A 111,995-nucleotide genomic window follows, 5' to 3' on the forward strand; every position below is an offset into this window, starting at 1 on the left:
GATTCCGGACTGGTCGTGCCCGCACTCGGTGGGGCACCGGGGGTCTTTTCGGCGCGCTACGCGGGGGAGCCGAAATCGGACGCGCGCAACAACGACAAATTGCTGGCCGAAATGGCAGTGCTTGAAGGGGAAGCGCGCCGTGCCTACTTTTACGCCTGCCTGGTTTTCGTCGTGCACGGTGACGATCCTACCCCGTTCGTCGCCGAAGGGCGGTGGTGGGGGACGATCGCCGAGGCGCCCCGAGGCACGAACGGGTTTGGTTACGATCCGCTCTTTATCGACCCGGAGTCGAACCAAACCGCTGCGGAACTCACGCGCGACGAGAAAAACCGCCGCAGCCACCGTGCGCGCGCTGTTGCGCGACTCGTGGCGGCGTGGCCCGAACTGTTTGCGGCGCTTCCGACTGTTACCGTGCGCTCGTAAGGTCCCTGCGCATCGTGACAAAGCCCGACGCGTACCCGGTCACTCCGCCAAACGAACGGGAATCCTACCCGGCACCGAGTAAGCCCCCGCCCCTAGCCGTTTATATCCATGTCCCTTGGTGTGTGCGCAAGTGCCCCTATTGCGATTTCAACTCCCACCCGCAACGAGGCGCGTTGCCAGAACGGGCTTTTGTGGCGGCACTCGCCGAAGATCTGGCACACGATGCGGCGCTCGTTTCCGGCCGCACTGTTACCTCGATCTTTTTCGGTGGCGGCACACCCAGTCTGCTGTCACCCGATGCCATCGCGGCGATTTTGCAGCACGTGCACGCTACGCTTTCCATTGCCGCAAACGCCGAGGTGACGCTCGAAGCCAATCCGGGGGCCACCGAAATCGCAGCCTTGTCGGCGTGGCGCGACGCCGGGGTGAACCGGGTGTCGATCGGGGTGCAGAGCCTCGATCCCGTGGGGCTCGCCGAATTAGGGCGCATCCATGACGCTCCCACGGCGGAACGGACTGTTGCCGCTGCGCTCGAGGTATTCCCGCGCGTCAATGCCGATCTGATCTACGGCTGGCCGGGACAGACCCCGCAAGGAGCGGAAGCGGAGGTGATGCGGTTGCTCGCCCTTGGTGTCGCGCACGTTTCGGCGTATGAGCTGACGATCGAACCCAACACCCCGTTTGCCGCAGCGCCACCGGCTGGCCTGCCGGACGAGACGCGTTTGGGGGCGATCGAAGCGGCGGTTCATGCGGTGTTGGCAGGCGCTGGGTTCTCGCGCTACGAAGTGAGCGCTTTTGCTAAGCCCGACCACCGCGCGCGCCACAACCTCAACTATTGGACCTTTGGTGATTACCTTGGGATTGGGCCGGGCGCGCATGGCAAGATTTCGTTTCCCGGTTCGGGCATTCTGCGAACCCGCAAGCGCGCGCATCCCAACGATTACCTTTCGGCAGGGCAGCATAGGAACCGCCCAGACCGTGTCCAGGGCTTGGACACCTCGTCCGTGACCAACCCCTATACCGCTGCGGCACATTGGGTGCAGGCAGACGCGTTGCCGTTCGAGTTCCTGATGAACGCGCTGCGCCTGGCCGAAGGGGTGCCGCGCCCGCTTTTTACCGAACGGACCGGGTTGCCATTCGCGGCGATCGCAGACACCTGGGAGCGGCTCGCTGCGCGTGGCTGGGTGGTGGACGATGCGGCGCGTCTGGCGTGCACGCCACTTGGTTGGCGTTACCTCAACACCGTCCTCGAAGCGTTCCTGGACCCTATGGTATGCTAATCGGTTCCCCAACGGAGCCTCTTTGACGGAAATAGCGATGCAACCCGACCGAACCGCCGAATTGACCGCGTTACTCGAAACCCGCGTGCTGCTTTTGGACGGCGCGATGGGGACGATGATTCAGCGGTACCGCTTCGACGAAGCCGATTTTCGTGGAACACGCTTTGCCGATCACCCCACTGAGCTCAAAGGCAACAACGACCTTCTGACGCTTACCCAGCCCGACGCGATCGCTGCGATTCACCGCGCCTACCTCGACGCAGGCGCGGACATCATCGAGACCAACACCTTCAACAGCACGCGCGTGTCGCAAAGCGACTACGGGTTGGAAGCGCTGGCGTACGAATTGAACCGCGAAGGGGCGGCGATCGCGCGCCGCCTTGCCGATGAATATACGGCGAAAACCCCGGAAAAACCGCGTTTCGTCGCCGGGGTGCTTGGCCCCACCTCGAAAACCCTTTCCCTTTCGCCCGACGTGAACGACCCCGGTTACCGCGCGATCACCTTCGACGCGCTTGCCGACGACTATTTCGACGCGGCGCGCGGCCTCATCGACGGCGGTGCGGATCTCATCCTCATCGAAACGGTCTTCGATACGCTCAACGCCAAAGCAGCGGTCTTCGCGCTCGAACGGCTCTTTGCCGAACGCGGCCAGCGGCTTCCGATCATGATCTCCGGGACGATCACCGACGCCGCTGGGCGCACCCTTTCAGGACAGACGCCGGAGGCGTTTTGGGCGAGCCTTGCGCACGCCCGCCCGCTCACCTTCGGGTTCAACTGTGCACTCGGTGCGCGCGAATTGCGGCCGCACATCGAAACGATCGCGCGGGTGTGCGACACCTTCGTTTCGGCCCACCCAAACGCGGGGCTGCCCAACCCGTTGGCGCCGACCGGTTACGACGAAACGCCGGAGATGCTCGCTGCCGAAGTCGAAGGGTGGCTTGCCGAAGGGTTCGTGAACGTGGTCGGCGGTTGCTGTGGCACGACTCCGGAGCACATCGCGGCGTTGGCGGAGGTGGCCAAGCGCTATCCGCCGCGCAAACGCCCGGCACCCAGCAAGACGCTGGTGTTGTCGGGGCTCGAACCACTCGTCGTCGACGCAACCACCGGTTTCATCAACGTCGGGGAGCGAACCAACGTTGCCGGGTCGAAAAAATTCGCGCGCCTCATCCGTGAGGAGCGCTACGACGAAGCGCTTGCGGTTGCCGCGCAACAGGTCGAAGCGGGCGCGCAAGCGATCGACGTCAATATGGACGACGCGATGCTCGATGCGCCGAGCGCGATGAGCCGTTTCTTGCAACTGGTTGCCGCAGAGCCGGAAATCGCTCGGGTTCCCGTGATGGTCGACTCCTCGCGGTGGGAAGCGATCGTTGCCGGGTTGAAATGCCTGCAGGGAAAGGGGATCGTCAATTCGATCTCACTCAAAGAGGGCGAAGCGACGTTCCTTGCGCAAGCGCGTGAAGCGCGGCGGCTGGGCGCTGCGGTGGTGGTGATGTGCTTCGACGAAGCGGGGCAGGCCGATACCTTTGCCCGCAAGATCGAAATCGCGGAACGAGCCTATCGGCTGCTCACCGCAGACGGATTCCCGCCGCACGAGATCATCATCGACCCCAACGTCTTCGCGATTGCGACCGGGATCCCGGAGCACGACCGCTACGCGCTCGATTTCATCGAAGCGGTACGCTGGATTCACGAAAACCTGCCGGAGGCGAAAACCAGTGGTGGGATCTCCAACGTCTCGTTTGCGTTTCGCGGCAACGACACCGTTCGCGAAGCGATGCACACGGTGTTCCTCTACCATGCGATCGCTGCGGGACTCACGATGGGGATCGTCAATGCGGGGCAACTGGGCATCTACGACGCGCTCGACCCGGAACTGCGCGCGGTGGTCGAAGATGCACTATTGTGCCGACGCCCCGACGCCGCGGAGCGGTTGATCGCGTTTGCGCAAACGCTTGCCGAACGGGGGCAGGGGCAAGGGAGCCAGACGGCGCAGACGGCGCTCGAATGGCGCAACTTGCCGGTTGCGGAGCGGCTCAAGCACGCGCTCGTCAAAGGGATCACCGAATTCGTCGTCGAAGACACCGAAGCGATGCGCGCCGAATTCGCGCAGCAAGGGAAAGGGCCGCTTGCGGTGATCGAGGGGCCACTGATGGACGGGATGAACGTCGTCGGTGACCTTTTCGGCGCGGGCAAGATGTTCTTGCCGCAAGTGGTGAAGTCGGCGCGCGTGATGAAGATGGCTGTGGCCCATCTGTTGCCCTATATCGAGGCGGAAAAAGCGGCGAGCGGCAACACCGCGGCGAAAGGGAAGGTGGTGATCGCCACCGTCAAGGGCGACGTGCACGACATCGGCAAGAACATCGTCAGCGTCGTGCTGGCCTGTAATGGCTACGAGGTGATCGACCTGGGCGTGATGGTGCCGTGCGAAAAGATTTTGGCCGAGGCCAAAGCGCATGGGGCCGATGCGATCGGCCTTTCCGGGCTCATCACCCCGTCCCTCGAAGAGATGGCCTATGTGGCGAAAGAGATGCAACGCCAAGGGTTCAAGGTGCCGCTCTTGATCGGCGGCGCGACGACGAGTCGAACCCATACCGCGGTCAAGATCGCCCCGCACTACGATGCCGGTGTGGTCTGGGTGCCGGACGCATCGCGCGCGGTGGGGGTGGTTTCGGCGCTCCTCTCCCCAGAAAGCAGCGCCTATTTGGCGAACGTCCGTGCCGAGTACGACCGCATTCGGGCGCGCCACGCGCAGAAACAGGGGTTTCGGGTTGTTCCGCTCGAAACGGCGCGGCAAAACGCCTTTGCGACTGACTGGGCGCACTACCAACCCCCGCGCCCCATGCGCGAAGGGGTTTTTGCCGAAACGGTGCCGCTTGCTACGCTCGTTGGCTACATCGATTGGGCACCCTTTTTCCAGACGTGGGATCTTTCCGGGAAATTTCCGGCGATCCTTGATGACGCCACCGTCGGGGAGACGGCGCGAAACGTTTTTCGCGACGCCGTTGCGCTCGTTGCCGCGCTGGTTGCGGCGGACCCGGCCTCCCAGGGCATCACACCGCATTGGCACGAAGCGGTAGAGAACCTCTTGCCGCAGGGGGTGGTGCCGCTTGCGGATGGTGTGGTCGGCACCAGTGGAACACTCACGGCCCGTGCGGTTTGGGGCCTGTTCCCGGCGCAGCGGGTGGCGCCCGAGGATATCGCGATCTATCCCCCCAATACGCAGCCGTGGCGGGATGCGGGGGATCCGCTCATGGTCTGGCATGGCCTGCGGCAACAGCACGAACGGCCTACCGACCAACCCCATTACGCGTTGGCCGACTTTGTCGCGCCCGTGGGGACGCCCGATTGGATCGGCGCGTTTGCGGTCACCGCCGGGATTGGGATCGAACCGCTTCTTGCGGCCTATGCCGAGCGCCACGACGATTATCACGCGATTCTCCTCAAAGCGGTCGCGGATCGACTCGCCGAAGCGTGCGCCGAGTGGTTGCACGAACGGATTCGGCGCACGGAATGGGGGTACGCGCCGGACGAGTACCTGACCAACGACGAGCTGATCGCTGAAAAGTACCGCGGCATCCGGCCCGCACCGGGGTATCCGGCCTGTCCCGACCATACGGTGAAGCGCGACCTGTTCGCACTGCTGGAGGTACCCCAGCGCATCGGCGTGACGCTCACCGAAAGTTTCGCGATGCATCCCGCCGCGAGCGTCTCCGGCTTCTACTTCAGCCACCCCCAAGCGCGTTACTTCGCGATCCCCAAGATCGGCGACGATCAACTGCGCGATTGGGCGCGCCGCACTGGGATGGCGCTGGACGAAGCCGAGCGGTGGCTTGCCCCGATTCTCTGAAAAAGGCGGAGCGGCGTGTTTGCGCGGTTTACCCCACGGGGGGACGCTGTGCGCGGGGCGTAACCAGCTGCAACAGCGCAGCAAGTGCCCATTCGACCGTCTGAATTCGCACTGCCGCGCGGTTGCCGCGGAAATGGCGCGTCGCTGCCGTCACCCCGTCTGGTCCTGCCCACGCAAAGCAGACCGTTCCCACCGGTTTGTGCGCCGTTCCCCCGGTGGGGCCCGCGATACCGGAAACCGCCACGGCCCAGGTAGTCGCAGCGCGTGCGCGCGCGCCGCTTGCCATTTCGCGCACCGTCGCTTCGGAAACAGCGCCGTGCGCGGCGAGCGTCTCGGGCAGAACGCCCAGCAGCGCCGTCTTTGCCCGGTTGGCATAGGTGACGAAACCGGCTTCGAACCATTCGGAGCTACCGGCAACACTGGTGATCGCGGCGGCGATCAAACCTCCGGTGCACGATTCGGCGGTGGCGAGCGTTTCACCGCGTTCGCCTAATAAGCGACCGACGCGCGCAGCAAGGTCATACAGAAGCGGCGGGACGTCGTGCACCGCATCGTAGGTCTGGGCATCGTCCAAGGTCTCTTCGTCTGGGAGCGCCTCGTTGGCTGGTCCGATGCGGGACTGCTGCATTGTCTCTTCCTTTCGTGTGCAATGCCATTTCGCAGAAAATGGCTTACCGCGGCAGCACGTCGTAATGGACCGCAACGGCGAGCACGAAGAGCGTCATCACCGCCGCGATCAGATCGTCGATCATGATGCCCAACCCCCCCTTGACGCGGCGTTCCACCATGCGAATCGGCCACGGCTTCGTGATGTCGAAGAGGCGAAAGAGCGCAACCGCAGCCCCTTGGGCCAGCCAGTTCGCGGGCGTGAAAAGCAAAACCCACCAAAGCGCGACGATCTCATCCCAGACGACGGCCTCTGGGTCGTTGTCCCCCAGCGCGTGTGCTGTGACGCCGCATGCCCAGACGCCAAAGCCCGTGCATGCGATGAGCCAGGCAAGCAGCCATTCTATGGGGAGCTGATGGACGAGCAGTGGCCACAGGAACCAACCCGCCAAAGTGCCCATCGTACCGGGTGCCCAACGCGAAAGGCCGCTGCCCAAGCCGAGAGACAGGAAATGGACGGGGTGCCACAGCAGCGCCGTTGGGGAACGCGCGTGTGCCGGGGCGCGCACGGATGTGCGTGTCACGAAAAAGACTCCGGTTGAATGTCCAAATCCAAGGGCTCAGCGACACGGAACGGGTCCCACCCTTGGGGAGGTAGCGTGGTACGGGTGCCATCACGCCGCAAAAGCACCAGCGGCGACGCCTCTGGGATGGAGCGTGGCACGACCGAACCGATGCGGTGCACGGAGACACCCGCGCGTCGTGCCGCTTCCGCGACGGCTGTTCGGTGCCTCGGGTTCGCAGTAAACAGTAACTCATAATCGTCTCCGCCGCCCAAAAGCGCTGCCCATGCCTTTTCAGCAGGCGCGCCTTGGGCCACCAAAGGTGCCAGCGGCAATGCGGCCTCTTCCACGCAGAGCGTCAATTCGGGTCGCGTCTCCACCAGATGGTGCGCGTCCTGCGTCAGCCCGTCGGAAATGTCGAGCATCGCCGTCGCGATGCCGCGCAGCGCAAGCCCAAGCGCGATGCGCGGTTGCGGCCGTTCCAGCGCAGCGATCCATTCGGAACACCCCGGCAGATCACCTGAGAGGCGTCCCGTGCGCACCGAAAGCCCCAACGCGGCGCGGCCCGGTTGGCCGCTCACCCACAGATCGTCGCCAACCTGAGCGGTCGAACGGCGAATCGCCGCTTGCCACGGAACCACCCCGAGCGCGGTGATCGTGATCGCAAGTGGTCCTCGCGTCGTGTCGCCTCCGATGAGCGCGACACCATAGCGCTGCGCGCACGCTTGCACGCCGCGTGCAAACCCTTCGAGCCATTCCGGATCGTATCGCGGGAGCGTCAGCGCAAGGAGGAACGCCGTCGGCTCTGCCCCCATCGCTGCAAGATCGGAGAGATTCACCGCAAGCGCTTTCCACCCCAGGTCCTGCGGGGCGAAGTCCGGCAAAAAGTGGCTGCCTGCAACGAGGGTATCGGTGGTGAGCGCGAGCGCCGCAGAGGCATCGTCGCGATTTCCACGCAGCGCAGACGCGCACGGCAGGAGCGCGGCATCGTCGCCGATTCCCAAGATGGATGGCTCGGGCGGAGCGCACGATCGGAAAAAGCGCGCGATCAGCGTAAATTCGTCTATTTTTCCCATAAAAAAATTGGCTGTCCGAAACGGTTATTGTTACAATGGTAGCAAAAGGTGGAGTGGATCATGTCACTTGGACTGCCACAGGGCAACAAGGTATTGGTGACGGGCGGAGCGGGGTTCATCGGCTCACACCTCTGTCGTCGGTTGTTGGCCGAAGGGTATGAGGTGCTCTGCGTTGACAACTTCATCACCGGACAAAAACGCAACATCAAAGCGCTCTTGGACGATTACCGTTTCGAATTCATACGGCACGATATCAATGAGCGCCTCTATGTCCAAGTGGATCAGATCTACAATCTGGCGTGCCCCGCTTCGCCGATCCATTACCAGTTCGACCCGGTGGCGACGGTGCAGACTTCGGTCCTTGGAACGATCAACATGCTGGAATTGGCGCGGCGCACCCGCGCACGGATCCTGCAGGCGTCGACCAGCGAAGTCTACGGTGACCCCGAAATCCATCCGCAACCCGAACACTACTGGGGGCGCGTGAACCCCATCGGGCCACGCGCCTGCTACGACGAAGGGAAACGGTGCGCTGAAACGCTCTTTTTCGACTACCATCGCGAGCTTGGCGTCGATATCAAAGTCGTGCGCATCTTCAACACCTATGGTCCCAACATGCACCCCAAAGATGGGCGCGTCGTCTCCAACTTCATCGTCGCGGCGCTCACAGGCGAGCCGATCACCGTCTATGGCGATGGATCGCAGACGCGATCGCTCTGTTACGTCGATGACCTGGTCGGGGGCTTGCTCAAGATGATGGCGCAATCAAAGGAATTCACTGGGCCGGTCAATCTGGGCAACCCACACGAAATCACGATCTTGGAATTGGCAGAAACCATCCGCGATCTGGTAGGGTCACGGTCCGAAATCGTCTTCCGTCCGCTGCCGCAGGACGACCCGAAGCAGCGGTGTCCTGATATCACCCTGGCGAAAACCCACCTGGGGTGGGCGCCTACGGTCCCTTTGGAAGTGGGTCTCGCGAAAACGATCGACTATTTCGACCAGTTGTTGCGCGAAGGAACTGGGTGATGGGGTACGGATCCAACCGGTGGCAAAAAGGTCTCTGGATCGGGGGGGTTCTCGCACTCTTGTGGGCGAGTCAGCCCGCAGATGCTTTCGTCGAAGACGAATTCCGCCCGCCTGAGGAAGACGCGCCCCCTTTCGATGTCCCGGAAACCGGACTCTTTTTTCCGCGCATCATTTATGACGAACAGGGCGACGACGTGACCCGCGTACCGTACCACCCCACGGGCTACAACGACACTGCGTTCATCAAACGGGAAAAGTTTCAGATTCTGAAGTGGCAGCAAGATCCACCCAACTTCGTGATCGTCTTCGTCGAAGATGCCACGCCGTATCAATACGAGACCGCGGAAGTCGACATCATGGTGCGCATCGGTCACTTCGATCGTTTGAAAAATCTCATCGAAGCCAGCCGTGTGGTGCGCACCAGTATCCCCATTCAGAAAGGGATCAACCGGATTCCGATCAATGTGATGAATTACAAAGGGGATATCGTCCAGGCGAAACTCATCGGGGTGCGGATGAAACAGGCCTACCAACCTGTCGAATTGGGAGATTGAGATGTATTTCGAATTTTTCCATTTCACGCGCCCCCCTTTCGCCAATACCGCCGACCCCGGTTGTTTCTACGCGAGCGCGGCACACCGCGAAGCGTTGGCGACACTGCTTTATGGCGTGCGGGAGCGCAAAGGATTGTGCCTGCTCACGGGCCCGGTGGGGAGCGGCAAGACCCTTTTGCTGCGTAAACTGGCCGCGGACAACCCCACGTTTCGGTGTCTCTTTTTGACCAATCCGTGGTTGTCCGAAAAGGAGCTCTTTTCTCTGTTGTGGCAAGCGTGGGGTGAGGGGGACGAACCAGCGTTCGTCAGAGAGCCCCTTTCCGCGATTCAACAAGCGCTGGCGCGTCAGGCGAAAAAAGACGAAGCGCTGCGTTTCGTACTTCTGGCCGATGAGGCGCATCTGCTGCCCGAGCGCTTACTCGAGGCGGTGCGTCTGCTCCTCAACCTGGAAGACGAACGCGGAAAATTGATCCAGATCGTTCTGAGCGGACAAGAGGAGCTCGCGCTGATTCTCAAACAAAACCACATGCGGCCGCTGTTGCAGCGCGTGGCGTTGTTCGATCATCTGCGTCCCTTCTCGTTGGACGACACCATTGGCTACGTCCAGCACCGCTTACGCACTGCGGGCGGGGACCCGTACCTTTTCCCCCGCCCGTGCTTGGAGTGGATTCATCAGGAGAGCCGGGGCGTACCGCGGCTGATCAACCAGATTTGCGATCATGCGCTGATTTTTGCGTTTGGCCGCGAGTCGCGGGTAGTCGAACGGCAGGATATCGAAGCGGCATTGGCGAAGCTTCCCTTGGCTGCGGTTTTTCTGGAACCGGAAGCGGTTTCGTCACACCAAAGAGAGTCGCCAGCAAACGCCGCTCAAGCCGAGGAACAAGCGGCGGCAGGAGCGGCATCCACCCCAGATCTTTCGCCGCAACAGGCCGCCGCAGCCGATATTCCGCCGGAGATTCCCGGGCTAAACGCGCAGTCGCAATCCAGTCCTGCCGCAGCGCCGCCGTTTCCGCCCGACGGTGCGGCACGCTCGCCCGTCGATGTCGCTGCGTTGGGCGCCAACGTCGAAGCGGCGTCAGCATGGCCGTCGTCTTCTCCGCAAAAGGGGGGCGGGCAAACTCGTGGCCATTCGCTTGCCTGGGGGCAGTGGTTTTTGAGCATGGGCATCGCGCTGCTGCTTGGCGCAGGCGGGGCCTATTGGTGGATGCACAACCAATCCCCATCGGAATCGTCCCTCGGGCGCACATTGGGGCCAGCGCCAAGCCGCACGCAAACGGAAGGGATGGATCGCCTGGGGCCTTCTCGTGCATCCGACACCCCCGTGCGGAGTGACCGTGCCGACGCGATCGCATCGAACCGCAGTGCGCCTGCTCCGTTCTCTACAGCATCCGAATATAGCCGGGACAACAACACGGTTGCAACGGCGGCGCAACCCGTACCGGTCGTGCAACTGCCCACGACGCTCCCGCTTCCGGTTGCGACGCACAGCACGGAGCAGGTGGTGAATGACACCAAGGCGGCGCTCACAGCGATCAGCAACCATTTCGGCGCCGACAATACCACGGTGCGGGATCTGTTCACCGCAGCAAACCCTGGCGTCAATCTCGATCGGATCACTGCGAATACTCGTATCCGGCTGCCGCAATTTCGTCGTACGGACATGATCGTGGCGGATCAACGGGGGCGCTTCTATCTCTACTACGCCACGCTTGCCGACGACCAGCAGGCCGCAGCGGTCAAACAGCGGTTGGCGCCTTTGGGTGTCTCGGTGGTGCAATTACCGACGATGCTAGGAGATCAGACCGTCGTCCGACTCTATCTTGGCCCCTTTACCGATTTCGACGAAGCGGCACGCGTGGCCGATTTGGTCCGGTTTACTTACCTTCCCCTGTTGGAACGGTCTGGCGCAAGCGGGTCTTGAGGAGGCGCTTCGCCAAATCGAGGGGGCGATCGGTTGCGCCGATCCCGATTCGGGGAAACACGCGGGGCACCGGTGAAGAAGCGCGCTGCCGCCGAGTCACCCAACCGGGTTGCGTGGTGAAAATGGCCTGAAAACCGAGCTGGGCAAAGCGGTCGATTTGGTCACGACGCCAATCACCATTGGGGGGGGCGATCCACGTGGGTTGGACGCCAAGTCGCTCGGTGAGCAACCGCTGGCTGAGTGTGAGGGTGTGCGTGAGCGCAGTGTCGTCAAGATGCGCGAAAATTTCATGGCAATGACCATGGTTACCGATCGCAAACCCCGGGAGGCTTGCGAGTTGCTGCGCTTCTCGCCAGGTGAGGGGGCGAAGTGCGGGGGTTGGTGGCGGAAACGGGTTGGCGCCCCTGTCGCGCAGAATCGCGGTAACCTTCGCTTCGACATCGGGTGGCGCGAGTGCTTTGATCTCGGCGATAAGCGCAGGCGACGGTTTTTGTCCCACCGTGGCAAGGCCCGCTTGGAGACGGTCCCACCAGAACCACGGAGTTTCCAGGTAGCCGGTAGCCAGGAAAAAGAGTGCGGGCACCCGGTACTCTTGGAGAATGGGTGCGGCGACGGTTAGGTTGTTGGCATAGCCGTCGTCGAAGGTGACGAGGAGCCTTGGTTTCTGCCATGCTTTTCGTGGCGTGGTGAAAAACGTTTCGACGCAGACGGGCGTAAACCAGCGGGTGAAGAACGCCAATTGATCGCGAAAGCGCGACGCGGGGACTTGGAGCCAATCGTCGAGCGGTTCGTCGTCTGGTACGACGCCGTGGTACATCACGATGAGGTCGGCGGTAAACATCTTTAGTCGCGCTCCGTCCGTTTCCACCCCAACCGGCGTTCCGTCACCATCGAATGCAACACAGCCCACAGTTTTTCAAAAATATAGCGTGGTGCGTGCATCAACGCGCGGGCAAAGAGTGGCAGGAGTCGATAGCGATGCGCGGCGTATAGGTAGTGGATCAGGATTGCGCCGAAACCGAGCAACGCGGCAATGCGGACCGGTTGCGGCGCGATCCATGCAAGGAGCGCCAAGAGGATCGCCACCCAGGCGATTGGCGGGATCAGCAGATCGAACAGTTGCCCGACGGTTTGCCAGGGGCGGCGAAGCAGCTGGCGGAGAACCTGTGGCGCGTAGTGGCGAATCGTCCATAACTTGCCCCGTTCCCAGCGCGCGCGCTGGGTAGCCAACTGGTGGCGCGCAACCGGCATCTCTGCCCACACCGCTGCCGCATCGGTGAAGTCGACCCGTTTTCCCGCAAGAAAGAGATGTTGGTGGTATTCGATATCCTCGACGATACCGTGGGCACGGTACGGGACTGCGGCAACGGTATCGCGCGCCAAGGCAAAGCCGTTGCCGAAAATGCCCGCCGACCACCCGAAACGGGAGCGCGCGAGCGGGCGCACGCCGTTGAGTGACGCCAGTTGAATCGCTGCGATCTCCGTGCGCGCATTGACACGCACGTTGCGCACTGCGTAGCGGAGCTGAACCGCCTCGGCTCCGCATTGGAAACAGGCGTCCAGCACGGTGAGCGCATGTGGGTCGAGCACCGAATCGGCGTCGAGCACGAGCACTGCGTCCCACGACGGGTCGCGAAGGAGTTGGTTGAACGCATAATCGAGCGCACCCCCTTTTCCGGGGGGCGGGTAGCTGAGCACCGCCGCCCCTGCCGCCTGCGCCACTTCAGCAGTTTCGTCGGTGCAGGCGTTGGCAACCACCAGAACCGAAAAGTGCGAACGGGGATAATCCAACGCCAGCGCCGCGGTGACCGTCGTCGCGATATGTTTCGCTTCGTTGTGTGCCGGGATCACGATGCGAAAGCGGGTTTGGCCCTGCGCACGCGACGACCGGGCTTTTTCCGGTAGCCACGGGTAGGGAAGGGGCGCAGCGACCCAGGTCAGAAGGAGCAGATAGAATGACGGTATCCCACCCAAAAGCCAGACGAGCCACCACCATGTCATCGCCGCAGCCTCATTATCTCTTCGTTCATTCCCGTTTCCCATGTTTGAGCGAGACGTTCGTCGTCGCACAAGCTGAATCGTTGGCGCGCATGGGGGTACCGGTTTGCCATATCGCCAACCGCCGCCCGGCGTTCGACGAGGTCCATCCGCCGATGCGTCCTTGGCTGGAACGGGTATTGTACCTGCAATCGCAGCGCCTCTCGGTATGGGTACGCGCCCACCGTTGGGCGATTGAGCGTTTTGCGCGTCGCTATTGGCAAACGCTTGCCGAAACACTACGGTACGAAGCGCCGCTACCTACCGCGTTGGCGCACTGGGCCGGTGCCGTCTTGTTGCTGTACCACTTTCGTGGGCAACGGGTCCATGTGCACGCCCACTTCACGTACGGTGCTGCGGCGGTCGCTCATTGGTGTCACCGTTTGGCAGACGTGCCCTATTCGTTGACGTTACACGGCTCCGACGCGCTCTACGACAACCCGCCCGATTTGGCGCGCAAATTGGCGGCAGCCGAGGCGCTTGTGTCGATTTCGGCGCACAATTTAGCGGTGCTCGGCACCCGTTTTCCGGGTCTATTGCCGCGTAACAGAGCCGTGATTCCGCTGGGCGTCGAACCGCTGCCGTACCAGCCGCCGCCACCGATCGCGCGACCGCTGCGTCTCCTCAACGTTGGGCGTTTGAGCGAACACAAAGCCCAACATGTGCTCATTGCCGCGTGCGCGCAGTTACGGGAAAAAGGTGTTCCCTTTTTGTGCGACATCATCGGCAGTGGCGAGCGCGAAGCGGCGCTGCGCGCGCAAATCGCCCAGGCCGGGTTGGGCGACGTGGTTCGGTTGCTGGGCGCCAAATTTCACGACGAAATCCTGGCCAATTATCGGCGCTACCACGTCTTTGTCTTGACGAGTGTGGTCGAAGGGATGCCGCTCGTTTTGATGGAGGCGATGAATGCTGGTATACCCATCGTGACGACCGCGGTTGGGGCGATCCCAGAATTGGTGGGGCCAGAGGGGGCGTTGTTGGTGCCGCCGGAGGATCCCGACGCGGTTGCCGAAGCGATTCTTCGGATCGCGGAAGGGAAAATCGACAGCGCGCGCATGACCCAGGCCGCGCATGCGCGGCTGACCGAACGCTTCGATCTGCGCCGCAACCATGCGTGCTTTGCCGAGTGGCTGCGTGCGCAACCGACGGCACTGATCCCGCAATAGCCGTGGGCGAGCGTCGTAGTCCGCGTTATTGATTCCCTATTGATCCCCTTTGCCGCGCAGCGTCACCCAAACGGTCTTGACGAGCAGCAACAGGTCGGTGTGAAGACTCCAGTCATCGATGTAGGCCAGATCCATCCGCATCCATTCGTCGAACGGAATCGACGCGCGGTTGGGGGCGATCTGCCACGTGCAGGTGATGCCGGGGAGTACGCTCACCCGGCGCAGGTAGGTGATGCGGTCCATTCGGGCGTAGTCGTCGAGCGGCAACGGGCGGGGGCCAACCAGGCTCATATCGCCCCTGAGGACGTTGAAGAGTTGGGGCAGTTCGTCCAAGTTGAGTTTGCGCAACCAACGGCCGAGCGGGGTGATGCGTGGGTCGTTGCGCATTTTGAACGCCGCGCCGTCGCGGTCGTTGTGGGCGCGTAAGGTTTCCCGCAGCGCGTCAGCATTGGGAATCATCGTCCGAAACTTGTAGAGCGGAAAGATGCGGCGGTGGTACCCCAGCCGCGGTTGGACGAAGAGAACCGGAGAACCCATCGTCACGCGGATCGCCAGCGCGATGAGGAGGAAGAGCGGCGAGAGGATCAAGATGCCGAGCGCGGCGGCAGTGACGTCCAGTAGGCGTTTGACGAGCAATGCCCACCCCATCTGTGGGCCGGAGTCGAAGCTCAAGAGGGGTACAGCCCCGTGCCCGCTTGCTGACCAGCGGATCAGATGGGTTCGTGGCGCCAACGGCTCTGGCAGAGGGAGATAGGGCGCAAGGAGCGGCACTGGGAACAACACCTCGATACCCTCCGCTTCGGCCGCGCTGAGCGCGTCTCTGACCGCTGGATCGAGGGTGGCGAGCGGCAACGTCACGACCACTTGATCGACGACCGATTCGTGCATCCAGTAGGCGAAATCGTGCAGTTGCCCCAAACAGGGAACCAAATTTAGCCCGTCTGTTTCCGTTGTTGGCGTACCGAAGTAACCCAGGAGTCGAAAATGGGCGTTCGCTCGCAGCGAGGAAGTTATCTCTGCCGCGAGCGGCGTGGCGCCAAGAAGCACGGTATGGTTTAGGTAGTGTTGTTCCGGATCGAGAAAACGGAGCACCCGGTTGTAGAGCCAGTGCAACAGATGGCTGGCTACGAAATAGAGGAGCGCGAACGCCACGATATACTGCGGGGTGATGAGCGCGATCGCAAAGAGTTGGCTGCTTGCCGCAAGCACCAGCACCCCAATTCCGGTCATCACGGCGATCTGCACGGTGGGTAAAACGAAGCGCCTAGTTGTTTTGGTACGCGTCTGCACCAGGTAGGAGAGCAGCAGCCAAAAACCGCTCCAAACAAGGAGCAGCAAAAGGTTCTGTAGCGAGATCCGCCATTCCAGGAGGCGGAGGAACCGTACGCCCTCGAACGCGGGCCCGGTGAAATAGGCCGCAAACAACAATGCGACCCAGAGCGCGACGAGATCGACGAGGGGCAACGAGCGCAAGACGAACGGGGGCACGACTGCGTCACCGATCGGATCAAAAAGGGGAACAATGATACCATGCGTGCAGCAATGTTTTGGGCAAGCTTACTGCGATAACCAGCGCCAGCGGCAGAGGCGCTGTTGCCACGCGAAACCTGCTTTGCGAATGCCGCTGAGCGAGGCGCAGTTTTGTGAGGCGCAATAGATCCAAAGAGTGGCAGTGGGAAAATGGTCGCAGAGGCAGCGCAGCGCAACGGGATAATGGCCGCGCCCACGGGCAGCACCGAGCGTGTAGCAGTCGTAGATCACCACCGATTTGGGCGGAAGGGACCAACAGGCATCTCGCCCCAGTTCGTAGGAGAGGTCCAGCCACCCGTCGTGGCGCGTCCAGGCGAAATGGACTGGGTCGCCGTGGGCACGGAGAACCCAAAGGAGGTCGCCGCGCGCGAAACGGGAAGGTGCGACGCGATCGACCAGTGCCAAATGGGGGTCGGTAGCAAAAAAAGGGGCGAGGTGTGCGTGACAAGCGGTGGGCGTATCGATCCATGCCAGGGTCACTTCCCGAACCCGAGGCTCGGGGGGGGGATCGGATGCCGCGCGGTCACGCGGGGCGGCGAAGAGTTCGATACAAACGCGTCGCGGGACGACAGATCGAAAGAAGGAGCGCAGGGTCATGAATGAAGACGGTGTTGTCGCGGCACCACTGCCGTCAGTCGAGATGATGGGGGTACGGATCCATCGTGTCAACCGCGAAACGCTGCTGGCGTGGTTGGGGGATGCCCTTGTCGGGGAAGCCTGCCGGTTCGTCGCCAACGTCAATGCCCACGCGATGAACTTGGCATGGGTACGCCCGTCGTTTCGGCAGGCACTCAACTGCGCCGATCTGGTTTTCGTCGATGGCTACGGTGTGGTGCTTGCGGCGCGTCTGTTGCGATTGGAAATCGGCGAGCGGCTGACTTTTGCCGATTGGATGCCCGATTTCTTGCGCGTCTGTGCGACGCGGAAAGCGGCACTCTTCTTTCTAGGGGATACCGACGAGGTTGGCGCTGCGTTCGCCGCGTGGGTACGCGCGCACTATCCGGGCATCGTTTGGGCTGGGCATCATCATGGTTTTTTTGTGCGGTCGGGTGCAGAAAACGAACGGGTGGTCGCGGCAATCAACGCAAGCGGCGCACAGGTGCTCCTTGTCGGGATGAGCATGCCGATCCAGGAGGAGTGGTTCGTAGCAAACCGGCATCGACTCCCCGGCGTACGCGTCGCGCTGATGTCCGGGGGATACGCGCGCATCGCAACCGGCTTGATCCCGCGCGGGCCGCGCTGGATGACCGATCATGGGTTGGAATGGCTCTACCGATTCTTCCAGCAGCCGCGTTACACCTGGCGGCGCTATTGGGTAGGTAATCCTCTGTTTTTGATGCGTGCAGTAGCGTGGCGCTATTTTGCGGTTTCACCCCGCGACTGACGTTCCCATCGCCGCGCCGCGAGCATTGCACCCCAGATGACCCACAGGTAGTAGGGCATGAAGATGTAGTCCGGGTTCGCCTGTTCTTGAATTGCCCACGCGAGCGTACCACCCATTGCGGTCAGCCCGATATCGGCAAAAAAGCCGGTGCCTCCGCGAAACGTCTGCCAACCGTACCAGCTTATCAAAGCCAGAACGACCAGATGGACAATGAGGCCAGGAATGCCGGTTTCGGCCGTAGTCAGCAATGCAAAATTGTGCACCGGTTGGTTGTACCACGAAGCGACTTGGAGGTAAGTACGGTCGTAGCGGTGCATTTCACGGGTATATTGTCCAAGTCCAACGCCAGCAAGTGGCCGGTCGGCGATGATGTTTGCGGCCGTTTCGGCAAGGGGAATGCGCACCAGCGCCGAACCGCGATCCTCTTTGGTCAACCGGTCACGGAACGTCGCCGATGTGGCGTACAACGCGGCAAAGACTGTGCTCACTGAAAAAATCATCACGAGTGCGCCGATGATGACGTTCTTGCCGTTTTTCTTCATCCACAACAGCATTCCCAAGGCCAGCGCAAAGCCGAAACCCAGCCACCCGGCACGTGAACCGGTCAGCGTAAAGGTAGCAAACCCGACGATCAGTGCGAACACGACGAAAGCGCGTTGCCATGGTCTTCCCTTGAGTGTGGGAACGAAGAACCAGAGGTAGAGCAACGCGACTGCAAGAAAATTCGCCAGGGTATTGGGGTGACCGAACGTGCCGCCGAAGCGCAGGAGATAACCGCTTCCCGCGGCGCTGTTGAGCGCAAATTCCGTTTTGAGCAATTTTTCCGTGAAAATGGCCTGGACGGTTCGTTGGTCCAACACCGCGATCGCTTCGAGGATCACCGCGGCAGCAAGAGCCAATCCGAGCCAATGGAGGTGGTAGGGGCGGAGGTATCGTGCCAGGATCCAAAGAAAAAAGACGGCCTTGATTTCGCGCCAGTAGAGGCTCCAGGCAAAGAACGATTCCTTGGCGACCAGGAGCGCATTGGCGCCGTCCCACAAGAGCATCGCAACGAGTGCGATCGCCAGGGGCTTGGGAATCGCGGAGGTCGCAGACTGGTACGTGCGATCGAACCACCACAACAGGGCAAGGAACAGCAACAACAGATCACTGAGCGAAACGCGAAAACCGTTTGCCAAAACGGTGTACGGCCAGTTTTCGCGGAACGCGAAGTTGTTGTCGATGAAGGTGAGCGCCAGTGCGAAAACGGCCACCGTCCACGCCAGCTGGTCGATCGCTTGACGCGAGAGAAACAGAAAGAGAACGGGAAAGAGCGCAATACCGAGTAGCCCCGCCAGCGTTGCCAAAAGCGTAGCCGTATCTTGCTGAGCAAAGGCAATCGACAGCAACCAAGCGCTACTGGCGCCAACAAGCAGCGCCGCGGGAAAAGTGAGCAAGGCGTGTGGGTCGGAGGCGCCAGCGCGCATGGTCGTCACAGCAAGCGAATCAACCAACGGGGCAAGGGGTATTCACGGAAGGTGAGAACCGACCCCAAGACCGGGATGCTCAAGCCGTTGAGCTCCTTGACGAGCGCTGCGACAGCTGGCTTGCGCACGGCGCCGCTTTTGAGCACCAAAACCACGCCGTCGGTTTCGCTTGTCAAGAGATAGCTGTCCGGACAACGGTTGAATGGCGGGGTATCGATCACCACCGTCGCGTAGAGACGACGCGCTGAAGCCAACAGGGATCGGTACCAGCGGACTTTTTCCGCAACCGAATAGTTTTCACCGCCGTACAAGGTGAGGATGTTGAGCGCTTGGTCCGAAGGCAGTTGCTGCCAGGAAAAAGGGTCGCCCACAGCGAGTGTCAGCGAATCGTGACGCATCGGTTGGGGTTCGAGCACGAGGCGAAGCAGGAGGGTCCGCCCGTCTGGGGTGCTGCTCGCCAGGTGGTGGGCCAGAAGGAACGTGAGGGTGGAGACGCCACTTTGTGGAATCGGTGCCGCAAAAAGGACGGTGTGAGGCGCTTGCGCATGGCCAAACGCCAAATGGTGCGCGATGCGTTGCACCTCCATGCCCCAAGCGCTGGGCAGTTGGCGAATAGGCGGCGGAAGGATCAGCCGTTTTGGCGCGCGTGCTGTCTCCGAACGGGATGGCTGGGCGACTACGCCCAAGTCGTCCGGGCGCGTGGTGTGGGCCGGCTTCGCCTGAGCTGCGTCACGCACGCTCGTCTCGCGTTGCGGTTTCTGAGCATGCGGCATCGTTGGCTGGGGTTCGTAAGCGGTATCGGGCTTTTCCAGCTCATCGAAGCGACCCCAGGGGTCGTGGCTATCGATTGCGGCATCCCACGGGGTTTTGCGTCGCCAGGGGTCTGCGTTGTCACGCGCCAGAATGTCGGAAAGTCTCATGATGCTCTCCCGCTAGCGTGCGGAATGGTCTGCGCGAAGGCGCTTTGCCAGGGGTGTCCAGGCGGAGGGGCATCGAGCGCACCCAAGAGGGGCGCGTACGGTGCCGCGTCGGTGGGGGTATAGATGCGCTGTTCCGCAAGGTACGCTGCTGCCGCTACGCCGGCGGCGACGAAAGGTCCGACGATGAGTGCCAGCGTAAGCATCAAGCCGGGACGGGGAAAGACGGGCGACACGGGCAGTTGGGGTTGTGCGGCGATCGAGACGTTGGCAAAGCGTGCATCGTCTTTGGCTTGGCGAATACGCGCCTCTTCTTGTTTGTCGACGTAGAGGCCGTACTGTTTGCTTGTGAGTTCGCGTTCGAGTTGCAGTTGTTCGTAAGCGAGCGAACGTCCCGTCAATTGCACCGCTTTGTCGTTGAGGTCATCGATGCGCGCCTGAAGCGCTTCGAGCGCCGCTTGACCGCTTTGCGTTTCGACCTTGAGGTCTTCGATGATCTGTTTGAGGTATTGCCGAATCTGGTTGCGCATGTTCGCGTACTGGGCTTCGGCGTCTTGTACCGGTTTAGATCCAGGTTGATAGTCGTTGCGCGCGCGCTGCAGATTGATCGTGAGCTGCGCGAGACTCTTTTCCATCTCGATCAGGGCAGGGTACTCGTAGATTGTCGTCTTCGGTAAGCCGACGAGGGTGCGACCCCCATTCTTCTCGAATCGGGTGAGCGCTTCCGAGAATGCGTGGGTTTTGGCGCGAAGCTCTTCCAGGTTGGAGAGCATCTTCATCCGCTCCTGCTCGAGGTCGCGCAACAACTGAAGCAGGGTTTGGCGTTGGACTGCGGGGTCGACCACGCCGGTTTGTGCGATCACCTGTTCGAGCTCGCGATTGAGTTGCGCGAGCCGCCGTTGCAGAAATTCGGTTTGGTTGCGGAAAAATTCGATGCCGCCGGAAACGCGGTTGATTTCGATATAGTAATCGACGAAGGTATTGACGATCGTTTGTAACACGTGCTGCGTCTCTTGTGGATCCCCCCCTTTCAACGTGACGCGCACGACGTTCGATTCGGTCAAGGGTTCGGCTTTCAGCCTTCCTTTGAGTTCGGCTACCGCTCGTTGTATTGCCGCGGGGTCGTCGCCATTGGCTACCCCCAACCGTTTGGCAACTTGGGCGAGATGTTCGCTCGATTGCAGCAAAAAGATGATGGTGTTGAGGTCTTTCAACGTGACGTCCGAGGCAAAAAATGCTCCCCCCTCAGGCGAGATCATGAACGGGCGCGTGAGCGCCGGTTTGACGAGAAGATCGGCGCTGGTTTCGTAGCGCGGCGGGGAGAGAAGGGTAATGGCCAGCGTGACGCCGATCACGCCAAGCAGCGTCGCAACGAAGACCCTTTTTTTGTAGAAAAAGATGCTGAGGACGTCGCGGACGGTTTGCGTTGGTGTCGTGGAAGGCGGAGGGCTGCTGGGCACGGGAAGATTCGAAGACGCTGTGTTCATCGCGAGATCCTTACAGGTTCCGTTGATAGCTGAAACTGAACGGGCGGGGGATCAACGACCAGAGCTGTTCCGCAGTAAGCGCCGCATCAGCCAGTCGCGTGTTGGGGACATAGATGACATCACCTTGGCGCAGGATCGGGTCTTTCCCCAAATTGCCGGTGGTCAGGATCGCGTTGAGATCGATGACGCGACCCACGGGGTGGTTCGCTTCGTCACGGGTGATCAGCAGCACGGTGCGGGCTTCGGCGCGCGGGTCGAGCCCGCCAGCCATCGCGATCGCCTGGGTGACGGTGGTGGGGCCGATCAGTTCGACGTAGTTGGGTCGTCCGACATAGCCGAAGACATAGGCCCGGTTACCCGTCGCTTTGAGGAGCAGCGTCGAGACGTTGAGACCCGAGATGACACGGGCATACGCCGCGGTGATCGCCCGTTGGGCTTCGTCGATCGTTTTCCCGGCGACGAAGATCGGTTCGATCAGCGGGAGCGTGATTCGGCCGTCGGGTCCGACGACCGTCAACCGGCTCTGCCCGCGCGTTGCGGTGCGGATCGCTTCTTTGAGGTCGCGGATGCGCTGACCGTAGCGTACCAAGCTTACGGTGCTACGGGGCTTTGTGAGCAGTTTGCTGTAGAGGCGATCGAGGTCACGCGCCAATTCCTCCGGGGTTTTTCCTGCGGCGCTGACGTCCCCGATGTACGGAACGGTGATCCGCCCGTCCGGGCGGACGTCGACCGTGCGATCGAGCTGCGGGTAGTCGACGAATTCGACCCGGATCTGGTCGCCGATCGCCAGCCGGTATTCGGGGTGGAGTTGCGTGTCGAATTGGTAGACGATTTCGAGTTCGTCACCTGGGGAGAGGAGATAGTCGCGCCCGACGAAGAGCGCGGTATTTTCCCGCACGTCGGAAGTATGGACGGAAACCCCGTTGGGGATCTCTGGCCGCGGGGTGGCGCATCCCGTGAGGATCAGGGTTACTGCAACCAGTGCCATGAACCCTTTGCGCAGCCGAAAAACCGACATAAACGTACCCCCCCTATTCGATCTGCTGATGATAGTATAGTGGATAAATCGCGCACGATCGAATTTTTGTGGGTGTTTCGTTCGTTATGGCGCAATTTGTCGTATATATTGTAAGACATGTCGAGCGGGTAGGGAGGTCGTATCGTGGAAGTGCGAACGTCTCGTTTGCCGTTGGTCGCGGTTGGGGTGGCGGCATTGATCGCGGGGTGTCAGTCGGCAGCCTACAACGTGCCGGGAATAGAAGAGAAGGAACGGGGGGTTTTGCCTGCGACGCAAGGGGTCGCGGTGCCACCACCGAGCGGTGCAATCGTCGAGCGCTACGCCGATCACCTCTTCGACGGACCGGCCGGGCAAGATTTCCTCGGGGCACTCAGTATGGGCTACCGCGAATTGGCGCGCGAGCGCGATAGTGCCAGCGACTTTGCCGACGCCGCAAAATTTTTGCAGCGCGCAGGCGCCGCCGCGCGCGGTGAGCGGATCTGGCCAGAAGAGATCGCCGCGCGCGTGTTGCCGAAATATGCGCTTCAGGATCTCATCTATGCGCGAACCCGTCTGATGCGGGCGTTCGATCAAGGTGCCGACCAGCGTTACCCGCGCATTGCCGCGCGGGCGCAGGTGGCGTTCGACTGCTGGATGGAATCACAGGAAGCCAATCGCTATCCTGAGTACGTGCACCGCTGCCGCATGGCGTTCGAGGAAGCGATGAGTCAACTGGAAGCGGGCAACGGAGCCCCCGCCGTGACTCCCGCGCCAACGCCGAGACAACCGGAGGGTGCTGCTGCGTGTGTCGCGAACGCGTGTGCGCCCCTGTCGCTCTATTTCGACCTCGACAAGGATCAGCTCTCGGCGGCGGAACGGGAAAAACTGCGTGACTGGGCCCAGGCGGCCAAAACGCACCCGGGTATGATCGTCGTTGCCGCCCATGCCGACCGTTCGGCGAGCACGCGCTACAACGACGCGTTGGCGCAGCGACGGCTCCGGCACGTGTTGGGCCTTTTGGCGGCAGAAGGGATCGGGCGCGATCGTATCGTCGAAGCGCGCGCGTACGGTGAGCGGCGCGTTCCGGTTCCGACACCAGACGGGGCGGTCGAAGCGCGTAACCGCGTCGTCGAGGTCTGGCTGCTCAGTCGTTGAGCGCGCCTTCTTTGCGCCACCACCGTTGGTGGGGGCCTGGGATACGCCACAGACCCACCCCATAGACCGACACGCAACCGAGCACGACGATCAGGAATTCCGTGATCGGAGAAGCCGACGGCAAAGCCGTGCGCACCGCGAAAGAGAGGAGCAGCGCGGTGAGCGCCGTCGCCGCAGCGAGCGCTAAGCCTGCGCGGTTCGCACCCAACCAGGGCCGCCAATCGAGGCGTAGAAGTCCCAGTGCGACGGTTCCCATGGTTGCCAAGAGGTAAAGACTGGGGATGAGATGCGCCCACGCTGCAGCGCGCAGTCCCAATGGGGCCGCAACCAGCAAACTGACGGCAAGGAGTCCAAGATAGCCGCTTTGCAGGCGCAACTCTTTTTTGGCGCGGCCACACGCTTCGAGCAGAGGGCCAGCCAGATGGTGCGTCAAATGGAGCATCGCGATCAGCGCCAGGATGCGCAGAATGGGTGCCGCGTCACGCCAAGCATCGCCGTAGAGCGCGACGATCACGACCTCGGGAACGGCCGCGAGCGCGGCAAGGATCGGGTAGCAGACGAGCGCGAGCGTCTGTTGGGCGTCGAGGAGCGCACGCGCCAATTTCACCCGATTCTCTTGAATCAGCGCAAACGCCGGAAACATCACGTGGCCGACCGTCGCGCCCAGGCGTTGCAGAGGGATCGATGCCAGTTGCGCGGCCCGCTGGTAGAGGCCAAGCGGTGCAGGGCCAAGGAGCCACCCCAGGATCAGGCTGTCGAGCGCGCCGCCCAAATAGATGATAAACCCCTTGGCGCTCAACGTGAGGCCGTAGCGCACAATCGCCGTTCCTTCCTGCGCGGACCAGCGTGGTCGCCAGACGCGGATACGCGAAGCGTGCCAGCAAAGCAGGGTGGCGAGCAGCCACCAGACGAAGAAACCCCACGCGAGGCTGACGGCGCCCCAGCCGTGCCATGCGAGCGTCACGCTGACCGCCGCGTAGCCGAGCGCGTAGCTGAGGAGATCGATCAGCGCCAATCGTTTGAGGTGGAGGTGGCGGCGCAAGAGCGCACGCGGTACGATCCCTAAGGTCATCACCGCTTGGGTGGCGCCGATGAGGGGCAAAATGGCTTCCAACTCCGGCGCGGCGAACCATTGGCTCAGGACCGGCGCTGCGGCAAAAAAGAGCGCGAGGAAGAGCGCGGCAAGCAGGAGCGAGAGCAGCCACGTGGTTTCGACCGTGGCGCGTCGGATGCGCCGTTTTTGGATCAGCGCCGATCCCAACCCGGCCATCGCCAGCGCTTCGGCGAGGACACCGAAGCCGGTGGCGATCGCAACGACGCCGAAATCATGCGGGGGCAAGAGGCGCGCAAGCGCAACGCCGACACCGACGCTGAGGAAAAGTTGCAGCAACGCGCGTGCAATCGTCCAAGCCATCCCGCTGCCGGTTTTGCGCTCACGGGGATTCATCGCGACCAACCTGTCAGCCACGTGACGAGCACGCGCCCAAGCCACCCTTTCGCGACGCGCCAGTCGGCCTCTTCGCGCACGCGCGGTCCCCATTCGAACTTGTAGGGTTCGTCGCCCAATAGGAAATCGAACTCCCGCCACCCCTTTGCGATGCCGGTTTCGAGCAGCGCGGCGATGAGCATTTTGCTGGGGCTGAAGCGCGCAAAAGCGGTGTCGAACGCCGGTTGGTAATAGCGGTAGGTGCCTTGGTCGTGAAAGCCGTAGGCGATCGCCCACGGTGTGCCGGGTTCGCCGAAGGTGTAGAGCCCAAGTTGCGCCGAGGCGTGGAGGCTGTGCGAAAGGTCATGGTGAAACGCGACGAACCGGGGGTCGTTCCATGCCGACGCGGCACCGTGCTGGCGCATGCTCCACTGAGCGAGCTGCTTCAGGGTATCCCCGATCGCGTCCGCTGGAACGGCACGAAGTGTGGCGTTCGGAGTGTCGCGTGCGATGCGGCGGTGCAAGTAGGCCAGTTCTTTGCGCAGTTTGGGGCGCCAGTTTCGTGCCAGCGCGTCGATGTCTGGGATTCCCGCTAGGGGAATATAGGGGCAGCGCCGGGGTGGCCGATCCCACAGTACGAGCGTTTTCGGCCACGGTAGCGCCAACAGCGCGCTCGTGCTTCGCACCCCTTCCCAGAAGAGGAGCGTGACGTCGGCGTGTGCCACCACGTCGGAGAGAAAACTGTGCCAGAGCCGATCCTGGTGCGCCAGAGGGGCGACGAGGTCGAGATGATCGGGGTGCAATGCGGCACCCAGCCAACGCCAGGCCGAAAAACCGTGCCAACGCACGGCTTCGAGCGGGAGCGCGCCGAGTGGTTCCGCCCCGTCGAACGCAACCCAGAGACGCAATTGGGGGCGATAGTGGCGCAGTACTGCGTCAAGCCACGGAGTATCGCAAAATAAGGGTAGCTCGGCCGCAGCAACCCATTCGTGCCACCGTTCCGGTTGTGTTTGCCACCAGGGTTCGGTATAGCAGCGCCACCGGATGGTCATCGCGTCACTTCCGCGCCTTTTGGTGGTGCCATTGCCACGCTGCGTGCACGGTAGCCCAGACCCGTTCCGCGTTGTGCTGCCACGTGAATTCCCTTTCGACCCGAGCCCGTGCCGCGTCGCCCAGGCGATGGCGCAGCGGCGCGTCGCGTACCAAGCGTTCGAGCGCCGCAAAGAAGGTGGAGTCGTCGTACGGGTCGAACAGCAACCCTTCGCGTTCGGCCGTGAGCACTTCCCGAACACCTGCCGTGTCAGGCGCAACCACTGCTTTGCCCATCGCCATGTATTCGAAGAGTTTGAGCGGCGAACAGTAGGGTTGGGTGTGGGGCAGCACCGCGATATCCAACGCCGCCAGGTGCTGTGGGATCGCGTCATGAGGCAGATGTCCGGTCCAGACGACCCATCGACGTTCGTGCGCGGGCAACTCCGCTAGCCTGCGCGCAACCGCTTCGTCGTGCCGCCCGATGAGCAGCAGCGCGACGGGGTGGCCTGCTGCGCGAAGCCGCTGCCACGCTTCGATGAGCCGTTGCGGCCGGTGCCAGACGATGAAACTGCCGCTGTAGCCGATCACCACCGTCTCGGTTGGCCACTGCCATTGCTGCCGCAGGGGTGTTGCGTCGATCTCGGGGTGAAAGCGGGTGGTATCGACACCGTTGTGATTGACAGTGATCGGTTTCTGGTCTGGGTTGCAGCGGTGTAACGGCGCGGCGATCGCACCCGTGACCGTAAGCGCGCCCGCTGAGAGGGCGAACGCATGACAATTGCTGAAGAGGCGATCGCACCAGGGAAGCGGTTTGACGTCGAGGTAGGTGCCTCTTAGTTCGCCGCGGTCGATGCCGTTGAATTCGGTGACCACAGGGATCCCGCGTTTGTGACACGCCCAGTGGATCGACAGCGTTTCGGCATCATAACGGGTGATCACCAGATCGGGGCGATCGGCGTCGAGCTGCGCGCCTTCTTGACGCGACCGCTGCCACTGCCGCCACAAAAGGAGCAGGTCGCGCAGATAGTAACGCCCCAACGCGCGACGGACTTTGCGCCACACCGTCTCGTTCGTCGTCGGCGCCCTGGACCGTTGTGGAGGCGCGACGACACGAAAGCGCACACCGCTTTGTGCGCAGAGCGCTGCGAAAGCCGCGATGAATTCGGCAACATGAACCGCGGAGCCGTCGGTTGGACTCGATTGGTAGTGCACATACCAAAGCGTGCGAAGGGTGGGGTTAGGTTTTGGGTCCATGGTCGCAGTGGCCTGTCGCGGAGGTGCCGTGGTGAATTGTAACCGCACCACACCGAGTGGGGACTTTGGCGCTTTCGGGCGTCAGCGTCAAGAGGCGTGCCCTCAGCTCAGAGATCTGTTCCGTTGGGGCGATGCCGACACGCAAAAACGGCAGCGTTGGGAACGAACGGACAAGGATCTGTTGGTTGGCGAAAAGCGTCGCGGCAGCTTCCGGATCGAGATGGGTCAATGTGATCGCGTAGGGGATGAGTCCATCAAGAAAGATTCGCGGGGAGGGATGGGCAGGGGTGACCGACAACCAACCTGTTTCGGTAAGAAGCGCCACCAGTTCGCGGTATGCCAGCGTCATGCGCATGAGTTGCCGTTTTTGCCAAACTGTGTCGGAAAGCGCAAGGGTCGCGGCCCAGCGTGCGGGGTGGCTGACCGCCCACGGGCCCAGGTGTGCGTCGAGCGCGGCAAGGAGTGGGGGTTCGGCAAACGCAACGCCGAAACGTAAGCCCGCCAGTCCAAAGAATTTGCCGAGCGACCGCAGGACGACCGCGCCGCGGGTTTGGGCAGCCCACGCGGGCAGCGGACTGGGGCAGGCAGTCGCAATCGCTTCGGCGTCGGCAAACGCTTCGTCGATTACGAGCAGACCGTGACACCGCGCCAGCCGCTCGTGCCAGGCGCGGATCTGGTCGAACGACCAGCGGTGGCCGGTGGGGTTGTTGGGTTGCCCCAAAACGAGGGCGTCGGCCGTTTCGAGTGCCTGGTCGATCGCTGAGGCAGTGAGCGGTACGGTTCGGACCAAGCGGCCGGCAAGCGCCCAGGTGCGCTGGTATTCGCCGTAGCTCGGGGTGGGGATCACGACGGTGCGGATCGCGGGAAAGAGGGTAGGGAGGATTTGCAGCGCCGCTTGGGTGCCGGGAATTGGAAGCCCTTCGGCGCCGTAGTACGTGGCGATCGCCGCGGGCAGCGCGTCGTCGGGCTCAGGGAGGCGTTGCCAGACTTCGGGAGGGACCGGCGGGAGTGGGTATGGCCATGGGGCGATTGCGGTCGAGAGGTCGATCCAGCGCTCTGGAGGCCCGCCGTAACGGGCGATCGCAGCGCGCAGGCGCCCGCCGTGGCCGATCGCGGGGGTCGCGTGCTCGGAGACGCTCATCGGCTTACCCACCACGCGGTCAAAAGGAGTACGCCGATCGTGGCGCGGCGCAGGAGCGCAAGGGCAGCAAGCGGTGTTTCTGGTGTGGCAGGAGCGCCGCAGCCGAGCGTGCCGCGCGGTTGCCAGACGCCGTGGTAGGGGGCGGGTCCACCGAGCCGCACGCCCAGTGCGCCCGCGCCCGCAGCCATTACCGGGCCGGCGTTCGGGCTGGGCCAATGGGGGGCTTGGCGCCGCCAACAGCGCAGGGCGTCGCGAACATGACCGGCAAGCGCGTAGGCAAGCGCGGTGAGGCGCGCACTCGGCCAGCCAAGGAGGTCGTCGGCTCGGGCGGCGAACCAGCCGAAGTCACGGTAGCGCGGGGTTCGGTACCCCCACATCGCGTCAAGCGTATTGGCCAGGCGGTGGAGCAAGACCCCGATGCCGCCCGCGACGGCGAACCAGAAAAGCGGCGCGATCACGGCATCGTGGCCGTTTTCGAGTGCCGATTCGGTCGCAGCGGTGGCCACGCCGCGGGCGTCCAAGAGCGCCGCGTCGCGGCTGACGATCTTCGCCACCGCGGCACGTGCGGCGGGAAGATCACCACGCGCCAGGGGGTCGGCCACGGCCACGATGTGCTCTTCGAGACTGCGCCAGCCAAGCGCCAAACCCAGGATGAGCCCTTCCCAGAGCCAGCGCAGTTTCGGGAATGCGGCAAAGAGCCACAAGGTGAGCAACAGCGGCGGGGTCACTGCCGCCAGCCAAGCGAAGAGTCCGGCGAGCCGCTCACGCCACATTGCAGTAGCCATGGAATCGGGGGTGGGTTGGGGCCCGACGCGCTGCGTGTGTAAGCCGCGTTCGCGCGCCCAGCGTTCACACCGCTCGGCCCAGCGTCCGAACGCAACCAGGGGATGAAAGCGCTTCGGCTCGCCGATCAGGCGGTCCCAAGCCAAACCGATGAGGAGCGCAAGCAAGTGGGTCATGGGCGCGATTATCGCAGAACATCAGGTGCCACACGTGGTGCGAAACTGCGCGAGAAATTCTGGGCTGGAGGGGCGCGCCAGGTCGGCGTACGCAGGATTTTCACGGAAGGGGTCTTGGATTGCGCCCAAGAGCCGTTCGAACGGGGCAAGGTCGCCCGCTTCGGCGGCGCTCAATGCGGCGGTGACTGCTTCGTTGCGTGGGATCAGCCACGGGTTCGCTTGCGCGAGCCGATCGGCGAATGTGCTGGAAGGTTGTCCTGGCATCAGGCCCACGCGGTGTTGCCACCGTTCGAGCCATCGCGACAATTCGGAATCGGGAATGAGTGCGCGCAGCGAGGCGTCGTCACCGGCGCTGAAGCGCACGAGCGCCCGGAAAGCGGCGGTGAAATCGGCGGCGTGCGTCGCCAGCAGATCAAGCCAGTCGGAGATGAGTGCTCGGTCGTGCGCGATCGTCCGCGCGTCGCCGTCCGGCGTCAACCCCAATTTGCGGCGCATCGCGGCGAGCCAGGCCGCTTCGTACAAGGCGGGAAAGCGCTCGAGGACGCGGTTTGCAAGGGTCACTGCAGTGTGCGGGTCGGGGTCGAGCAGCGGCAGCAGTGCTTCGGCAAGCCGGGCGAGGTTCCACTGCGCGATGCGGGGCTGTTCGCGATAGGCGTAGCGGCCGAAGCGGTCGATCGAACTGAAAACGGTTTGCGGGTCGAACGGTTCGAGAAAGGCGCACGGTCCGAAGTCGATCGACTCTCCGCTGATCGTCATGTTGTCGGTGTTCATCACGCCGTGGATGAATCCGACCGCAATCCATTGCGCGACGAGGTGCGCGTGCTGTTCCGCTACCGCTTCGAGGAGCGCGAGCGCAGGAGGTGCCGTGTCCGTCACGCGTTCGGGGTAGTGGCGCGCGAGCGCATAACGGGTCAGCCGTTCCAGTTTTTCGCGTTCGCCGCGCGCGGCGAAAAAAGCGAAGGTGCCGACGCGGAGGTGGCTCGCGGCAACTCGGGTGAGGATCGCGCCAGGGTGGCGGTGTGTGCGTACGACCCATTCCCCCGTCGTTGCTACCGCCAGTGCGCGTGTCGTCGGGATACCGAGCGCGTGCAGCGCTTCGCCGTAGAGCGCCTCTTTGAGCATCGCCCCGAGCGCCCCCTTGCCGTCGCCGCCGCGTGAGAAAGGGGTCGGGCCGGAGCCTTTGAACATCAGGTCGCGGCGATTGCCGTAGCGATCGACGACCTCGCCCCAAAGGAGCGCTCGGCCATCCCCGAGTACTGGGGCGAATCCGCCGAACTGGTGTCCGGCGTACGCTTGGGCGACCGGTTCGGCTTCTGCGGGCAGCTGTTGGCCGGTGAAAAGCGCTGCGCAGGTGGCTTCGTCGAGCATCGCGAGCGGCAGGTCGAGCTCGGCCGCAAGTTCGTGGTTGAGATAGACGAGCTTGGGGTCGGGGACGGGGTCGGGTTGCCACGGGATCGCGAAGTCGGGTAGCTCGCGGACGAAGGTGTTGTCGAATGGAAACGGGGGGAGCGCAACGTGGGGTGTCGACGGCATCTCTGGGACTCCGTGGGGAACTTGGGTTTGGTTGCGGTTGGTTTGGCTCGGTTTGGTTGGGTTTTGTTGGGTTTTGTTGGGTTTTGTTGGGTTTGGGTAAGCGTAGCGTGGGGGCGGTGCTTTGGCAACCCAACCGGGTTAGGGGGTAAGCGGCGCTGCAGGTACAATGACGCGATGCACACACGCGCGATGATGATCCAGGGAACGACTTCGGACGCGGGCAAGAGTACGCTCGTCGCTGCACTGTGTCGGCTGCTGCGGCGTGAAGGCGTACGGGTGGCCCCCTTCAAACCGCAGAACATGGCGAACAACGCTGCGGTCACCATCGACGGCGGCGAGATCGGGCGGGCGCAGGCGGTGCAAGCACAAGCAGCGGGGCTTGCTCCGCATACCGATTTCAATCCGGTGCTCTTGAAGCCACAGAGTGACCGCACCGCACAGGTGGTGATCCACGGGCGGGTGGCGGCGCAGCTCGACGCGCGGCAGTACCACGACTACAAACGGCGCGCACGCGAAGCGGTGCTCGAATCGTGGGCGCGTCTGACCGCACAGTACGATTTCATCGTGGTCGAGGGGGCGGGCAGCCCTGCCGAGGTCAATCTGCGCGCGAATGACATCGCGAACATGGGGTTTGCCGAAGCGGTCGACATTCCAGTAGCGCTCGTTGCCGATATCGATCGCGGCGGGGTGTTTGCGCAGCTCGTCGGGACTCTTGCGTGTCTGTCGCCAAGCGAAGTGGCGCGGATTCGCGGCTTCGTGATCAACCGTTTTCGCGGTGACGTTTCGCTTTTGACGCCAGGAATCGAATGGCTGACGGAACGTACGGGCAAACCGGTGTTTGGCGTCCTCCCCTATTTGCGCAATTGGTCGCTCGACGCCGAAGACAGTTTGCAGTCGGCAGCGGTGCGGTGCGACGCCAAGCTGCGGGTGGTGGCGATCGCTTACCCCCGGATCGCGAACCACACCGACCTCGACCCGTGGCGGCTCCACCCGGAGGTCGATTTTCGCTGGTGGGCGGGCGGCCCGTGGCCGGGTGCCGACCTGGTGATCCTCCCGGGGTCGAAAGCGGTGCGTGCCGATTTGGCTTGGTTGCGCGCGCAGCAAGGGGATGCGCATCTCTTGCGCCACTTGCGCTACGGCGGCAAGGTGATTGGGATCTGTGGCGGTTTTCAGATGCTGGGTGAATCGATCGCGGACCCCGAGGGAGTCGAAGGGGCGGCAGGGCACAGCGAAGGGTTGGGGCTACTCGCGGTCACGACCACGCTCACGCGCGCCAAGCGCCTCACGCAAGCGCGCGGCCGCATGATCCACCCTGCGGTCGTCGGCGCGACGCCGGTTCCCGTGACGGGCTATGAGATTCACCTGGGGGTGAGCGACGGGGCGGCACTCAGCATCCCGCTTCTGACGGGTGACGCCGGGGCAAGCGACGGGGCGGTGTCGGCGGATGGCCAGATCGTCGGCACCTATTGGCACGGACTCTTCGACGCCGCGCCGGCGTTTGCCGCATTCGCGCGTTGGGCAGGTGCAGGGTCGCTCACCGCGATCGATGCCGAGGCGCGGCGCGAAGCGATGATCGAGCAGCTTGCCGACAGCGTCGCAACCCACTGCGATTGGCGCGCACTCGTCGGGTGTTAGTCGCTGCGTGCTTGGGGCCTGGCCCGTTTGTGTTTATTCGGGTAAGAAGATCGCCCGTTTCGCTGCGGCAAGCGCTGTTTTCACGACCAGCCACAGAATCACCGCTGTGGTCAGCACAACGAGCACGACGGCAAGGGTGTTTAGGGCGCTATTTGCAGTGAGGTGGGCCATCGTCATCGTCGCGACCGTGAGCGCTGCGAGGGGGAACGAATAGGCCCAGGCGGAGAGAAAGAAGGGTACTTTGGCGAAACGCGCCGCATTCGTCGCAAGCACCAGCGCCAAAAAGAGGGCGACCCCATAGAGGATGCGTGTAGCAGCGTCGAGCGTTTCACCGTCGAGTTTGAGCCACGCGAGCATCCCGACCGAGGGCGGCGCAAGCAGGATGAAGAGCGTGGGGGCGAGCCGCTGCGGCAGCGGTTCGAAGAAGATGAGGCGGTGCATGACGATCGTCATCAGCACCAACCAGAAGACGATCCCGATCGCGAAAAAGTACCAGCTTGCTTCGAGATGGCCGTACCCGACGCCCGCAAGCGGCGCGACGACGTTCCCAACCACCGGGATGAACCAGGCCGGGTTGATGTGGGTCAGTTGGTAGTGGGCGTGGTGGAGCCAGATGTGCATCATTACGGGAACGAGGATTGCGTGTCCGATTGCGCCGACGAGCCAGAAACCGTGACCGATTCCCGGAGCGAAACTCTGATACGCGGTGCCCAAGAGCATCAGCGAAATCGTGATCGCCGCAAAGAAGTTGAGCCGTACCGGATGGCGCCAATCCTCGCGGATGCCTTGGGGGTTGTGCGCGGCTTTCAAGAGTAGGAGCAATCCGTAGAGTAAGAAGAGCACGGTTGCCACGACCGTCACGGCCTGCCCGATCACTGCGGGCCAGTGCCACAGATGGGCGGCTTTGAGCCAGACCAAAGCCAACCCACAGATCCCCATGATCGAAGCAAAGAGCGGCAGCGGAAAATAGCGGATCACGTCGGGTTGTACGGTGGGAGACGGTTCGGCAGTTGGTTGACGCATCGGGGTTTCCTCATCGGCACCAGCACGGTACGCTATTCTAGCAAATCGCTATTTTCTGATAAACGGAAAAGAAATGCGGCGCACGAGGCGCCGCCAAAGAAGCGAAGTTAGGAGGAGAGACCCATGAGACCTGTGCGTTGGGGTTGGAGGTGCCAAACGGTGGGCACAGGTCAAAGGTTCGCTTCACCCAACAGTCAAGCAAATGGCGTGCCAAAAAATAGCTTCTAGATGTACGCTTGGTAACTTGTTGGAATGAAAAATATTTTTTCAATGAGCGACCGAGTGGGGCGCAAAAACGATGGGCAGAATACTGCCGCATGATGACACATTGTGACAGATTGGCAGTGAGGTGTCATTTTTTGCCGGGTTTGCGGCGCGCGATCCCCAACGCCGCGAGGCGTCGGTAGAGGGTGCGTTCACTGATCCCCAGATGAGCGGCTAGGGCGCGCCGCGGGCCAGGAAAGGTTTCCGCCAGTCGGCGCAGTTGTGCGTCATCGAGCGCGTCGCTTTCGTGCCCGATGCCTTGGCTGGTCTGAGGTACGTGCGCTTCGGTCGATCGAAAACGGACTTCGTCGGGAAGGTCTTCGGCGCGAATCGTTTGACCGTTGCTCAAAAGCACCGCACGCTCGAGGATATTGCGCAGCTCGCGCACGTTGCCGGGGTAATGGTACGCTTCGAGTAACGCCATCGCGTCCGGAGTCACCGTGGGTGGCTTCTCGGGCACGATTCGTTTGAGGAGCGCCGCGGTAAGGAGCGGGATGTCGCCCGTGCGCTCACGTAGCGGCGGGACACGGATCGGAAAGGTATTGACGCGGTAGTAGAGGTCTTGGCGAAAGCGGCCGTCGCGCACCATTGCCGCCAACGGTTGATGGGTTGCGGAGATCAGACGGATGTCGGTGGTACGCAGTTCGGTCGACCCCAAACGGCGAAAGGTGCCCGTTTCCAGCAGACGCAGCAGTTTCACCTGCATCGACAAGGGAATGTCGCCCAATTCGTCGAGGAACAGGGTGCCGCCGTCGGCAGCTTCGACGAGCCCGATTTTTCGCTGGGTCGCGCCGGTAAACGCCCCTTTTTCGTGTCCGAACAGTTCCGACTCGAACAAGGTCTCCGGGATGCCGGAGCAATCTACCGCCACGAAGGGTTTGTCGGCGCGATGGCTCATGCGGTGGATCGCCTGCGCGATCAGTTCCTTACCGGTACCCGATTCGCCTTGCAGCAGGGCGGCCGCGTTGGCACGTGCCACCCGATCGATCAATTCGACCATCCGGCGAAATGCGGGTGACTGTCCGATGAGTTGGGTCCGAGTCTCACCGTGACGGTCGATCGGCAGCGGCTGCTGCCGTTCGACCAACCAGCGGATGGTGCCCGTCTGGTCGGGCAACGGGGTGAGTTCGATCGTGACGTAGCGCTCGCCATCGGTGGTGTGGTGGCGATGGACCGTGCGCGCTTTCGTTCCGGTACGCAGTGCCGTTTGGAGGGGGCAGGTCTCACCGGCGCGGTCACACGGGACGTCGTAGTGGTGGGAGAGGCGGTAGCAGGTCGTGGCTTCGCCGAACGGGCCCATGAGTTCGCGGTAGGCAGGGTTTGCGGCAACCACGCGATAGTCGCGGTCGATCACGACGTAAGGCGATTCTTGCGCGTCGAGCCACGCCACCAGTGCGCCGAGTTCGTGGGAAGGATCGGTCGCGGTCATGATGCGGTGTCAGAACCGTTCCAGCCACAGGAAGAGCCAAAGCGCCGCTGCTGCGATGAGCGTCAGAAAGACCGCGGCGCTCCCCAGGTCCTTGGCACGCGCGATCAGTGGGTGGGGATCGGGATGGACGAGGTCGCAAAGGGCCTCGATCGCTGAGTTGAGGAGTTCGACGACGAGTACCGCGACGAGACTCAGCACGAGGAGCAGCCGTTCCGCCGTGGTTTCGCCAAGCCACATCGCCAGCGGAAGCGCGATCAAGAGGAGCGCCACTTCTTGGCGAAACGCCGCCTCGAAACGCCACGCCGCAGCGAGCCCGCGCAGCGAATAGCGCAACGCGCCGCCCAGCCGCTGGAATCCCCCGCGGCTTTTGAACGACGATTCCGGTTCCGAGGGGCGAAACGGGCGCATCAGCAGTCACTCAAGACGCCATCACGACGCGACGTCCAGGGTTACGGGCACTTCGCGGCGCTCGCCCGCGCGTTCGACGGTCAAGGTGACCGTTTCGCCGGGTTGGTGGCGCTCCAACAGATCGAGCAGCGTTTCGAGGTCGGGTGTGGGTTCGCCGTTGAGTGCGACAATTACGTCGCCAGCGATCACCGCACCGTCGCGCGTCGGGCGGAACGGAACGATCCCGGCGCGCGCCGCGGCACCGTTGGGATCGACGCCGATCACCGCGACACCCTGCGCGATGCCTAATGCTTCGAGGAATGCTGGCGGAGCGACGCGGATGCCCAGCGCGGGTCGGATCAAGCGGCCGTCGCGAATGAGTCGCGGGACGATACGGTTCACTTCGTCGACGGGAATCGCGAACCCGATCCCGGCAAACGCGCCGCTGGGACTGTAAATCGCAGTGTTGACGCCGATCAGTCGGCCCGCGGAATCCAGCAGCGGCCCGCCGGAGTTTCCGGGGTTGATCGCGGCGTCGGTTTGGATCACGCCGCGAATGGGCCGCCCGGTAACCGATTCGATCTCGCGGTTGAGGGCGCTCACGATCCCTGTGGTAAGGGTCTGGTCGAGGCCGAACGGGTTACCAATGGCATAGACCCGCTGCCCCACCTGAAGCGACCGGCTTTCGCCGATGAGAATGGGGTGCAGTTGCTCGCGCGGCGCGCCGATGCGCAGCACTGCCAGGTCTTTGTCCGGATAGGCGCCGACGATCGTCGCTTGCCAGGTGCTTTGATCCGTAAGCGTGACGTACGCGCGATCGGCGCCTTCGATCACGTGAAAGTTGGTGACGATGTGACCGAGCCGATCCCAGATGAAGCCGGTGCCACTGCCTTTGGGAATTGCGAAGAGGTTGAGCGAGAAGAAATCGAGCGCGGTTTGCGCGGTGCGGATATGGACCGTGGAGGGAGAGGCAAGGCGAAAGACTTCGATCGCGTTCTGTTCGTCTGCCGCCAGATCGCCGCGGGCAACCACGGGCCGCGGTTCGACGGCTTCTCGCGGTAAAGCATGCTCTTTGGGAACCAGCCAACCCGTGACGGCAGCCGCGGCGATGATCGCAAAGGCAACCCAGACCAGCGGCGAAAGGAGCCGTCTGCCGCTTGTGGGAGGTTCGCTGAAACGCATGGGACGCATCCTCGGTGACCCGGATGCGCCCCATTGTAACAGCCTCGATTCGTCTCCGTCCAGAGAAAGGTCAGCCAACTTGCACCGTGATGCGCCGCGGTTGGGCATGTGTGCGTTTGGGGATACGCAGCTGCAAAACCCCGTCTTGCAATCTTGCTTCGATCCCTTCCGGATCGAGTTCGCGGGAAAGGGTGAATTGGCGCGCGAAACGGGGGGCGCGCACTTCGGCGTAGAGCGGTTCCAGCCCTTCCGGTGTCGACAAGGTGACGTTGCCTTCGATCGTCAGCGTTTCGCCTTCGATTTTCACCTCCAACGCCTCTTTGCTGACGCCAGGTAGGTCAGCCCACAAGGTGATGCCCGTTTCGTCTTCCACGATATCGACGCGAGGTGGAACCGCGGTGACCTTCTCCGCAGTGCGCGGGTTCGTAGTTTCGTTCGGGTTCGCGGTCGTGGTTGGTACCGTCCGTTCGTTTTGCGTGGTCATCGTTACCTCCTTTCTCATGCGCCGTCCTGGGCAGATCTCACTGCACTGCGATGCGGCGCGGCATCAGGTGTGCCTTGCGGCCGATGCGGATGGTGAGGACCCCGTCGCGGTATTTCGCGTCGACCTGGTCGGGGTCAACATCTTCCGGCAACGTCAGCGTCCGTTTGAATTTGCCGCTGAAGCGTTCTTGCGCGTAGATCGTCTCTTTCTCTTTCGGCTGCCACGGGCCCCGCTTGCCCGCAATCGTCAATACCCCTTGCTCCAACGTAATGTCGAGCGCGTTGGGGTCGACACCCGGGACAAACGCGTAGACGAAGATCGCATCGTTCGTTCGACCGACATTGACCGCGGGAAAGAGCGGCACGCCGCTTGCTTCGCGTAGCGACAAAGGCCACCCCGCGAGCGTCTGTTCCAAATCGCGCTGCAACCGTTCGAACTCTTCGAAAACGTGCGCAGGAAAACGCAGAAGGCTCATCATTTCGTCACTCCTTGGTTGATGTGTTATGCTCTTTTCATAGGGTTGGAACCGCGCTTTTCAGGTTGTGTACCATCCTTTCTGTAAATTCCGTTTAGCGCCTATGGCAGGAAGCGCGCGGCGCTCGGTCTGACGCCATGACTTCGAGAAAGGAGTATGCCCATCATGGCGATGCGTGTCGAAACCAATCCTTTGGAAATGGCTTATGCTGTGTTGCTCGAACACGGACTGGAGGGTGCCGGCGAGGCTCTGCGCATCCTCGTCAATGAAGCCGCCAAGATCGAACGATCCCAGTTCCTTGGAGCGGCGCCCTATGAACGTAGTGAGCGACGGCGTGACTACGCCAACGGGTACAAACCCAAGACGGTACTCACCCGCCTTGGTGAGCTGACCTTTCAGGTGCCCCAGGTGCGTTGCGGCGACTTCTACCCTTCTGCCCTCGAAAAAGGCACCCGCACCGATCAGGCGGTGCATCTGGCCCTGGCCGAGATGTACGTCCAGGGGGTCTCCACCCGCCGGGTGATCGAGGTACTGCAGCGCCTGCTGGGGCCGGAGATTTCGCTCTCCACCGCCCAGGTGAGCCGTGCCGCCGCCAGGCTCGACGAGGGGCTTGCGGCCTGGCGCGAGCGTCCTCTGGGCGAAGTGCCCTATCTCTTTCTGGATGCCCGTTACGAGAAAGTGCGGCTGGAAGGGCGAATCGTCGATTGTGCCGTCTTGATCGCCGTCGGCGTCGATGCGACGGGCAAACGGCGGGTGCTCGGTTGCACGGTGGCCACGTCGGAAGCCGAGATCAATTGGCGACGTTTCCTGGAATCCCTCCTTGCCCGCGGTTTGCACGGGATCAAGCTCATCATCGCGGATGATCATGCGGGCCTCAAAGCTGCCCGCAAAGCGGTGTTCCCTTCTGTTCCCTGGCAGCGTTGCCAGTTCCATCTGCAGCAAAACGCCGGCCAGTTCGTCACCCGACAGGAGGCGAAAAAGCACGTCGCCGCGACACTGCGCGCGATCTTCAATGCTCCGGACAAGGCAGAAGCCGAGCGGCTTTTGAAAGCCGCCCTGGACACCTGGCGCAAGGAGCATCCGAAACTGGCCGAGTGGGCCGAAACCGCGATTCCTGAATCCCTGACGGTGTTCGACTTCCCCGCTGCGCACCGTATCCGTTTGCGTACCACCAACGGGCTGGAACGCATCAACCGGGAACTGCGACGACGCACCCGAGTGGCCAGCATCTTCCCCAACATGGATTCCTGCCTGCGCCTGGTCTCGGCGCTGCTGGCCGAACTCGACGACGAGTGGATGACCGGCAAGGTCTATCTCAACCTCAACCCGTAACCCCGGCGTCATGACCAACACCACGGAAATTTACAGAAAAAAGGTTGCACAACCCGCTTTTCAAGAGGGTGCCATGAACGAGCAACAAAAACAGAATCTCAACGTCGGTTACTGGTTGATCGCGATCGCGCTGCTGTTGCTTTTCCAAAGCCAATGGCAAGCAGCGAGCCAGGTCGAGCCGGTGCCTTACTCCGAATTCGAGCGCGCCCTGGCCGAAGGGCGCGTGGCGGAAGTGGTGATCGGTGAGCGTACGGTGACCGGCATCTTGAAGCAGCCGGAAGGGAACAAGCGCGCGTTGGTCGCGACGCTGGTCGAACCGCAGCTTGCCGAGCGGTTGGAAAAATACGGGGTGACTTATACCCGGCGGTTGGAAAACACCTTTTTCCGCGATCTGTTGTCGTGGGTCGTGCCGGTTCTGGTCTTTTTCGCCGTCTGGTATTTCCTCTTCCGCCGCTTCCTCGATCGTCAAGGGATGGGCGGGTTCATGACCATCGGCAAGAGCCGCGCGAAGGTCTATGTCGAAAAAGCCACTGGCGTGACTTTCGACGACGTCGCCGGGGTCGATGAAGCGAAAGCCGAACTGCAAGAGGTCGTCGAGTTTCTCAAGAATCCGCAGGAATATACCCGGTTGGGGGCGCGGATGCCCAAGGGGGTGCTCTTGGTTGGCCCGCCGGGCACCGGAAAGACGCTGCTTGCGAAAGCGGTGGCAGGGGAAGCCGGGGTGCCCTTCTTTTCCATCTCCGGTTCGGAGTTCGTCGAAATGTTCGTCGGGGTGGGTGCCGCGCGGGTGCGCGACCTGTTCGAGCAAGCGCGGCAGCACGCGCCGTGCATCATCTTCATCGACGAACTGGACGCCCTGGGACGGGCGCGTGGCGCGTTCCCTGGAATGGGCGGACACGACGAAAAAGAACAGACGCTCAATCAGCTGCTCGTGGAGATGGACGGGTTCGACACCTCCGCGGGGATCGTCGTGCTCGCCGCGACCAACCGGCCTGAAATTCTCGACCCGGCACTGCTGCGCGCGGGCCGCTTCGATCGCCAAGTGGTCGTCGACCGTCCGGACAAAGCGGGGCGGTTGGCGATCTTGAAGGTACATGCGAAGAAAATCCGCTTGGCACCGGATGTCGACCTCGAAAAGGTCGCGGCGATGACCACCGGTTTTGCCGGCGCCGATCTTGCGAACCTCGTCAATGAAGCGGCAATCCAGGCCACGCGCCGCAAAGCCGACGCGGTGACGATGAGCGACTTCACCGCCGCGTTCGAGCGGTTGGTGGCAGGCGCTGAGCGCAAGAGCCGGACGCTCGATGCGCGCGAACGTAAGGTGGTGGCGTACCACGAGATCGGCCACGCGTTGGTTGCGCGGGCGTTGCCGGGTACCGACCCCGTGCACAAGATTTCGATCGTGCCGCGGGGCGTCGGTGCGCTGGGCTATACCCTGCAGCGTCCTTCGGAAGATCGGTATCTCCTGACGCGCGAAGAGCTGGAGCGTAAGATCATGGTGCTGCTGGGCGGACGCGCTGCCGAAGTGCTGGTTTTTGGTCACCTCTCGACCGGCGCTGCGGACGATCTGGCGCGGGCGACCCAGATCGCACGCGACATGGTGACGCGCTACGGGATGGATGAGGATTTGGGGTTCGTTGCGTTCGAAACGCAGCGCCCCCGCTTCTTGGAAGGGGCCGTTCCTGCCGATCAAGCTCTTGCGGCGGTTTCGGAGCGGGTGCGCGAGCAGATCGACGCCGCGGTGCGGCGAATCGTGATGACCGCATTTGCCTGTTCCCTGGAAATCTTGCGCGCGAACCGTGACGCGCTCGAAGCCGCGGCGCAAACGCTCCTCGAGAAAGAGACGCTGGAAGAACCCGAGGTCGAAGTGCTTTTGCGCGACCTCGTCCAACCCCCCTGTGTGCACGGCACCGATCGCACCGCAGGTGCTTTGGCCGCGCCGACGGAGGAAGCGCCAGACGAAGCGTGACGGTTGCTAGTGACTCCGGCACCAAGGCCCGGCAAGCGGCGGTGCGATCGCACCGCGTTCGGTGAGGATCGCGGTGACGAAGCGGGCCGGAGTGACGTCGAACGCCGGGTTGGGGCCGGTACCGATACCGTCAGGCAACGCGGGCAGCCGCGTGACGCCGTTTGCGGTTCGTACCACCGCATGGGTGAGTTCGTCGCTGCCCCGATCTTCGATCGGGATCGCGCCACCGTGGGGGCAATCGGGGTCGAACGTGCTCGTGGGCGCAGCAACCAGGAACGGAATGCCGTAGGTGTGCGCGGCGAATGCTTTGAGCGCGGTCCCGACCTTGTTGGCGACGTCACCGTTGGCGGCGATGCGATCCGCGCCGACGATCACCAAGTCTACCACGCCGTTCGCGAGTAACCACGCTGCCGCATTGTCGGTGACCACCTGAGCAGGAATGCCTGCAACCGACAACTCCCACGCCGTCAGCAAACCCTGATTGCGCGGTCGCGTTTCGCTCGCCAAGACTTCGACCGCGATACCGGCTTGGTGCGCCAGATAGACTGGGGCGAGCGCGGTGCCAATTCCACAGGTTGCCACCCAACCGGCATTGCAGTGGGTCAAAACCCGCACCGGTTCACCGGCACGCTTTTTCGCCGCGGCTTGCAGCCACGGCAACCCGGTTTCGCCGATCGCGTGGCAGAGCGCGGCGTCTTCGTTACGCAGCCGCTCGGCGGTTTCCCACGCGGCTTGGGCGCGTTCGGCGGGCACAAGCGGCGCGAGTACCTGACGCATGCGCGCAAGCGCCCAATGCAGATTCACGGCGGTGGGGCGGGTGGTGGCGAGCGTTGTGATCGCGTCGTCGAGCGCCGCATCACGCGCGTCTCGTTGCAGCGCCAACGCGACGCCGAACGCGGCAGTGACTCCGATCAGCGGGGCGCCGCGTACCGCCATCGTCCGGATCGCGTCCGCGGTATCTTCGAGCGTGCGCAAAGTCAAGAAGCGGACCGCGAACGGAAGTTCGCGCTGGTCGAGGATCACGACGGTATCTTCGTCACGACGGATCGTGGCATAGGGCGGAAGCTTGACAGTAGCGGTCATTCGGACACTCTTGCGGAGACACCCGGCCAAGATTGTACGTCCCTTTGCAACCGCGGCAAACTTGCTTACAATGCTTTACTTTTGGGTAGGCTTGCGCTCCTTTCGGCGCCGCAACTGGGGAGAAAGGATGGCAGTGCGATCAGTCGGGGTAGTGTCGCCGCAACGGATGGTCTTCGACGAACCGCTGCGGCTAAAGAGCGGCGGCGTGTTGCCGCGCTACGAACTGGTCTATGAGACCTACGGCGAACTCAACGCAGCGAAAACGAATGCGGTGCTCGTTTGCCACGCGCTTTCCGGTTCGCACCATGTTGCCGGTTACTACGAAGACGACCCGAAGAACATCGGCTGGTGGGACAATTTCGTTGGACCGGGGAAACCGCTCGACACCCGGAAATTTTTCGTGATCGGGGTGAATAACCTCGGCGGATGTTACGGGTCTACCGGCCCCAAATCGATCGATCCGGAGACGGGAGAGCCGTACGGTTCCCGCTTTCCGTTCGTGACGGTGGAAGATTGGGTCGAAGCGCAAGCGCGCCTTGCCGACCGTCTGGGCATCAGCGAGTTCGCGGCGGTGATCGGCGGCTCGCTCGGTGGGATGCAGGCGCTTTCGTGGGCGTTGCAGTACCCCGAGCGGGTTCGGCACGTATTGGCGATTGCCACCGCACCGAAGCTTTCGGCCCAGAACATTGCGTTCAACGAAGTGGCGCGGCAGGCGATCCTCACCGACCCCGATTTCCATGGTGGTGACTACTACCGCTACGGGGTGGTGCCGAAACGCGGGTTGATGCTCGCGCGGATGATCGGCCACATCACCTATCTCTCCGACGATGCGATGGCGGAAAAGTTCGGGCGGGCGTTGAAACATGGCGCGTTTCGCTATTCGTACGACGTCGAATTCGAGATCGAATCCTATCTGCGGTACCAGGGGGAGAAATTCTCCCGCTATTTCGACGCGAACACCTATCTCTTGACGACGCGTGCGCTCGACTACTACGACCCGGCGGCCGAATACGGTGGGGATCTGGCGCAGGCGTTCGCCCGCGCGCAAGCGCGTTTCTTCGTGCTCTCCTTTTCCACCGACTGGCGCTTTTCGCCCGCGCGCAGCCGCGAGATCGTCTCAGCGCTCGTCCATTCGGAAAAACCGGTCAGTTATCTGGAAATCGAGAGCAAAGCGGGGCACGACTCCTTTCTTTTGGAACATCCCCATTACCATGCCGCGGTGCGGGCGTACCTCAACCAAGTGGCGGTCTGAAGGAGGAGCGGATGAGTACGGTGATGACCCCTGACACGAACGAAACGGTCCAGCCGGAATCGGCGTTGCGCTTCGACCTTGCTGCGATCGCCCGCTGGGTCCAACCGGAAGAGCGGGTGCTCGACCTCGGCTGTGGCGATGGAGCACTGCTCGCTTACTTGAGCGCAACCAAGCGGGTGGTGGGCTACGGTATCGAAAACGACGTCAATCGCGTGATCGCCTGTTTGGACCGCGGGGTCAATGTGATCCAAAGCAACCTCGACCAAGGATTGGCTGGGTTCGAGGACGGTTTTTTTGACCGCGTGATCATGAGTCAGGCGCTGCAAGCGATGCACAATACGCAAGGAATCCTGCAAGAGATGCTGCGGGTGGGGCGCGAAGCGGTGGTGAGTTTTCCCAATTTCGCGTTCTGGAAACACCGCAAAAGCATCCTGGAAGGGTGGATGCCGGTTTCCGAAAGCCTACCGCACCAGTGGTTCAATACCCCGAACATCCGTTTTTTTACGGTCGCGGATTTCACCACCCTGTGCGATCTGCTGGACATCGAAATTTTGGAATGGATGGGGTTTGACGACCGGCATCAGCCGCTGCCGCCGGATGCCGACCTCAATTTTCTGGCGACACTGGCGATCGCGCGGCTGGCACGCCGTTGATCCGCGCCCCCGTATGGTCGATGGTGGGGCGCACAATGGTGGCTTAGGGGTTAGCCGATGCGGTTTTGCTCGACGTCTACCAACACCACCGGACGATCGAAAATCGCCGCAACGGCTTGGGCGTAGCACTGGGCCCATTCGCCACCTTCGGCAAAGAGCGATTCGCCAGCGCAGTGTGCGAGCGCCAGTGCGATATCGGCGGCAAGAATCTTGCCCATCTTGTTCGGCATGTCGCATTCGAGTGCGTCCATCTGGTGGGCAAGCCAGCTGCGCGCCGCATCGGGTTCCAACGTCGCAACGGCATTGTCGGTCAAATCGAAGGTGTATTCGCGGTCGACTGCGAAGCGGACGGTGACGGTAGTGCTCATGGTCAATCTCCCTCCAAATGTCATCCGCCGCATTGTAGACCACTTTTTGCCGTGTGTGCTCACCGGCTTTGCGTCCGGTTTGCCGCTTTATACTCTGCTGCAGCTCGTGCCCGCGTGGTTGCAGCAAGAGGGGGTCAGTTTGGCGACGATCGGTGCGCTTTCCCTGATTCAACTGCCGTACACGTGGAAGTTTCTTTGGGCACCGGTGCTCGACCGCTGGGCGCTTTGGCCGCGATTGGGGCGTCGACGGGGGTGGATACTGGTCCTTTCGCTGGGCGTTGCCGCGGCGATCGCAGGCGTCGGTCAGGTCGATCCGGTGGCTTCGCTGCCGCTTGTGGTGACGCTGCTCGTTGCGATCGCTTGGGGAAGTGCAACACTCGACGTCGTGCTCGACGCCTACCGGCGGGAACTCCTATCTGATGCCGAGCTGGGTTTTGGCAACGCGGTGCACGTCAATGCGTATCGCGTGGCGGGACTCGTCCCGGGCTCGTTGGCGCTCATTTTGGCTGAAGATTGGCCGTGGCCTGCGGTGTTTGCGTTCACCGCGGCATTTCTGCTGCCGGGCGTGGTTTTGGCCCTTTGGCGGGTGCCCTTGGCGCATGGCGAGGAGGCAGCGCCCGCTTCGTTGCGTGCCGCTGTAGTCGAACCCTTTCGCGAGTTTTTTCGCCGTGAAGGACATGCGGCTGCGTTCCTGACGCTTGCGGTGGTCTTCGCGTACAAATTGGGTGACGCGTTGGCAACCGCGCTCGCCACGCCATTTTACCTCGCGATGGGATTTTCGCTCAGCGAAGTGGGGCTGATCGCGAAGCACGCCGCGCTCTGGCCGCTCATCGCAGGGAGCCTGGTGGGTGGGATTTGGATGATGCGTTTGGGGATCGTCCCTGCGTTGTGGTGGTTCGGCTGGGCACAAGCGGTGACGATTTTCGGCTATTGGGCACTGGCACTGCTGGGCGCCGGGCCGAGCGATGGGCTTCGGCTCGCGGCGCTTGCTGCGGTGATCGCGGCCGAATATTTCGCCGCCGGATTGGGTACCACGGCGCTCGTTGCGTTCGTTGCGCAGCGGACTCACCCCGCGTATGCCGCGACGCAACTGGCGCTCCTCACCTCCCTTGCCGCTGCGCCGCGCAGCATCGTCAATGCCTTTTCGGGCGTGCTCGTCGAGGCGCTGGGGTGGCCCCACTTTTTCGTGCTCTGTTTCGTCTTGACGTTGCCGGGTATGGCGCTGGTGGGATTGTTGTGGCGGCGTGCTATAGTAAATGGCGATCGAAACAAAATATGAGGACGAAACGATGGTACTGAAACCCCCTGCTTTCGACGAAGTGGCACAAAAATTGCGCGAGCTTGCAGAGACAAGCCCGCTGCGCGATTTCGAAAAGAACGCAAAGCTCTTGATGGCGTCGATGTTCGAGCGCATGGACCTGGTGACACGGGAAGAGTTCGAGGCGCTGCGTGAGAGCCTCCACCATCTGCGGCAGGAGACCGCGCGGCTACATGAGCGGGTGGCTCAGCTCGAAGCCAAACTGGGCGATGTCGAGCGCGAGGGGAGTTGAGGGGTAGCATATTCTCGGTAAGTGGGATGACGGTTTGTCCAGGCAGGTCAACGCACCACCCGTTCGGGGTGGGTATAGATCAGGTAATGTTGGCCTGTGGCACGTCCAATCAGCGTCATACCCAGACGTTGAGCAACGTTGTATCCCATTGCCGATATCCCGGATCGTGAGACGACGATCGGGATGCCCATCAGCGCTGCTTTGAGCACCATCTCAGAGGTTAACCGGCCGGTGGTATAGAAGACGTGACCTGCCGCTGAAATGTCGTCGAGCCACATCCAACCGGCAATCGTGTCGACGGCATTGTGACGGCCGACATCTTCCACGTAATACCGAATCGCTACCGCTGTCTCGTTCACGGCAACGAGGGCACAACCGTGGATTGCGCCTGCGGTTTTGTAGAGCGTTGGACGCAGACGAACTGCTTCCAAAAGCGCGCCAATCGCTTCGTGGTGAATAGAGGCAGTGGTGGGTAACGACGCAGCCTCGACCGCTTCCATGATCGAACCGAAAACCGTTCCCTGACCACAGCCCGTTGTCACGGTTCGTTGCATTAGGCGGTCAGAATCGAGCGCGGCAAGCTCATGAAGCCACACTGCTGCTGATTCGACTTCCCAATCGACCTGGACCGACGCGATCGCCGAAAGCGAACTGACCAACCGTTGATTGCGCAAGTAACCGATCACCAATGCCTCCGGAGCAGCTCCAAGCGTCATCAAGGTGACGATCTCTCGTTTGTTGACGTACACGGTCAAGGGACGTTCGGCAGCGATCGCGATTTCCCGTTGCGTACCCGTTTCGTCCCATGCGGAGATCGTTTGGGTGAGGGGGATCTGAGCGTTGCTCAGAAGTGGTTTTGGGTTTTGCATCGTTGGCTCCTTGCGCAATCGATGGTCTTGCATTCTAACGTGCCTCAGATTACGATGAGCAATATGGAAGAGGTCGAATTATCGGGTTACGTAGTGCTCGAATGGGTTCCCAGTCAGACGCCGTGGAGTGACGGCAATTGGCAGGTGACCGCGTTTCACGTTGCCATGCCAGAGGGTCTTTCATGGTCGTCACGCTCCGAAGTAGGGGGGCGAACCATTGCGGTGCTCCAAGACGATGCCATGCGCAAATGTTTTGCGATGGGGCCGTTGCCACTTCGAATCTTTCCAGCGGAAGCAGAAGGGATCTACCTCAACGTAACGGCGCCGCACCCCATGCTCTTCGTCTTGTTGCGGTGCGACGAAGGCGAGGCGTGGCCGACGCCGCGGCATGTGACAGTCAGTCAAAACGAAGCCGCGCGTTGGATGGACGGTGGTGAATGGGTGGAATCGTGTCCATTGCCTTCGCCGTTGTGGGATCCGCTGCGGGTGTTCGCCTTGGCGCACTATCGACCTGAACGCAAACGTAGGGTGCGGCGCAACGACCCGCTGGGAATACTCAAGCGGTCGACGGACGAGGAGATGGGGGGCGACGAATGATCGATTGGCGAGGTTGGGCAAAACGCAAACGAGCGGCGCAAGAAAGTGAAGCGGTTACCCGCTGGCGTGCAGCGCTTGCTGCGGTACCGCCTGACGGTGATCTGACGCCGTTCTTGGCGTCTGATGCTCCTGAAGAGGTTCGCCAGGAAGCATTGCAACGCCTTTGGGCAACGGGGGCATTTGGCCAACCGGACGAACTCGACAGCGATTTCATCGATGTCACGAAAGACCCGCTGCTGAGCGAGGACGAGGCCAAAGCACTCGTCCAATGGCAAAACGTCACTTCTTGTTTGTATCGCGAAGAACAGCAGAGCCAGGATTTGGGAGATACGCGCGCTGCTTCACCAGACGAAGAAGTAGTGGCGCAGGCCCCGGTTGAGGCGGAGGCGCAAAAACTAACTGGCGATGTAGCGCAGGCGGAGTTTCCATCGCAATCCATTGAAATTGAAGAAAAAAGCGTCCAGTTTGTGCCTTCTTATAATTTTGTGAACACAAAAACTGATTGATTCAGAATTTCAAAATTGCAGTTCAATCTTCCTTTGTTTATAGTGCTCAGCAAACGATAACGATCGTTCACGACGGAGAGACCACCCTTGTGCACCGCGTCAGTTGCTTTTCCCTCCCATACGCGTTCAGATAGTCACTATTTTTGTGGTTAGAAAAGGGGGAGGGGATGAGGATGAGCAATTCGCCTCGTGAACGCGCCTTAGCCGCGATTGCGGCGCTTCCATCCTTTGCGCCGGTTCCTGCGCTCGAATTTACGGTCGGCAATCGACTGGCGATCATTGGGGATCCTGATGTTGCTTTTGGTTGGGGTGAGCGTGTCCAGCAAGCGTGTGCCGTCATTGTTCTGGCAACTGCACATCATCACCGTCTCGCCGCGTTGCGTGCTGCCCACCCGGACGCGTTGGTGCTTCCTGTAGATCGCGCGGCGATCGAAGGGCATGCAGGCGCCTACCGCGTTCTGTGGGAATGCGGTGATGAACAAGGTGAGATTGCCTGTGACTTGATTCTCGATCTGCAGGCAACGCCTCACTGGTCTGGTTTCGAATTGCCTGTGGGTTACTTCGCTCCAGGCAGCGATCCGCTTGATCAGGCCCTTGCAGTGCTTGCACTTGTGCAGCTCATAGGGGAGTGGGAAAAACCCCGTTACGTGCGCTTCTCCTCTGCGCTTTGTGCTCATGAACGGAATCGGATCGGGGGGTGTTCTCGTTGCCTCGAGGTCTGTGATACGCAAGCGATCCGGCCTTCAGGGGATCATGTCGCCATTGATCCTTACTGGTGCCAAGGGTGCGGGGATTGTGTCGGGGTTTGTCCAACAGGTGCCGTGCGTTTTCAGTACCCGCGCCCAGCCGATTGGTCGACCGCGCTTTCAGCAGCGCTCGACGCGTGGTCCGATGAGACTCCGTGCACACTCCTTTGTTACGACGAACGGTGGCGTGGCGCTTTGGCGCAATGGGAGGCCGAAGGGGGAGAATTACCCGACCACTTTTTGCCTCTGCCGATTTGGCGAACCACGATCTTCAACGAAGAGTGGTTGCTCTATGCCCTGTTGCGCGGTGTTGCGCAGATAGTGCTGGTCAGCGCTGCCGAGATGGAAAAACCGGCCTTGTTACGTGCCGCCGCGATTGTCCAAACAGTATTCGAGGCGCTCGGTGATCCGTATGCAGCGGAGCGTGTATCGATCGTTTGCGAAACCACACCGGAAGCGCTCACGAAGCGCTTTTCAGCACCCCTTTCACCGTATGTATCGCCGGGGCGGTTCCGTTTTCGCTTGCAAACGGAAAAAAACGATTCGATGCGCCTGATTCGCGACGCACTCGCCAAGCTTGCAGCCGAGCGTCAGGTCGATGCGCCAGTTTTGTTACCGTCTGGCTCTTCGTGGGGCGCTGTGGCAGTTACGGATCGGTGTACGCTTTGTTTCGCCTGTACCGGGGTTTGTCCCACCCAAGCGTTGCAGGCGGGGGGGGGTATTCCGAAGCTTCAATTCACGGAGGCGCGTTGTGTGCAATGCGGGCTGTGCGCCAACACGTGTCCGGAGCAAGCAATCGAACTCACTCCGCGTTGGAATCCCTCACAGGAAGCGAACCAAGCTGTGATCCTGCGGCAGTCGGAGCCAGCCTATTGCGCAGAGTGTGGCGCTGTTCTTGGACCTCGCTCGGTGCTCGACAAAATGGTGGCCACGCTCCAATCGCATCCCCTTTTCGGCCAACCGGATCGTCAGCTTCTCTTGCGGCTCTGTGCCGATTGCCGTGTCAAGGCACAGTTCCGTGAAACCGACCCCGTTCGCATTTGGGAGCTTTGAGATGACGGTAACGGACGCTTTCGTCGACGATACAGTGGTGCAGGCGCGGGTCGAACACTATGCGATGTTCAGCGCGTTGCTGGCTGAACCACCCAGCGCCGAGTTGATGGAAGCGGCGAAACGGTTGGCAGCTCATTATGGGGGGAGTGGTGACGAAACGACGCGCCTCGTGACGGCTTGGCGGCAGTTCGCGCAGGCTTTGGAGACTCAGCCGCCAGCAGTCTGGGCAGAGGAGTACGAACGGCTTTTCTATGGCGTCTCTCGCCCCGAGGTGATCCCGTACGGTTCGTTTTATCTGACGGGATTCATGATGGAAGAGCCGCTGGCCGAACTCCGCTCCTGGTGGGCTGAAAAAGGGTTGCACCGGCGTGCGGAGATCAGTGAGCCCGAGGATCACATCGCGGCGGTGCTCGAAGTGATGACCCATTTGATCGCGCTGCGGGACGAAACGGCACAACGTGACTTTTTCGTTCGCTTCGTCTGGTCATGGGCAGGGCGATTTGCTACTGCCCTTGCCGAAGCTCCCAATGCTGGTGGGTACCGTGCGCTGGCAGAGCTGCTCGATGCCTTTTTGACGTTGGAAGCTTTTTACTGGGAAGTGGAAGTGTGAGAAAGAAAAGGAGTTGCCCATGGACACCATGAAAACCAACAGCGAAATGCACACATCGATCAATGTGGATCGTCGCCGCTTTTTCCGAGCACTCGGTGCGTCGGCGATTGGCGGTGGAACGTTGGTCGCAGCTGTATCCGCAGAAGCGGTACCAATGAGCAACGAAGCGTTGCCTCCTACTGCGCGCAAACAGACGCTTTCGGGGCATCAGAAAAAATATTTTCGTACCGCACGTATTTGATGAGGCGGGATCTGGCCCAAAGCGAGAGTGAACAAGGAGAAATAAGATGTTGACCAAGAAAAGGGTAAGCAATTCCACGGTTGGGTCTGCGCGCAGCCTTTCCGCGCCGATGCTGTCGCGGCGGGAGTTTTTGAAACGAGCGGGATTGGCTTCGGCAGCTGGAGCGACCTTTCTCGGCACAGGTTCTGGTCGGTGGGTTGCGCCAGCGGAAGCGCAGACGGCTCAAACGGTCAACCCAGCAAGCGGTGAAGTGGTACGACGCACCGTTTGTACGCACTGTTCGGTGGGGTGTGCGATCGATGCGGTGGTGAAAAATGGTGTCTGGATCCGTCAGGAACCAGTCTTCGATTCGCCGATCAACCTGGGATCGCATTGCGCCAAAGGGGCAAGCGTACGTGAGCACGGTCACGGCGAGCATCGCTTGAAATATCCGATGAAGCTCGTCGACGGTAAATGGAAGCGGATCAGTTGGCAAGAAGCGCTCGACGAGGTCAGCGCCCGCCTTTTGAAACTGCGTGAGCAGTTTGGTCCCGACAGTGTCTATTGGGTCGGATCGTCGAAACACAGTAACGAACAAGCATATCTTTTGCGCAAATTCGTTTCGATGTGGGGCACCAACAACTGTGACCATCAGGCGCGTATCTGCCATTCGACCACGGTAGCGGGGGTTGCGAATACCTGGGGCTACGGGGCGATGACCAATTCCTACAACGACATGCACTTCTCCAAGGCGATCCTCTTCATCGGTTCCAATGCCGCAGAAGCGCACCCGGTCTCGTTGTTGCACGTGCTCCATGCGAAAGAAAACGGCGCGAAGATAATCGTCGTCGATCCGCGCTTTACCCGTACCGCCGCCAAAGCCGATTACTTTGTCCGCATCCGATCAGGCAGTGATATCCCTCTGATTTATGGGGTTCTGCGTCATATCTTCGCCAACGGCTGGGAAGACAAAAAATACATTGCCGAACGTGTCTATGGAATGGACGAAGTGCTCAAGGAGGTCGAATATTGGACCCCTGAGCGTGTCGAAGAGGTCACCGGAGTTTCCGACGACCAAGTCCATATGATCGCAAAAATCATGGCGGAGAATCGTCCCTCCACCGTCGTTTGGTGCATGGGCCAAACGCAGCATACGATCGGCAATGCGATCACGCGTGCGATGTGCATCCTCCAGCTTGCACTGGGTAATGTCGGTGTTTCAGGCGGCGGCACCAACATCTTCCGTGGCCATGACAACGTCCAGGGAGCAACCGACATCGGGCCCAACGCTGATTCACTGCCGGGTTACTACGGGATCGCGGAAGGGTCTTGGAAGCATTGGTGTCGCGTTTGGGGTGTCGACTACGAGTGGATGAAAGCCCGTTTTGCTTCCAAGGAGTTGATGGAACGTCCGGGAATTACCGTCTCGCGCTGGATCGACGGGGTCATGGAAGATCCGGCCAAGATGGATCAGCCAACCAATCTCAAAGCGGTCGTCTTTTGGGGGCACGCGCCCAACAGTCAGTCGCGCGGCAAAGAGATGGTCGAAGCGATGAAACGGCTCGACACGCTGGTCGTGATCGACCCCTATCCTTCGGCTACCGCAGCGATGGCAGCGATGGTACGCAAAGACGGCGTTTATCTCCTGCCGGCAGCGACTCAATTCGAGACCGAAGGCTCCTGCACCGCGTCGAACCGTTCCGTGCAGTGGCGGGAAAAGGTGATCGAACCGCTCTTCGAATCACAGCCTGACCACGTGATCATGTACGCGTTCGCGAAAAAGTTTGGCTTTGCGAACGAGCTGTGCAAAAACATCAAGGTGACCAAAAACGCCCGCGGGTGGGAAGAGCCAGACGTCGAGGATATTCTGCGCGAGATCAACCGCGGTACCTGGACGATCGGCTATTCGGGTATCTCGCCAGAACGGATCAAGCGGCACATGAAGTACATGCACACCTTCGACGTCAAGACGCTCCGTGCCAACGGTGGTCCCTGTGACGGCGAATACTTTGGCCTCCCCTGGCCGTGCTGGGGGACGCCGGAAATGAAACATCCCGGTACCCCAAACCTTTATGATACGTCGAAGCCGGTGATGGAGGGGGGCGGCTGTTTCCGGGCCAACTTCGGTGTCGAGCGAAATGGCGTTTCTCTGCTCGCTGCAGAGGGATCGTATCCCAAGGGAGCAGATATCAAAGGTGGGCATCCTGAATTTGACGACAAATTGCTCAAACAGTTGGGTTGGTGGGACGAATTGACCGAGGCGGAGAAGCAAGCGGCTGAAGGCAAGAACTGGAAAACCGATCTCTCCGGCGGGATCATTCGGGTGGTGATGAAGAATCATGGTTGCTTGCCTTATGGCAATGCCCGGGCACGTGCCGTGGTCTGGAACTTCCCCGATCCGGTGCCCAAACATCGCGAGCCGATCTATTCGCCGCGCCCCGATCTGGTCGACCAATATCCGACCCATGAGGACAAGAAATTCTGGCGTTTGCCAACGCTCTTCAAGACCTTGCAACAGCAGGTGAAGGAGATCAGCACAGAGTACCCGATCATCATGACCTCGGGGCGGATGGTCGAGTACGAAGGGGGTGGGGAGGAGACCCGTTCCAACCCGTGGCTTGCAGAATTGCAGCAGGAGATGTATGTCGAGGTGAACCCGCGCGACGCCAACAATGCCAACGTCCGGCATGGTGAATGGGTTTGGATAGAAACCCCGACGGGTGCTCGGATCAAAGTCAAAGCGCGGATTACCCATCGCGTTCCTCCTGGCACGGTCTTTCTGCCGTTCCACTTCTCTGGCCATTGGATGGGTCAGGACATGTTGCCGTTCTACCCGGAAGGAGCGCATCCAATCGTTCGCGGCGAAGCGGTCAATACTGCAACGACTTATGGCTATGACGTCGTGACGATGATGCAGGAAACGAAAACGACGCTTTGCCGCCTCAAAAAGGCATAACGAAGGAGCTTAACGATGGCGCGAATGAAATTCGTCTGCGATGCCGAACGGTGCATCAACTGCAATGGTTGCGTTACGGCTTGCAAAAACGAACATGAGGTGCCGTGGGGGATTCAACGCCGGCGCGTCGTTACCCTCAACGAAGGACAACCGGGTGAGAAGTCGATCTCGGTGGCGTGCATGCACTGTTCGGATGCCCCCTGCATGGCGGTCTGCCCCACCAACTGCTTTTACCGGACCGAAGAAGGGTTGGTATTGCATGACAAAGACAAATGCATCGGGTGCGGCTACTGCTTCTACGCCTGTCCCTTCGGTGCGCCGCAATTCCCCAATGGCGCTACCGCTTTTGCCGCACGCGGCAAGATGGATAAATGCACGTTCTGTGCAGGTGGCCCTGGCGAGAACGGTTCCGAGGAGGAGCTGAAAAAGTATGGTCGCAACCGACTGGCGGAAGGTAAATTGCCGCTTTGCGCGGAAATGTGTTCGACCAAAGCATTGATCGCGGGGGATGCCGAAGTGCTCTCCGACATTATGCGGGAGCGGGTGTTGCGCCGCGGTTATGGTGTCGAACTGTGGGGCTGGCGGGTTGCTTATGGCAATGAGTCTGGGCAATCGGCAACTCCGAACAAGCGTTGAGAGGAGGGGAGGCCATGTTGAGACATTGGGGCACAGGCTTATTGGTGATCGCGGGGCTGTTTTTGACGGCCTGTACGGAAAAACCACAAGATTACACCCCTGGGAAAAGCACGGCGGCCTACGATCCTCCTTCGTACGTCTCGGCGCCTTTCGCCGGCGATCGTCAGGCTTGGCTCGAAGCGGTGAATACGCGGACGAAGAAACAGAGCGAATATGTCCGCGTTCAGTAAGAGGAGAACGTGTCATGAAGGGGTTTGGTGAACGTTGGCTAATTGGGTGGAAAGAGGCGGGAATTCTGGTGTTCTGCCTGCTTTTTTTCACCGTTTCCGCGCAGGGCGCCGAAGTCGGTGAGACGCGGGGCGGACGGATCGATCCGAATGCTCCCGCTGCAATGGTTGTGCCTCAAGGGCACAATAACGCGGCCTTTTTTGATGGCGTTCGGCGTACTCTTTATGCGCCCGGGGTGACCTCGATTCAGACGCCGGAAGCGAACGTCCTCATCCAATCCGAGGGGAACACATGGCGGCAAATCCGTAATGGCCCGATCACCGTGTGGGGCGGATGGTTAATCCTGGCGGTGATGGTGGCGATCACCCTTTTTTATTTGGTAAAGGGGACGATCAAGCTCCATGAACCTGCAACGGGAAGGAAGTTGCTTCGCTTCACGTTCTACGAGCGCTTGGTTCATTGGATCGTGGCACTCAGCTTTGTGCTTCTCGCACTAACCGGATTGGGCCTTCTCTTTGGTAAGCATCTCATCGAACCGGTCTTCGGTACTTCGGTTAATGCTGCGCTATTGTGGGTAGCCAAGAATGTCCATAACTATACGGGCCCTGTCTTTGGGTTCTTTTTGGTGTTGATGATCTTGCGGTGGGCGAAAGACAACCTCTTGACCGACCAAGATTGGCTTTGGGCGAAAAAGTTCGGTGGTTTACTTTCCGGGGAGGAAATTCCCTCTGGACGCTTCAATTTCGGCGAGAAGTTTTGGTTCTGGGTGGGTGTGACCGTGCTGGGGTTGACGGTCACGGTGACTGGACTGATTCTCGATTTCCCGCTCTTTGGTCAGACCCGCCAGGACATGCAGCTTGCGCATATCCTCCATGCCTCGGCCGCGCTCCTCATGATCGCGATGGCGTTTGGCCATATCTATATTGGAACGATCGGTTCGGAAGGGTCGCTTGACGGGATGAAGACCGGCTACGTGGACGAAGCGTGGGCAAAACAACACCACGCGGTCTGGTATCAAGAGATCACGGGACGGCGGCAATGAGAGCAACCGAGTGGATGACTGCCGCTGGGGTTTTTGCGTCGGAGAAAAAACCTGCCGGCAGTCACCACATTGTTCCCTTGGTGCGTGCGCCAAACGGGGCGCCCGTGATCGGCTTTGCGGGATGGTCGGGTAGCGGAAAAACGACATTGGTCACTCAGGTGGTTGCTGCGCTGACAGCAAAAGGGTGGAACATCGCCGTCGTGAAACACGCCCATCACATGAGCGATATCGATCATCCCGGAAAGGATTCCTGGCGCCATCGCCATGCTGGCGCGCGTCAGGTCGTGGTTGCATCACCTCGGCGCTGGGCGGTGATCCATGAAAATCAGGCCGGAGAGCCGATGTTGTCCGAGTTGTTGGCTGCTCTGCAACCATGCGATCTCGTACTTGTCGAAGGCTATAAACGTGCGGCGATTCCGAAAGTAGAAGTCTGGCGAGGTGAGACCTTTGGCCCTCCGCTTTGGTCAGAAGACGCTTGGGTTTTCGCTGTGGCCACTACACCGGATCTGCGCGCAAAACTATCTTGCAATCGACTTATGCTACCATTGGAAAACCCTGATGCGATAGCGATGGCAGTGATCGATCTCGTCAGTGGTGGCACTATTGGGGTGAAAACTGAAGCGATTTTCACACGTTGAATCGATCCCGAAGGAGAGACCCCATGAACAAAAGAGCCTTTGTGCGTACGTTGCTTGCTACTGTTGCGCTTGGCGCGTGGGTTCCAACGGTCCGCGCCGATGAACCGGTGAAAGCGGTTTACCATTTCACCCAAGGAGTGGAAGAGGCTGCGCGCGGGCTCAACAACATCCGTAACCACCTTGACGCCGACCCAACCGCAAAGATCGTCGTCGTCGCGAACGGTAAAGCCGGCGTCCAGTTCATCTTGGAGGACGCGGTGGACCACAATGGCAAACCGTTTGCGGAGCGGATCAGCGCACTGGCCAACCGCGGGGTGGAGTTCCGCGTCTGCAACAACACGTTGACGGCATTCCAAATTCCCAAAGAGAAACTGGCGCTGGAGGCGAAAATCGTTCCCAGTGGCGTTGCGGAAGTGGCGCGCTTGCAGGCAAAAGAGGGGTACGCCTACATTCGGCCTTGATCGGGTATGATTCCGCGTATGGCGGAATACCCCGAAACCGAACCCCCTGTGATCCTAGGTGTCAATGTGCTCGGCGAGCCGTTGGCGCCCTGTTCTTTTGCCCCGTTGACCGGTTTTACGCGCGACGGTCACTGCTGTGCGCACCCCGAAGATCCCGGGGCGCACACCATTTGTGTGCGCGTCACCGACGCGTTTCTCCAATTTTCTTTGCAGCGGGGTAACGATCTGGTCACTCCGCGACCCGAATGGCGTTTTCCTGGCCTCAAAGCGGGCGATCGCTGGTGTGTCTGTCTTTGGCGCTGGATCGAAGCGCTGGAAGCGGGCGTCGCGCCGCCGGTTGTGCTCGAAGCAACCGACCAATCGGTTCTCGACACTGTGCCGTACGATCTCCTTGTGGCCCATGCGTGGCAGGGTTGAGGGGCGGTGGGCTCGGCACGTTATCGGTTTTTCATGACACGGTAAGGAGGGAAAGATGGGCATTCAGACGCGCGCTATCGAATACGTGGTCGATGGCAAAACGTTCGAAGGAATCCTGGCGTGGGATGATCGCGTGCAAGGCAAGCGCCCGGCGGTTGCGGTGGCGCACGCGTGGGCAGGCCGCAGTGCGTTCGAAGTCGACAAGGCAAAGCGTCTTGCCGAACTGGGGTACGTCGGTTTTGCGATGGACGTTTATGGCAAAGGGGTGTTGGGGCGATCGCGCGAGGAGAATGCGGCGCTGATGACCCCCCTGGTGCAGGATCGCGCACTGCTGCAAAAACGGCTGCAAGCGGCGATTCATGCGTTGGCGATGCAGCCCGAAGTCGATCCGGAAAAAGTCGCTGCGATCGGCTTTTGCTTCGGTGGGCTTTCGGTGCTCGATCTGGCGCGGGTCGGTGCGCCGGTGAAAGGGGTGGTGAGTTTCCATGGGCTCTTCACGCCGCCTGGCAATACCACAGACAACAAAATCACTGCGAAGGTGCTTGCGTTGCACGGCTGGGACGATCCGATGGCAAAACCGGACGCCGTTCTTGCTTTTGCCAAAGAGATGACCGACGCGGGGGCCGACTGGCAGCTCCACGCCTACGGCCACACGATGCATGCGTTCACCAATCCAGAAGCAAACGACCCGGACTTCGGCACGGTCTATAACGCGAAGGCCGATGCCCGTTCGTGGCAAGCGATGCAGAACTTTTTAGCGGAACTCTTCGCGTGATCGCAGCGGATCACCCGCTCGTTGCGCTTACGCTCTGTTTTCGGAATAGGACGCTGCCGTGGTCGGAGGCGGCAGCGATCGCTGCGCACACACCGGCGATTACCCACGTCTATGCGCCGCTCACCTATGCGTGGGCACCGCACGAAGCGTACCTGCGTCGCTATGGCAGCGGCCGGAAACGGGTGCTCTTTGTCGGCATGAATCCGGGGCCGTTCGGGATGGTCCAGACTGGGATTCCGTTTGGCGACGTCCCGAGCGTCCGCGATTGGCTGGGCATCATTGCGCCGGTGGAAGCGCCGCCCCGCCAAGATCCGAAAAAACCGGTGCGTGGGTTTTCCTGTCCGCGTCGCGAAGTTTCTGGAGTGCGCCTTTGGGGTATGTTCGCTAAGCGGTTTGGCACCCCGCAACGGTTTTTCGCCGACCATTTCGTCCTCAACTACTGTCCGCTGGCGTTCTTGGCGCATGGGCGTAACGTCACGCCGGACAAACTGCCCGCTGCGGTGCGGGAACCCCTATTGACGCAGTGTGACGCCTATTTGCGCGCGGTGGTCTCGCTGTTGCAACCCGAATGGGTGGTTGGGATTGGGCAATGGGCGACAAAACGGGTGGCGCAGGCGCTCGCATGCACCGCGGGGAAGGAAGCTGCCATCGTCTTGCCAGAAAAGGGTGATCGACCCGATCGGCCCGCGCAGACGATACCCACGCCCAAGGTCGTCACGATGCTTCATCCCAGCCCTGCGAGCCCTGCGGCGAACCGGGGGTGGGCGGCGCAGGCCGTTGCACAACTCGAAACCGCTGGGGTTTGGTGACCATGGCGAATGATTCCGTGACCGATCGTGACGCGTGCCGAACCGGACCTTTGACAGGATTGGTCGTGCTCGACCTGTCACGAATCTTGGCCGGGCCATGGGCGACGCAACTGTTGGCCGACCTAGGGGCTGAGGTGATCAAGATCGAACGACCTGGTCGTGGTGACGATACCCGGCAATGGGGGCCGCCGTGGTTGCGCGATCGGAAGGGTAACGAAACAGGGGAATCGGCCTACTACCTCTGCGCAAACCGCAACAAACGCTCGGTGACCGTCGATTTCACCCAGCCCGTAGGGCAAGCGGTGCTGCATCGGCTGGCACAACGTGCGGACGTGGTGGTCGAGAATTTCAAGGTGGGTGGGCTTGCGCGGTATCGCCTCGATTACCCGACGCTGGCTGCGCGCAATCCGCGCCTCATCTACTGTTCGATCACCGGCTTTGGTCAAACCGGGCCGTACGCGGGCCGCGCGGGTTACGACTTTCTCATCCAGGGCATGGGTGGGTTGATGAGCCTAACCGGCCGCCCCGATTCCGAGCCTGGTGGCGGCCCGATGAAGGTCGGTGTTGCGCTCACCGACATTCTCACCGGGTTGTACGCGACGATCGCGATTCTTGCGGCGCTGGCCGCGCGAGAAAAGACGGGGCGGGGTCAGCATATCGACCTGGCGCTTTTGGATGTTCAGGTGGCGTGCCTGGCGAATCAGGCGCTCAATTATCTCGTTTCCGGTAGGGTGCCCGATCGGCTGGGCAACGCCCATCCGAATATTGTTCCATACCAGGATTTTCCCAGCGCCGACGGCCACATGATCATCGCGGTGGGGAACGACGCGCAATTTGCGCGGCTTGCCGAGCAGTTGGGGCACCCCGAGTGGGCTGTCGATCCCCGTTTTGCCACCAACGCGGCGCGGGTTGCTCATCGTGACCTCTTGATTCCACTCATTGCGCAAGAGACGCGCAAACAGCCAACGGCGCATTGGATCCGTGCGTTGGAAGCGGTTGGCGTGCCTTGTGGGCCGATCAACGATCTGGCTGCGGTTTTCGCCGACCCGCAGGTGATTCATCGTGAAATGAAGCGCCTGTTGCCCCATCCGCTTGCGGACGAAGTTCCGCAGGTGGCCAATCCCATTCGCTTTTCCGAAACTCCTGTCACCTATCGCAACGCGCCGCCGCTTCTTGGTGCCGACACCGAGGACGTACTGCGTTCGGTGGGGTATGACACAGCCGAAATCGCCGCTTTGCGCCAAAAGGGGGTGATTTGAGTTATCCTAAATAAAGATCAAAAAAGTTTTACCCACAACCAAAGGAGACGGTGATGAAAAGACGGGAATTCTTGCACAGTTCGCTTGCAGCCCTGTTGCTGCCCGTTGCATGGCACGCTCAAGCGCAGGGTCAAACCTTCGTGACGATCCTCACGGGGGGGACGAGCGGTGTCTATTATCCGCTCGGTGTCGCGCTGTCGCAGGCCGTTGGCCAAGTACTGCCCAATGCCAAAGTTAACGTCCAATCTACCAAGGCCTCTGCCGAAAACCTCAACCTGCTTGCGAAAGGGCGAGGTGAAGTGGCGTTCACGTTGGGGGACACGTTCGCGCACGCGTGGAATGGTGACGCCGAAGCGGGTTTCCAAACGCCGCTCAAACAGCTGCGTACCCTGGCGGCGATTTACCCCAACTACATCCAGATCGTCGCAACTAAAGATTCGGGAATTCGGTCCCTGGCCGATCTCAAAGGGAAACGGGTTGCGGTTGGCGCGCCCCGTAGTGGTACCGAGATCAACGCCCGAACGATCTTTCAAGCGGCGGGCTTTTCCTACGACGACCTGGGGAAAGTCGAATATGTGTCGTTCGGGGAGTCGGTGGAGTTGATGAAGAACCGACAACTGGACGCGACACTGATCTCCGCCGGGTTGGGGGTTGCGGCGGTGCGCGACTTGGCCGCAGCGTTACCGATCGTGCTCGTGCCCGTCCCCGAAGCGGTGGTGGCGAAAATCGGCAACCCGGTCTTCCAGTCTGAGACCATCCCAGCCGGGACCTACGAAGGGCAGAGCGAGGAGGTACCGACGGTGGCGATCCGCAATTATCTTGCCACCCATGCGGGGGTTGACGAAGCGGTTGTCTATGCGATCACCAAAGCGCTCTTCGCGCATCGCGATGCGTTGGTCGCGGCGCACAGTGCCGCAAAAGGGATCCAGCTCGAACGGGCGGCAAAGAATCCGCCGGCACCGCTGCATCCAGGGGCGGCCCGTTACTACCGCGAACGGGGTGTGTTGAGCTGATCCTCTCTGTGTGACAGAGCTTGGGTGACGCGATGCGTCAAGCCATCGGTACGGGTGGGGCGGTCAAGCCGACTGCTTCACCACCCCATGTACCCCACGCCGAAGAGTCGGAAGCGGTTGCGCGCCTTGCGGCGCTTGCCCGCGGATGGCGGTGGTTGGTGGGTGGGGTCGCGCTTGCGTTTTCGTGTTATCAACTGGTGGTCGCGGCGTTCCATCCCTGGTCGTCGCAACTCATCCGGGAGTGGCACGTTGCGTTTTTGCTCGCACTCACTTTTTTGCTCTATCCGGCGCGCCGCCTTGCTGCAGCGGCGGCGCCGCCGGTACGGGGCGGTGGGATCGGTGGTTTGTTGCTCGCGCTTGGCGCGGCGTCTCTGGCTCTCTATTATGGTGTTTTCGAACATGATCTGATCCTGCGCGCCGGTGATCCGACCCAAGCCGATCTTGTCGTGGGCGTTGCGCTCTTGATACTGGTCTTCGAAGCCGCACGAAGGGTGTTGGGTTGGCCTCTGCCCCTTCTCTGTGCGCTCTTTTTGTTGTATGCGCTCTTTGGTCAGTGGGCGCCTGGGGCGCTCGCCCATCGCGGTTATGCATGGCAACAGGTAGTCGAGCAGCTCAGTTTCGGCGCTGAGGGGATCTTCGGAATTCCAATCTACGTCTCCGCGACGTACATCTTTCTCTTCATCCTTTTCGGTGCGTTCTTGGAACGGGCCGGGATGGTGCAACTCTTCAACGACGTGGCGTTGGGGTTGGTGGGTCGCGCGGCGGGCGGACCTGGGAAAGTTTCGGTGCTTTCGTCGGCGTTGATGGGGACGATTTCCGGTTCCGCGGTGGCAAACGTTTTGACGACCGGACAATTCACGATCCCTTTGATGAAACGCGGTGGATTTTCCCCGACTTTTGCCGCAGCGGTAGAGGCAACTGCGTCGATGGGTGGGCAAGTGATGCCACCCGTGATGGGGGCGGTGGCATTCATCATGGCAGAAAACATCGGTGTTCCATACGCCGAAATCGTCCGTGCGGCGATCGTGCCGGCACTGCTCTATTTCGCTACGGTATTTTGGATGGTGCACCTGGAAGCGAAGCGACGCGGCCTAGAGGGACTGGCGCCTGAAGATTGCCCCAACGCATGGCAGGCGTTGCGCTCGCGGTGGTATTTGGTGTTGCCGCTCGCTGGGCTCGTCTGGTTATTGTTCGCGGGTTATACCCCGATGTATGCGGGGATGGCAGGGTTGGCGCTTACCGCGGTGCTCGTCTTGGGAACCGCTGTGGCGGCGATGTTGTCGCGGCAAGCGTTTCGATACCTCTTCTGGATTGCCGTTGGCGTTTGGGGGGCGCTGGTCGTACGCTGGGGCGTCTTGCCGGTGTTGCTGCTTCTGGCCGCGTTGGGAGTGGTGCTCCTTTGGCGTCGTGAGGGACGAAACACGTTGCATCTGGTGCGTGAGAGTCTCGTCGTTGGGGCGATGCAGGCATTACCCGTTGGCGTGGCTTGTGCGATCGTTGGGGTGATCATCGGCGTGCTGACGCTGACGGGTGCTGCGACGTCGCTTGCCGGTTATATCCTTTCTGTCGGCGAGCAGCATCTGTTGCTGGCGCTCGTCTTGACGATGCTGATTTGTCTCGTCTTGGGGATGGGGATCCCGACGATCCCCAATTACATCATCGTCAGTGCGATCGCGGCGCCAGCGCTCCTCGAGTTGGGCGTACCGCTCATCGTCAGCCATATGTACGTCTTTTATTTCGGTTTGATGGCTGATCTCACGCCTCCTGTGGCGCTGGCGGCGTATGCCGCTTCGAGCGTTGCGAAATCACCCCCACTGCCCACCAGTCTCAAAGCGTTTCAGCTGGGAATTGCCGGTTTTGTCGTTCCCTATCTTGCCGTTTATGACCCCGCGTTGATGTTGCAAGGCGACCCTGCTTGGTGGGCGGTTTTGTGGGCGATCCTGCGCGCCCTGTTCGCCATAGGGTGTTGGGGGTACGCCATCGTCGGCGCCCGTAAAGGTGGTTCCCTCGCTTGGTGGGAGCGGCTCTGGGCAGTGGCGGCGGCAATCCTTTTGGCAACACCGTGGTGGGTTGCCGACCTTGCTGGGATCTTTGCGGCCGGGCTGCTCATCGTTCGCCTGTATCGGTTTCGCTCAGAGGAACCAACGCGCGACGACTCCGCTCTTCGGGCTTCCGCCGGTACAGCGGAAAAGCGTATGGAACCACCTACGGGGCAGAATGGCTAACCCATGCATTGGCTGCTTTGCCTCTCATGGGCGGCATTCGGTGCGTCGGGGGCGCGTGACGTGTCGTTGCCGGACGCCCCTTTGGCGCCGATTCAGGAGGTATTGGGGGCAGCTGGGACGTTGCGTTGGCGCCATTCCATCGAAAAGATCTGGTGGGAAGAGGAGTACACGGCCGAACCCGGTGGAGTGCGCTTGCGTACGGCACGAGTGCGGGGTAGCGGTGCGGGCATGGAACCGCCACCGGATGCGCATTTCGCGCACGGTGTTTGGGTCTATCGACCCAACCGGTTGTTGCCGAAAGTGGTGTTGACCCACTCTTCCTTTGTTGCACCCTATGAATGGTGTGACGAAGGAAACCGCTGTCGTGCATTGTTGCCACCGACAAGCCGTTTCGGTGCCAAGCAGGATCCGACGACGTCGGTGTCGGCTTGGCGTATGGAGATCGCGCCGTGTCGCGATGAACAAGAGAAGCGCGTACTGGGAGCAGATCGATGAGCCATCACCCTTTTTGTTGGGAAGATCCGTTTTTACTCGAAAATCAGTTGAGCGACGAGGAGCGCGCCGCACGGGATACCGCAGCGCGCTACGCGCGGGAGCGCTTGCAGCCGCGGGTGCTCGAAGCGTTTCGCGAAGAGAAGACCGATCGCGCGATTTTCCGCGAGATGGGGGAACTGGGACTTCTGGGATGCACGCTGCCCACCGAGTATGGGTGCGCCGCGATGAATGCGGTGAGCTATGGGTTGATCGCCCGCGAAGTGGAACGCGTCGATTCCGGCTTTCGCTCGATGTTGAGCGTGCAAAGTTCGCTCGTGATGCTGCCGATCTACCGCTTTGGCACCGAAGCGCAGCGGCAGAAATTTCTTCCGAAGCTGGCCAGAGGCGAGTGGGTCGGTTGTTTCGGCCTTACCGAACCCAACCACGGATCCGACCCCGGCAGCATGGAGAGTCGGGCGCGTGCGGTCCCCGGTGGGTATCGCTTGACTGGGCGTAAGATGTGGATCACCAACAGTCCGATCGCCGACGTCTTCGTCGTTTGGGCAAAAGATGACGAAGGCAAGATTCGCGGTTTCGTGCTCGAAAAGGGCATGAAAGGGTTGAGCGCGCCAGCGATTCACGGCAAAGTGGGGCTACGCACCTCGATCACCGGTGAGATCGTGATGGATGAGGTGTTCGTCCCCGAAGAGAATGTCTTTCCGGAGATCCGTGGGTTGCGCGGCCCCTTTACGTGCCTGGATTCGGCGCGTTACGGAATCGCTTGGGGGGCTCTGGGCGCTGCGGAATTCTGTTGGCATACGGCGCGGCAGTATGTGCTCGACCGCAAGCAGTTCGGGAAGCCGCTTGCCGCGAACCAACTCATCCAGAAGAAGTTGGCCAATATGCAAACCGAAATCGCAATCGGGTTACAGGCGTGTTTGCGGTTGGGGCGGATGAAAGACGAAGGAATCGCCGCGCCGGAGGTGACGTCGATGCTGAAACGCAACTCCTGCGGCAAAGCGCTCGAAATCGCACGGATGGCGCGTGACATGCTGGGCGGCAACGGGATCTCCGATGAGTTCGGCGTGATTCGCCATCTGGTGAATCTCGAGGTGGTCAATACCTACGAGGGGACGCACGATATCCACGCGCTCATTCTGGGGCGGGCGCAAACAGGGATTGCGGCGTTTTGATCTGGAACGGTCACGAAAGCGGGAGGCGTCAGCGGGAAGCGTCGGTCGTAGCGAGCGCCGCTTCCCGTTTTTTGTGGTTCGTCTGAGTGCGCTTGACGGGGCGGTCAGTCGGAGGTTTTCCCGACGTCGCCAGAGTTTTCGCGTTGCGAACCCCATCTTTTTTGCTTGCCTGAGAGGTCTCCGTCCTCACGGCGGTATCTTTTTGGGCAACTTTCTTTTTCGAAGCAGTAGCCACCGCTTTGCCCGCTTGAGGACGTTGTGCTTGAGAGACCTTTCTAGCTGTCGTCTTAGCCGTCGTGTTGGCGGCCGTCTTGGCCGCCGCCTTTGCTGTCGTGTTGCCCTTCGTGTTGGCCGTCGTCATTTTCGCCGGAGCCGGTTTGCTTTGGGTCGTGGGCTGTGTGTGGTCCGCACTTTCGGCGATGGTGGCTTCTGCTGTTGCGTTGCGTAAGACGCTCTCAGGGGTAACACCGGGAACCCGACCTGCGCCGACAAATCGATTGGTCCAGTATGCCTCATCCATCGAAGCGACGGTGACCGCTTTGCCCCGGCGCGGCGCATGGAGAAATTGGCCGTTGCCAATATAGATGCCTACGTGGTCGACAGAGCGCTTTTTGTTTCTTCCTGTTTTGAAGAAGACCAGATCGCCCGCACGTAACGCGTCGCGTGCAATGCGCTCTGTGGCGTGAAACTGCTCTTGTGAGGTACGGGGTAGTTTGATACCGGCGCTCGCGAACGCCACCCACACCAAGCCACTGCAATCGAGCCCCTGCGCGTCCGTGCCACCCAAGCGGTAAGGAGTACCCTGGAGCTCGAACGCGGTCTTGAGCGCTTCGCGTAAACGGTTTTCCCGTTGCGGAAGCTCGAATCCATAATTCGGGGATCGGTAGGCGAGCGCCTGGAGCCAACCGTCGAGCGCGTCGCTCTCTTCCTCTTTCTCCTCATTTTCCTGAGCCTCTTCGCTGGCGTCTTGGGTGGCGACGGTGTAGGGCTCGGCGCTCAGCCAAGAGCGGTTGTTCCCAACCGTGCTACAAGCAGATAGGGTCAGGAGCGCAGCAAGGAGCGCCAGGAGAGGAAGTGGGCGGTTCTCGACCATTACGCGATGATGCCGAAAAAATCGATTTTTGGCAACCGGTTACAACAGCGCCAACGTCGGTTCGGCTTGATTCATCGTGTAAAAGTGAAACCCCGGCGCGCCCAAAGCGCGCAACCGTTCGAGGAGGCGTGCAACCACCTCGTGGCCGAAGGCGCGGATGCTCGCGACGTCGTCGCCAAACCCTTCCATCTTGCGCCGAATCCAGCGCGGGATTTCCGCGCCGCAGCTGTCGGCGAAGCGGGCCAAGCGGAAAAACTGGGTGATCGGCATGATCCCCGGGATGATCGGTTGCGTGACACCGCGGCGTGCCGCTTCGTCACTGAAGTGGGCGTACGCGTCCGGGTTGTAGAAAAACTGGGTGATCGCGCAGTCGGCACCGGCGGCCATTTTTGCGGCGAACGCGTCGAGGTCGGCGGTGGCGTGCTTCGCTTGGGGGTGGTACTCTGGGTACGCCGCCACCGCAATCCAGAAGGTGTCACCGTACCGGGCGCGCACGAACGCAACGAGATCCCGTGCGTAACGAAACGGCCCGGGATCGACGACACCGGAGGGGAGATCGCCGCGCAACAGCACCAAGCGGCGAATCCCTGCGGCCCGATAGCGGTCGAGAATCGTGACGATCGACGCTTCGGTGGCACCGATGCCAGAGAGGTGCGGCGCGACGTCCCAGCCAGCCGCTTGCAGCGCGTCGACCGCAGCGAAAGTGCGGTCACGGGTGCTGCCACCGGCGCCGTAGGTGACAGAGGCGTAGGCAAAGCGTCCCGAGTTTTGGAGCTTTTGGGCAGTGGCGCTCAGTTTTGCCATGCCTTCAGGCGTTTGCGGGGGAAAGAATTCGACTGAGTACTCCATCTTCGGATTTCCTGTTTCGGGTTAGAAGGGTAGGGCGGCGACACAAACGATCGGTAGCGGTGTTGGGTAGCGGACTAATGGGAACCCGGATCGCTCGTCTGCGTGGGCGTACCCCGAACCGCCGCGATCAGGAACTCCTGATTCCCCGGCTGGTTGCCGACGCCGCCACCCCGAATCGGGCTGGGGAACCACGCGACGGTGTGCCAACCGAGTGCGGCCAGCGCCGTGACCATCTGCTGTTTGAGTGCGGGTTCGTGCTGCGCCCAATTGCGAACGATGCCGTTTTTGCTCAGCGCCGCGGGGCCCAGCTCGAATTGCGGTTTGACGAGCCAGATCAGCCGCGCGGTGCTGCTTGCAAGGGCCAGAACCGCAGGCCACACCGTTCGCGCGGAGATGAAGGAGAGGTCGCCGACGATGAGGTCGAACCCGGCAGGCGGAAACAGCGCGCCGAGTTGCGCCGGGGTGATATGGCGGGCATTCACGCCTTCGAACGTGACGATCGGTACGTCACGAACGGCGGCTGCGTCCGGATTCGTGCCTGCGGAAACCACGAGCGCTTGGGTGCGCAGCGGGGACGCCAACTGATCGTGCCCGACCTCCAAGCCGACGACGCGCCGCACGCCATGGCGCAGCAGGCAGTCGGTGAAGCCGCCCGTCGATTGTCCGACGTCGAGCGCAACGCAACAGGCGACCGACCAGCCGAGTGTGGTGAGTGCCGCGTCGAGTTTGTCACCCGCACGGGATACATAGCGCGGGCGTTCGGTATCCGCGACGATGATGGTTGCGTCGGCTGGGATCCGATGCGCCGCTTTGCGGCAGATCGTGCCATCGACATGCACCGCGCCTGCGGCAATCAACCGCTGCGCGGCAGTGCGCGACGGCGCAAGACCCCGCGCGACCAGCTGCAGGTCGAGGCGACAGAGGTCCGTCGGCGTCGTGGTGGCGGTGGAATGCGAACGGTCTGCCTGCGGTGGCGTGGACACGGCTACGGATGCCTCGTGCCCACGCCGTTGCGACGCCGCAGGGGAGCGTTTGCTGCGCGCGTGAAAGTGGTTCATCGCCATCGCGCGCTGTCCGGACTAGTAGCGGTAGTGCTCCGGTTTGTAGGGACCTTCCACGGGAACCCCGATGTAGGCCGCTTGCTCCGGCGTCAGTGTCGTGAGCTGCGCGTCGAAGCGGGTCAGTTGCAGCCGCGCGACCTTTTCGTCGAGCACCTTCGGCAACCGATAGACCCCCACCGGATAGCGCTCCGGGTGGTTGAAGAGTTCGATTTGCGCCAGGGTCTGGTTCGCGAACGACGAACTCATCACGTAGCTGGGGTGGCCGGTTGCACATCCCAGGTTGACCAGCCGCCCTTCGGCAAGGAGGATGATCCGCTTGCCATCGGGGAAGATCACGTGATCGACCTGCGGTTTGATGTTCTCCCAGCGATACTGTCTCAGGCTGGCGACGTCGATCTCATTGTCGAAGTGGCCGATGTTGCAGACGATTGCTTGGTCTTTCATCCGTACCATGTGGTCGTGGGTGATCACGTGGTAGTTGCCGGTTGCGGTGACGAAGATGTCGGCTTTGTCGCACGCGTAATCCATCGTCACGACCCGGTAGCCTTCCATCGCCGCCTGCAGCGCACAGATCGGGTCGATTTCGGTGACCCAGACTTGCGCGCACAGCGCGCGCAGCGCTTGCGCCGAGCCCTTGCCCACGTCGCCGTAGCCGCAGACCACTGCGATCTTGCCGGCGATCATCACGTCGGTGGCGCGCTTGATGCCGTCGAGCAGCGATTCGCGGCAGCCGTAGAGGTTGTCGAACTTCGATTTGGTCACCGAGTCGTTCACGTTGATCGCCGGAAAGCGCAATTCGCCCCGTTCGTGCATTTGGTAGAGGCGATGCACGCCGGTGGTGGTCTCTTCGGTGACACCGCGGATTTCTCCGATTCGCCGCGAATACCAGTGGGGGTCGCGCCGCAGCTGCTCCCGGATCCGGGCAAAAAGGACGCGCTCTTCGTCGCTGGTTGGGTTCTCGAGTACCGAAGGTTCGTGCTCCGCTTTGACCCCGAGGTGAAGGAGCAGCGTCGCGTCGCCGCCGTCGTCGAGGATCATGTTCGCAAAGCGCCCTTCGCCCCAGTCGAAGATGCGGTGGGTGTAGTCCCAGTACTCCTCGAGCGACTCACCTTTGCGGGCGAAGACGGGGATGCCGCGCGCGGCGATCGCCGCTGCGGCGTGGTCTTGGGTGGAGTAGATGTTGCAGCTCGCCCACCGCACTTCTGCACCGAGATCGACCAAAGTTTCGATCAAGACCGCGGTTTGGATGGTCATGTGGAGACTGCCGGCGATCCGCGCGCCCGCAAGGGGTTTTTGTCCCGCGTATTCACGGCGAATCGCCATCAGTGCGGGCATTTCGGTTTCAGCGATTGCGATTTCGCGCCGCCCCCATTCCGCTAGGGCGGGGTCGGCGATGGCGCAGTCGGCAAAAGGTTTGCCGACGAGGAGAAGTTCAGCCACAGCGTTCATCGAATGACTCCTTGACGTTGAACGGTGGCCGGGTGGGGGCTCACCAGTCCCCCAACCCGGCGGGTTGGGATTTGGTGAGCGCCGTTGGGGTAAGCCGAGCCTGGGCGGACGACCGCTTGCAGCGCTCCTCGGCACAATAATGATAACACACTGGGGCAGGCGCTATGACGGCGGGGTATCACGGGTGATATGGGTGAGATAACGAAGCAGTACGCCCGCAACCAGCAAGGGAAGTGCAAAACCTAGCGCAAAGGTGCGGAATGCCGCTAGGGCAGGGTGGTGCAGCGCGTCGAGCACCAGATAGGTGAGGTAGGCGATATAGAGCGCGACCAGAAGCGCACCTTCCTGACGATTGACCGAATAGCCAGAGAGGACAACTGGCAAGAGCAGCAACGTGGCGCCCAACATCACCCAGAGGTCGGTCGTCGTCACCGAGACAGGTACGGTGATGCCACCGAGCGGGATCGCAGCGAGCGCCGACGCCCCGCCCACTGCCAGCAGGTTGAAGACGTTGGAGCCGATCACGTTGCCTACCGCCATGTCGCGTTCGCCCTTGTAAACGGCCATGAGCGAGGTCGCGATTTCTGGGAGCGACGTGCCGACTGCGACCACCGTCAACCCGACGACCACTTCACTGATGCCGAGCGACTTGGCGATTGCGACCGCACCGCTCACTGCCAGATCGGAACCCCAAACGAGTAACGCCAACCCACCGACGATGAGCGCGATTTGCACCGGCAGAGGATCGTCCCAGTGGCTTTTCGGGATCTCTTCGGCAAACTCGGCTTCTGCATCTTTGCCCGCGTTGCGCGATTGACGGATCAGGAAGATGGTGTAACCGATGATGAGTGCAAAGAGCAGCGCGCCGTCGAACGCAGAAAGCGTTCCGTCCAACGCAGTGACGGCAAAAAGCACCGAAACGCCAAGCAGTACTGGCAGTTCCTGGCGTATCACCTGCAGATGTACTCCGACCGGAGCAATGAGCGCGGATAGACCCAATGCGATCAGGATGTTGACAATGTTGGAACCAACGACGTTGCCGATGGCGATTTCACCGCTTCCTTTGAGGGCGGCGCCTACGGAGACAGAAAATTCAGGGGCGCTCGTGCCGTACGCAACGATCGTCAGGCCTACCACGAGCCGCGAAATGCCGAAACGCACCGCGAGTTTGGCCGCGCCCCGCACCAACAGGTCGGCGCCCAGCGAAAGAACGACGAGACCGGCAACGAGAGCTCCCCAAGCAGTTGTGTTCATCGGTGCTCCTCGGGGCTCAGAGACCCGCGTCAGCCCGCAGCGCGGCGGCTTTGTCGGTCCGCTCCCAGGTGAACTCCGGTTCTTCACGGCCGAAGTGCCCGTAGGCGGCGGTTTTGGTGTAGATGGGGCGGCGCAAATCGAGCGTTTCGATGATCGCCCGCGGGCGCAAGTCGAAATGGCGTGCCACCAACGCTGCGATCTGTTCGTCGGGGATCTTGCCGGTGCCAAAGGTATTGACCATCAGACTCACCGGCCGGGCGACACCGATCGCGTAGGCCACCTGAACCTCACAGCGCTCGGCAAGCCCTGCGGCGACGATGTTTTTCGCGACGTAGCGTCCGGCGTAGGCAGCAGAGCGGTCGACTTTCGAGGGGTCTTTGCCGCTGAATGCGCCCCCGCCATGGTGGGCAGCACCACCGTAGGTATCGACGATGATTTTACGCCCGGTGAGCCCGCAGTCGCCGTGCGGGCCGCCGATCACGAAGCGTCCCGTCGGGTTGATGAGGTAGCGGATCTCCCCTTTGATAAGCTCGGGAGGGAGGACCGGCTTGACGATCTCTTCGATCACCGCTTCCCGGATCTGGTCGTAGGGGATGTCGGGATGGTGTTGGGTCGAGACGACGACGGTGTCGATCGCGGTGGGTTTATCGTCTTCGTAGCGCACGGTCAATTGTGCTTTCGCGTCGGGGCGCAGCCACGGCAAGCGCCCGTCTTTGCGCAGTTGGGCCTGCCGCTCCATGATCCGGTGCGCGTAGTAGATGGGTAGCGGCATCAGGGTCGGCGTTTCGTTGCAGGCAAAGCCGAACATCAACCCCTGGTCGCCAGCCCCTTGGTCCAGAGGATCGTCGTGCGCCTGGTTGACCCCTTGCGCGATATCGGGCGATTGGCGGTTGATCGCAACCAGGACGGCGCACGATTTGTAGTCGAAGCCGATCTCGGAGTCGTCGTAGCCGATGCGTTTGACTACCTCTTGGGCGATTTCGCGATAATTGATGTGCGCAGTGGTCGTGATTTCGCCCGAAATGACGACGAGGCCGGTCGAGACCAACGTTTCACAGGCAACGCGCCCGTTCGGGTCTTCGCTGAGGACGGCGTCGAGCACGCCATCGGAGATTTGGTCGGCGACTTTGTCGGGATGCCCTTCGGAAACCGATTCGGAGGTGAAGAGGTAGTGTTTGCCCATGGTATTTTCTCCGATCCCCTTGCCAGCCCTGCGTAGGCGGCTCTGAGGGGATCGTGGGCAGAGCTGCCGACGCTTTAGCGGTATTTGCTGTCCGCCCCGCAAGTTGTCGGATTAACTCGGCGGATGACCGAGTATCATAACAAAATTTTGGGACAAAAGGAACCGCGGTTGACGAAACGGGTGCGGACGGTTTTGTTGCGGAGTCTGCGTTGGGTGCTGTCGCGACTGTCGCTGACTGGCGCACAACGCTTGGGCCGGATGATGGGTTGGGTATGGTGGCTGGCCTCTGCCCGCTATCGCCGTGATCTGGCGGAAACGCTCGCGTACGCCGGATTTGCGGCGCGTGCGTTGCGGCGTCGCGTGATCGGTGAAACAGGGGTGCAGGTCGTCGAAGCCTTATGGCTTTGGCTGCAGCCGTATGCGCAGGTGGTGTCACTCGTTCGGTCGGTTGAAGGTTGGGAAGCGGTACGCGCTGCACGAACGGGCGGGAAAGGAATCCTTTTTTTGACACCGCACTTGGGCTGTTTCGAGATCACGTCGCTCTGGGTCGCGCAGGCGATGCCGCTCACCGTGCTCTACCGCCCGCCGCGGCAGCCCGAACTGGTGCCCTGGTTGCGAGCGGGTCGGGCGCGCGGCGGGGTGCAGCTCGCGCCAGCCGATCGCAGCGGGGTGCGCCAGTTGGTGGCCGCGTTGCACCGCGGCGAAGCGGTGGGGTTGTTGCCCGACCAGACGCCAAAAGCGGGAGAAGGGGTGTGGGCGCCGTTCTTCGGCCGTCCTGTCTGGACGATGACCCTGGCGGCGCGCTTAAGTCTGATGCGAGACGTCGTGACGGTGGTGGTGTGGGGCGAACGGTTGCCGAACGGAGCCGGTTTTCGCTTGCACTTCGCGCCGGTGGCGTGGTCGGGTGATGAGGCGGTGGCGACACGCGCTGCGCAGATCAATCGCGTTTTGGAGACGTGGATTCGGCGTGCTCCTGAGCAGTACCTTTGGGGGTACCCACGCTTCAAGGTGCCAGCTGGAGTAGCCCCGCCGGTGGAAACGGCGCATGGGTAAGCGGTTGCGTTGGCACAAAGATTCGCCGCTGCGGCTTTGGGCGTTGCGTCAGGCGGATCGCGCGGTGGTGGCGTTCATTTGGGCGCTGCATTGGCTGCCGCTACCGGTATTGGCGAAAGTGGGCGCACGCTTTGGTACGCTGTTACGGTTGCTGGCCAAGCGGCGTCGACGGATCGCGGAAGTCAATCTCGCCCGTTGTTTTCCGGAATGGACGGATGATGCGCGCGCGCGTCTGCTGCGCGAACATTTCCATTTCTTGGGGCGCAGCCTCCTGGAGCGGGGCATCGCGTGGTTTGCGTCGCCGGAACGGATCCGTCGGCTGGTCCGTTTGGAGGGCTGGGCAGAGCATGTCGCGCCGTTGATCGCAGCGGGGCAACCGGTCATTCTGGTGACGCCCCATTTCCTGGGTTTGGATCTGGTCGGGACCCGGTTGACGCTCGAAGGGGATTTCGTCAGCGTCTATTCACGACAGCGCCGCCGCCCGGTTGCCGATCGTTGGTTGCGCCACGGTCGTTCGCGATTTGGACAGCAACTCTTGATCGCGCGGCAGGATGGCATCCGCCCGGTGGTGCGTGCACTCAAGGCAGGGCAGCCGTTCTATTATCTGCCCGACCTCGATTATGGCGGGAAGGATGCGATTTTCGTTCCCTTCTTCGGGGTACCGGCGGCGACGATTACTGCGCTTCCTCGCCTCGCGCGTCTGGCGAATGCAGCGGTGGTGTTGTGTATTGCTGAAATGGATCCTTCTGGGCGGGGCTATCGTGCGCGTTTTTCACTGCCGTGGCGCGATTATCCAACCGATGATGAACGTGCGGATGTCGAGCGAATGAATCGCGAGATCGAAGCTGCGGTCTGCCGTTTGCCTGCGCAATACTTTTGGGTTCATCGCCGCTTCAAAACCCAGCCTGAAGGGAAGGGGGAATGGTATCGATGAAGCAGACAGCGCGCGCTGATTGTTGACTTTGGCAATCGCTCGATTATAATTGCAAACCTCGCCGAGCGGGAATAGCTCAGTTGGTAGAGCACAACCTTGCCAAGGTTGGGGTCGCGGGTTCGAGTCCCGTTTCCCGCTCCAGTGGCGCGGTGGCAGAGTGGTTATGCAGAGGACTGCAAATCCTTGGACGTCGGTTCGATTCCGGCCCGCGCCTCCAGTTCGGCGAATCAACGCCCATGCGGGAATAGCTCAGTTGGTAGAGCACAACCTTGCCAAGGTTGGGGTCGCGGGTTCGAGTCCCGTTTCCCGCTCCATAGCTCAGTGCATCTCTTCTTTGTCGGGCGGCAGTGGTATGACCAGGATCCCTTCTTCTAAAAGGGAGACGAACTCTTCCCGGTTTGCTTGACCCTTGATGGGGCGAAGTGGTGCTTCGCCGTAGTGGATTTTTCGCGCCTCTTCAGGGAAGCGGGTGCCGACATCTTGCGCTTCGCGCTTGAGTTTCTGAAGCGTGTTCCAGATACGTTCCAAAGCTTGCGCAGACAGATTCGGCGGGTTGTCGGAAGTGGTCGATGCCTGTTTTTGTTGCGCCGAAGTGCGTTGAAGTTTGGGGGTGGTATGGACAGCAGGGGCGGCAGGCAAGCGGCGAACCGCTTGCGTGCCGCAGTGCGGACACGTTACCCACCCTTTCGCGATTTGTTGATCCAGCGCTTCCGCAGATGGTACCCATAATTCGAAGCGGTGGGCATGGTCACACGCCAGATCGAAAACGATCATCACTGTTTCGTTTCGGGCAGCGGAATTTGGAAATGTGCGAGCGTTTCTAGAGTGAGTGCGCCTGCCGCCAGCCCATGGTCGCGTTGATACGCGATCATCGCGCGGCTGGTCGCGATGCCCAGCTTTCCGTCGATCGGGCCCGGGTCGTAACCCGCGGTTTTGAGCTTCACCTGGAGGGATTTGACCAGTTCGGGTGTCAAGTCGTTGTTGCACAACGCCTGGCGAAGCGCCACCTGTGGTTCGCCTTCATAGAGCGTCTTGACCAGTTCGATGACTTTGGGCGGTATCGCTTTCTCCTCGATCTCTTCCGGTTTGGCGATAGTCAGCACAGGAATTTTTCGGATTGCTGGCTCGATCTGCACGGGTACCGCACGTGCCGGTTTGTCGAGCACCCAGCGGGTGACCTCTTTGTATTCGGCGGGGATGACTTCGACTTTGGTCGTGGCGGGTTTCACCAATACGCGGCGCTCGACCTGTTTGGTCTTGGCTGGGATGGTGCGTGCGCAAAGGGGTTGTACTGCGCCTTCCAGCAAACGGTTGACACCAGGTATGCGGCACCGTTCGAGTATCGTGCTTTCGGCTTCGATCACAACCGTTTCTGTTTGGGTCTCATAGACCGGCGGGATCGTGATCGTGCGGCGGATTTCGGGTTTGACCAAAATTTTCTCGGTTACCGCTTTATAGACTGGTGGTTCGATACGGTAGGTTGTTCCTCCTTCGCGGATGATGACCTCTTTCTGCGTCTTTGCCAGCTGTGCCGGGGAGACTTCGAACGTTGTCGCACTATCCTGCACGACGATCGAGAGCGGCTCTTTTTTCGGGAGGGGATAGATCACGGCCTGGACCCAGCATTGCCCCGGAGTGACGCGGGTAGTCAGCAACGGTTGGAGGGCTTTCTGTTCTGGTGATTGCGATGGGCTGGAGGTCTGGTCGGCCATTTCGGTATGATGGGCGGGGCTGGGTTCCGAGGCGAACGAATGTGTCTGAGGATTCGGTGCCGGCAAGGACGTTTTTGGTGGTTGGGTGTGACGCGAAGCCGCGGTGTCATGTTCAGTGCGTGGTGGTGTGGATTCGGATGTGGAAGGGATATGCGAACACGCAGGAAGGATTGCGGACAAAGCAAGCCACAAGCCTAAACGGGACGTTGCCATTTTTTGCTGCTCCGACTGGCTGTTACAGTTAGAATTGTAACGGAATTTCCAAGGAGTAAAGGGTGGAAAGTTATTTACGACGCATGCCGGGTTGGTTGCTGACAGGAATTGGGGTCGTTTTGGCATTCTGGCTGGGTTTTTTTGGGGTGGTCGCGTGGTGGCACTGGCGGCAACAACCAAACGATGCGGAGAAAGTTGTCGCCGCAGAATCGGCTGTTGAGATGCAGGTCGCTCCCGTTCCGCAGTCTCTCCCCCGCATGCAAGCTCCCGTGGAGGAAGTCGGGGGCGCGGTCAATATTGCATCAACGGAACGGTCGCTGACCCCCACGAACCCAGGGGATCAGAAGCAACCGCCTATGACGCGCCTGGGATCGCCCGCTCCAAATTCCGCCGACCCAACGAATGACCAAACGTGGTCTGCCATTTCCGGTACAGAGGCCGAGAAAACTTCCATTCGACCTATGTCAGAATCTGCGGTGCCTGTTCACGACGACGCTTCGATTGAGGCGGCGCGTCACCAATGGCATGCGTGGCAACAGGCGAATCGCTGGGTTTTGATCGTTCGTCGGAGCGTATCGAAAGCGTCGCTCGAAAAAGAACAGTTACGTTTGCAGTCGATGGTGCCGTCTGGTTTGGAGCTGCTACTGGTATCCGCCTCCCGCGGCAATAACCAACACCAGTGGTTGCTGGTGTTGGGACCTTTTGAGAACCGAGAAGCAGCGCGATCGACCGTGTTCGAATTGCCCGTACCGTTTCTGAGCGAGCAGATGGATCTGGCACGCGCCAGTGCGATACGCTGGAAGTGAGCGGAAGGTCGAAGTGATGAGAGATGGTGGCCAGGGGCGGAATCGAACCACCGACACGCGGATTTTCAGTCCGCTGCTCTACCGACTGAGCTACCTGGCCGAGAAGCCCGAATGATACGGGAATTCGGGGTTTTGGTCAATGGGTTCTTGCAACCATTTTGGTGGAGCCGGGGGGAGTCGAACCCCCGTCCGGAAGCCCTCCACAGCGAGGACTACATGCTTAGCGCCTTGTTGCGTTTAGCATCGACGCCGGCCAAGGCGCGCGCCACGTCGATGCGAGCCATTTTGGGTTTCGCACAAAGCCGCCAAACGGCCAGGCAGCTTTGGCTAGCCTCAAGTGGTGACGCTGCACAGGTGACCGAAGTCACCATCCGGCCGTGAGGCTCAGCCGGTGCAGCGCGTCGCCGGGATTAAGCGGCGACGGCGAAACGCTCGTCGTTGGCGTTTGTTTTTTGCCAGTGGATTTACGAGGTGACTGGACCTCGGCATGCCCTCGACTGCTTTGCAGCCCCCGTCGAAGCCAAGTACGGCCCCAGCGCAAGTACCATTATAGACGAAAAATGCAGGAGCAAGTTCCTATTGGGGAGAAAAAAGCGAGCAGATACGCCGAAATGCCTCGGGTGCAAGGCGTGCCGCACTGGCTGGCATTAGCGTTCCGGACGATCGGCGCAGATCATTATGGTTTGTTGTAATACTGCACACAACTTCTTTTCATCGTCGGTGACCGCAAAGACACGTGCCTGGGTGAGCGATAGCGTCTTTCCTGAACGGAGGACACTCCCTTCAGCAATCAGCTTTTTACCAAGGGCAGGTGCTACCAAGTTGATCTTGTACTCGACGGTCAGGACGGAGGTGTTTGGCGGTGCCAGGGTCATCGCGGCATAGCCAGCGGCTGAGTCAGCGATCATTGCGACGACACCGCCATGCACGTAACCGTGTTGTTGTCTGATTCCGTCCCAGCAAGGAAGCGTGATCGTAACGGTGCCAGGTTGCACATCCGTGAGTTCAGCGCGGATCAGCGCCATCGCTGCTTGGCGGGAGAAACTGCTGTGAATTCGCTCGTGGCTGGGAACAGACACTGCATCTGGGCACATTGCTAATCACCTTTACCATTTGGCGAGTGCGATGAGGTAGTTGACAGCGACGTCGTCGGTGAGGAAGTAGCGTTTCGTGAGCGGGTTGTAGCCCATGCCGATGATCGCTTTGGGTGTCAGGCCTGCCGTTTCCGCCCACGCAGTGATCTCGGCAGGTTTGAGGAATTTTCGCCAGTCATGGGTGCCTTTGGGCAAAAGCTGCAAGAGATACTCCGCGCCGATGATCGCAAAGAGGTACGATTTGGCGGTTCGGTTGAGCGATGCGAAACAGACGGTGCCGCCCGGCTTTGCCAGCTTGGCGCAGGCGCGAATGGTGCTCGCGGGGTCGGGTACGTGTTCGAGCATCTCCATGCAGGTGACGACGTCGAAAGTATCTGGGTGCATTTCGGCGAATGCTTCAGCAGCGATCATTTCGTAATGCACCGGCGCGCCGCTTTCGAGTGCATGAAGCTTGGCCACGGTGAGCGCTTTTTCCGAAAGGTCGATGCCGGTAACCTCAGCGCCTGCGTGCGCCATCGCCTCGGTGAGGATGCCACCGCCGCATCCGACGTCGACTACGCGTTTGCCGGCAAGCCCTCCGCACTGCGCGATGATCCAGTCGAGGCGTAACGGGTTGATTTCGTGCAATGGGCGGAATTCACTGGTGGGGTCCCACCAGCGGTGTGCCAATTCGCTGAATTTGGCGATTTCGTTTGGATCGACGTTTGCAGTTGCGTTCATGGTATCGCCCATAGTAAAACGCCCTGCTGGAGCAGGGCGTTTTGGGGTGAACAGTTATCGGTGATTACTTGGTGCCAATCACTTCCACTTCGACGCGGCGATCCGGCTGCAAGCAAGCGATCAAGGCTTTGCGCTCTTTGATCTTGTCGCACTTGTTACCGGTGACCGGCATCTTCTCACCTTTCCCTTCGGTGTAGATGCGGTTCATCGGAACGCCCTGGCTCACCAAGTATTTCTTCACCGCTTCCGCACGACGCTCGGAGAGTTTCTGATTGTAGGCATCGGAACCGATCCGGTCAGCGTGGCCCACCGCCAAAATGACCTCGACGTTGATGTTTTTAATTTGTGCGGCGAGTTCATCAAGCTTGCGCTTCCCTTCCGGACGGAGGGTTGCTTTGTCGAAGTCAAAGAGGGTGTCGGCAGAGAGTTTCACTTTGTTGGAGACCGGTTGCGGTGCCGGCTTCGCCATCGGTTTGGGAGGTTCACACTTCTCTTTGGCGATTACCTCGGGGTCACACGAGCAGGCAAGCGGCTTGCCGTTGGTGTCTTTGACTTGCTCGGCGAGCGCCGGCGTCCAATAGCCCGTGCGCCAGCAGAGCCCAGTGCCGCTGCGCGCCACGACGCCGCGACCGTCGATCACGTAGGGAATGTCGCCCTGTTTGGCATCGACGACGATGTCTTGCGCGAAAGTAGCCATCGAAGCGCCCGTAACGAGTGCGGCCGCGATAAGGGTACGAATTGGGTTCATGGTGCCTTCCTTTCTTATCTGGGTCACTGACTAGCCCATTATAATGACTGTGCCACCTCATGACAAGCATGGGCCAGATTGTTTGCGATATTTGCGCCACTTTTCGGCGAAAACGGCGAGCTGTGTGTTGCTTTTTTGCAACAAGAGGGCGTGGTCGCGTTTTTTCGCAACGCCAGCAATCCAAACGTCGCAAACCTGTTCGCGGTCGGCAACCCAAACGAGATGGGAGATGGGGTCAAACAGAGGCCGCGTCAGGAACGATTCGAACGAGACGGTGATGAGGTCTGCACTTTTGCCCGGGGTGAGCGAGCCGATTTCGTCGGCAAGCCCAAGCGCTTTCGCGCCGCCGAGCGTCGCCATTTCGAGTAGGGTTGCGGCGGGGAGTGCGGCGGCGTTTTTCTGGGTGAGTTTGGCAAGGAGCGCAGCGTGGCGCATCTCCCAAAACAGATCGAGCCGATTGTTGCTCGCGGCGCCGTCGCTGCCAAGCGCCGCGATGACGCCGTGCGCGTGCCAAGCGGTGACATCGGCGGCGCCGCTGGCGAGTTTCATATTGGAGGTGGGGCAATGGACGAGCGCGGCTCCGTATTTGCCCAACGTCACCAATTCGTCGCGATCGAGATGGACGCCGTGCGCGGCGATCACTTGCGGCGTTTCCAGGATGCCCGTGCGCGCGAGCCGTTCAAGCGGCGAGACGCCGAACTGCGCAAGCGACTGCGGCGTTTCGTTGGCCGTTTCGTTGAGGTGCAGGTGAACTGGGAGTTCCAGTTCGTTGGCGAGCGCCGCGATTCGGGCAAATGTGGCGTCACTGACGGTGTAGGGGGCATGGGGCGCCAGCGCAAAGGAGAGGAGCGGCGTGTCGCGCCATTTTTCCCAAGCGGCCAGCCCCTTTTCGAGGTAGGCATCGGCGTCGTTGGCGTATGGAGTTGGGAACTCCAGCGTGACGAGCCCAAGCATCGCGCGCAGCCCCGCTTCATGAAACGCTTGCGCGGCAGCATCGGGGAAGAAGTACATGTCGAGCGCAGTGGTGATGCCGCCCGCGATCATCTCCGCAGCGGCGATCCAACTCCCTTCATAGACGAATTCGGGTGAGACGAGCGCCTGCTCCCGTGGCCAGATCGCTTCGTTGAGCCAGCGTTCGAGCGGCAGATCGTCGGCAATACCGCGCAACAGGGTCATCGCGGCGTGGGTATGGGCATTGACGAACCCCGGGAGCGCGACATGGTTTGGGCGAACGATCCATGGCCATTCCGATTGTGGATAGCGCGTTTGGGCTTCTGTGATGGGGAGCAACGTAGCGATGCGCCCCTCGGCAACGACGACGGCGTGGTCGGTGAGGACTGTGCCTGGGGGATCCATCGGGATCACCCAAGCAGCGGCCAAAACGAAGCGTTCCTGTATGGGTGGTTGGGGCGTCGTCGTGGGCCCATTTTGGCGATCTTGCGTGGCCATCGTCCGGTGTTCCTTGCTCTGGGTGGTAAAATCGGCATAACGAATCGCATGAGTGTACCGTATGGAGTCGATTGCGCGTGAAACCTTGGCGGTGAGCCTCGAAGAGGAGATGCGTCGCAGCTATCTCGATTACGCGATGAGCGTGATCGTGGGTAGAGCACTTCCCGATGCGCGGGATGGTTTGAAGCCGGTCCACCGGCGCGTGCTCTACGCGATGTATGAGTTGGGTAACGATTGGAACAAGCCGTACAAGAAATCGGCGCGCATCGTCGGGGATGTGATCGGTAAGTACCACCCGCACGGTGACTCCGCGGTCTATGACACCATCGTGCGCATGGCGCAGGATTTCAGCCTGCGCTATCCGTTGATCGATGGGCAAGGAAACTTCGGTTCGATCGACGGTGACGCCGCCGCGGCGATGCGCTACACCGAAATTCGCATGGCGCGTATCGGGCACGAGTTGCTGGCCGATATCGACAAAGAGACCGTCGATTTCGGGCCGAACTACGACAACTCCGAGCGCGAACCGTTGGTGTTGCCAACGCGTGTGCCCAATCTGCTGATCAACGGCGCAAGCGGTATCGCCGTGGGGATGGCGACCAATATCCCGCCGCACAATTTGAGCGAGGTGGTCGATGGTTGTCTCGCGCTGTTGGAAAACCCGGAACTCACCGTCGACGACCTGATGCGTTACATCCCCGCACCCGACTTTCCCACTGCTGGTTTGATCGTCGGCTTGGAAGGGGTGCGGGAAGGTTATCGCACCGGCCGTGGCCGCGTGGTGATGCGGGCACGCACCCATTTCGAAACCATCGGTAAGGGGGCATCCGAGCGTCCGGCGATCATCATCGACGAGTTGCCGTATCAGGTCAATAAACGGACCCTTCTGGAGCGCATCGCCGAACTCGTCAATGAGAAACGGATCGATGGGATCAGCGAAATCCGCGACGAGTCCGACAAATCGGGCATGCGGGTGGTGATCGAACTCAAGCGCGGCGAGCATCCCGAGGTGGTCTTGAACCATCTTTTCAAATTGACGCAATTGCAAGACACCTTTGGGATGAACCTGGTCGCGCTCGTCGACGGGCGTCCGCGCACGCTGAATCTCAAGGAATTAGTCGAGTGCTTCCTCGACCACCGGCGTGAGGTGGTGACGCGGCGCACGGTCTTCGAACTGCGCAAGGCGCGTGAGCGCGCCCATATCCTCGAAGGGTTGGCGGTGGCGTTGGCGAACGTCGATGAGATCATCGCGCTCATCAAGGCGTCTCCTACGCCTGCTGCGGCGAAAACGGCATTGCTGTCGCGCCGTTGGCGCTCGCCTCTGGTCGAGGAGATGCTCTCGCGTGCCGTTGCCGACGCCCGTGCCTACCGGCCGGAAGGGTTGCCTGCCGAGTTCGGGTTGGCACAACAGGGGTATCGGTTGAGCGAAGCGCAAGCCGACGCGATCCTGGCGTTGCGCTTGCAGCGGCTTACCGGTCTCGAGCAGGAGAAGATCCTCAACGAATACCGCGAGGTGATCGACCGCATCACCGATCTGCTCGATATTTTGGCGCGGCGTGAGCGGGTGACTGCGATCATTGCCGACGAGTTGCGTGACGTGAAAGCGCGTTTCGGTGACCCGCGGCGCAGCGAGATCGTGACCGAAGCGGACGAAATCCGATTGGAGGATTTGATCGCGCCGCACGAAACCGTGGTGACGCTGACCCATTCGGGGTATGTCAAGCGGCAGCCGCTCGACGACTATCGCGCGCAACGGCGCGGCGGGCGTGGAAAATTGGCGGCGAGCACCAAAGAGGACGATTTTGCCGAACAGCTCTTCGTTGCGAACTCCCACGACTGGGTGCTCTGTTTTTCGAGCCGTGGGCGGGTCTACTGGTTGCGCGTGTTCGATCTGCCCGAAGGGGGGCGGACCGGCCGTGGCAAGCCGATCGTCAATTTGCTGCCGATCCAGCCTGGGGAACAGATCCAGGCGGTATTGTCGGTGAAAACGTTTGCCAGCGACGCGTTCGTCTTCTTTGCCACAGCGCAAGGAGTGGTGAAGAAAACTGCGCTCGATGCGTTCGCCAATCCGCGTAAAGCGGGCATCATCGCGTTGGGGCTCGACGACGGCGACCGCCTGATCGGGGTAGCGATCACCGATGGTGATGCCGACGTGATGCTGCTTTCCGACGCCGGTAAAGCGGTGCGGTTTTCCGAACACGACGTGCGTCCGATGGGTCGGGAAGCGCGCGGGGTGCGCGGGATGCAGCTGGAAGAGGGGCAGCGGGTCGTGGCGATGGTTGCGGTGGCGCAGCCAGACGAGGATGCGAGTCTGCTTTTGGCGACCGAAAACGGCTTTGGCAAGCGGACCGCGGTTGCCGAATTCACCCGCCACAGCCGCGGCACCAAAGGGATGATCGCGATTCAGACGAGTGCCCGCAACGGCAAATTGGTCGGCGCATGTCTGGTGCGCCCCGGGGATGAGGTAATGCTGATGTCCCAAAACGGTGTCGTGATTCGGACCCGAGTCGATGACATCCGCGAATTGGGGCGTGCAACCCAAGGCGTGACGTTGATGGCGCTCGACGCCAACGACCGTCTGGCGGCGGTGGTGAAAGTCGCGCAAGGGCCAAACGGCGAAACGGACGAATGTGACGGGTAACCGGAAAGGGAAGTAGGAAGTACGGAGCGGGATAACGAGAAACACGGTGAGGGGTGGTGCGATGCGGGTATTCAATTTCAGTGCCGGGCCGGCGACTTTGCCGCAACCCGTGCTCGAACAGGTGCAGCGCGAACTTTTGGATTGGCACGGCATCGGGTCAAGTCTGATCGAAGTGAGCCACCGCGGGCCGCACTTTTCTGCGGTGCGGGATGAAGCGGAGGCTCGGTTGCGCCAGCTTTTGGCGATTCCAGACGATTACGCGGTGTTGTTTTTACAAGGTGGCGCGACGTTGCAATTCGCGCAAGTAGCGATGAACCTCTTGCGTGGGGGTTCCGCCGATTACATCGTCACGGGCGCGTGGTCACAAAAGGCCTACCGCGAAGCCTTGCGGTTGGCGCCGGCGTTGGGGGGAAAGGTGCGGCTCGCGGGTTCTACCGAAGAGAGCGGGTTCACCCGGGCGCCGCGTGCCGACGAGCTCGACCTCGATCCCAACGCGAGTTACGTGCACGTATGCACCAACGAAACGATTCATGGCGTCGAATGGCTCGATCTCGAGGCGATTGCCGCCACAGGCGTGCCGATCGTCGCCGATATGAGTTCGCACCTGTTGTCGCGGCCGATCGATGTGCGCCAATTCGGTTTGATCTACGCGGGGGCGCAAAAGAACGTCGGCCCCGCTGGGGTGACGATCGTGATCGTGCGCCGTGACCTCATCAACGACCCGTGGGTGGGTACGCCGTCGGTGATGCAGTACGCGGCGCAGGACGCCAACCAGTCGATGTTGAATACCCCGCCCACCTTCGCGATCTACGTGGCGAACCTCGTGTTTGCCTGGCTCGAGGCGCAAGGCGGTGTTGCGGCGATCGAAACGGTCAATCGACGGAAAGCGGAAAAACTCTACGCTGCAATCGACGCGCTGCCGCTCTATGAGAATCGGGTCGAGGCACCGTGGCGCAGCCGCATGAACGTGCCTTTCCGGTTGCGGGACGAATCGCTGAACGAACGGTTTTTGCACGAGAGCGACGCGGCTGGGCTCAAATACCTCAAAGGACACAAAATGGTCGGCGGGATGCGGGCGTCGATCTACAACGCGATGCCCGAAGAGGGGGTCGACGCGTTGGTGGCGTTCCTACACGATTTTGCCGCGCGCCACACCGCTTGACGGCTGATGGGAACTGGTAGGGAGCGGATGATCATGGAGGCGTCGGAGAAAGCAACCGAAGACCCGGCGTGGCGGGAGCGGGAACTCATAGCGGTGCGGCAGCGGATCGACGCGATCGATGCCGAAATTTTGCGTCTGTTGTCGGAACGGGGCGAATGCGCCCGGCGCATCGGTGCGCTCAAAGGAAATGGGGTGATCTACCGCCCGGAGCGAGAGGCCGACGTGCTGCGCCGCCTGATCGCCGCGAATCCCGGACCCCTGCCGAACGAGGCGGTGCGGGTGATCTTTCGTGAGGTGATGTCGGCGTGTCTGGCGCTCGAACAGCCGTTGCAGGTCGGGTTCCTCGGTCCTTGGGGAACGTTCTCTGAGATGGCGGCACGCAAACATTTCGGCTCGGCGCCTCATTTCCACCCGATGACCACGATCGACGAAGTCTTTCGCGAGGTCGAAGCAGGCAACCTCGACTATGGGGTCGTCCCGATCGAAAATTCGGCCGAAGGAGCGGTGGGGGTGACCCACGACCTGCTGCTCCTGCACCCCCTCAAGATCTGCGGCGAGGCGCTACTGCGCGTCCATCAACATTTGATGGGGCAGGCTCCATCGCTGCGTGCGGTGAAGCGGGTCTATTCGCACGCGCAGAGTTTAGCGCAATGTCATGAGTGGCTCAACCTCCATCTTCCCGACGCGGCCCGGATCCCAGTGGGGAGCAACGCCGAGGCGGCGCGGATGGCGAGCGAAGACTCTGACGGCGCGGCGATTGCCGGTGCGGCGGCGGCAGAACGGTACGGGTTGCCGATCCTCGCGCACAACATCGAGGACGACCCCAACAATACGACGCGCTTTCTGGTGATCGCAAAGCACGATGCGGGGCCTTCGGGCAGAGACAAGACGTCGCTCGTCTGTTCGGCGCCGAACCGCCCTGGCGCGATGCACCGTTTGTTGGAGCCCTTGGCCAAACATGGTGTCTCGATGACGAAACTCCAATCGCGGCCAGCCAAAGGGGGGCTGTGGGAGTACGTCTTCTTCATCGATATCGAAGGGCATCAAAGTGACCCGGAGGTGGCACAGGCGTTGGCGGAACTCGAGGAGCGTGCCGCATTCGTCAAACGACTCGGTTCCTATCCCGCCGCAATCGCCTGAGCGTCTGCACGGCAGCTTCCTTTTCATGATGACAACAACCCAGTGAGGTGACACGTGACCAATCGACCACACCAGGAACAGACGAGCGGGGTGCAGCGATCGGTATTGCCGCATGTCCCCGCAGCGATTCGAGCGCTTGCCCCCTATCAGCCCGGAAAACCGATCGAAGAGTTGGCGCGGGAACGGGGTCTGGATCCCGATCGGATCATCAAATTGGCATCGAACGAAAATCCGCTGGGGATGAGCCCGAAAGCGATGGCTGCGGTAGGCGCGGCGTTGGTCGACGGAGCACGTTATCCCGACGGCAATGGTTTTGCGTTGAAAGCAGCGCTTGCCGAACGTTTCGGACTGGCACCGGAACGAATCGTCTTGGGGAATGGCTCCAACGATGTGCTGGAGCTGGTGGCGCGGCTCGTGCTCCAACCGGGAACGAGTGCGGTCTTCTCCCAATATGCGTTCGCAGTCTATCCCTTGGTGACCCAAGCGTTGGGGGCGCGAGCGATCGTCGTGCCCGCGCGGGATTACGGCCACGATTTGGACGCGATCGCTGAAGCGATCGCCGAGGATACCCGTATCGTTTTCGTTGCCAACCCGAACAACCCAACAGGCACCTTCGTGCCCGGGGAGGTTATCGAGCGGTTTTTGCACCGCGTCCCCGCGGATGTGCTCGTCGTGTTGGACGAAGCCTATACCGAATACCTTGAACCCGCCGACCGCTACGACAGTTTCGCGTGGCTCGAACGCTTTCCCAATCTGGTGGTGACGCGCACCTTCTCGAAAGCGTACGGTCTGGCCAGTTTGCGTGTCGGTTACGCGGTGGCAGACCCCGCGGTTGCTGATGCGATGAACCGCATCCGACAGCCCTTCAACGTCAATAGCTTCGCGCTCGCGGCTGCGACTGCGGCGCTTGCGGATACGCGCTTTTTGGCGGAGAGTGTCGCGGTGAATCGCGAGGGGTTGCGGCAGCTGACCGAAGGGTTCGAGGCGCTGGGTTTGTCCTACCTGCCGTCGAAAGGCAACTTCGTCGCGGTTCGGGTCGGCGATGCGGCGCGGGTAAATGACGCGCTGTTGGACCGCGGCATCATCGTGCGGCCGATTGCCGGTTATGGGATGCCTCAGTGGCTTCGGGTCTCTGTTGGGCTACCGGAAGAGAATGCGCAGTTCTTGACAGCGCTTGTCTCGATCCTAAAGGAGCGGTCGTGAGCAATCCGGAATCGCGAGCAACGGCGTCACTCAAGCGGTTGGTGGTGGTGGGCGTCGGCCTCATCGGTGGGTCGTTTGCATTGGCGCTGAAACGCGCGGGTCTCGTTGCCGAGGTCGTGGGTCTGGGGCGCCGCGAAGCGACGCTGGAGCGCGCGCAGCGCCTTGGCGTGATCGACTGGGGTACGACCGAACCGAAAGCGGCCGTGGCTGGCGCCGATATGGTCTTCTTGGCGATGCCCGTTGGGCAGACGCGGACGATCGTGCAGACGATCGCACCGCATCTTGCTCCAGAGACGATCGTTACCGACGCGGGAAGCACCAAACAAAACGTCGTCGAAGCGTTCTACCTCGATTTGCCGGATCATCTGGCGCGTGCCGTGCCGGGGCATCCGATCGCGGGAAAGGAGCAAAGTGGCCCCGACGCGGCCGACGCCGCGCTCTTCGTCGACCGCAAGGTGGTACTGACGCCGCTACCGGAAAACGACCTTGAAGCGGTGGCGCGCGTGACCGCGCTCTGGGCGGCTTGCGGCGCGGAAGTTCGGACCATGACGCCGCAGGAGCACGACCGTGTTTTTGCGGCGGTGAGCCATTTGCCTCATGTGCTCTCGTACGCGCTCGTTCACGAATTGGCGGGGCGCGCCAACGCCGAGACGCTCTTCGATTATGCCGCGGGGGGGTTTCGTGACTTCACGCGCATCGCCGGTTCCCACCCGGAGATGTGGCGCGACATCTGCTTGGCCAACCGACAGACGATCCTCGCGGAGCTCGACGAATACCTCTCAGAACTGGCGTGGATCCGAGCGCTTTTGCTGAGCGGCAACGGCGATGGGCTCTATCATCTGTTCGCCGCGGCGAGCGAAGCGCGTAATCGTTGGGCGGTGGCGCGCGAACGGGCAACGGAGGGGCCGGAGTGAGCGAACGCATTCCACATCTGGATCTGCCGCCCGCGTGTGCCGCGGCAGGAACGGTTCAATTGCCCGGCAGCAAAAGCATCTCGAATCGCGTGCTGTTGTTGGCGGCACTCGCGCACGGCACAACCCGTCTTTACGACCTGCTCGATGCAGACGATACCGCACGCATGCGCGAAGCGCTCACAGCGCTGGGCGTCACGTTACAACCGCAACCGGACGGCGCGCTCGACGTCCTAGGTTGTGGTGGCCGTTTCCCCAACCGCGAGGCGTCGCTCTTTCTGGGGAACGCGGGTACCGCGTTTCGGCCACTGACTGCGGCGCTTGCAGTGCTGGGCGGGAATTATCGTCTCGACGGTGTGGCGCGGATGCGCGAACGCCCGATCGGCGATTTGGTCGATGCTCTGGCGCGGTGGGGGTGTCAGATCGATTACCTTGGGACGCAGGGATATCCGCCACTTCGCATCGGTGAACGCCAAAGCGTTGCGGCACCTGCGGTCACCCGCGTGCGCGGCAACGTCTCGAGCCAGTTCCTCACCGCGTTGCTGATCGCCGCGCCGCTCTTGGGACAAGAGGCGGTGATCGAGGTGGACGGGACGCTCATTTCCCAACCCTACGTGGCGATGACGATTGCGCTGATGGCGCACTTCGGGGTGACGGTAGATCGCGAGGGGTGGCAGCGTTTCGTCGTTCCCGCAGGCAGTCGCTACCGTTCTCCTGGAACCTGGTACGTCGAAGGAGACGCCTCGTCGGCCTCCTACTTTCTGGCGCTCGGAGCGCTGGGGGGTGGGCCCGTGCGCGTCGTCGGCGTCGGGGAAAAGAGTGTTCAAGGCGATGTCGCGTTTGCCGACGCGCTCGCGCAAATGGGTGCGCGGGTGCGCAAAGGGGAGAATTGGATCGAAGCCGCGGCGCCCGAAGGATTCGATCCGATGGGCGGAGCCGCGCCACGGCTGCGGGCATTGACCTATGATGCGACCGCGATCCCCGACGCAGCGATGACTTTGGCGGCGCTTGCGCTCTTCGGTGACGGGACAAGCCGCTTGACGGGGATCGGCAGTTGGCGGGTGAAGGAGACCGACCGGATCGCGGCGATGGCTGCCGAGCTCACCAAAGTGGGTGCAACGGTCGCTTGTGGCGACGATTGGCTCGAAGTGACGCCACCTGCGACGTGGCGCGCTGCGACGATTGCCACGTACGACGACCACCGAATGGCGATGGCGATGTCGCTTACCGCGTTTGGCGACTGCTACCAGCGGATTCTCGACCCGGCGTGCGTGAACAAAACTTTTCCCACCTATTGGGCGTGTTATCGGGCGATCGTGCGTCCGGTGCCTGTAGTGGCGATCGACGGCCCCAGTGCGTCGGGGAAAGGAACGGTCGCGGCGCGGGTCGCAGCCGCGTTGGGTTGGCACACCCTCGACAGCGGGGCCGTCTACCGGGCGCTCGCATGGCTGGCACTGGAAAAGGGTGTCGCACTCGACGACCCTGCGGCGCTCGTTGCGCTGGCTGGCACCGCACGGCTCGAATTTCGGGACGGTGGGGTTGCGGTAAATGGGGTCGATGTCGGGGATGCGATCCGTACCGAAGCGGTGTCGTGCGCGGCGTCGCGCATCGCGACGCTGCCTGCGGTGCGTGACGCGTTGCTGGCGTTGCAACGCGCCAGTCGGCGGCGTCCCGGGCTGGTCGCCGACGGGCGCGATATGGGCAGTGTCGTCTTTCCGGACGCGTGCGTCAAGGTCTTTCTCACCGCGTCGCCCGAGGTGCGCGCCGAGCGGCGTTATAAGCAGTTGATCGCAAAAGGATTCAATGCTAACATTGACCAATTGCGTCGGGAACTGGCGGCGCGCGATGCCCAAGATCGGGCGCGCGCCGTGGCTCCGTTGCAAGCAGCACCGGATGCGCGGCAACTTGATACCACGGCGATGACCATCGACGAGGCGGTCGCGACGGTGCTCGAGTGGGTGCGTACGGCATGTGCCGTGAGCGATGCCGTACGTGTGGGGTAAATCAAACTTTTTTCACATTTTGGACAAACGCAACATGGATTCTGTTACCGCAGTCGCTGAACCAACCACCAACGAAAGTTTCGCTCAGCTCTTCGAAGAGAGCCTGATGCAGGAGTTCCGTCCTGGGCAAGTGATCACGGCCGAAGTGGTCGATATCGACGACAACTTCGTCGTCGTGAACGCCGGGCTGAAGTCGGAGAGCTACATTCCAAAAGAAGAGTTCCTCGACGCGAACGGCGAACTCGAGGTGAAGGTTGGCGACTTCGTCAAGGTGGCGATCGAAGCGCTGGAAGACGGTTATGGGGAAACCCGTCTGTCGCGTCGCCGCGCGAAGATGCTGGAAGCGTGGGACGAGATCGAGCGCATCTTCGAAGAGGGTCGGACCGTAACCGGACGGGTCACAGGGCGCGTCAAAGGCGGTTTGACCGTGAATGTGATGGGCCTGCGCGCCTTCTTGCCGGGTTCTCTCGTTGATATCCGCCCGGTGCGTGACACCACGCCGTTCGAAGGGCAAGAGCTCGAGTTCAAGATCATCAAAGTCGACCGCAAACGCAACAATATCGTCGTTTCGCGCCGCGCCGTGCTCGAAGAGCAGATGGGCAGCGAACGGGAGAGGATCCTCGAGTCGCTGGAAGAAGGCGCAGTGGTCCAGGGGGTGGTCAAGAACATCACCGATTATGGTGCGTTCGTCGATCTGGGTGGCATCGACGGGCTGCTACATATCACCGACCTCGCTTGGCGTCGTGTTCGCCATCCGTCCGAAGTGATCTCGGTGGGCGACGAAGTCACCGTGAAGGTGCTCAAGTTCGACCGCGAGAAGATGCGCGTTTCGCTTGGCATGAAGCAGCTCGGTGACGACCCGTGGGTGGGCATCGCGCGCCGTTATCCAGCGGGGACCCGTCTCTTCGGTAAGGTCACGAACCTCACCGACTACGGTGCGTTCGTCGAGATCGAACCGGGGATCGAAGGGTTGGTGCACGTCTCCGAGATGGATTGGACCAACAAGAATATCCATCCGACCAAAGTGGTCCAAGTGGGCGACGAAGTCGAGGTCATGGTGCTCGAAATCGACGAAGAACGCCGTCGGATTTCGCTCGGGATCAAGCAGTGCAAGCCGAACCCGTGGGAAGAGTTCGCGCACAATCATCAAAAAGGCGACAAAGTGCGCGGTCAGATCAAATCGATCACCGATTTCGGGGTTTTCGTCGGTCTCGAAGGGGGGATCGATGGGCTGGTGCACCTTTCCGACCTCTCTTGGACCGAACCTGGCGAAGTGGCGGTGCGCCGCTACAAGAAGGGCGACGAGGTCGAAGCGGTCGTTTTGGGGATCGACGTCGAACGGGAGCGGATTTCGCTTGGGATCAAGCAGCTCGAGGGTGACCCCTTCACCAACTACATTGCGATGAATCCGAAAGGGACCGTCGTCAAAGGGAAGGTGAAGTCGGTCGAGCCGAAGGGGGCGGTGATCCAGCTCGACGACGAAGTCGAAGGCTACCTGCGCGCTTCCGAGTTCGCGATCCATCGGGTCGACGACCTCACCCAAGAGTTGAAAGAGGGCGACGAGATCGAAGCGGTGATTACCAACGTCGACCGGAAGAACCGCTCGATTCAGTTGTCGGTCAAAGCGAAAGAGCAGGCCGAGCAAGACGAAGCGATGAACCGGATCGCTGCCGAACAGCCTGCGGCGCCGGCGACGCTTGGCGACCTGATCAAAGCCAAGCTGAACGAGCAGAAACGGTAAATTGGCGCAGCCATGACACGATCCGAGCTGATCGCGGCATTGGCTGCTCAGTTTTCTCAATTGCCTCCGCAGGATGTCGACACCGCGGTGCGCGTGTTGTTGCAGACGATGTGCGATACGCTCGCCAAGGGTGGGCGGATCGAAATTCGCGGCTTCGGGAGCTTCACGCTGCACCGTCGGCCGCCGCGGATGGGGCGTAACCCGAAAACGGGTGAAGTGGTTGCGGTGGCTGCGAAATGGGCACCGCATTTCAAGCCCGGGAAGACGCTGCGCGAGCGGGTCGATGCGGCAAAATCGGGAAATAATTAAGGAGCAGTGATGAAGCGGCTGATAATCCTCGTCCTCTTCGTGGTGGTGTTCGCGGTCGTGGGCGCGCTTGCGTTTCGCAACCACCACAACGTCTTTTTTCACGCGTTGATCTGGCAGGGCGAGGTGCCGCTCGTTTGGTTGCTCGTGGGGGCATTTGCGTTGGGGGTGGTTCTCACGCTTTTGCTCTTTTTCCCTGCGGCGTTGCGTCAGCGGTGGCAGCTCTGGCGCGCCCGGCGGGAAGTGGCCCGCTTGTCTCGGCAGCAGCTTATGACTCCTGAAACGCACTGACGCATGATCTGGGATCAATGGTGGTACGCGCTCCTCATTGGGGCGCTTTTTTTTGCCTTGGGTTGGATCGCCGGACGGATCGATCTCCGTGCGGTGACACGAGCGGCGAGTCAACTCCCACGCGCCTACCTGACGGGGCTCAACCACCTGTTGCACGGGCGGCGGGATCAAGCGCTCGAGGCCTTACTTGCTGCGGCCGAACTCCACCCGGGACCGGTCGAACTGCAACTTGCGTTGGCGGCGCTGATGCGCGAACGCGGTGAGTACGAGCGGGCACTCGCGATTCATCGGGCGCTGGCGGCGCGATCCGACCTGACGGCGCAGCAGCGTGACGAGGTGATCGCGGAGCTGGCGCTCGACTACCATCGGGCGGGTTTTTTGGATCGCGCCGAAGCGGCGTACCGACAGATGCTGGGCGGTCCGCGCGATGGCTGGGCGCGCGCGGCGCTCGTTGCGATCCTGCAAACCGAACGCGATTGGAACCAGTGTCTCGCGCTGCTCCAAGCGGCACCGGAAGCGTTGCCCCACGCGCAACTTTTGCAGATGCATTTGCACTGTGAACTGGCCCAGGAAGCGATTTCCCGTGAAGACTGGGCGACGGTGGCGCACCATTGGCGAGCCGCGTGTGCAGCGGGGGGCAGTCAAACGCTGCGGACGTTGCTGGTCGAAGGGGAGTGGCGTCTTGCGACACGGGACGACGCGAAAGTGCGGTCGGTCTGGGAACGGATCGAACGCCTGCACCCCGACGGTTTGGCGTTGGTGCTGGACAAATGGCTCAGTGCGCTGCCCGTCGAGCAGTGGCCGACGGTCTTGCCGGTCGTTCGCCGATGGTTTCAGCGTTTTCCGCAGATCGACGCCTGGGCGCGGTACGTCGATGTGGAGCTGCAGTGTGGGTCGGCCGATGAGGCGTTTCGCCGTTTACAGGAAGCGATGCGGGTATCGCCCGACTTGATGGTGCTGGACGCCTATTTGCGCCTTGTCGTCTGGATGGTGCCGGAAGGGTGGCGGGTCGAGGTCGATCGGGTCCGTTCGCTGGTGCATGGGTATGTGGAGCGGCTGGCGCGCTATCATTGCCAAAAGTGTGGGTTCAAAGCCAAGCAGCACCATTGGCGCTGCCCCGCATGTGGCGAGTGGGGGACGTTCCCACCACGGCGAACGGTGGCTTTTGAGGGGAGTCGAGCGCAATGACGGAAAAGGAACCGAAGATGGAATTTCCAACGATCGAAGCGTTTGTCGGCAATACGCCGCTGGTGCGGTTGCAGCGCATCACGGCGGGCAAGAACAATACGATTTTGGCGAAATTGGAAGGGAACAACCCCGCCGGGTCGGTGAAAGATCGTCCGGCGATCTCGATGATCCGGCAGGCTGAAGCGCGTGGCCGGATCAAGCCTGGCGACACCCTGATCGAGGCAACCAGCGGCAACACCGGAATCGCGTTGGCGATGGCGGCGGCGATTCGCGGGTACCGGATGATCCTGGTGATGCCGGAAAACCAGAGCGTGGAACGGCGCCAGACGATGCGCGCGTTTGGCGCTGAGCTCGTCCTGACGCCCAAGGATGGGGGGATGGAGTTGGCGCGCGACGTCGCGGAGCAGATGGAGCGTGAGGGCAAAGGGATCATCCTCAACCAGTTCGCGAACCCAGACAATCCTCTCGCGCACTATACCGGGACCGGGCCGGAGATTTGGGAACAGACCCACGGACGCATCACCCATTTCGTTTCCAGTATGGGGACCACGGGAACGATCATGGGGGTGTCGCGTTTCCTCAAAGAGAAAAACCCGGCGATCCAGATCATCGGGTGCCAACCGGACGAGGGCTCGCAGATACCCGGGATCCGCAAGTGGCCGCCGGAGTACTTGCCGAAAATCTTTGAGCCCCATCGCGTCGACCGGCTGGAGTATGTCTCGCAAGCCGAGGCTGAGGCGATGACGCGGCGCTTGGCGCGCGAAGAGGGGATCTTTGCGGGAATCTCTTCGGGCGGCGCGTTGGCGGTGACGCTGCGCATCGCGGAAACTCTGTCCGATGCGGTGATCGTGTTCATCGTTTGTGATCGGGGGGATCGGTATTTGTCAACTGGGGTTTTCCCTGCTTGACGGATTGCGCTAAAATAGATTGGTTTGTCCGTCTTTTGGCTCGATCCGCACTCAGAAGGAAGCACGATGTCCGAGCACGATTGGAAAGAAGGGCTCTACCGCCCGCATCTCGAACACGACGCCTGTGGGGTGGGTTTCGTCGCCCACATCCGCGGTGAGAAACGCCATGAATTCATCTTGCAAGGGCTCGAGATCCTCAAGAATCTCGATCACCGCGGCGCGGTGGGCGCCGATCCGCTGCAAGGCGATGGCGCAGGCATTCTGATCCAAATTCCCGATCGCCTCTACCGCGAAGAGATGGCGAAGCAAGGGGTGACCTTGCCGCCGGCGGGAGAGTACGGCGTCGGAATGATTTTCCTGCCCAAGGAGCCCGCTGCACGCCGTGCCTGTGAAGAGGCGCTCGAGCGCGCTGTCGTCGCGGAAGGGCAGGTGGTGCTCGGATGGCGTGACGTCCCGGTCAATCACGAAATGCCGATGTCGCCCGCGGTGAAGGCGAAAGAGCCGGTGATTCGCCAGCTCTTCATCGGACGCGGCCCCAACGTGATGGTGACCGATGCGCTTGAGCGCAAGCTTTACGTGATCCGTCGCCGCGCGGCGAACGCGATCCTGTCGCTCAAGCTCGAACACGCCAAAGAGTTCTACGTCCCGTCGTTCTCGGCGCGCACCGTCGTCTATAAGGGGCAACTGTTGGCGCATCAAGTGGGCGAGTACTACCGGGATCTCGTCGATCCACGCTGCGAATCGGCGTTGGCGTTGGTGCATCAGCGTTTCTCGACCAATACTTTCCCGGAATGGCGGTTGGCGCACCCGTTCCGCTTCATCGCCCACAACGGCGAGATCAATACGCTACGCGGCAACTACAACTGGATGCGCGCGCGCGAACGCGGAGTCTCTTCTACGCTCTTGGGGCACGACCTGGAGAAGCTCTGGCCGATCATCTATCCCGGACAGTCCGATTCGGCGTCGTTCGACAACGCGCTGGAACTCCTGGTGATGGCCGGTTATTCGCTCGCCCACGCGATGATGATGCTGATCCCAGAGGCATGGGAAGCGCATACCAGAATGGACCCGCGTCGGCGTGCGTTCTATGAATACCACGCAGCGATGATGGAGCCGTGGGACGGCCCTGCCGCGGTGGCCTTCACCGACGGTCGCCAGATCGGTGCGACGCTCGACCGCAACGGGTTGCGGCCAGCGCGCTATCTGATCACTGACGACGACGTCGTGGTGATGGCTTCTGAAGCCGGAGTCTTGCCGATCCCCGAAGAGCGGATCGTGCGCAAATGGCGGCTACAGCCGGGGCGGATGTTCCTCATCGACATGGCGCAAGGGCGAATCATCGAAGACGAAGAGTTGAAGACGACGCTTGCCAACGCCAAACCGTATCGCGAGTGGTTGGAGCGGATCAACATCCACATCGACTCGTTGCCGGTGCCCGGCGCGTCGTCGATCGCGGCGGGTTTGAGCAAACAGCCGATCCTCGATCTGCAACAGGCGTTCGGTTATACCCACGAGGACCTGAAATTCATCCTTGAGCCGATGGCGAAAACGGGTGAAGAGGCGGTCGGGTCGATGGGCAACGACGCGCCGCTCGAGGTGCTCTCGAACCGACCGAAGCCACTCTACCACTACTTCCGGCAACTGTTCGCGCAGGTGACCAACCCACCGATCGACCCGATTCGCGAACAGTTGGTGATGTCGCTGGTTTCGTTCATCGGGCCGAAGCCCAATATCCTCGAACTCAACGAGATCAACCCGCCGTACCGGCTCGAAGTGCCGCAGCCGGTGCTCGATTTTGCCGCGATGGCGAAGGTGCGTGAGATCGCCCGTTTCACCGACGGCCGCTTCAAGAGCTTCGAGCTCGACCTCACCTACCCCGTTTCCTGGGGCAAAGAGGCGGTCGAAGCGTTCTTGGCGTCGCTGCAGGCGCAAGCCGAGGATGCGGTGCTCAATGGCTACAACATCCTGGTCCTTTCGGACCGCAAAGTCGACCGCGAGCGGGTCGCGGTGCCGGCGCTTCTTGGACTCTCGGCGGTGCATCAGCACCTGGTGAACAAAGGGTTGCGCACCCGCACCGGGTTGGTGGTCGAAACCGGATCGGCGCGTGAAGTCCACCACTTCGCGGTTTTGGCCGGGTACGGTGCCGAGGCGGTGCATCCCTACCTGGCGCTCATGACGCTCAAAGAGCTCGCCAATGGCGACGAAGCGCTCGAAGCGAAATACATCCAGCACTTCATCAAGGCGGTAGGCAAAGGCCTGATGAAGGTGATGTCGAAGATGGGGATCTCCACCTACATGTCCTATACCGGGGCGCAAATCTTCGAGGCGGTGGGGATCCAGCAAGCGGTGTGTGACAAATACTTCACCGGGACGGTCAGTCAGGTGGAGGGAATCGACCTCTTCACGATCATGGAAGAGGCGATCCGCATGCACCAAGCGGCGTACGGCAAGGATCTGACGCTCGAAAAGATGCTCGACGTCGGCGGCGAGTACGCGTGGCGCCATCGTGGCGAAGAGCACATGTGGACGCCGGATGCGATCGCGAAGATGCAACACGCGGTGCGCACCGGCGAGTTCGAAACCTATGCCGAATACGCGAAGATCATCAACGATCAGTCGAAGCGGCTGATGACCTTGCGCGGGCTCTTCCAGTTCAAGAAAGCGGCCGAGCCGGTGCCCCTCGACGAAGTGGAGCCAGCGAGCGAAATCGTCAAACGGTTCGCAACCGGCGCGATGTCGCTCGGTTCGATTTCGACCGAGGCGCACACCACGCTTGCGATCGCGATGAACCGCATCGGCGGGAAATCGAACACCGGCGAGGGTGGGGAGGACCCGGCGCGGTTTGCCCCGATCACGCGCGACACGACACTCGCGGAAGTGCTCGGCAAAGACCGCGTCGTGCGGGATATTCCGCTCAAAGCGGGGGATAGCCTGCGCTCTGCGATCAAGCAGGTGGCGTCAGGCCGCTTTGGAGTGACCACCGAATACTTGGTGAATGCCGACCAGATCCAGATCAAGATGGCGCAAGGGGCCAAGCCGGGCGAAGGCGGGCAACTGCCGGGGCACAAAGTCTCCGAGTACATCGGCTTCCTGCGCCACTCGGTGCCAGGGGTCGGATTGATTTCGCCGCCGCCGCACCACGACATCTATTCGATCGAGGATCTGGCGCAGCTCATCCATGACCTCAAGAACGTCAATCCGAACGCGTCGATCTCGGTGAAACTGGTCTCCGAAGTGGGGGTAGGCACCGTTGCAGCGGGTGTGGCGAAGGCAAAAGCCGACCACATCGTGATCGCCGGGCACGACGGCGGCACCGGCGCGTCGCCTCTTTCGTCGATCAAACATGCCGGGACACCGTGGGAACTGGGGCTTGCGGAAACGCAGCAGACGTTGGTGCGCAACCGCTTGCGCGGTCGGGTGCGGCTGCAAGTGGACGGTCAGATGAAGACGGGGCGCGACGTGGTGATCGGGGCGCTTTTGGGTGCCGACGAATTCGGCTTTGCCACCGCGCCGTTGGTTGCCGAAGGGTGCATCATGATGCGTAAGTGCCACTTGAACACCTGTCCGGTGGGGGTGGCAACGCAAGACCCGGAACTGCGCCGCCGATTCGTCGGCCAACCCGAGCACGTGATCAACTACTTCTTCTTCGTCGCCGAAGAGGTACGGCAGTTGATGAGCGAGCTCGGGGTGCGCCGCTTCGACGAGCTTATCGGTCGAGCGCACGAACTCCTCGAGATGCGCCCGGCGATCGACCATTGGAAAGCGAAAGGGCTCGACTTTTCGCGCATCCTCGCCAAGCCCAAGGGCTACGGCGAAACCCCCCATTATCACTGCGAAACGCAGGATCATGGGCTCGAGAAAGCGCTCGACCATCAGTTGATCCGCGAGGCGCAACCGGCGCTGACGCGGGGCGACGCCGTGCGCATCGACCTGCCGGTGCGCAACGTCAACCGTACCGTCGGGGCGATGCTCTCCGGGGAGGTGGCGAAGCGCTACGGCCACAAAGGGCTGCCGAACGATACGATCCACGTGACGTTGCGCGGCACCGCGGGCCAGAGCTTCGCGGCGTTCCTCGCGCGCGGGATCACCTTCGATCTCATCGGTGAAGCGAACGACTACGTGGGTAAAGGGCTTTCGGGCGGTCGCGTGATCGTGCGTCCGTCGCCCGAGTTCCGGGGAGAACCGACCCAAAACATCATCGTTGGGAATACGGTGCTCTACGGGGCGATCGAAGGGGAAGCCTATTTCTGTGGCGTTGCCGGTGAGCGTTTCGCGGTGCGGAATTCGGGCGCCGTCGCGGTCGTCGAAGGGGTGGGCGATCACGGCTGCGAATATATGACCGGGGGTACAGTGGTCGTTTTGGGGCGCACCGGACGCAACTTCGCCGCCGGGATGTCCGGTGGCATCGCTTACGTCCTCGACGAGGATGGCACGTTTGCGGAGCGGTGTAACCTCGCGATGGTGGCGCTGGAACCGTTGCCGGACGAGATCGCTGCGCGCGCCGAGTGTGACTGCGGCCCAGAGCTCGAGTCGCACGGGTTCGTCGCGATCGACCACCTGACGATGGGTGACGAATTGATCCTCAAAGGGTTGATCGAGCGGCATGCCCATTTCACGGGCAGCCGCCGCGCGAAAGAGATCTTGGCCCACTGGAGTCACTGGCGGAGCCGTTTCGTCAAGGTCTTCCCGCACGAATACCGTCGCGCACTCGGCGAGATGGCGCAGGCACGGGAAACGCAGTCCGCTTGATCGATAAGGGAAAACAACGATGGGTAAACCAACCGGTTTTCTGGAATTTGCGCGCATTTCCGAGGCGTACGAAGCGCCCGAGGTGCGGGTCAAATCGTTCAAAGAGTTCGTGCATCGCCTCACCGACGAACAGGCGAAGATTCAGGGGGCGCGGTGCATGGATTGTGGGATCCCGTTCTGCAACAACGGCTGCCCGGTGAACAACCTCATCCCTGACTGGAACGACCTCGTCTATCGCGGTAACGTCCGCGAGGCGGTGACGGTTCTGCACAGCACCAACAACTTCCCGGAATTCACCGGTCGCATCTGTCCGGCACCGTGCGAGGCGGCCTGCACGCTCAACCTCGAGGACAACCCCGTCGGCATCAAATCGATCGAGCGGTATATCGCCGATACTGGTTGGGAACACGGCTGGATCGTTCCGGAACCGGCGCGTGAAAAGACCGGAAAGCAGATCGCGGTGGTCGGCTCGGGCCCGGCAGGGCTGGCGTGTGCCCAACAGTTGGCGCGCGCCGGACACAGCGTCACCGTGTTCGAAAAGAGCGACCGCATCGGGGGGCTGCTGCGCTACGGGATCCCCGACTTCAAACTCGAAAAGTGGCAGATCGACCGCCGGATCGCGCAGATGGAGGCAGAAGGGGTGGTGTTTCGCACCCGCGTGCGGGTGGGGCCGCCGTTGCCCGAAGCGGTGAACGACGACGCCACCGAGTCGATCACTCCAGAAGAATTGCGGGCGCAGTTCGACGCCGTGGTCCTTGCGGTCGGGTCGGAAGTGCCGCGCGATCTCGACGTGCCGGGGCGGACGCTTGCGGGCATCCATTTCGCGATGAAGTTCCTTACGCCGCAAAACAAAGCGGTCGCGGGGGATCAACCCAATCCCATCGACGCCAAAGGCAAGCACGTGATCGTGATCGGTGGCGGGGATACCGGCGCCGACTGTACCGGGACGAGTCTGCGTCAAGGGGCGCTTTCGGTCACCCAGCTCGAGCTGCTGCCCAAACCGCCGGAAAAAGAAGCCAAACTCATTACTTGGCCCTATTGGCCGCATAAATTGCGGACCTCGACCTCGCACGAAGAGGGGCGGGTCGTCCGTGAATGGGCGGTGATGACCAAAGCGTTCCTAGGGGACGAGCAGGGGCGCGTGCGAGCGATTCGCTTGGCGCGGCTCGACTGGTCGAGCGGTAAGCCGGTCGAGATTCCCGACAGCGAATTCGAACTGCCTGCCGATCTCGTCTTTTTGGCGATGGGGTTCGTCCATCCGGCGCAGGAACTCCTCGATGCGTTCGGGATCGAAAAGGACGCGCGCGGCAACGCGGCTGCGGCAACCGATGGGCCCAACGCCTACGCAACGAACGTACCTGGTGTCTTCGTCGCGGGGGACTGCCGCCGCGGACAATCGCTCGTGGTCTGGGCGATTCGCGAAGGTCGGCAGTGCGCGCGGGCCGTCGACGAGGCGCTGATGGGAACGTCGATCCTGCCGCGCTGATCCCGTTCTTCAGGGTCTTCGGTGAGGGCGCCCATCCTTTGCGGGAAAAGGGGCGCCCTTGTCATTTGTGGAGGGGTGATGACGGATACGCAAGACGAACGAAAGGTCGCAGTTCGCCTGGCGGGGGTATTTGCGCTGCGCATGGTTGGACTCTTTCTGGTGCTACCGGTGCTTGCCGACTACGCCCGCCTTTTGCCGGGCGGCGATTCGGCGTCGACGGTCGGTTTGGCGTTGGGGGTGTATGGATTGACCCAGGCACTTCTCTTGTTGCCGCTTGGTTGGGCATCCGACCGTTGGGGGCGCAAACCGATCATCTATCTTGGGTTGGTGCTGTTCGTGCTCGGTGGGTTGTTGGCGGCGTGGGCGCCGACCGTGCACTGGCTGGTTGCGGCCCGCGCCATTCAGGGAGCTGGAGCGATTTCGTCCGCAGTGACCGCTCTCGTCGCCGATTTGACCTCGCCCACGTTTCGCACGCGCGCGATGGCGATGATCGGGGCGTCGATCGGGTTGGCGTTTGCGGGGTCGCTGGCGGTGGCGCCGTGGCTCTACGGAGTGGTCGGGATGCGCGGCATCTTTCTCCTCACCGCGGTGATGGGGGTGCTGGCGCTCGTGATGGTTGCGCGTGGGGTGCCCAATCCGCCGCCAGCCTCAACGCACGGTGCGCCGCACGGGGAAGCGGAACGCCGGGGGTTTGCGGTCGTATTACGGGATTCCCGCTTGCTGCGTCTCGATTTCGGTGTCTTTTGCCTGCACTTCGTCCAGATGGCGATGTGGGTAGTCGTTCCCGCCCTGTTGGTCGCACAGGCTGGGTTGCCGGTATCGGCCCACTGGCAGGTCTATGCGGTCGCGGTGGTGGTCGCGTTGCTCGTGATGGTGCCGCTGGTGATCCTTGCCGAGAAGCGGGGGAAAATCGCTGCGGTCTATCGGGGGGCGGTTCTGTTGCTGGTCGCAGTGCAACTGGGGTTCGCCCTGTTGGCCTTTTTCCCGGACCGCAGCGGCCTGTGGTCGTTGGGTGTAGCGCTCACGCTTTTTTTCGTCGCGTTCAACGTGCTCGAAGCGACCCAGCCGTCGTGGATTTCGAAAGTGGCACCACCGCGATACAAAGGGGCAGCGTTGGGGGTCTATAACACGCTGCAGTCGTTGGGGCTTTTCGCGGGCGGAGCATTCGGCGGTTGGGTAGCGCAACACTGGGGGCGTGGTGCGCTCTTCCTTGCCTGCGCCCTGGCAGGGGTTTTGTGGTATGCTTCCGCGCAACGGCTCTCTCCCCCGGCAGAGGGCATCGAGGAGGCAAATCATGGCATCGGTCAATAAAGTCATTCTGGTCGGTAATCTCGGGCGCGATCCCGAAACGCGGTATCTGCCCAGCGGCGAGCCGGTGGTGAATCTCTCCGTGGCGACGTCGGAACGGTGGCGTGACAAGCAGACCGGCGAGATGCGCGAGCAGACCGAGTGGCACCGCGTCGTCTTCTTCGGGCGGCAGGCGGAGGTCGCCGCGCAGTATCTGCGCAAAGGCTCGCCAGTCTATGTCGAGGGGTCGATCCGCACGCGCAAATGGACGGACCAGAACGGACAAGAGCGTTATACGACCGAAATCCGTGGCGATACCTTCAAAATGCTGGGTTCGCGCGGGGGCAGCGAAGGCGATGTGCCGATGCAACCGGCGGCAGCTCCGGCTGCGCAACCGTCTGGCGCGCCCAGTGCCGCGGCGGCGCCGTTCGTCGATAATGGCTTTGCCGACGACGATATCCCGTTCTGACGATTATGTCCGAAACGGTGGTGTGGGACGATCGTGGCGTTGCCACGATCGATACCGGTTATCTTCGCTCCAATCTCGCTGCAGTCTATCTCTTGGCAGCGGGAAACGAAGCGGCGTTCTTCGATACGGGCGTCAATAGCGCGTTGCCGCGTTACCTGGAAACTCTGGCCAGAAGCGGAATCGCGCCGGAAGCGGTCCGTTATCTTTTTCTCACCCATATCCACCTCGACCATGCGGGGGGGACGGGGCAGTTGTTGGCTGCGCTTCCCAACGCGCAGGTGGTGGTCCATCCGCGCGGCGCGCGCCATCTGATCGACCCTTCGCGCCTGTGGCAGGCAACGTGTGCCGTCTACGGTGAAGCGCAAGCCTTTGCGCTCTACGGTTACCTGATGCCCGTGCCCGAAGAGCGGGTGATCCCGGCAACGGAGGGGCAGCGATTCACCGTTGGCGATCACACCATCGTGGCGTTCGACGCGCCGGGACACGCGCGCCATCACCTCTTTTATTGGGATGAAACGGTGCGGATCGTATTTACGGGCGACACGTTGGGGTTGTCGTACCGGGAGCTCGACGTCGAGGGGCGTCCGACGGTGATCCCGACCACGACGCCAAGCGAGTTCGACCCGGATGCGCTCGTGGCGACGACGAACCGCATCGCTGCGCTCGCGCCGGAAAAGGCGTACCTCACCCATTTTGGCGGGGTGACCGAAGTGGCGCGTCTGGTTGCGGAACACAACCGCCTGGTCGATGCGTACGTCGGGATCGCGCGTTCGGCGCGCGGCGAGGGGACGACGCGTCACCTCGAGATCTTGGAGGGGCTGCGGGCGTTGATGCTCGAAGAGGGGGAACGCCAAGGGTGGCCGCTTACCGGCGAGATGTTACTCGAGTTCCTCGCGTGGGATCTCGAATTGAACGCGCAGGGGTTGGGCATTTGGCGCGATCGGACCTCCCGCGCCGTCTGACGGCGCTCGCAAATCTCTTTGGCACCGACGGCTTGGCGCGACTCACCGCGGCGCACGTTGTGGTGGTCGGTCTGGGCGGTGTCGGTTCGTGGGCTGCCGAGGCGTTGGCGCGTAGCGGCGTGGGACGCCTCACGCTCATCGACATGGACGTGGTCGTCGAAAGTAACCTCAACCGACAGGTACAGGCGCTGCGCACCACCTGCGGGATGGCCAAAGTGACGGCGCTTGCCGAACGTTTTGCTCAGATTGCGCCTGAGCTTGACGTGCGTCCGGTCGATGCGTTCGTGACCCCGGAAAACGTCGCAACGCTCCTTGCCGAGGCGCCCGATGGCGTGATCGATGCGACCGACGACGGCAAGGCGAAGGTTGCCCTTGCCTGTTGGGCGCGGGAAAGCGGCACCCCGTTGATCCTAGCGGGCGCTGCCGGCGGCAAACGCGACCCGACGCGGATTCGCTGTGCCGATCTCGCGTCGGCGATCCAAGATCCGTTGCTTGCGAAGGTGCGCAGCCGCCTGCGGCGCCTCTACGGTTTTCCCCGCGCGCCGCGCAAAATGGGCGTGAAGGTCGTTTTCAGCGACGAACCGATGGTGCGCGGCGCTGCCTGTGACGCGGCTGCGGGACTGGCGTGTGCCGGATACGGTTCGGTGGTCACCGTGACCGGGGCGATGGGGTTTGCTGCGGCCCAATGGATGCTCGAGCGGCTCATTGCGCGCTGAGCGCCTATGGTAAGATTCCCGAAAGAAGGGCCTTTTCCCTGATTCGAGAGCGCGATGCGGATCCTGATCAGTAACGACGACGGCTATTTTTCCCCGGGTATCGAAGCATTGGCACAAGCACTGCGTGCGTACGGCGAGGTGACGGTGGTCGCTCCGGAGCGCGACCGCAGTGGCGCAAGTAACTCCCTCACCCTCGACCGTCCGCTCATGCTGCGGCGCGCACCCAACGGGTTCTGGTTCGTCAACGGCACACCGAGCGACTGCGTCCATTTGGCGGTCACCGGCATGCTCGACGTCGTTCCGGATATGGTCGTTTCCGGGATCAACCTCGGGGCGAACATGGGCGACGATACCATCTATTCGGGGACCGTCGCCGCTGCGATGGAAGGGTATCTGCTCGGGGTGCCTTCGTTGGCGATCTCACTGGTGAGTAAGAATCCGCAGTCGTTCGTGGCGGCTGCGGCGATTGCCGCCCAGTTGGTGGCGCGGGCACAAACGAACCCGTTGGGTCGGGTGCTTTTGAACGTCAATGTTCCCGACTTGCCGCTCGAGGCGATCAAAGGGATCGAAGTGACGCGGCTGGGGCGGCGCCACAAGGCGGAGCCGCTCATCAAAGGAACCAATCCGCGAGGCGAAACCGTCTATTGGATTGGCCCAGCAGGCGGAGCGGCCGACGCCGGACCGGGTACCGATTTCCATGCGGTGGAACAGGGCTACGTTTCGGTGACGCCGCTGCAGATCGACCTCACCGATTACGAGGGCATCGACGCGCTGCGCGCGTGGCTGGCGTAAGGAAGCAGCCCATGGCCCATCAGTTGCGTTGGCAGGAAGCGAACGAAACGGAGCGTGGCGATGCGCCGTTTCGCCGCCAACGCGACGCGCTGGTGCAGCAATTGGCAGCCGAAGGGATTCGTAACGCGCGCGTGCTCGACGCGATGCGTCAAGTGCCGCGCCACCGGTTCGTCGATGTCGCGCTTCAATACCAAGCGTATGCGAATGTCGCGTTGCCGATCGGACATCGACAAACCATCTCACAACCCTATATCGTCGCACGGATGTTGGAACTGCTCCTCGTCCCGCCGCAGCCGAACAAGGTGCTCGAGATCGGGGTGGGGTGTGGGTATCAAACGGCCCTGTTGGCCCATTTGGTCCCCGAGGTGTTCGGCGTGGAGCGGATCCAGGCGCTGTTCGAACAAGCGAAAGCCAACCTGCGGCCGTTTCGGTTCGCCCACGTGCGCCTGAAGTGGGGAGATGGCGCCGTGGGGTTACCGGAAGCGGCGCCGTTCGACGCGATCCTCGTTGCGGCAGCGTGCGCGAAGCCTCCTGCGGCGTGGTTCGAACAGCTGGAGCCCCACGGCCGGATCGTTGCGCCGATGGGGGACGAGACGGCGCAGTGGTTGACGGTCTGGCAGCAGAAAAATGGGCAGTGGGTGGCAGAAACCGTAGAGCCGGTGCGGTTCGTGCCGCTCGTTGCCGGCGTGGAATAGGAGAACGGACATGAGGGAACGGATTGCGATGCGAGTCGGATTGTGGGCGACGGTGGCGATGGTCGTGCTCGCTGGGTGTGCAACACCGGTGAAATCCCCGGTGGTCGACCGCAGTAGCGGGGCGTCAACCGCACCGACGGTTGGCGGGGGAAGCGTGGGGGCGGCGTCGCTCCCCGAATTCCATCAAGTCGCACCCGGTGAGACGCTCTTTGCGATTGCCCGCCGCTATGGTGTCGCGCCTGAAACGTTGGTGCAGTTGAACGGCTTGAGCGACCCGGATCGCATCTTCGTTGGACAGCAGCTGCGGTTGCGTCCGGGGGCGACGCCAAGTGGGGGGGCAACGGGCGTTCAGGTTTTCCCTGTGGGCACGCCGAGCACGACAGCGACTGGGCCGGATGCGCAGGGTGGTGCGGGGATGCCGGGCGGATCCACCTCTTCTTCGACCGGTGTTGCCACTGGCGGGCGTTTGAGTGCGCCGCCGCTCACGGCTACGGCTCCGGTCGGTACGCCAGAGAGCGGCACCGCAACTACCACGGGGCAACCCGCGCCGATACCACCGGCGAGCGCCAGCGGTTGGACGTGGCCAGCGCGTGGTCCGGTGCTTGCGCCGTTCGACGGCAAAATTCGTAAAGGGGTCGATATCGGCGGCAACGTGGGCGATCCGGTCTATGCGGCGATGGACGGGACGGTCTCGTACGTCGGCGAAGGGATCGAGGGGTTCGGGCTGATCGTGATCCTGCAACATGCAAACGACTACGTCTCGGTCTATGCCCACAACGACAAGGTAGTCGTGAAAGAAGGCGATACGGTCAAACGGGGCCAGATCATCGCGCGGATGGGGAAAAGCGGTAATGCCGATCGGCCGAAACTCCACTTCCAGATCCGCCGCGCGGGTAAAGCGATCGACCCGGAGACCGTGTTACCCAAATCGTGACCGAATGGTCGCTCCGCGACGATCGGAGGGAGGTGTGATGGGGCGCACGAAAACGACGAAAACCGAACCACAGAAGACCCACGCGTCCGACGTCGACAGGGCGCAAGGGAACGAACCCAGCGAAACGCCTTTGGACGGCGATACCTCGGCGGCGTTCGACGACGCGCCGGATTTCGATTCCGAGACGTCGGTGGCCGACGCGTGCGTGGATGACACCGAGGAGCGGTTCGACGACGAACTCTTCTCCGATCTGGCGCACCGCTACTTGGAGGCGATCGGCTCGATCAGCCTCTTGGCGCCACAGGAAGAGTTGGCGCTTGCCCGCCGCGCGAAAGCTGGGGACAAAGCGGCGCGGCAGCAGATGATCGAAAGCAATTTGCGGCTCGTGGTGAGCATCGCCAAACACTATCAACATCGCGGGGTGCCCTTCCTCGATCTCATCGAAGAGGGCAACCTGGGGTTGATGCATGCGCTGGAAAAATATGACCCGGAACGCGGTTTTCGCTTCTCGACCTACGCAACCTGGTGGATTCGGCAGGCGATCGAACGGGCGGTGATCAGTCAAAGTCGAACCGTTCGGTTGCCCACCCACATCCACCGCCGTCTTGGCCAGATGCGCGCGGCAGAGCGCGCGAGGCAAGGGGAGGAATCGGGCGATGGCGAATTGGCCGAAGCGCTCGGGATCGCGCTTGCCGATCTCCATTCGCTGCAAGCAGTTGGGATGACGCCGCGTTCGCTCGACGAGTCGTTGGGCGACGACGACAAACGGCAATGGGTCGACAATCTGCCCGACGAACCCGACGCTCAGCCCGAAACGGTGATCGCGCAACGCGAGGTGACCGAGGTGATCCGGCGCTGGCTCGATACGCTGCCCACCCGTTACGCCTACATCGTGACCCGCCGTTTTGGCTTGGACGGACGCGATCCGGCTACGCTGGAGGAGCTCGCGGAAGAGGTCGGCTTGACGCGGGAGCGGGTGCGGCAGATCCAGATGGAGGCGATTCGCCGTTTGCGCCGGATCGCGCGGCAATCGGGGGTGCGACCGGACGAGATGTTGACCTCTTGACAGAGCTTGCCAGTCCGATAACGAAAAAGAGAGCAAAAGGGAGGGAAGGATGACGATGACGGCGCTGATTACCCATCCGGATTGCGCGCGGCACGAGATGGGGAGCCACCACCCGGAATGCCCGCGGCGTTTGAGTGCGATTCACGACCATCTGATCGCGCAGGGTCTAGACCCCTATCTGGTGCCCTATGAGGCGCCGCTGGTGACGCGGGAAGCGCTCGAGCGGGTCCATGACCCCGCGTATCTCGACGAACTGTGGGCGAGCGCGCCGCTCACCGGGCTGGTGCACCTTGACCCCGATACCGCGATGAACCCCGATACGCTGGTTGCCGCGCAACGCGCCGCCGGTGCAGGGGTGCTCGCCGTGGACCTCGTGCTCGGCGGCGAGGTGGGAAACGCCTTTTGTTTGGTGCGTCCGCCGGGACACCACGCGGGGCGTGCCCGCGCGATGGGGTTCTGTTTCTTCAACAACATTGCGGTTGCTGCGGCACACGCGCTCGCGCACCACGGCCTTGAGCGGGTGACGATCGTCGATTGGGACGTCCATCACGGCAACGGGACCGAGGAAATCTTTCGCGACGACCCGCGCGTGCAGATGGTGAGCATCTTCCAGCATCCGTTTTATCCCTATTCGGGAACCGAGAACCCGCCACCGCACATGGTCAATGTGCCGCTGCCTGCGCGTTCGGGCAGTGACGAATTCCGTCAAGTGGTGACCGACCTTTGGTTGCCGGCGATTCGCGCGCATCAGCCACAGCTGCTTTTGATCTCTGCTGGGTTCGACTCCCATCTGGAAGACGACATGGGTTCATTGGCACTGCGCGAAGGCGATTACGCGTGGGCCACCCATGAGTTGGTGCGCTTGCTGCGCGAGATCACCGGAGGGGCCGCGCCGATCGTCTCGATGCTCGAAGGGGGGTACGTGATGAGTTCGCTCGCCCGTTCGGCCGGGGCGCACATTCGCGCGTTGATCGAGGCGTAGCGCTCGGTTGGTGGTCAGCGCGCCGCGCGTGCCTGGCGAAACGCAACATATGCCGCACCGCGTAGCCCCAAGTCGCTCGCATGCACGAGCCAAAGCGGGGTTGCGGCGAGCGCGTCGCGGTAGCGTGGACCGCTCAGGAACGCGTCATGCCATTCTCGCCGCCGCAGCCACGGCGCGATCGCGTTCGCGAGGCTACCGACCAGCACGACGCCCTGAGTCGCCCACGCCATCAGCGTGGCTTCGGCGGCGAAATGGGCCAGTAAGCGGGAAAAGAGGGTAACGGTGTGGGCGGCGGCACTTTCCGGGTCCGCGTGCGCGGCGGCGACGATCGCTTCGGGCGCGAGCGTCGCGCCGTTGAGGAACTGATGGAGTCGCATGAGTCCCGGGCCGGAAAGGAGCCATTCCCAATAGGGTTGTTGCGCCGGCGCGTCTGCCGCGATCGCTGGCCAGTGAGTCGCCAGTTCGGGCAGAAGCGGTAGGCGCAGATTGCCCGCTTCTGTCGAAAGGACGAGGGGTGCCGGTGTACGCGCCGGTTGCCACAAGAACGCGATCCCGAGCCCGGTTCCCGGGCCGATCACTGCGAGCGGCCGTTCACCGGGTTGGGGAACCGTCGCTTGAGGCGAGCGTGGCGCGGACGCAGCGCTGGTTTCCGGTGCGATCGGTGCCGTTGCTGCAAGCTCAGACGGGTTGCCGAGCCGTTCGCATTCGGCATCGGTGACCGTGAGCAGCCCGTAGGCTTGCGCGGCGAAGTCGTTGAGCAGGGTAACGGGTGCGCCGAGCACGCGGCTGAGCGTTGCCGCGTCGATGCGCCAGGTGGGACGGTTCGTGAGTGTGATCGTTGCGTCGTGTACGGGCCCCGCGGCTGCGATCACGACCTGGGAAAGGGGTTCGGTGACGGGGAGTGCTGTCAGCGCCCGCTGCCACGCTTCGTGAAAGGTCGCGGCATCGTCGTTGCGTCCGATCCAGGTCGTGTCTACGTGCAGGTGTGCGCCGTCGAGACGAAGCCGTTGCCACCGGTTGTGGGTGCCGCCGATGTCGGCGACGAGAAACGTCGCTTGCGGCGTTTTTTGCGCTTCGTTTTCGCTCATGGTGGGTTCGCCGCGTGATGAGGCGCAGGGCAGGACGCGTACGGAACGGTTCCGGCGGCAATCGCACGCCAAAGCGCGTCGCGTGCTTCAGGTAGCGGGGTTGCGTTCGTGACCAACGCGGCGGCGACGCGCGCCTGTGCGGCGCTGAGGATCCCAGCAGGCCAGGTGCCCAGTTCGGCGTCGATCGGGCGGGGAAGCACGGGGCCGAAACTGCAGCGGCTCGCGCGGATGATGGGCGTACCGGAGGCGGTCGCGGCGCGGATCGATTCGTACCAACGCGTGGGGACGCTTCCATGACCCGGGCAGAGCAGGACGAACGCAGCCGCCGCCGGCACGGCCGCGTTGAGAAGCACGGCGTCGTCCCATGCGGTGCAGGAGAGCAGCGGCACAGCGGGCCAATCGGCGGGAAGCGGTAGCGGCAAGGAATCTGGAGGGATGCGGTGGGCGCTGCGGGCCGATGCGGGGGCTGGCGTGTGCGCGGGTTCGGTGGTGGCGGTTTCAAGCGGTTCGACTGCAGCGAAGGCATCGCGCGCGCAGGTGTGCGTTTTGCGCACGCCGAGCGCAGGGAAAATTTTGCCCGCGAACGCAACCCAGACGCCGGGTGGGGTTGCCCGATCGGCAGCGATTGCGAGCGCAGCGCGGAAATTGGCTTCACCATCGGACTCCGGATCGTCGGCGGGACGCATCGCACCGGTGAGAACGACCGGGATCGACGGGGCGAGGGTGAGCGCCAACAGCGCCGCGCTCTCTTCGAGTGTGTCGGTGCCATGGGTGATGAGGATGCCGCAACAGCCAGGGGTGGCGAGTGCCGCAGTGACGGCCTTGTGCAACTGTTGCCACGTTTCGGGGGTAGCCTCTTTCGAATCGATTTGGTAAGGGGTGCGTACGCGCACGGGAAGGGACGAGGTAACCCGCCACCGGGCGGCGAGCGTTTCGGCAGCGATCGCGCCAGCGGTATAGGTGTGGCCTACGCCCGCTCCGGCGATGGTGCCGCCGGTGGCGATCCAGACCAGATGGGGCGTGGCGTCGGGTGGCGCGTGGGTGAGGCGATCGGGTGCGGAACTCACGGCGTTACTCCTTGGTTTCGTTGTCGCCGCCGATGAATCAGGTGTCGGTACCAGTGAAGCGTGGAATGGGGGTCTTCGTACTGCTGTTGCCAGGCAAGCGGCAGGTGCTCCGGGGGAAGCGGCGTCCATGGTGGGGCTGGGGAGAAACCGCCGAAAGGTTGGGTGGCGTCCCACGGGTACGGTGTGCGCACCGCGTCGCGGCCGGTGCGGCTCAGCGCGGCGAGAATCGTACTGTCTGTCTCCCCTTTGGCGCGCAACGCGGCGATCGTCGGCTCTGCGGCACGGTCGTGGATTTGCGCCCAGTGGGTGAGCCGTGCGTTCGGCAGACCCAACTCTTGTCCCTGGTAGAGGATCGGCACCGCCGGTTGGAGCAGTTGCGCCGCCGCGAAGGCTTTCGCGGCGCGTCGCGTGGCGTCGGGATCACGATCGTCCGCCCAGCGCGAAACGACGCGCGGCAGGTCATGGTTTTCGAGGTAGAGGGCGGGGCGTGTTCCCAGCGCCCGTGCGGTTTGCCACCAGCGCACGCAGCTTTCGGAAAAGGCGACGGTATCGAGCGTCGTGCCCCCTTGCGCCGTGGGGCGGTCGATGTGCCAGAGTTCGAAGTGCAACAGAAACGACAACAGCCCGTTGGGTTCGGCGATCCACGGCGCGGCGCGCTCGACGGGCAGACCGTTGGCTTCCCCGAGTGTCAAGTGGTCACGGGTGAGTCCGGCGCGGCGCACGAAATCGGCAAAAAGCGCTTCGAGACCGGGTTGGGCGAGGAAATGGCTCCAGGCGGGCTGAGGCAGAGGGTGCCTATTTTCGGAGGGGGGTGCGGCGGCACCGGCAGATGCCTCGGCCTCTGGGGCGGCCAAGCAGCGCGGCTCCCCCCCTGTTGGAGCGACCGACGGTAGCCCCGGCGCTTTTTTGAGGACGGTGAGCGCATCGAAACGAAAGCCGTCGACGCCGCGGTCGAGCCAGAAGCGGGCGATTTCGGCAAGCGCTGCGCGTACTTCGGAATTTTCCCAATTGAGGTCCGGTTGTTGTGGCAGGAAGAGGTGGAGGTAGTACTGCTGCGCGGTTTCGCTCCACGACCACGCGGAGCCGCCAAAAATCGCTTCCCAGTCGTTGGGCGCGTCGCGCCAGTAGTACCACTCCCGGTAGGGGGCTTCGCCCCGTTCGGCTGCGCGAAACCAGGGGTGGTCGCAGCTCGTGTGGTTGATCACCAGATCGAGCACCAGCCGCATGCCGCGGCGGTGCAGTTCAGCGACCAGCGTATCGAAGTCGGCGAGCGTGCCGAAATCGGGGTGGATCGCGCAGTAATCGGTGACGTCGTAGCCAAAATCGGCGTTGGGGGAAGGGTGGATCGGGGTGAGCCAGAGGGTATCGACTCCTAGCCACGCGAGCGCATCGAGACGGGTGATGAGCCCCTGAAGGTCGCCAATCCCGTCGCCATTCCCATCGGCGAAGCTCCGCACCCAGACGGTGTAGATCACGGCGTCGTGCCACCAGCGTGGGATCTGAGCAGCGGGCGGTGCGGAGCGGGTTGGATGGGACGAGGTTGCGGTCACCGTCACCGTTTTTGGGTTCTTCTGGGCAATTCCGACGCTACAATGATAACGCAAATGGTTCGGTGGGAAGGTGCGGCTTTTGGCGGCACACTGCGAAAAGGGGCGCAACGGATGGTGCGTCGCGTAGAAGAGTGAAGAAAGGAGGGCGTGATGGCGACGCTGCGGGGGGTGAATCTCGGTTCGTGGTTGGTGCTCGAAAAGTGGATGGTGCCAAGCCTCTTTGTGGGGCTTGCGGCAACCGACGAAACCACCTGGTGTGTGGAGCTGGGTCCGGCTGCCTCGGAGCGGCTGCGGGCGCACTGGGCAAGCTGGATTACCCGTGACGATTTTGCTTGGCTGGCCGAACGGGGGATCGATCTCGTGCGCATTCCCTTCGGCCACTGGGTGATGGGGCCACCGTACCCTTATCACCCGAAATATGGGGAGAATCCCTTTCCGTTC

At 61.9% G+C, this 111,995-nt stretch carries 101 protein-coding genes, 4 tRNA genes, 1 other RNA gene, 2 pseudogenes and 1 riboswitch (2 of these 109 running past the window's edge); of the genes and pseudogenes, 64 read left to right on the forward strand and 44 right to left on the reverse strand.

Annotation, left to right across the window (positions count from 1 at the left end; genetic code table 11):
• From rdgB to metH, 3 genes are all read left to right on the forward strand, one after another.
• Window positions 1–423, forward strand: the 3' portion of a protein-coding gene (gene rdgB / locus ACYQ4Z_RS07360) for an RdgB/HAM1 family non-canonical purine NTP pyrophosphatase (RefSeq protein ID WP_459860542.1). It extends 204 nt beyond the left edge of the window; only the last 423 of its 627 coding nucleotides appear in the window; its start codon lies off the left edge, out of view; it ends in the stop codon at window positions 421–423.
• Between the two features lie 104 nt (window positions 424–527).
• Window positions 528–1,703: a radical SAM family heme chaperone HemW gene (hemW, locus tag ACYQ4Z_RS07365; protein ID WP_438439008.1), complete on the forward strand. Its 1,176-nt coding sequence runs from the start codon at window positions 528–530 to the stop codon at window positions 1,701–1,703.
• A 37-nt stretch (window positions 1,704–1,740) separates the two neighbouring features.
• Window positions 1,741–5,553: a methionine synthase gene (metH, locus tag ACYQ4Z_RS07370; RefSeq protein ID WP_459860544.1), complete on the forward strand. Its 3,813-nt coding sequence runs from the start codon at window positions 1,741–1,743 to the stop codon at window positions 5,551–5,553.
• Window positions 5,554–5,581: 28 nt separating this feature from the next.
• Here metH and ACYQ4Z_RS07375 read toward each other — a convergent pair whose 3' ends face one another.
• From ACYQ4Z_RS07375 to thiL, 3 genes are read right to left on the reverse strand one after another with little or no spacing between them, the layout of a single operon-like run.
• A complete protein-coding gene (locus ACYQ4Z_RS07375) occupies window positions 5,582–6,181 on the reverse strand; it encodes a CinA family protein (RefSeq protein ID WP_119335820.1) in 600 nt (199 codons plus the stop codon).
• A 43-nt stretch (window positions 6,182–6,224) separates the two neighbouring features.
• Window positions 6,225–6,743 carry a phosphatidylglycerophosphatase A family protein gene (locus ACYQ4Z_RS07380; protein WP_217125404.1) on the reverse strand — a complete coding sequence of 173 codons (519 nt, stop codon included), beginning with the start codon at window positions 6,741–6,743 and terminating at the stop codon, window positions 6,225–6,227.
• Complete coding sequence (gene thiL / locus ACYQ4Z_RS07385; RefSeq protein ID WP_459860546.1) at window positions 6,740–7,798, reverse strand: thiamine-phosphate kinase; 1,059 nt, start codon at window positions 7,796–7,798, stop codon at window positions 6,740–6,742. Before thiL ends, ACYQ4Z_RS07380 begins: the two co-directional genes overlap by 4 nt.
• A gap of 60 nt (window positions 7,799–7,858) precedes the next feature.
• Between thiL and ACYQ4Z_RS07390 the strand changes: the two genes are divergently transcribed.
• Genes ACYQ4Z_RS07390 through ACYQ4Z_RS07400 form a run of 3 tightly spaced genes read left to right on the forward strand, consistent with a single transcriptional unit; the run spans window position 7,859 to window position 11,302 of the window.
• A complete protein-coding gene (locus tag ACYQ4Z_RS07390) occupies window positions 7,859–8,827 on the forward strand; it encodes a UDP-glucuronic acid decarboxylase family protein (RefSeq protein WP_459860548.1) in 969 nt (322 codons plus the stop codon).
• Window positions 8,827–9,381 (forward strand): hypothetical protein, encoded by a 555-nt coding sequence (locus ACYQ4Z_RS07395; protein WP_219972014.1) that lies wholly within the window; start codon window positions 8,827–8,829, stop codon window positions 9,379–9,381. The genes ACYQ4Z_RS07390 and ACYQ4Z_RS07395 overlap by 1 nt, the downstream gene beginning before the upstream one ends.
• A 1-nt stretch (window position 9,382) precedes the next feature.
• A complete protein-coding gene (locus tag ACYQ4Z_RS07400; protein ID WP_459860550.1) occupies window positions 9,383–11,302 on the forward strand; it encodes an AAA family ATPase in 1,920 nt (639 codons plus the stop codon).
• Here ACYQ4Z_RS07400 and ACYQ4Z_RS07405 read toward each other — a convergent pair.
• Both ACYQ4Z_RS07405 and ACYQ4Z_RS07410 read right to left on the reverse strand, forming a co-directional pair.
• On the reverse strand, window positions 11,256–12,143 hold the full coding sequence (locus ACYQ4Z_RS07405; RefSeq protein ID WP_219972017.1) for a polysaccharide deacetylase family protein: 888 nt from the start codon (window positions 12,141–12,143) through the stop codon (window positions 11,256–11,258). The genes ACYQ4Z_RS07400 and ACYQ4Z_RS07405 overlap by 47 nt on opposite strands.
• Before the next feature lie 2 nt (window positions 12,144–12,145).
• Window positions 12,146–13,303 (reverse strand): glycosyltransferase family 2 protein, encoded by a 1,158-nt coding sequence (locus tag ACYQ4Z_RS07410; protein WP_219972018.1) that lies wholly within the window; start codon window positions 13,301–13,303, stop codon window positions 12,146–12,148.
• Here ACYQ4Z_RS07410 and ACYQ4Z_RS07415 point away from each other — a divergent pair.
• Window positions 13,297–14,505, forward strand: coding sequence for a glycosyltransferase (locus ACYQ4Z_RS07415; RefSeq protein WP_219972019.1), 1,209 nt, complete (start codon window positions 13,297–13,299; stop codon window positions 14,503–14,505). The genes ACYQ4Z_RS07410 and ACYQ4Z_RS07415 overlap by 7 nt on opposite strands.
• A gap of 36 nt (window positions 14,506–14,541) precedes the next feature.
• Here ACYQ4Z_RS07415 and ACYQ4Z_RS07420 read toward each other — a convergent pair whose 3' ends face one another.
• On the reverse strand, window positions 14,542–15,993 hold the full coding sequence (locus ACYQ4Z_RS07420; protein WP_170141335.1) for an exopolysaccharide biosynthesis polyprenyl glycosylphosphotransferase: 1,452 nt from the start codon (window positions 15,991–15,993) through the stop codon (window positions 14,542–14,544).
• A gap of 69 nt (window positions 15,994–16,062) precedes the next feature.
• On the reverse strand, window positions 16,063–16,632 hold the full coding sequence (locus tag ACYQ4Z_RS07425) for a hypothetical protein (RefSeq protein ID WP_119335811.1): 570 nt from the start codon (window positions 16,630–16,632) through the stop codon (window positions 16,063–16,065).
• Here ACYQ4Z_RS07425 and ACYQ4Z_RS07430 point away from each other — a divergent pair.
• Window positions 16,631–17,419 (forward strand): WecB/TagA/CpsF family glycosyltransferase, encoded by a 789-nt coding sequence (locus ACYQ4Z_RS07430; protein ID WP_219972020.1) that lies wholly within the window; start codon window positions 16,631–16,633, stop codon window positions 17,417–17,419. The genes ACYQ4Z_RS07425 and ACYQ4Z_RS07430 overlap by 2 nt on opposite strands.
• Here ACYQ4Z_RS07430 and ACYQ4Z_RS07435 read toward each other — a convergent pair.
• Genes ACYQ4Z_RS07435 through ACYQ4Z_RS07450 form a run of 4 tightly spaced genes read right to left on the reverse strand, consistent with a single transcriptional unit; the run spans window position 17,392 to window position 22,307 of the window.
• Window positions 17,392–18,885 carry an O-antigen ligase family protein gene (locus tag ACYQ4Z_RS07435; RefSeq protein ID WP_459860738.1) on the reverse strand — a complete coding sequence of 498 codons (1,494 nt, stop codon included), beginning with the start codon at window positions 18,883–18,885 and terminating at the stop codon, window positions 17,392–17,394. The two genes, ACYQ4Z_RS07430 and ACYQ4Z_RS07435, sit on opposite strands and share 28 nt — an antisense overlap.
• Window positions 18,886–18,890: 5 nt before the next feature.
• On the reverse strand, window positions 18,891–19,805 hold the full coding sequence (locus ACYQ4Z_RS07440; RefSeq protein ID WP_219972022.1) for a P-loop NTPase family protein: 915 nt from the start codon (window positions 19,803–19,805) through the stop codon (window positions 18,891–18,893).
• Entirely contained in the window at window positions 19,802–21,289 is a 1,488-nt protein-coding gene (locus tag ACYQ4Z_RS07445) for a GumC family protein (protein WP_219972023.1), read from the reverse strand. Before ACYQ4Z_RS07445 ends, ACYQ4Z_RS07440 begins: the two co-directional genes overlap by 4 nt.
• A 10-nt stretch (window positions 21,290–21,299) precedes the next feature.
• On the reverse strand, window positions 21,300–22,307 hold the full coding sequence (locus ACYQ4Z_RS07450; protein ID WP_219972024.1) for a polysaccharide biosynthesis/export family protein: 1,008 nt from the start codon (window positions 22,305–22,307) through the stop codon (window positions 21,300–21,302).
• Window positions 22,308–22,451: 144 nt separating this feature from the next.
• On the opposite strand from ACYQ4Z_RS07450, the gene ACYQ4Z_RS07455 reads away from it, so the two are divergent.
• Window positions 22,452–23,441, forward strand: a complete 990-nt coding sequence (locus tag ACYQ4Z_RS07455; RefSeq protein ID WP_219972025.1) for an OmpA family protein — start codon at window positions 22,452–22,454, stop codon at window positions 23,439–23,441.
• Here ACYQ4Z_RS07455 and ACYQ4Z_RS07460 read toward each other — a convergent pair.
• Genes ACYQ4Z_RS07460 through ACYQ4Z_RS07485 form a run of 6 tightly spaced genes read right to left on the reverse strand, consistent with a single transcriptional unit; the run spans window position 23,431 to window position 30,786 of the window.
• Window positions 23,431–24,888, reverse strand: a complete 1,458-nt coding sequence (locus ACYQ4Z_RS07460; RefSeq protein ID WP_459860556.1) for a lipopolysaccharide biosynthesis protein — start codon at window positions 24,886–24,888, stop codon at window positions 23,431–23,433. The two genes, ACYQ4Z_RS07455 and ACYQ4Z_RS07460, sit on opposite strands and share 11 nt — an antisense overlap.
• Entirely contained in the window at window positions 24,885–25,919 is a 1,035-nt protein-coding gene (locus ACYQ4Z_RS07465) for a GNAT family N-acetyltransferase (protein ID WP_219972027.1), read from the reverse strand. Before ACYQ4Z_RS07465 ends, ACYQ4Z_RS07460 begins: the two co-directional genes overlap by 4 nt.
• Before the next feature lie 4 nt (window positions 25,920–25,923).
• Window positions 25,924–27,153 carry a glycosyltransferase family 4 protein gene (locus ACYQ4Z_RS07470; RefSeq protein ID WP_459860557.1) on the reverse strand — a complete coding sequence of 410 codons (1,230 nt, stop codon included), beginning with the start codon at window positions 27,151–27,153 and terminating at the stop codon, window positions 25,924–25,926.
• Window positions 27,137–28,294: an aminotransferase class I/II-fold pyridoxal phosphate-dependent enzyme gene (locus ACYQ4Z_RS07475; RefSeq protein WP_459860558.1), complete on the reverse strand. Its 1,158-nt coding sequence runs from the start codon at window positions 28,292–28,294 to the stop codon at window positions 27,137–27,139. Before ACYQ4Z_RS07475 ends, ACYQ4Z_RS07470 begins: the two co-directional genes overlap by 17 nt.
• On the reverse strand, window positions 28,291–29,253 hold the full coding sequence (gene cbiB / locus ACYQ4Z_RS07480) for an adenosylcobinamide-phosphate synthase CbiB (protein ID WP_219972030.1): 963 nt from the start codon (window positions 29,251–29,253) through the stop codon (window positions 28,291–28,293). The genes ACYQ4Z_RS07475 and cbiB overlap by 4 nt, the downstream gene beginning before the upstream one ends.
• A 21-nt stretch (window positions 29,254–29,274) precedes the next feature.
• Window positions 29,275–30,786 (reverse strand): protein adenylyltransferase SelO, encoded by a 1,512-nt coding sequence (locus ACYQ4Z_RS07485; RefSeq protein WP_459860559.1) that lies wholly within the window; start codon window positions 30,784–30,786, stop codon window positions 29,275–29,277.
• A gap of 174 nt (window positions 30,787–30,960) precedes the next feature.
• Between ACYQ4Z_RS07485 and ACYQ4Z_RS07490 the strand changes: the two genes are divergently transcribed.
• Complete coding sequence (locus ACYQ4Z_RS07490; RefSeq protein ID WP_459860561.1) at window positions 30,961–32,421, forward strand: cobyric acid synthase; 1,461 nt, start codon at window positions 30,961–30,963, stop codon at window positions 32,419–32,421.
• A 33-nt stretch (window positions 32,422–32,454) separates the two neighbouring features.
• Here ACYQ4Z_RS07490 and ACYQ4Z_RS07495 read toward each other — a convergent pair whose 3' ends face one another.
• The 6 genes from ACYQ4Z_RS07495 to ACYQ4Z_RS07520 form a co-directional block, all read right to left on the reverse strand.
• On the reverse strand, window positions 32,455–33,444 hold the full coding sequence (locus ACYQ4Z_RS07495) for an SLAC1 anion channel family protein (protein ID WP_219972033.1): 990 nt from the start codon (window positions 33,442–33,444) through the stop codon (window positions 32,455–32,457).
• A gap of 352 nt (window positions 33,445–33,796) precedes the next feature.
• Complete coding sequence (locus ACYQ4Z_RS07500) at window positions 33,797–35,137, reverse strand: sigma-54 interaction domain-containing protein (protein ID WP_459860564.1); 1,341 nt, start codon at window positions 35,135–35,137, stop codon at window positions 33,797–33,799.
• A 9-nt stretch (window positions 35,138–35,146) separates the two neighbouring features.
• Window positions 35,147–35,545, reverse strand: a complete 399-nt coding sequence (locus ACYQ4Z_RS07505; protein ID WP_119335795.1) for a diacylglycerol kinase — start codon at window positions 35,543–35,545, stop codon at window positions 35,147–35,149.
• Window positions 35,546–35,566: 21 nt separating this feature from the next.
• Entirely contained in the window at window positions 35,567–36,706 is a 1,140-nt protein-coding gene (locus tag ACYQ4Z_RS07510; RefSeq protein ID WP_459860566.1) for a S1C family serine protease, read from the reverse strand.
• Window positions 36,707–36,776: 70 nt separating this feature from the next.
• The gene (locus ACYQ4Z_RS07515) at window positions 36,777–37,190 is read right to left on the reverse strand and encodes an Hsp20/alpha crystallin family protein (protein ID WP_219972036.1); all 414 of its coding nucleotides are present in this window, start codon (window positions 37,188–37,190) and stop codon (window positions 36,777–36,779) included.
• A 37-nt stretch (window positions 37,191–37,227) separates the two neighbouring features.
• Window positions 37,228–37,668, reverse strand: a complete 441-nt coding sequence (locus ACYQ4Z_RS07520) for an Hsp20/alpha crystallin family protein (protein WP_219972037.1) — start codon at window positions 37,666–37,668, stop codon at window positions 37,228–37,230.
• A gap of 162 nt (window positions 37,669–37,830) precedes the next feature.
• Here ACYQ4Z_RS07520 and ACYQ4Z_RS07525 point away from each other — a divergent pair, with 162 nt between their 5' ends.
• Window positions 37,831–38,997 (forward strand): IS256 family transposase, encoded by a 1,167-nt coding sequence (locus ACYQ4Z_RS07525; protein ID WP_119334379.1) that lies wholly within the window; start codon window positions 37,831–37,833, stop codon window positions 38,995–38,997.
• Between the two features lie 73 nt (window positions 38,998–39,070).
• The gene (gene ftsH, locus ACYQ4Z_RS07530) at window positions 39,071–40,966 is read left to right on the forward strand and encodes an ATP-dependent zinc metalloprotease FtsH (RefSeq protein WP_285615872.1); all 1,896 of its coding nucleotides are present in this window, start codon (window positions 39,071–39,073) and stop codon (window positions 40,964–40,966) included.
• Between the two features lie 6 nt (window positions 40,967–40,972).
• Here ftsH and mtnA read toward each other — a convergent pair whose 3' ends face one another.
• A complete protein-coding gene (gene mtnA / locus ACYQ4Z_RS07535) occupies window positions 40,973–42,049 on the reverse strand; it encodes an S-methyl-5-thioribose-1-phosphate isomerase (protein WP_285615874.1) in 1,077 nt (358 codons plus the stop codon).
• A gap of 127 nt (window positions 42,050–42,176) precedes the next feature.
• On the opposite strand from mtnA, the gene metX reads away from it, so the two are divergent.
• Together metX and metW are read left to right on the forward strand one after the other, a co-directional pair.
• Window positions 42,177–43,301: a homoserine O-succinyltransferase MetX gene (gene metX / locus ACYQ4Z_RS07540; protein ID WP_217125373.1), complete on the forward strand. Its 1,125-nt coding sequence runs from the start codon at window positions 42,177–42,179 to the stop codon at window positions 43,299–43,301.
• 11 nt (window positions 43,302–43,312) lie between these two features.
• On the forward strand, window positions 43,313–43,954 hold the full coding sequence (gene metW / locus ACYQ4Z_RS07545) for a methionine biosynthesis protein MetW (RefSeq protein ID WP_459860568.1): 642 nt from the start codon (window positions 43,313–43,315) through the stop codon (window positions 43,952–43,954).
• 50 nt (window positions 43,955–44,004) lie between these two features.
• On the opposite strand, the gene ACYQ4Z_RS07550 is transcribed toward metW, so the two are convergent.
• Entirely contained in the window at window positions 44,005–44,322 is a 318-nt protein-coding gene (locus tag ACYQ4Z_RS07550) for a hypothetical protein (RefSeq protein WP_119335788.1), read from the reverse strand.
• Here ACYQ4Z_RS07550 and ACYQ4Z_RS07555 point away from each other — a divergent pair.
• Entirely contained in the window at window positions 44,321–45,601 is a 1,281-nt protein-coding gene (locus tag ACYQ4Z_RS07555; protein ID WP_459860569.1) for an AmpG family muropeptide MFS transporter, read from the forward strand. The genes ACYQ4Z_RS07550 and ACYQ4Z_RS07555 overlap by 2 nt on opposite strands.
• Window positions 45,579–45,872 carry an accessory factor UbiK family protein gene (locus tag ACYQ4Z_RS07560; RefSeq protein WP_219972045.1) on the forward strand — a complete coding sequence of 98 codons (294 nt, stop codon included), beginning with the start codon at window positions 45,579–45,581 and terminating at the stop codon, window positions 45,870–45,872. The genes ACYQ4Z_RS07555 and ACYQ4Z_RS07560 overlap by 23 nt, the downstream gene beginning before the upstream one ends.
• Before the next feature lie 47 nt (window positions 45,873–45,919).
• Here ACYQ4Z_RS07560 and ACYQ4Z_RS07565 read toward each other — a convergent pair whose 3' ends face one another.
• A complete protein-coding gene (locus tag ACYQ4Z_RS07565; protein WP_119335786.1) occupies window positions 45,920–46,741 on the reverse strand; it encodes a formate dehydrogenase accessory sulfurtransferase FdhD in 822 nt (273 codons plus the stop codon).
• Window positions 46,742–46,795: 54 nt separating this feature from the next.
• On the opposite strand from ACYQ4Z_RS07565, the gene ACYQ4Z_RS07570 reads away from it, so the two are divergent.
• Together ACYQ4Z_RS07570 and ACYQ4Z_RS07575 are read left to right on the forward strand one after the other, a co-directional pair.
• Window positions 46,796–47,338 carry a DUF3305 domain-containing protein gene (locus ACYQ4Z_RS07570; protein WP_170141333.1) on the forward strand — a complete coding sequence of 181 codons (543 nt, stop codon included), beginning with the start codon at window positions 46,796–46,798 and terminating at the stop codon, window positions 47,336–47,338.
• The gene (locus tag ACYQ4Z_RS07575) at window positions 47,335–47,844 is read left to right on the forward strand and encodes a DUF3306 domain-containing protein (RefSeq protein ID WP_219972047.1); all 510 of its coding nucleotides are present in this window, start codon (window positions 47,335–47,337) and stop codon (window positions 47,842–47,844) included. The genes ACYQ4Z_RS07570 and ACYQ4Z_RS07575 overlap by 4 nt, the downstream gene beginning before the upstream one ends.
• Window positions 47,845–48,044: 200 nt before the next feature.
• Here ACYQ4Z_RS07575 and ACYQ4Z_RS07580 read toward each other — a convergent pair whose 3' ends face one another.
• Window positions 48,045–48,521, reverse strand: coding sequence for a hypothetical protein (locus ACYQ4Z_RS07580; RefSeq protein ID WP_459860753.1), 477 nt, complete (start codon window positions 48,519–48,521; stop codon window positions 48,045–48,047).
• Here ACYQ4Z_RS07580 and ACYQ4Z_RS07585 point away from each other — a divergent pair.
• The 17 genes and pseudogenes from ACYQ4Z_RS07585 to ACYQ4Z_RS07665 all read left to right on the forward strand — a co-directional run.
• A pseudogene (locus ACYQ4Z_RS07585) lies at window positions 48,492–48,662 on the forward strand (4Fe-4S dicluster domain-containing protein); the annotation flags it as partial. The gene ACYQ4Z_RS07580 and the pseudogene ACYQ4Z_RS07585 overlap by 30 nt on opposite strands.
• Before the next feature lie 3 nt (window positions 48,663–48,665).
• Window positions 48,666–49,643, forward strand: coding sequence for a 4Fe-4S dicluster domain-containing protein (locus ACYQ4Z_RS07590; protein ID WP_459860739.1), 978 nt, complete (start codon window positions 48,666–48,668; stop codon window positions 49,641–49,643).
• Window position 49,644: 1 nt separating this feature from the next.
• Entirely contained in the window at window positions 49,645–50,253 is a 609-nt protein-coding gene (locus ACYQ4Z_RS07595) for a TorD/DmsD family molecular chaperone (protein ID WP_219972049.1), read from the forward strand.
• Window positions 50,254–50,272: 19 nt separating this feature from the next.
• Window positions 50,273–50,494: a hypothetical protein gene (locus tag ACYQ4Z_RS07600; protein ID WP_119335781.1), complete on the forward strand. Its 222-nt coding sequence runs from the start codon at window positions 50,273–50,275 to the stop codon at window positions 50,492–50,494.
• A gap of 46 nt (window positions 50,495–50,540) precedes the next feature.
• Entirely contained in the window at window positions 50,541–53,429 is a 2,889-nt protein-coding gene (locus tag ACYQ4Z_RS07605) for a formate dehydrogenase subunit alpha (protein ID WP_219972051.1), read from the forward strand.
• Between the two features lie 15 nt (window positions 53,430–53,444).
• Window positions 53,445–54,065, forward strand: a complete 621-nt coding sequence (fdh3B, locus tag ACYQ4Z_RS07610) for a formate dehydrogenase FDH3 subunit beta (protein WP_219972052.1) — start codon at window positions 53,445–53,447, stop codon at window positions 54,063–54,065.
• Complete coding sequence (locus tag ACYQ4Z_RS07615) at window positions 54,022–55,335, forward strand: formate dehydrogenase subunit gamma (RefSeq protein ID WP_219972053.1); 1,314 nt, start codon at window positions 54,022–54,024, stop codon at window positions 55,333–55,335. Before fdh3B ends, ACYQ4Z_RS07615 begins: the two co-directional genes overlap by 44 nt.
• Window positions 55,336–55,349: 14 nt before the next feature.
• A complete protein-coding gene (gene mobB / locus ACYQ4Z_RS07620) occupies window positions 55,350–55,973 on the forward strand; it encodes a molybdopterin-guanine dinucleotide biosynthesis protein B (protein ID WP_219972054.1) in 624 nt (207 codons plus the stop codon).
• Window positions 55,974–55,996: 23 nt separating this feature from the next.
• On the forward strand, window positions 55,997–56,434 hold the full coding sequence (locus ACYQ4Z_RS07625) for a DsrE family protein (protein WP_219972055.1): 438 nt from the start codon (window positions 55,997–55,999) through the stop codon (window positions 56,432–56,434).
• 18 nt (window positions 56,435–56,452) lie between these two features.
• The gene (locus ACYQ4Z_RS07630) at window positions 56,453–56,851 is read left to right on the forward strand and encodes a DUF2237 family protein (protein ID WP_219972056.1); all 399 of its coding nucleotides are present in this window, start codon (window positions 56,453–56,455) and stop codon (window positions 56,849–56,851) included.
• A 55-nt stretch (window positions 56,852–56,906) separates the two neighbouring features.
• Window positions 56,907–57,626, forward strand: a complete 720-nt coding sequence (locus ACYQ4Z_RS07635; RefSeq protein WP_219972057.1) for a dienelactone hydrolase family protein — start codon at window positions 56,907–56,909, stop codon at window positions 57,624–57,626.
• A gap of 53 nt (window positions 57,627–57,679) precedes the next feature.
• Window positions 57,680–58,435, forward strand: a complete 756-nt coding sequence (locus ACYQ4Z_RS07640) for a uracil-DNA glycosylase family protein (protein WP_438439005.1) — start codon at window positions 57,680–57,682, stop codon at window positions 58,433–58,435.
• Between the two features lie 2 nt (window positions 58,436–58,437).
• Window positions 58,438–59,694 (forward strand): CaiB/BaiF CoA transferase family protein, encoded by a 1,257-nt coding sequence (locus ACYQ4Z_RS07645; protein WP_459860572.1) that lies wholly within the window; start codon window positions 58,438–58,440, stop codon window positions 59,692–59,694.
• A gap of 53 nt (window positions 59,695–59,747) precedes the next feature.
• Window positions 59,748–60,707, forward strand: coding sequence for a TAXI family TRAP transporter solute-binding subunit (locus tag ACYQ4Z_RS07650; protein ID WP_459860574.1), 960 nt, complete (start codon window positions 59,748–59,750; stop codon window positions 60,705–60,707).
• A gap of 32 nt (window positions 60,708–60,739) precedes the next feature.
• Window positions 60,740–62,932: a TRAP transporter permease gene (locus ACYQ4Z_RS07655; RefSeq protein ID WP_459860576.1), complete on the forward strand. Its 2,193-nt coding sequence runs from the start codon at window positions 60,740–60,742 to the stop codon at window positions 62,930–62,932.
• A gap of 3 nt (window positions 62,933–62,935) precedes the next feature.
• Window positions 62,936–63,427 (forward strand): DUF1850 domain-containing protein, encoded by a 492-nt coding sequence (locus tag ACYQ4Z_RS07660; RefSeq protein WP_219972087.1) that lies wholly within the window; start codon window positions 62,936–62,938, stop codon window positions 63,425–63,427.
• A complete protein-coding gene (locus ACYQ4Z_RS07665) occupies window positions 63,424–64,599 on the forward strand; it encodes an acyl-CoA dehydrogenase (RefSeq protein WP_219972088.1) in 1,176 nt (391 codons plus the stop codon). The genes ACYQ4Z_RS07660 and ACYQ4Z_RS07665 overlap by 4 nt, the downstream gene beginning before the upstream one ends.
• Window positions 64,600–64,627: 28 nt before the next feature.
• Here the strand turns inward: ACYQ4Z_RS07665 and ACYQ4Z_RS07670 are convergent, their stop codons facing one another.
• The 6 genes from ACYQ4Z_RS07670 to metK form a co-directional block, all read right to left on the reverse strand.
• Window positions 64,628–65,692, reverse strand: a complete 1,065-nt coding sequence (locus ACYQ4Z_RS07670; RefSeq protein ID WP_285614610.1) for a C40 family peptidase — start codon at window positions 65,690–65,692, stop codon at window positions 64,628–64,630.
• Between the two features lie 39 nt (window positions 65,693–65,731).
• Window positions 65,732–66,541, reverse strand: coding sequence for a methylenetetrahydrofolate reductase (locus ACYQ4Z_RS07675; RefSeq protein WP_119335769.1), 810 nt, complete (start codon window positions 66,539–66,541; stop codon window positions 65,732–65,734).
• Between the two features lie 74 nt (window positions 66,542–66,615).
• Window positions 66,616–67,605: a TlyA family RNA methyltransferase gene (locus tag ACYQ4Z_RS07680; RefSeq protein WP_285614612.1), complete on the reverse strand. Its 990-nt coding sequence runs from the start codon at window positions 67,603–67,605 to the stop codon at window positions 66,616–66,618.
• Window positions 67,606–67,620: 15 nt separating this feature from the next.
• A complete protein-coding gene (gene ahcY / locus ACYQ4Z_RS07685; protein ID WP_219972091.1) occupies window positions 67,621–69,051 on the reverse strand; it encodes an adenosylhomocysteinase in 1,431 nt (476 codons plus the stop codon).
• A gap of 69 nt (window positions 69,052–69,120) precedes the next feature.
• A riboswitch (S-adenosyl-L-homocysteine riboswitch) is annotated at window positions 69,121–69,187 on the reverse strand.
• A gap of 26 nt (window positions 69,188–69,213) precedes the next feature.
• The gene (locus ACYQ4Z_RS07690; RefSeq protein ID WP_459860577.1) at window positions 69,214–70,305 is read right to left on the reverse strand and encodes a calcium/sodium antiporter; all 1,092 of its coding nucleotides are present in this window, start codon (window positions 70,303–70,305) and stop codon (window positions 69,214–69,216) included.
• Window positions 70,306–70,321: 16 nt separating this feature from the next.
• The gene (gene metK / locus ACYQ4Z_RS07695; protein ID WP_219972093.1) at window positions 70,322–71,488 is read right to left on the reverse strand and encodes a methionine adenosyltransferase; all 1,167 of its coding nucleotides are present in this window, start codon (window positions 71,486–71,488) and stop codon (window positions 70,322–70,324) included.
• A gap of 168 nt (window positions 71,489–71,656) precedes the next feature.
• On the opposite strand from metK, the gene ACYQ4Z_RS07700 reads away from it, so the two are divergent.
• The 5 genes from ACYQ4Z_RS07700 to ACYQ4Z_RS07720 all read left to right on the forward strand — a co-directional run bounded on the left by ACYQ4Z_RS07700 (window position 71,657) and on the right by ACYQ4Z_RS07720 (window position 73,789).
• Window positions 71,657–72,541, forward strand: coding sequence for a lysophospholipid acyltransferase family protein (locus tag ACYQ4Z_RS07700; RefSeq protein WP_459860578.1), 885 nt, complete (start codon window positions 71,657–71,659; stop codon window positions 72,539–72,541).
• Window positions 72,534–73,475, forward strand: coding sequence for a lysophospholipid acyltransferase family protein (locus ACYQ4Z_RS07705; RefSeq protein ID WP_119335764.1), 942 nt, complete (start codon window positions 72,534–72,536; stop codon window positions 73,473–73,475). The genes ACYQ4Z_RS07700 and ACYQ4Z_RS07705 overlap by 8 nt, the downstream gene beginning before the upstream one ends.
• A 65-nt stretch (window positions 73,476–73,540) precedes the next feature.
• Window positions 73,541–73,616, forward strand: a tRNA-Gly gene (locus ACYQ4Z_RS07710).
• Window positions 73,617–73,618: 2 nt separating this feature from the next.
• Window positions 73,619–73,692, forward strand: a tRNA-Cys gene (locus ACYQ4Z_RS07715).
• A 21-nt stretch (window positions 73,693–73,713) separates the two neighbouring features.
• Window positions 73,714–73,789, forward strand: a tRNA-Gly gene (locus tag ACYQ4Z_RS07720).
• Window positions 73,790–73,793: 4 nt separating this feature from the next.
• Here ACYQ4Z_RS07720 and ACYQ4Z_RS07725 read toward each other — a convergent pair.
• Together ACYQ4Z_RS07725 and ACYQ4Z_RS07730 are read right to left on the reverse strand one after the other, a co-directional pair.
• Window positions 73,794–74,249 carry a DUF1178 family protein gene (locus ACYQ4Z_RS07725; protein ID WP_219972095.1) on the reverse strand — a complete coding sequence of 152 codons (456 nt, stop codon included), beginning with the start codon at window positions 74,247–74,249 and terminating at the stop codon, window positions 73,794–73,796.
• The gene (locus ACYQ4Z_RS07730) at window positions 74,249–75,187 is read right to left on the reverse strand and encodes a peptidoglycan-binding domain-containing protein (protein WP_459860579.1); all 939 of its coding nucleotides are present in this window, start codon (window positions 75,185–75,187) and stop codon (window positions 74,249–74,251) included. Before ACYQ4Z_RS07730 ends, ACYQ4Z_RS07725 begins: the two co-directional genes overlap by 1 nt.
• Window positions 75,188–75,462: 275 nt before the next feature.
• Here ACYQ4Z_RS07730 and ACYQ4Z_RS07735 point away from each other — a divergent pair, with 275 nt between their 5' ends.
• Window positions 75,463–76,206, forward strand: coding sequence for a hypothetical protein (locus ACYQ4Z_RS07735; protein ID WP_170141330.1), 744 nt, complete (start codon window positions 75,463–75,465; stop codon window positions 76,204–76,206).
• A 24-nt stretch (window positions 76,207–76,230) separates the two neighbouring features.
• Here the strand turns inward: ACYQ4Z_RS07735 and ACYQ4Z_RS07740 are convergent.
• The 6 genes from ACYQ4Z_RS07740 to ACYQ4Z_RS07765 form a co-directional block, all read right to left on the reverse strand.
• Window positions 76,231–76,306 (reverse strand) — tRNA-Phe (locus tag ACYQ4Z_RS07740).
• Window positions 76,307–76,365: 59 nt separating this feature from the next.
• Window positions 76,366–76,740, reverse strand: a transfer-messenger RNA (tmRNA) gene (ssrA, locus tag ACYQ4Z_RS07745).
• A 113-nt stretch (window positions 76,741–76,853) separates the two neighbouring features.
• Complete coding sequence (locus tag ACYQ4Z_RS07750) at window positions 76,854–77,231, reverse strand: PaaI family thioesterase (protein WP_119335760.1); 378 nt, start codon at window positions 77,229–77,231, stop codon at window positions 76,854–76,856.
• A gap of 81 nt (window positions 77,232–77,312) precedes the next feature.
• The gene (gene ubiG, locus ACYQ4Z_RS07755; RefSeq protein WP_219972098.1) at window positions 77,313–78,020 is read right to left on the reverse strand and encodes a bifunctional 2-polyprenyl-6-hydroxyphenol methylase/3-demethylubiquinol 3-O-methyltransferase UbiG; all 708 of its coding nucleotides are present in this window, start codon (window positions 78,018–78,020) and stop codon (window positions 77,313–77,315) included.
• A gap of 64 nt (window positions 78,021–78,084) precedes the next feature.
• Window positions 78,085–78,768: an OmpA family protein gene (locus ACYQ4Z_RS07760; RefSeq protein ID WP_119335759.1), complete on the reverse strand. Its 684-nt coding sequence runs from the start codon at window positions 78,766–78,768 to the stop codon at window positions 78,085–78,087.
• 57 nt (window positions 78,769–78,825) lie between these two features.
• Window positions 78,826–80,217 carry a TRZ/ATZ family hydrolase gene (locus tag ACYQ4Z_RS07765; protein WP_459860580.1) on the reverse strand — a complete coding sequence of 464 codons (1,392 nt, stop codon included), beginning with the start codon at window positions 80,215–80,217 and terminating at the stop codon, window positions 78,826–78,828.
• A 61-nt stretch (window positions 80,218–80,278) separates the two neighbouring features.
• Here ACYQ4Z_RS07765 and gyrA point away from each other — a divergent pair, with 61 nt between their 5' ends.
• From gyrA to ACYQ4Z_RS07875, 22 genes and pseudogenes are all read left to right on the forward strand, one after another.
• Window positions 80,279–82,858, forward strand: coding sequence for a DNA gyrase subunit A (gene gyrA / locus ACYQ4Z_RS07770; protein WP_119335757.1), 2,580 nt, complete (start codon window positions 80,279–80,281; stop codon window positions 82,856–82,858).
• A 61-nt stretch (window positions 82,859–82,919) separates the two neighbouring features.
• On the forward strand, window positions 82,920–84,020 hold the full coding sequence (gene serC / locus ACYQ4Z_RS07775; protein ID WP_459860740.1) for a 3-phosphoserine/phosphohydroxythreonine transaminase: 1,101 nt from the start codon (window positions 82,920–82,922) through the stop codon (window positions 84,018–84,020).
• Window positions 84,021–84,053: 33 nt separating this feature from the next.
• Entirely contained in the window at window positions 84,054–85,160 is a 1,107-nt protein-coding gene (gene pheA, locus ACYQ4Z_RS07780; protein WP_219972103.1) for a prephenate dehydratase, read from the forward strand.
• A 90-nt stretch (window positions 85,161–85,250) separates the two neighbouring features.
• Entirely contained in the window at window positions 85,251–86,363 is a 1,113-nt protein-coding gene (gene hisC / locus ACYQ4Z_RS07785; RefSeq protein ID WP_459860742.1) for a histidinol-phosphate transaminase, read from the forward strand.
• A complete protein-coding gene (locus ACYQ4Z_RS07790) occupies window positions 86,360–87,277 on the forward strand; it encodes a prephenate dehydrogenase (protein ID WP_459860582.1) in 918 nt (305 codons plus the stop codon). Before hisC ends, ACYQ4Z_RS07790 begins: the two co-directional genes overlap by 4 nt.
• An 8-nt stretch (window positions 87,278–87,285) precedes the next feature.
• The gene (locus ACYQ4Z_RS07795) at window positions 87,286–89,277 is read left to right on the forward strand and encodes a bifunctional 3-phosphoshikimate 1-carboxyvinyltransferase/cytidylate kinase (RefSeq protein ID WP_459860743.1); all 1,992 of its coding nucleotides are present in this window, start codon (window positions 87,286–87,288) and stop codon (window positions 89,275–89,277) included.
• Window positions 89,278–89,311: 34 nt separating this feature from the next.
• Window positions 89,312–91,018 carry a 30S ribosomal protein S1 gene (rpsA, locus tag ACYQ4Z_RS07800; protein WP_119336167.1) on the forward strand — a complete coding sequence of 569 codons (1,707 nt, stop codon included), beginning with the start codon at window positions 89,312–89,314 and terminating at the stop codon, window positions 91,016–91,018.
• 12 nt (window positions 91,019–91,030) lie between these two features.
• A complete protein-coding gene (locus tag ACYQ4Z_RS07805; protein WP_459860584.1) occupies window positions 91,031–91,327 on the forward strand; it encodes an integration host factor subunit beta in 297 nt (98 codons plus the stop codon).
• 9 nt (window positions 91,328–91,336) lie between these two features.
• Window positions 91,337–91,615 (forward strand): LapA family protein, encoded by a 279-nt coding sequence (locus tag ACYQ4Z_RS07810; RefSeq protein ID WP_217125327.1) that lies wholly within the window; start codon window positions 91,337–91,339, stop codon window positions 91,613–91,615.
• A gap of 3 nt (window positions 91,616–91,618) precedes the next feature.
• Window positions 91,619–92,803, forward strand: coding sequence for a hypothetical protein (locus ACYQ4Z_RS07815; RefSeq protein WP_219972108.1), 1,185 nt, complete (start codon window positions 91,619–91,621; stop codon window positions 92,801–92,803).
• Between the two features lie 17 nt (window positions 92,804–92,820).
• Window positions 92,821–93,711 carry a cysteine synthase CysM gene (cysM, locus tag ACYQ4Z_RS07820; RefSeq protein WP_119335751.1) on the forward strand — a complete coding sequence of 297 codons (891 nt, stop codon included), beginning with the start codon at window positions 92,821–92,823 and terminating at the stop codon, window positions 93,709–93,711.
• A gap of 66 nt (window positions 93,712–93,777) precedes the next feature.
• Window positions 93,778–98,188: pseudogene (locus ACYQ4Z_RS07825) on the forward strand (glutamate synthase-related protein); the annotation flags it as partial.
• A 291-nt stretch (window positions 98,189–98,479) separates the two neighbouring features.
• A complete protein-coding gene (locus ACYQ4Z_RS07830; protein ID WP_219972110.1) occupies window positions 98,480–99,946 on the forward strand; it encodes a glutamate synthase subunit beta in 1,467 nt (488 codons plus the stop codon).
• 78 nt (window positions 99,947–100,024) lie between these two features.
• Entirely contained in the window at window positions 100,025–101,257 is a 1,233-nt protein-coding gene (locus tag ACYQ4Z_RS07835; protein WP_459860587.1) for an MFS transporter, read from the forward strand.
• On the forward strand, window positions 101,241–101,702 hold the full coding sequence (ssb, locus tag ACYQ4Z_RS07840; RefSeq protein ID WP_219972112.1) for a single-stranded DNA-binding protein: 462 nt from the start codon (window positions 101,241–101,243) through the stop codon (window positions 101,700–101,702). Before ACYQ4Z_RS07835 ends, ssb begins: the two co-directional genes overlap by 17 nt.
• Before the next feature lie 5 nt (window positions 101,703–101,707).
• A complete protein-coding gene (locus tag ACYQ4Z_RS07845; RefSeq protein WP_219972113.1) occupies window positions 101,708–102,664 on the forward strand; it encodes an MBL fold metallo-hydrolase in 957 nt (318 codons plus the stop codon).
• Window positions 102,634–103,380, forward strand: coding sequence for a tRNA threonylcarbamoyladenosine dehydratase (locus ACYQ4Z_RS07850; protein WP_219972114.1), 747 nt, complete (start codon window positions 102,634–102,636; stop codon window positions 103,378–103,380). Before ACYQ4Z_RS07845 ends, ACYQ4Z_RS07850 begins: the two co-directional genes overlap by 31 nt.
• Before the next feature lie 54 nt (window positions 103,381–103,434).
• Window positions 103,435–104,172: a 5'/3'-nucleotidase SurE gene (gene surE, locus ACYQ4Z_RS07855; RefSeq protein ID WP_219972115.1), complete on the forward strand. Its 738-nt coding sequence runs from the start codon at window positions 103,435–103,437 to the stop codon at window positions 104,170–104,172.
• Window positions 104,173–104,183: 11 nt separating this feature from the next.
• The gene (locus ACYQ4Z_RS07860) at window positions 104,184–104,867 is read left to right on the forward strand and encodes a protein-L-isoaspartate(D-aspartate) O-methyltransferase (RefSeq protein WP_459860590.1); all 684 of its coding nucleotides are present in this window, start codon (window positions 104,184–104,186) and stop codon (window positions 104,865–104,867) included.
• Window positions 104,868–104,877: 10 nt separating this feature from the next.
• Window positions 104,878–105,801, forward strand: coding sequence for a peptidoglycan DD-metalloendopeptidase family protein (locus ACYQ4Z_RS07865; protein ID WP_459860592.1), 924 nt, complete (start codon window positions 104,878–104,880; stop codon window positions 105,799–105,801).
• A gap of 37 nt (window positions 105,802–105,838) precedes the next feature.
• Window positions 105,839–106,867, forward strand: a complete 1,029-nt coding sequence (locus tag ACYQ4Z_RS07870; protein WP_459860594.1) for a sigma-70 family RNA polymerase sigma factor — start codon at window positions 105,839–105,841, stop codon at window positions 106,865–106,867.
• A 49-nt stretch (window positions 106,868–106,916) separates the two neighbouring features.
• A complete protein-coding gene (locus ACYQ4Z_RS07875) occupies window positions 106,917–107,849 on the forward strand; it encodes a histone deacetylase family protein (protein WP_285614646.1) in 933 nt (310 codons plus the stop codon).
• A gap of 14 nt (window positions 107,850–107,863) precedes the next feature.
• Here ACYQ4Z_RS07875 and ACYQ4Z_RS07880 read toward each other — a convergent pair whose 3' ends face one another.
• Genes ACYQ4Z_RS07880 through ACYQ4Z_RS07890 form a run of 3 tightly spaced genes read right to left on the reverse strand, consistent with a single transcriptional unit; the run spans window position 107,864 to window position 111,554 of the window.
• On the reverse strand, window positions 107,864–108,937 hold the full coding sequence (locus ACYQ4Z_RS07880) for a glucokinase (protein WP_119335740.1): 1,074 nt from the start codon (window positions 108,935–108,937) through the stop codon (window positions 107,864–107,866).
• A complete protein-coding gene (locus ACYQ4Z_RS07885; protein WP_459860597.1) occupies window positions 108,934–110,004 on the reverse strand; it encodes an asparaginase domain-containing protein in 1,071 nt (356 codons plus the stop codon). The genes ACYQ4Z_RS07880 and ACYQ4Z_RS07885 overlap by 4 nt, the downstream gene beginning before the upstream one ends.
• Window positions 110,001–111,554 carry an alpha-amylase family glycosyl hydrolase gene (locus ACYQ4Z_RS07890; RefSeq protein WP_459860599.1) on the reverse strand — a complete coding sequence of 518 codons (1,554 nt, stop codon included), beginning with the start codon at window positions 111,552–111,554 and terminating at the stop codon, window positions 110,001–110,003. The genes ACYQ4Z_RS07885 and ACYQ4Z_RS07890 overlap by 4 nt, the downstream gene beginning before the upstream one ends.
• A 150-nt stretch (window positions 111,555–111,704) precedes the next feature.
• Here ACYQ4Z_RS07890 and ACYQ4Z_RS07895 point away from each other — a divergent pair, with 150 nt between their 5' ends.
• Window positions 111,705–111,995, forward strand: partial view of a glycoside hydrolase family 5 protein gene (locus tag ACYQ4Z_RS07895; protein ID WP_459860601.1) — the 5' portion only. 828 nt of this gene lie beyond the right edge of the window; 291 of the gene's 1,119 nt are visible here — the first part of the coding sequence; its start codon is at window positions 111,705–111,707; the stop codon falls past the right edge of the window.

The organism is Hydrogenophilus hirschii, assembly GCF_054656675.1.

What these genes read in the sequence shown, in the direction of transcription:
- ACYQ4Z_RS07465 (WP_219972027.1), bottom strand. Translation starts at nt 25,919, where the DNA reads ATGACCATCCGGTGGCGCTGCTATACCGAACCCTGGTGGCAAACACAA.
- ACYQ4Z_RS07600 (WP_119335781.1), top strand. Translation starts at nt 50,273, where the DNA reads ATGGACACCATGAAAACCAACAGCGAAATGCACACATCGATCAATGTG.
- ACYQ4Z_RS07630 (WP_219972056.1), top strand. Translation starts at nt 56,453, where the DNA reads ATGGCGGAATACCCCGAAACCGAACCCCCTGTGATCCTAGGTGTCAAT.
- ACYQ4Z_RS07730 (WP_459860579.1), bottom strand. Translation starts at nt 75,187, where the DNA reads ATGGCCGACCAGACCTCCAGCCCATCGCAATCACCAGAACAGAAAGCC.
- rpsA (WP_119336167.1), top strand. Translation starts at nt 89,312, where the DNA reads ATGGATTCTGTTACCGCAGTCGCTGAACCAACCACCAACGAAAGTTTC.
- ACYQ4Z_RS07470 (WP_459860557.1), bottom strand. Translation starts at nt 27,153, where the DNA reads ATGGACCCAAAACCTAACCCCACCCTTCGCACGCTTTGGTATGTGCAC.
- metK (WP_219972093.1), bottom strand. Translation starts at nt 71,488, where the DNA reads ATGGGCAAACACTACCTCTTCACCTCCGAATCGGTTTCCGAAGGGCAT.
- mtnA (WP_285615874.1), bottom strand. Translation starts at nt 42,049, where the DNA reads ATGACCGCTACTGTCAAGCTTCCGCCCTATGCCACGATCCGTCGTGAC.
- ssb (WP_219972112.1), top strand. Translation starts at nt 101,241, where the DNA reads ATGGCATCGGTCAATAAAGTCATTCTGGTCGGTAATCTCGGGCGCGAT.
- ACYQ4Z_RS07660 (WP_219972087.1), top strand. Translation starts at nt 62,936, where the DNA reads ATGCATTGGCTGCTTTGCCTCTCATGGGCGGCATTCGGTGCGTCGGGG.
- ACYQ4Z_RS07655 (WP_459860576.1), top strand. Translation starts at nt 60,740, where the DNA reads ATGCGTCAAGCCATCGGTACGGGTGGGGCGGTCAAGCCGACTGCTTCA.
- ACYQ4Z_RS07405 (WP_219972017.1), bottom strand. Translation starts at nt 12,143, where the DNA reads ATGTTTACCGCCGACCTCATCGTGATGTACCACGGCGTCGTACCAGAC.
- ACYQ4Z_RS07400 (WP_459860550.1), top strand. Translation starts at nt 9,383, where the DNA reads ATGTATTTCGAATTTTTCCATTTCACGCGCCCCCCTTTCGCCAATACC.
- ACYQ4Z_RS07725 (WP_219972095.1), bottom strand. Translation starts at nt 74,249, where the DNA reads ATGATCGTTTTCGATCTGGCGTGTGACCATGCCCACCGCTTCGAATTA.
- ACYQ4Z_RS07505 (WP_119335795.1), bottom strand. Translation starts at nt 35,545, where the DNA reads ATGCGCCCGTTTCGCCCCTCGGAACCGGAATCGTCGTTCAAAAGCCGC.
- ACYQ4Z_RS07415 (WP_219972019.1), top strand. Translation starts at nt 13,297, where the DNA reads ATGTCATCGCCGCAGCCTCATTATCTCTTCGTTCATTCCCGTTTCCCA.
- ACYQ4Z_RS07665 (WP_219972088.1), top strand. Translation starts at nt 63,424, where the DNA reads ATGAGCCATCACCCTTTTTGTTGGGAAGATCCGTTTTTACTCGAAAAT.
- ACYQ4Z_RS07430 (WP_219972020.1), top strand. Translation starts at nt 16,631, where the DNA reads ATGAATGAAGACGGTGTTGTCGCGGCACCACTGCCGTCAGTCGAGATG.
- ACYQ4Z_RS07570 (WP_170141333.1), top strand. Translation starts at nt 46,796, where the DNA reads ATGAGCAATATGGAAGAGGTCGAATTATCGGGTTACGTAGTGCTCGAA.
- metH (WP_459860544.1), top strand. Translation starts at nt 1,741, where the DNA reads ATGCAACCCGACCGAACCGCCGAATTGACCGCGTTACTCGAAACCCGC.
- ACYQ4Z_RS07605 (WP_219972051.1), top strand. Translation starts at nt 50,541, where the DNA reads ATGTTGACCAAGAAAAGGGTAAGCAATTCCACGGTTGGGTCTGCGCGC.
- ACYQ4Z_RS07750 (WP_119335760.1), bottom strand. Translation starts at nt 77,231, where the DNA reads ATGGCGCTGATCCGCGCTGAACTCACGGATGTGCAACCTGGCACCGTT.
- ACYQ4Z_RS07445 (WP_219972023.1), bottom strand. Translation starts at nt 21,289, where the DNA reads ATGAACACAGCGTCTTCGAATCTTCCCGTGCCCAGCAGCCCTCCGCCT.
- gyrA (WP_119335757.1), top strand. Translation starts at nt 80,279, where the DNA reads ATGGAGTCGATTGCGCGTGAAACCTTGGCGGTGAGCCTCGAAGAGGAG.
- ACYQ4Z_RS07650 (WP_459860574.1), top strand. Translation starts at nt 59,748, where the DNA reads ATGAAAAGACGGGAATTCTTGCACAGTTCGCTTGCAGCCCTGTTGCTG.
- ACYQ4Z_RS07810 (WP_217125327.1), top strand. Translation starts at nt 91,337, where the DNA reads ATGAAGCGGCTGATAATCCTCGTCCTCTTCGTGGTGGTGTTCGCGGTC.
- ACYQ4Z_RS07560 (WP_219972045.1), top strand. Translation starts at nt 45,579, where the DNA reads ATGGCGATCGAAACAAAATATGAGGACGAAACGATGGTACTGAAACCC.
- ACYQ4Z_RS07565 (WP_119335786.1), bottom strand. Translation starts at nt 46,741, where the DNA reads ATGCAAAACCCAAAACCACTTCTGAGCAACGCTCAGATCCCCCTCACC.
- ACYQ4Z_RS07390 (WP_459860548.1), top strand. Translation starts at nt 7,859, where the DNA reads ATGTCACTTGGACTGCCACAGGGCAACAAGGTATTGGTGACGGGCGGA.
- ACYQ4Z_RS07805 (WP_459860584.1), top strand. Translation starts at nt 91,031, where the DNA reads ATGACACGATCCGAGCTGATCGCGGCATTGGCTGCTCAGTTTTCTCAA.
- ACYQ4Z_RS07670 (WP_285614610.1), bottom strand. Translation starts at nt 65,692, where the DNA reads ATGGTCGAGAACCGCCCACTTCCTCTCCTGGCGCTCCTTGCTGCGCTC.
- ftsH (WP_285615872.1), top strand. Translation starts at nt 39,071, where the DNA reads ATGAACGAGCAACAAAAACAGAATCTCAACGTCGGTTACTGGTTGATC.
- ACYQ4Z_RS07625 (WP_219972055.1), top strand. Translation starts at nt 55,997, where the DNA reads ATGAACAAAAGAGCCTTTGTGCGTACGTTGCTTGCTACTGTTGCGCTT.
- metX (WP_217125373.1), top strand. Translation starts at nt 42,177, where the DNA reads ATGGCAGTGCGATCAGTCGGGGTAGTGTCGCCGCAACGGATGGTCTTC.
- fdh3B (WP_219972052.1), top strand. Translation starts at nt 53,445, where the DNA reads ATGGCGCGAATGAAATTCGTCTGCGATGCCGAACGGTGCATCAACTGC.
- cbiB (WP_219972030.1), bottom strand. Translation starts at nt 29,253, where the DNA reads ATGACCCACTTGCTTGCGCTCCTCATCGGTTTGGCTTGGGACCGCCTG.
- ACYQ4Z_RS07680 (WP_285614612.1), bottom strand. Translation starts at nt 67,605, where the DNA reads ATGGCGATGAACCACTTTCACGCGCGCAGCAAACGCTCCCCTGCGGCG.
- ACYQ4Z_RS07440 (WP_219972022.1), bottom strand. Translation starts at nt 19,805, where the DNA reads ATGAGACTTTCCGACATTCTGGCGCGTGACAACGCAGACCCCTGGCGA.
- thiL (WP_459860546.1), bottom strand. Translation starts at nt 7,798, where the DNA reads ATGGGAAAAATAGACGAATTTACGCTGATCGCGCGCTTTTTCCGATCG.
- ACYQ4Z_RS07595 (WP_219972049.1), top strand. Translation starts at nt 49,645, where the DNA reads ATGACGGTAACGGACGCTTTCGTCGACGATACAGTGGTGCAGGCGCGG.
- ACYQ4Z_RS07510 (WP_459860566.1), bottom strand. Translation starts at nt 36,706, where the DNA reads ATGCGTTTCAGCGAACCTCCCACAAGCGGCAGACGGCTCCTTTCGCCG.
- ACYQ4Z_RS07690 (WP_459860577.1), bottom strand. Translation starts at nt 70,305, where the DNA reads ATGAACACAACTGCTTGGGGAGCTCTCGTTGCCGGTCTCGTCGTTCTT.
- ACYQ4Z_RS07485 (WP_459860559.1), bottom strand. Translation starts at nt 30,786, where the DNA reads ATGCCGTCGACACCCCACGTTGCGCTCCCCCCGTTTCCATTCGACAAC.
- ACYQ4Z_RS07500 (WP_459860564.1), bottom strand. Translation starts at nt 35,137, where the DNA reads ATGACCGCGACCGATCCTTCCCACGAACTCGGCGCACTGGTGGCGTGG.
- ACYQ4Z_RS07835 (WP_459860587.1), top strand. Translation starts at nt 100,025, where the DNA reads ATGACGGATACGCAAGACGAACGAAAGGTCGCAGTTCGCCTGGCGGGG.
- ACYQ4Z_RS07450 (WP_219972024.1), bottom strand. Translation starts at nt 22,307, where the DNA reads ATGTCGGTTTTTCGGCTGCGCAAAGGGTTCATGGCACTGGTTGCAGTA.
- ACYQ4Z_RS07555 (WP_459860569.1), top strand. Translation starts at nt 44,321, where the DNA reads ATGGTCAATCTCCCTCCAAATGTCATCCGCCGCATTGTAGACCACTTT.
- ACYQ4Z_RS07645 (WP_459860572.1), top strand. Translation starts at nt 58,438, where the DNA reads ATGGCGAATGATTCCGTGACCGATCGTGACGCGTGCCGAACCGGACCT.
- ACYQ4Z_RS07580 (WP_459860753.1), bottom strand. Translation starts at nt 48,521, where the DNA reads ATGAGCACAAAGCGCAGAGGAGAAGCGCACGTAACGGGGTTTTTCCCA.
- ACYQ4Z_RS07870 (WP_459860594.1), top strand. Translation starts at nt 105,839, where the DNA reads ATGGGGCGCACGAAAACGACGAAAACCGAACCACAGAAGACCCACGCG.
- ACYQ4Z_RS07615 (WP_219972053.1), top strand. Translation starts at nt 54,022, where the DNA reads ATGGCAATGAGTCTGGGCAATCGGCAACTCCGAACAAGCGTTGAGAGG.
- surE (WP_219972115.1), top strand. Translation starts at nt 103,435, where the DNA reads ATGCGGATCCTGATCAGTAACGACGACGGCTATTTTTCCCCGGGTATC.
- metW (WP_459860568.1), top strand. Translation starts at nt 43,313, where the DNA reads ATGAGTACGGTGATGACCCCTGACACGAACGAAACGGTCCAGCCGGAA.
- ACYQ4Z_RS07550 (WP_119335788.1), bottom strand. Translation starts at nt 44,322, where the DNA reads ATGAGCACTACCGTCACCGTCCGCTTCGCAGTCGACCGCGAATACACC.
- ACYQ4Z_RS07460 (WP_459860556.1), bottom strand. Translation starts at nt 24,888, where the DNA reads ATGAATCCCCGTGAGCGCAAAACCGGCAGCGGGATGGCTTGGACGATT.
- ACYQ4Z_RS07410 (WP_219972018.1), bottom strand. Translation starts at nt 13,303, where the DNA reads ATGACATGGTGGTGGCTCGTCTGGCTTTTGGGTGGGATACCGTCATTC.
- ACYQ4Z_RS07880 (WP_119335740.1), bottom strand. Translation starts at nt 108,937, where the DNA reads ATGAGCGAAAACGAAGCGCAAAAAACGCCGCAAGCGACGTTTCTCGTC.
- ACYQ4Z_RS07845 (WP_219972113.1), top strand. Translation starts at nt 101,708, where the DNA reads ATGTCCGAAACGGTGGTGTGGGACGATCGTGGCGTTGCCACGATCGAT.
- ACYQ4Z_RS07705 (WP_119335764.1), top strand. Translation starts at nt 72,534, where the DNA reads ATGGGTAAGCGGTTGCGTTGGCACAAAGATTCGCCGCTGCGGCTTTGG.
- mobB (WP_219972054.1), top strand. Translation starts at nt 55,350, where the DNA reads ATGACTGCCGCTGGGGTTTTTGCGTCGGAGAAAAAACCTGCCGGCAGT.
- ACYQ4Z_RS07635 (WP_219972057.1), top strand. Translation starts at nt 56,907, where the DNA reads ATGGGCATTCAGACGCGCGCTATCGAATACGTGGTCGATGGCAAAACG.
- ACYQ4Z_RS07815 (WP_219972108.1), top strand. Translation starts at nt 91,619, where the DNA reads ATGATCTGGGATCAATGGTGGTACGCGCTCCTCATTGGGGCGCTTTTT.
- ACYQ4Z_RS07515 (WP_219972036.1), bottom strand. Translation starts at nt 37,190, where the DNA reads ATGACCACGCAAAACGAACGGACGGTACCAACCACGACCGCGAACCCG.
- ACYQ4Z_RS07525 (WP_119334379.1), top strand. Translation starts at nt 37,831, where the DNA reads ATGGCGATGCGTGTCGAAACCAATCCTTTGGAAATGGCTTATGCTGTG.
- ACYQ4Z_RS07375 (WP_119335820.1), bottom strand. Translation starts at nt 6,181, where the DNA reads ATGCAGCAGTCCCGCATCGGACCAGCCAACGAGGCGCTCCCAGACGAA.
- ACYQ4Z_RS07765 (WP_459860580.1), bottom strand. Translation starts at nt 80,217, where the DNA reads ATGGCCACGCAAGATCGCCAAAATGGGCCCACGACGACGCCCCAACCA.
- ACYQ4Z_RS07875 (WP_285614646.1), top strand. Translation starts at nt 106,917, where the DNA reads ATGACGATGACGGCGCTGATTACCCATCCGGATTGCGCGCGGCACGAG.
- ACYQ4Z_RS07475 (WP_459860558.1), bottom strand. Translation starts at nt 28,294, where the DNA reads ATGAGCGTCTCCGAGCACGCGACCCCCGCGATCGGCCACGGCGGGCGC.
- ahcY (WP_219972091.1), bottom strand. Translation starts at nt 69,051, where the DNA reads ATGAACGCTGTGGCTGAACTTCTCCTCGTCGGCAAACCTTTTGCCGAC.
- ACYQ4Z_RS07395 (WP_219972014.1), top strand. Translation starts at nt 8,827, where the DNA reads ATGGGGTACGGATCCAACCGGTGGCAAAAAGGTCTCTGGATCGGGGGG.
- ACYQ4Z_RS07830 (WP_219972110.1), top strand. Translation starts at nt 98,480, where the DNA reads ATGGGTAAACCAACCGGTTTTCTGGAATTTGCGCGCATTTCCGAGGCG.
- ACYQ4Z_RS07490 (WP_459860561.1), top strand. Translation starts at nt 30,961, where the DNA reads ATGCACACACGCGCGATGATGATCCAGGGAACGACTTCGGACGCGGGC.
- ACYQ4Z_RS07675 (WP_119335769.1), bottom strand. Translation starts at nt 66,541, where the DNA reads ATGGAGTACTCAGTCGAATTCTTTCCCCCGCAAACGCCTGAAGGCATG.
- cysM (WP_119335751.1), top strand. Translation starts at nt 92,821, where the DNA reads ATGGAATTTCCAACGATCGAAGCGTTTGTCGGCAATACGCCGCTGGTG.
- pheA (WP_219972103.1), top strand. Translation starts at nt 84,054, where the DNA reads ATGGAGGCGTCGGAGAAAGCAACCGAAGACCCGGCGTGGCGGGAGCGG.
- ACYQ4Z_RS07865 (WP_459860592.1), top strand. Translation starts at nt 104,878, where the DNA reads ATGAGGGAACGGATTGCGATGCGAGTCGGATTGTGGGCGACGGTGGCG.
- ACYQ4Z_RS07520 (WP_219972037.1), bottom strand. Translation starts at nt 37,668, where the DNA reads ATGATGAGCCTTCTGCGTTTTCCTGCGCACGTTTTCGAAGAGTTCGAA.
- serC (WP_459860740.1), top strand. Translation starts at nt 82,920, where the DNA reads ATGCGGGTATTCAATTTCAGTGCCGGGCCGGCGACTTTGCCGCAACCC.
- ubiG (WP_219972098.1), bottom strand. Translation starts at nt 78,020, where the DNA reads ATGAACGCAACTGCAAACGTCGATCCAAACGAAATCGCCAAATTCAGC.
- ACYQ4Z_RS07860 (WP_459860590.1), top strand. Translation starts at nt 104,184, where the DNA reads ATGGCCCATCAGTTGCGTTGGCAGGAAGCGAACGAAACGGAGCGTGGC.
- ACYQ4Z_RS07760 (WP_119335759.1), bottom strand. Translation starts at nt 78,768, where the DNA reads ATGAACCCAATTCGTACCCTTATCGCGGCCGCACTCGTTACGGGCGCT.
- ACYQ4Z_RS07435 (WP_459860738.1), bottom strand. Translation starts at nt 18,885, where the DNA reads ATGCGCGCTGGCGCCTCCGACCCACACGCCTTGCTCACTTTTCCCGCG.
- ACYQ4Z_RS07575 (WP_219972047.1), top strand. Translation starts at nt 47,335, where the DNA reads ATGATCGATTGGCGAGGTTGGGCAAAACGCAAACGAGCGGCGCAAGAA.
- ACYQ4Z_RS07425 (WP_119335811.1), bottom strand. Translation starts at nt 16,632, where the DNA reads ATGACCCTGCGCTCCTTCTTTCGATCTGTCGTCCCGCGACGCGTTTGT.
- ACYQ4Z_RS07495 (WP_219972033.1), bottom strand. Translation starts at nt 33,444, where the DNA reads ATGCGTCAACCAACTGCCGAACCGTCTCCCACCGTACAACCCGACGTG.